Source organism: Janthinobacterium sp. KBS0711 (genome assembly GCF_000988085.1).
In the GTDB taxonomy this organism is placed as follows: Bacteria; Pseudomonadota; Gammaproteobacteria; order Burkholderiales; family Burkholderiaceae_D; genus Janthinobacterium; species Janthinobacterium lividum_E.
Genome location: NZ_LBCO01000004.1, coordinates 226,206 through 321,609, shown reverse-complemented (window position 1 = coordinate 321,609; position 95,404 = coordinate 226,206). Strand labels below are relative to the sequence as shown.

Annotated in this window: 86 protein-coding genes and 1 tRNA gene; 38 read left to right on the top strand and 49 right to left on the bottom strand. The window is 62.6% G+C overall.

The window, feature by feature from the left end; all coding sequences use genetic code 11:
• The 4 genes from VM94_RS28440 to VM94_RS01995 form a co-directional block, all read right to left on the bottom strand.
• Window positions 1-1,345: hypothetical protein (locus VM94_RS28440; RefSeq protein WP_160309265.1), on the bottom strand; the 1,345-nt coding region annotated here is incomplete at its 3' end.
• Between the two features lies 1 nt (window position 1,346).
• Complete coding sequence (locus tag VM94_RS02005) at window positions 1,347-2,201, bottom strand: hypothetical protein (protein WP_046681942.1); 855 nt, start codon at window positions 2,199-2,201, stop codon at window positions 1,347-1,349.
• Between the two features lie 33 nt (window positions 2,202-2,234).
• The gene (locus VM94_RS02000; RefSeq protein WP_046681941.1) at window positions 2,235-3,257 is read right to left on the bottom strand and encodes a hypothetical protein; all 1,023 of its coding nucleotides are present in this window, start codon (window positions 3,255-3,257) and stop codon (window positions 2,235-2,237) included.
• A complete protein-coding gene (locus VM94_RS01995) occupies window positions 3,254-4,018 on the bottom strand; it encodes a hypothetical protein (protein ID WP_138828946.1) in 765 nt (254 codons plus the stop codon). The genes VM94_RS02000 and VM94_RS01995 overlap by 4 nt, the downstream gene beginning before the upstream one ends.
• A gap of 175 nt (window positions 4,019-4,193) precedes the next feature.
• Between VM94_RS01995 and VM94_RS27115 the strand changes: the two genes are divergently transcribed.
• From VM94_RS27115 to VM94_RS01975, 4 genes are all read left to right on the top strand, one after another.
• The gene (locus VM94_RS27115; RefSeq protein WP_052755461.1) at window positions 4,194-5,579 is read left to right on the top strand and encodes a caspase family protein; all 1,386 of its coding nucleotides are present in this window, start codon (window positions 4,194-4,196) and stop codon (window positions 5,577-5,579) included.
• An 85-nt stretch (window positions 5,580-5,664) separates the two neighbouring features.
• Window positions 5,665-6,474, top strand: coding sequence for a hypothetical protein (locus VM94_RS01985; protein WP_046681939.1), 810 nt, complete (start codon window positions 5,665-5,667; stop codon window positions 6,472-6,474).
• A gap of 32 nt (window positions 6,475-6,506) precedes the next feature.
• Window positions 6,507-7,238 carry a hypothetical protein gene (locus VM94_RS01980; protein ID WP_046681938.1) on the top strand — a complete coding sequence of 244 codons (732 nt, stop codon included), beginning with the start codon at window positions 6,507-6,509 and terminating at the stop codon, window positions 7,236-7,238.
• Window positions 7,239-7,292: 54 nt separating this feature from the next.
• Window positions 7,293-8,558: a DUF6445 family protein gene (locus VM94_RS01975; protein ID WP_046681937.1), complete on the top strand. Its 1,266-nt coding sequence runs from the start codon at window positions 7,293-7,295 to the stop codon at window positions 8,556-8,558.
• A 115-nt stretch (window positions 8,559-8,673) separates the two neighbouring features.
• Here VM94_RS01975 and VM94_RS01970 read toward each other — a convergent pair whose 3' ends face one another.
• From VM94_RS01970 to VM94_RS01880, 19 genes are all read right to left on the bottom strand, one after another.
• On the bottom strand, window positions 8,674-9,615 hold the full coding sequence (locus VM94_RS01970; RefSeq protein ID WP_035823672.1) for a LysR family transcriptional regulator: 942 nt from the start codon (window positions 9,613-9,615) through the stop codon (window positions 8,674-8,676).
• 93 nt (window positions 9,616-9,708) lie between these two features.
• A complete protein-coding gene (locus VM94_RS01965) occupies window positions 9,709-10,683 on the bottom strand; it encodes a glycoside hydrolase family 43 protein (protein WP_082127504.1) in 975 nt (324 codons plus the stop codon).
• Between the two features lie 4 nt (window positions 10,684-10,687).
• Window positions 10,688-11,662: a galactofuranose ABC transporter, permease protein YjfF gene (gene yjfF, locus VM94_RS01960; RefSeq protein ID WP_046681936.1), complete on the bottom strand. Its 975-nt coding sequence runs from the start codon at window positions 11,660-11,662 to the stop codon at window positions 10,688-10,690.
• Window positions 11,659-12,741, bottom strand: a complete 1,083-nt coding sequence (locus VM94_RS01955; protein WP_046681935.1) for an ABC transporter permease — start codon at window positions 12,739-12,741, stop codon at window positions 11,659-11,661. Before VM94_RS01955 ends, yjfF begins: the two co-directional genes overlap by 4 nt.
• Window positions 12,738-14,279 carry a sugar ABC transporter ATP-binding protein gene (locus tag VM94_RS01950; protein WP_046681934.1) on the bottom strand — a complete coding sequence of 514 codons (1,542 nt, stop codon included), beginning with the start codon at window positions 14,277-14,279 and terminating at the stop codon, window positions 12,738-12,740. Before VM94_RS01950 ends, VM94_RS01955 begins: the two co-directional genes overlap by 4 nt.
• 9 nt (window positions 14,280-14,288) lie before the next feature.
• Complete coding sequence (locus VM94_RS01945) at window positions 14,289-15,251, bottom strand: ABC transporter substrate-binding protein (RefSeq protein WP_046681933.1); 963 nt, start codon at window positions 15,249-15,251, stop codon at window positions 14,289-14,291.
• A 160-nt stretch (window positions 15,252-15,411) separates the two neighbouring features.
• Window positions 15,412-16,446: an arabinan endo-1,5-alpha-L-arabinosidase gene (locus VM94_RS01940; protein ID WP_235432790.1), complete on the bottom strand. Its 1,035-nt coding sequence runs from the start codon at window positions 16,444-16,446 to the stop codon at window positions 15,412-15,414.
• 69 nt (window positions 16,447-16,515) lie between these two features.
• Window positions 16,516-18,063: an alpha-N-arabinofuranosidase gene (locus VM94_RS01935; protein ID WP_046681932.1), complete on the bottom strand. Its 1,548-nt coding sequence runs from the start codon at window positions 18,061-18,063 to the stop codon at window positions 16,516-16,518.
• A 156-nt stretch (window positions 18,064-18,219) separates the two neighbouring features.
• Window positions 18,220-18,987 carry an SDR family NAD(P)-dependent oxidoreductase gene (locus tag VM94_RS01930; RefSeq protein ID WP_046681931.1) on the bottom strand — a complete coding sequence of 256 codons (768 nt, stop codon included), beginning with the start codon at window positions 18,985-18,987 and terminating at the stop codon, window positions 18,220-18,222.
• A gap of 34 nt (window positions 18,988-19,021) precedes the next feature.
• The gene (locus VM94_RS01925) at window positions 19,022-20,599 is read right to left on the bottom strand and encodes an aldehyde dehydrogenase (NADP(+)) (protein ID WP_046681930.1); all 1,578 of its coding nucleotides are present in this window, start codon (window positions 20,597-20,599) and stop codon (window positions 19,022-19,024) included.
• Window positions 20,596-21,588, bottom strand: coding sequence for an AraD1 family protein (araD1, locus tag VM94_RS01920; protein WP_046681929.1), 993 nt, complete (start codon window positions 21,586-21,588; stop codon window positions 20,596-20,598). Before araD1 ends, VM94_RS01925 begins: the two co-directional genes overlap by 4 nt.
• Window positions 21,589-21,600: 12 nt before the next feature.
• On the bottom strand, window positions 21,601-23,343 hold the full coding sequence (locus VM94_RS01915) for an IlvD/Edd family dehydratase (RefSeq protein WP_034752921.1): 1,743 nt from the start codon (window positions 23,341-23,343) through the stop codon (window positions 21,601-21,603).
• A gap of 196 nt (window positions 23,344-23,539) precedes the next feature.
• Window positions 23,540-24,610 carry an aldose epimerase family protein gene (locus VM94_RS01910; RefSeq protein ID WP_052755458.1) on the bottom strand — a complete coding sequence of 357 codons (1,071 nt, stop codon included), beginning with the start codon at window positions 24,608-24,610 and terminating at the stop codon, window positions 23,540-23,542.
• A 16-nt stretch (window positions 24,611-24,626) separates the two neighbouring features.
• A complete protein-coding gene (locus VM94_RS01905; protein WP_046681928.1) occupies window positions 24,627-25,568 on the bottom strand; it encodes a glycoside hydrolase family 43 protein in 942 nt (313 codons plus the stop codon).
• Window positions 25,569-25,592: 24 nt separating this feature from the next.
• A complete protein-coding gene (locus VM94_RS01900) occupies window positions 25,593-26,945 on the bottom strand; it encodes an MFS transporter (RefSeq protein ID WP_046681927.1) in 1,353 nt (450 codons plus the stop codon).
• Between the two features lie 109 nt (window positions 26,946-27,054).
• Window positions 27,055-29,712 (bottom strand): TonB-dependent receptor, encoded by a 2,658-nt coding sequence (locus VM94_RS01895; protein WP_046681926.1) that lies wholly within the window; start codon window positions 29,710-29,712, stop codon window positions 27,055-27,057.
• A 297-nt stretch (window positions 29,713-30,009) separates the two neighbouring features.
• Entirely contained in the window at window positions 30,010-30,588 is a 579-nt protein-coding gene (locus tag VM94_RS01890) for a PIN domain-containing protein (RefSeq protein ID WP_034752913.1), read from the bottom strand.
• Window positions 30,588-31,052 (bottom strand): helix-turn-helix domain-containing protein, encoded by a 465-nt coding sequence (locus VM94_RS01885; RefSeq protein ID WP_046681925.1) that lies wholly within the window; start codon window positions 31,050-31,052, stop codon window positions 30,588-30,590. Before VM94_RS01885 ends, VM94_RS01890 begins: the two co-directional genes overlap by 1 nt.
• Window positions 31,053-31,203: 151 nt before the next feature.
• A tRNA-Arg gene (locus VM94_RS01880) sits at window positions 31,204-31,279 on the bottom strand.
• A gap of 199 nt (window positions 31,280-31,478) precedes the next feature.
• Here VM94_RS01880 and VM94_RS01875 point away from each other — a divergent pair.
• Complete coding sequence (locus VM94_RS01875; protein ID WP_046681924.1) at window positions 31,479-32,039, top strand: c-type cytochrome; 561 nt, start codon at window positions 31,479-31,481, stop codon at window positions 32,037-32,039.
• A gap of 183 nt (window positions 32,040-32,222) precedes the next feature.
• Here VM94_RS01875 and VM94_RS01870 read toward each other — a convergent pair whose 3' ends face one another.
• Window positions 32,223-34,298, bottom strand: coding sequence for a M13 family metallopeptidase (locus VM94_RS01870; RefSeq protein ID WP_046681923.1), 2,076 nt, complete (start codon window positions 34,296-34,298; stop codon window positions 32,223-32,225).
• Window positions 34,299-34,479: 181 nt separating this feature from the next.
• Window positions 34,480-36,555: a M13 family metallopeptidase gene (locus tag VM94_RS01865; RefSeq protein ID WP_046681922.1), complete on the bottom strand. Its 2,076-nt coding sequence runs from the start codon at window positions 36,553-36,555 to the stop codon at window positions 34,480-34,482.
• 474 nt (window positions 36,556-37,029) lie between these two features.
• On the opposite strand from VM94_RS01865, the gene VM94_RS01860 reads away from it, so the two are divergent.
• From VM94_RS01860 to ybaL, 3 genes are all read left to right on the top strand, one after another.
• Entirely contained in the window at window positions 37,030-38,472 is a 1,443-nt protein-coding gene (locus tag VM94_RS01860; protein WP_046681921.1) for a S41 family peptidase, read from the top strand.
• A 177-nt stretch (window positions 38,473-38,649) separates the two neighbouring features.
• Window positions 38,650-39,771, top strand: a complete 1,122-nt coding sequence (locus VM94_RS01855; protein WP_046681920.1) for a beta-ketoacyl-ACP synthase III — start codon at window positions 38,650-38,652, stop codon at window positions 39,769-39,771.
• Window positions 39,772-39,980: 209 nt separating this feature from the next.
• Entirely contained in the window at window positions 39,981-41,693 is a 1,713-nt protein-coding gene (gene ybaL, locus VM94_RS01850) for a YbaL family putative K(+) efflux transporter (RefSeq protein WP_046681919.1), read from the top strand.
• Between the two features lie 56 nt (window positions 41,694-41,749).
• Here the strand turns inward: ybaL and VM94_RS01845 are convergent, their stop codons facing one another.
• On the bottom strand, window positions 41,750-43,795 hold the full coding sequence (locus tag VM94_RS01845) for an NADPH-dependent 2,4-dienoyl-CoA reductase (RefSeq protein WP_046681918.1): 2,046 nt from the start codon (window positions 43,793-43,795) through the stop codon (window positions 41,750-41,752).
• Window positions 43,796-43,954: 159 nt separating this feature from the next.
• On the opposite strand from VM94_RS01845, the gene VM94_RS01840 reads away from it, so the two are divergent.
• Entirely contained in the window at window positions 43,955-44,536 is a 582-nt protein-coding gene (locus VM94_RS01840) for an SRPBCC family protein (protein ID WP_235432789.1), read from the top strand.
• 1 nt (window position 44,537) lies between these two features.
• Here VM94_RS01840 and VM94_RS01835 read toward each other — a convergent pair whose 3' ends face one another.
• The 4 genes from VM94_RS01835 to VM94_RS01820 all read right to left on the bottom strand — a co-directional run bounded on the left by VM94_RS01835 (window position 44,538) and on the right by VM94_RS01820 (window position 47,105).
• Window positions 44,538-44,993 (bottom strand): hypothetical protein, encoded by a 456-nt coding sequence (locus VM94_RS01835; protein ID WP_034752899.1) that lies wholly within the window; start codon window positions 44,991-44,993, stop codon window positions 44,538-44,540.
• A 42-nt stretch (window positions 44,994-45,035) separates the two neighbouring features.
• The gene (locus tag VM94_RS01830; RefSeq protein WP_034783716.1) at window positions 45,036-45,476 is read right to left on the bottom strand and encodes a DUF2721 domain-containing protein; all 441 of its coding nucleotides are present in this window, start codon (window positions 45,474-45,476) and stop codon (window positions 45,036-45,038) included.
• A gap of 111 nt (window positions 45,477-45,587) precedes the next feature.
• A complete protein-coding gene (gene pip, locus VM94_RS01825) occupies window positions 45,588-46,544 on the bottom strand; it encodes a prolyl aminopeptidase (RefSeq protein WP_046681916.1) in 957 nt (318 codons plus the stop codon).
• A 78-nt stretch (window positions 46,545-46,622) separates the two neighbouring features.
• Window positions 46,623-47,105: an Lrp/AsnC family transcriptional regulator gene (locus VM94_RS01820; RefSeq protein WP_034752896.1), complete on the bottom strand. Its 483-nt coding sequence runs from the start codon at window positions 47,103-47,105 to the stop codon at window positions 46,623-46,625.
• A gap of 153 nt (window positions 47,106-47,258) precedes the next feature.
• Here VM94_RS01820 and VM94_RS01815 point away from each other — a divergent pair, with 153 nt between their 5' ends.
• Window positions 47,259-47,879 (top strand): LysE family translocator, encoded by a 621-nt coding sequence (locus VM94_RS01815; protein ID WP_046681915.1) that lies wholly within the window; start codon window positions 47,259-47,261, stop codon window positions 47,877-47,879.
• On the opposite strand, the gene VM94_RS01810 is transcribed toward VM94_RS01815, so the two are convergent.
• From VM94_RS01810 to VM94_RS01790, 5 genes are all read right to left on the bottom strand, one after another.
• Window positions 47,816-49,240, bottom strand: a complete 1,425-nt coding sequence (locus tag VM94_RS01810; RefSeq protein WP_138828947.1) for a hypothetical protein — start codon at window positions 49,238-49,240, stop codon at window positions 47,816-47,818. The two genes, VM94_RS01815 and VM94_RS01810, sit on opposite strands and share 64 nt — an antisense overlap.
• Before the next feature lie 120 nt (window positions 49,241-49,360).
• The gene (gene phbB, locus VM94_RS01805; protein ID WP_035823615.1) at window positions 49,361-50,101 is read right to left on the bottom strand and encodes an acetoacetyl-CoA reductase; all 741 of its coding nucleotides are present in this window, start codon (window positions 50,099-50,101) and stop codon (window positions 49,361-49,363) included.
• A 213-nt stretch (window positions 50,102-50,314) separates the two neighbouring features.
• Window positions 50,315-51,493 (bottom strand): acetyl-CoA C-acetyltransferase, encoded by a 1,179-nt coding sequence (locus VM94_RS01800; protein ID WP_035823614.1) that lies wholly within the window; start codon window positions 51,491-51,493, stop codon window positions 50,315-50,317.
• A 214-nt stretch (window positions 51,494-51,707) separates the two neighbouring features.
• Window positions 51,708-52,193 (bottom strand): phasin family protein, encoded by a 486-nt coding sequence (locus VM94_RS27110; RefSeq protein WP_052755456.1) that lies wholly within the window; start codon window positions 52,191-52,193, stop codon window positions 51,708-51,710.
• Between the two features lie 129 nt (window positions 52,194-52,322).
• Window positions 52,323-53,231 carry a LysR family transcriptional regulator gene (locus VM94_RS01790; RefSeq protein WP_046681913.1) on the bottom strand — a complete coding sequence of 303 codons (909 nt, stop codon included), beginning with the start codon at window positions 53,229-53,231 and terminating at the stop codon, window positions 52,323-52,325.
• Window positions 53,232-53,349: 118 nt separating this feature from the next.
• On the opposite strand from VM94_RS01790, the gene metE reads away from it, so the two are divergent.
• From metE to minE, 4 genes are all read left to right on the top strand, one after another.
• Window positions 53,350-55,671, top strand: coding sequence for a 5-methyltetrahydropteroyltriglutamate--homocysteine S-methyltransferase (gene metE / locus VM94_RS01785; protein ID WP_046681912.1), 2,322 nt, complete (start codon window positions 53,350-53,352; stop codon window positions 55,669-55,671).
• Between the two features lie 228 nt (window positions 55,672-55,899).
• Window positions 55,900-56,649: a septum site-determining protein MinC gene (gene minC, locus VM94_RS01780; protein WP_046682062.1), complete on the top strand. Its 750-nt coding sequence runs from the start codon at window positions 55,900-55,902 to the stop codon at window positions 56,647-56,649.
• A gap of 37 nt (window positions 56,650-56,686) precedes the next feature.
• Window positions 56,687-57,502, top strand: coding sequence for a septum site-determining protein MinD (gene minD / locus VM94_RS01775; protein ID WP_034752889.1), 816 nt, complete (start codon window positions 56,687-56,689; stop codon window positions 57,500-57,502).
• Window position 57,503: 1 nt separating this feature from the next.
• Entirely contained in the window at window positions 57,504-57,755 is a 252-nt protein-coding gene (gene minE, locus VM94_RS01770; protein WP_034752886.1) for a cell division topological specificity factor MinE, read from the top strand.
• A 3-nt stretch (window positions 57,756-57,758) separates the two neighbouring features.
• On the opposite strand, the gene VM94_RS01765 is transcribed toward minE, so the two are convergent.
• Complete coding sequence (locus tag VM94_RS01765; protein WP_046681911.1) at window positions 57,759-58,262, bottom strand: hypothetical protein; 504 nt, start codon at window positions 58,260-58,262, stop codon at window positions 57,759-57,761.
• 168 nt (window positions 58,263-58,430) lie between these two features.
• Between VM94_RS01765 and VM94_RS01760 the strand changes: the two genes are divergently transcribed.
• From VM94_RS01760 to VM94_RS01730, 7 genes are all read left to right on the top strand, one after another.
• The gene (locus tag VM94_RS01760) at window positions 58,431-59,120 is read left to right on the top strand and encodes a response regulator transcription factor (RefSeq protein WP_046681910.1); all 690 of its coding nucleotides are present in this window, start codon (window positions 58,431-58,433) and stop codon (window positions 59,118-59,120) included.
• Window positions 59,121-59,201: 81 nt separating this feature from the next.
• Window positions 59,202-60,476, top strand: coding sequence for a glutamyl-tRNA reductase (gene hemA / locus VM94_RS01755; RefSeq protein WP_046681909.1), 1,275 nt, complete (start codon window positions 59,202-59,204; stop codon window positions 60,474-60,476).
• An 87-nt stretch (window positions 60,477-60,563) separates the two neighbouring features.
• Window positions 60,564-61,640, top strand: coding sequence for a peptide chain release factor 1 (gene prfA, locus VM94_RS01750; protein WP_046681908.1), 1,077 nt, complete (start codon window positions 60,564-60,566; stop codon window positions 61,638-61,640).
• Between the two features lie 174 nt (window positions 61,641-61,814).
• Entirely contained in the window at window positions 61,815-62,285 is a 471-nt protein-coding gene (locus VM94_RS01745; protein WP_046682061.1) for a disulfide bond formation protein B, read from the top strand.
• A gap of 11 nt (window positions 62,286-62,296) precedes the next feature.
• Window positions 62,297-63,127 carry a peptide chain release factor N(5)-glutamine methyltransferase gene (prmC, locus tag VM94_RS01740; RefSeq protein ID WP_046681907.1) on the top strand — a complete coding sequence of 277 codons (831 nt, stop codon included), beginning with the start codon at window positions 62,297-62,299 and terminating at the stop codon, window positions 63,125-63,127.
• 216 nt (window positions 63,128-63,343) lie between these two features.
• The gene (gene gshA, locus VM94_RS01735) at window positions 63,344-64,945 is read left to right on the top strand and encodes a glutamate--cysteine ligase (protein ID WP_046681906.1); all 1,602 of its coding nucleotides are present in this window, start codon (window positions 63,344-63,346) and stop codon (window positions 64,943-64,945) included.
• Window positions 64,946-64,973: 28 nt separating this feature from the next.
• Window positions 64,974-66,017 (top strand): histone deacetylase family protein, encoded by a 1,044-nt coding sequence (locus VM94_RS01730; RefSeq protein ID WP_046681905.1) that lies wholly within the window; start codon window positions 64,974-64,976, stop codon window positions 66,015-66,017.
• Between the two features lie 81 nt (window positions 66,018-66,098).
• Here VM94_RS01730 and VM94_RS01725 read toward each other — a convergent pair whose 3' ends face one another.
• Both VM94_RS01725 and VM94_RS01720 read right to left on the bottom strand, forming a co-directional pair.
• On the bottom strand, window positions 66,099-66,881 hold the full coding sequence (locus tag VM94_RS01725; protein ID WP_138828948.1) for a LytR/AlgR family response regulator transcription factor: 783 nt from the start codon (window positions 66,879-66,881) through the stop codon (window positions 66,099-66,101).
• Window positions 66,868-68,133: a histidine kinase gene (locus VM94_RS01720; protein WP_046681903.1), complete on the bottom strand. Its 1,266-nt coding sequence runs from the start codon at window positions 68,131-68,133 to the stop codon at window positions 66,868-66,870. The genes VM94_RS01725 and VM94_RS01720 overlap by 14 nt, the downstream gene beginning before the upstream one ends.
• Window positions 68,134-68,417: 284 nt before the next feature.
• Here VM94_RS01720 and VM94_RS01715 point away from each other — a divergent pair, with 284 nt between their 5' ends.
• Window positions 68,418-68,843: an organic hydroperoxide resistance protein gene (locus tag VM94_RS01715; RefSeq protein WP_034783746.1), complete on the top strand. Its 426-nt coding sequence runs from the start codon at window positions 68,418-68,420 to the stop codon at window positions 68,841-68,843.
• Between the two features lie 61 nt (window positions 68,844-68,904).
• Here VM94_RS01715 and VM94_RS01710 read toward each other — a convergent pair whose 3' ends face one another.
• Window positions 68,905-69,747: a type 1 glutamine amidotransferase domain-containing protein gene (locus VM94_RS01710; protein WP_046681902.1), complete on the bottom strand. Its 843-nt coding sequence runs from the start codon at window positions 69,745-69,747 to the stop codon at window positions 68,905-68,907.
• A 108-nt stretch (window positions 69,748-69,855) separates the two neighbouring features.
• On the opposite strand from VM94_RS01710, the gene VM94_RS01705 reads away from it, so the two are divergent.
• The 3 genes from VM94_RS01705 to VM94_RS01695 are packed head-to-tail and all read left to right on the top strand — an operon-like array spanning window position 69,856 to window position 71,951.
• A complete protein-coding gene (locus VM94_RS01705) occupies window positions 69,856-70,764 on the top strand; it encodes a LysR family transcriptional regulator (RefSeq protein WP_046681901.1) in 909 nt (302 codons plus the stop codon).
• A 39-nt stretch (window positions 70,765-70,803) separates the two neighbouring features.
• Window positions 70,804-71,277 (top strand): GNAT family N-acetyltransferase, encoded by a 474-nt coding sequence (locus tag VM94_RS01700; protein ID WP_046681900.1) that lies wholly within the window; start codon window positions 70,804-70,806, stop codon window positions 71,275-71,277.
• The gene (locus VM94_RS01695) at window positions 71,274-71,951 is read left to right on the top strand and encodes a diphthine--ammonia ligase (RefSeq protein ID WP_046681899.1); all 678 of its coding nucleotides are present in this window, start codon (window positions 71,274-71,276) and stop codon (window positions 71,949-71,951) included. Before VM94_RS01700 ends, VM94_RS01695 begins: the two co-directional genes overlap by 4 nt.
• A 66-nt stretch (window positions 71,952-72,017) precedes the next feature.
• On the opposite strand, the gene VM94_RS01690 is transcribed toward VM94_RS01695, so the two are convergent.
• Window positions 72,018-72,479 carry an FKBP-type peptidyl-prolyl cis-trans isomerase gene (locus VM94_RS01690; protein ID WP_138828949.1) on the bottom strand — a complete coding sequence of 154 codons (462 nt, stop codon included), beginning with the start codon at window positions 72,477-72,479 and terminating at the stop codon, window positions 72,018-72,020.
• A gap of 155 nt (window positions 72,480-72,634) precedes the next feature.
• Complete coding sequence (locus VM94_RS01685) at window positions 72,635-74,512, bottom strand: potassium transporter Kup (RefSeq protein ID WP_046681898.1); 1,878 nt, start codon at window positions 74,510-74,512, stop codon at window positions 72,635-72,637.
• 237 nt (window positions 74,513-74,749) lie between these two features.
• Here VM94_RS01685 and rarD point away from each other — a divergent pair, with 237 nt between their 5' ends.
• Entirely contained in the window at window positions 74,750-75,634 is an 885-nt protein-coding gene (rarD, locus tag VM94_RS01680) for an EamA family transporter RarD (protein ID WP_046681897.1), read from the top strand.
• Window positions 75,635-75,730: 96 nt separating this feature from the next.
• Window positions 75,731-77,398: an energy-dependent translational throttle protein EttA gene (ettA, locus tag VM94_RS01675; protein WP_034752850.1), complete on the top strand. Its 1,668-nt coding sequence runs from the start codon at window positions 75,731-75,733 to the stop codon at window positions 77,396-77,398.
• Between the two features lie 72 nt (window positions 77,399-77,470).
• Here ettA and VM94_RS01670 read toward each other — a convergent pair whose 3' ends face one another.
• Complete coding sequence (locus VM94_RS01670; protein WP_046681896.1) at window positions 77,471-78,052, bottom strand: porin family protein; 582 nt, start codon at window positions 78,050-78,052, stop codon at window positions 77,471-77,473.
• 225 nt (window positions 78,053-78,277) lie between these two features.
• Here VM94_RS01670 and VM94_RS01665 point away from each other — a divergent pair, with 225 nt between their 5' ends.
• Window positions 78,278-78,859 (top strand): molybdopterin-dependent oxidoreductase, encoded by a 582-nt coding sequence (locus tag VM94_RS01665; RefSeq protein WP_046681895.1) that lies wholly within the window; start codon window positions 78,278-78,280, stop codon window positions 78,857-78,859.
• Window positions 78,860-78,865: 6 nt separating this feature from the next.
• Here the strand turns inward: VM94_RS01665 and VM94_RS01660 are convergent, their stop codons facing one another.
• Entirely contained in the window at window positions 78,866-79,228 is a 363-nt protein-coding gene (locus tag VM94_RS01660) for a hypothetical protein (RefSeq protein ID WP_046681894.1), read from the bottom strand.
• Between the two features lie 224 nt (window positions 79,229-79,452).
• Here VM94_RS01660 and VM94_RS01655 point away from each other — a divergent pair, with 224 nt between their 5' ends.
• Window positions 79,453-80,949 (top strand): sensor domain-containing diguanylate cyclase, encoded by a 1,497-nt coding sequence (locus VM94_RS01655; RefSeq protein WP_235432788.1) that lies wholly within the window; start codon window positions 79,453-79,455, stop codon window positions 80,947-80,949.
• A gap of 1 nt (window position 80,950) precedes the next feature.
• Here VM94_RS01655 and VM94_RS01650 read toward each other — a convergent pair whose 3' ends face one another.
• The 6 genes from VM94_RS01650 to VM94_RS01625 all read right to left on the bottom strand — a co-directional run bounded on the left by VM94_RS01650 (window position 80,951) and on the right by VM94_RS01625 (window position 85,979).
• Window positions 80,951-81,778 carry a Rossmann-like and DUF2520 domain-containing protein gene (locus tag VM94_RS01650; protein WP_046681892.1) on the bottom strand — a complete coding sequence of 276 codons (828 nt, stop codon included), beginning with the start codon at window positions 81,776-81,778 and terminating at the stop codon, window positions 80,951-80,953.
• 9 nt (window positions 81,779-81,787) lie between these two features.
• A complete protein-coding gene (locus tag VM94_RS01645) occupies window positions 81,788-82,375 on the bottom strand; it encodes a DUF924 family protein (protein ID WP_046681891.1) in 588 nt (195 codons plus the stop codon).
• A 16-nt stretch (window positions 82,376-82,391) separates the two neighbouring features.
• Entirely contained in the window at window positions 82,392-83,132 is a 741-nt protein-coding gene (locus VM94_RS01640; RefSeq protein WP_046681890.1) for an MgtC/SapB family protein, read from the bottom strand.
• Window positions 83,133-83,387 carry a hypothetical protein gene (locus VM94_RS01635; protein ID WP_046681889.1) on the bottom strand — a complete coding sequence of 85 codons (255 nt, stop codon included), beginning with the start codon at window positions 83,385-83,387 and terminating at the stop codon, window positions 83,133-83,135.
• On the bottom strand, window positions 83,387-85,198 hold the full coding sequence (locus tag VM94_RS01630; protein WP_046681888.1) for an aminopeptidase P family protein: 1,812 nt from the start codon (window positions 85,196-85,198) through the stop codon (window positions 83,387-83,389). The genes VM94_RS01635 and VM94_RS01630 overlap by 1 nt, the downstream gene beginning before the upstream one ends.
• 82 nt (window positions 85,199-85,280) lie before the next feature.
• Window positions 85,281-85,979 (bottom strand): Crp/Fnr family transcriptional regulator, encoded by a 699-nt coding sequence (locus tag VM94_RS01625; protein ID WP_046681887.1) that lies wholly within the window; start codon window positions 85,977-85,979, stop codon window positions 85,281-85,283.
• 180 nt (window positions 85,980-86,159) lie between these two features.
• On the opposite strand from VM94_RS01625, the gene VM94_RS01620 reads away from it, so the two are divergent.
• The 9 genes from VM94_RS01620 to VM94_RS28795 all read left to right on the top strand — a co-directional run.
• Window positions 86,160-88,091: an AMP-binding protein gene (locus tag VM94_RS01620; protein ID WP_046681886.1), complete on the top strand. Its 1,932-nt coding sequence runs from the start codon at window positions 86,160-86,162 to the stop codon at window positions 88,089-88,091.
• Between the two features lie 14 nt (window positions 88,092-88,105).
• A complete protein-coding gene (locus VM94_RS01615) occupies window positions 88,106-88,921 on the top strand; it encodes an ABC transporter ATP-binding protein (protein WP_029496076.1) in 816 nt (271 codons plus the stop codon).
• A 19-nt stretch (window positions 88,922-88,940) separates the two neighbouring features.
• Window positions 88,941-89,837, top strand: a complete 897-nt coding sequence (locus VM94_RS01610; RefSeq protein ID WP_185982135.1) for a branched-chain amino acid ABC transporter permease — start codon at window positions 88,941-88,943, stop codon at window positions 89,835-89,837.
• Window positions 89,838-89,915: 78 nt separating this feature from the next.
• Window positions 89,916-90,974: a branched-chain amino acid ABC transporter permease gene (locus VM94_RS01605; protein WP_034752817.1), complete on the top strand. Its 1,059-nt coding sequence runs from the start codon at window positions 89,916-89,918 to the stop codon at window positions 90,972-90,974.
• Between the two features lie 58 nt (window positions 90,975-91,032).
• Window positions 91,033-92,352, top strand: a complete 1,320-nt coding sequence (locus VM94_RS01600) for an ABC transporter substrate-binding protein (protein WP_034752814.1) — start codon at window positions 91,033-91,035, stop codon at window positions 92,350-92,352.
• Window positions 92,353-92,479: 127 nt separating this feature from the next.
• Window positions 92,480-93,307 carry an ABC transporter ATP-binding protein gene (locus VM94_RS01595; protein ID WP_046681884.1) on the top strand — a complete coding sequence of 276 codons (828 nt, stop codon included), beginning with the start codon at window positions 92,480-92,482 and terminating at the stop codon, window positions 93,305-93,307.
• Window positions 93,308-93,323: 16 nt separating this feature from the next.
• Window positions 93,324-93,683: an MmcQ/YjbR family DNA-binding protein gene (locus VM94_RS01590; protein ID WP_046681883.1), complete on the top strand. Its 360-nt coding sequence runs from the start codon at window positions 93,324-93,326 to the stop codon at window positions 93,681-93,683.
• On the top strand, window positions 93,680-94,936 hold the full coding sequence (locus VM94_RS01585) for a phenylacetate--CoA ligase family protein (RefSeq protein WP_046681882.1): 1,257 nt from the start codon (window positions 93,680-93,682) through the stop codon (window positions 94,934-94,936). Before VM94_RS01590 ends, VM94_RS01585 begins: the two co-directional genes overlap by 4 nt.
• 76 nt (window positions 94,937-95,012) lie before the next feature.
• Window positions 95,013-95,404 (top strand): phosphoribosyltransferase family protein (locus VM94_RS28795; protein ID WP_046682080.1); only part of this gene is annotated, 392 nt, incomplete at its 3' end.

Genomic DNA, 95,404 nt, shown 5'->3' with positions numbered 1-95,404 from the left:
GGCTCAACTGGCCATCGGCGCCCGCCTGCTCGCCGCGGCGCGCCGCCAGCACCAGCAAGCCCACCGTGGCGATCAGGTACAGCAGTTTCGAGAAGTGGCCGATGGCGCCCAGCAAGGAGAAAAACAGGGCCACGGGTGGCACGATGGCGGCGCGCGCCGCTTCCTTGCCCTCTTCAAAATACTTGCCGCCCACTTCGAAGTCGTTGCGGCTGGCGCGGTATTCCACCAGCTTTTCGGCCGTCTGGCGCGCGGCGAACTGGTCGAACAGACGGCTGAACTCGGCCGGGCTCGCATACGCATCCTGCACCACAGCGCCTTTCGGCAAGCGCAAGCCCTTGCTCGCTTCGCTGCCGTCGCCGCCATCGGGCCCGTCGCGCAGCACGGCCTGGATGCCGGGGCGCGCCACGAAGGCGGCGAAGGACAAGCCGGGCGGAATGCGGTCGCCCTTGATGTTCAAACCCTTGCTGGCCGCTTCCGACGCATAGCGGCGCTTGACGGCGGCGCGGAAGCTCAGTTGATCGGCAGGGTGCCAGTTGGCCGATACGGGCACTTTCTTGCGCACATTGTTGACGACGGCCGCCTTGCGCCGCGCCGGCACGGAATGCGGCTGCCAGCCATGGCGCGACAGGCTTTGCCGATAATCGTTCCACGCGGATTCCTGCTGCTGGCGCAAGCCCGCATCGTCGTCGGGAATCATGCCCGAATACAGTTTCCACTTGTCGCGCACTTCGCCGATCGCCTGCTGGTATTTTTCATAGTAACCAGCCGCGCCGCCGGCGATCTTGCGGACATTAAAATTGATCAATTGTTCCTTGGCAGGCTCCATGCGCTCATCGAGATGGCCCACCGAGACGGCCAGGAAGGGGAACAGCGCAAGAAAAGCCTTGCCTTCGGGCTTGGCAAACAGGGTGGCGTCGTCGACCAGGCCCTGCAATTGCAAGCTGCCGCCCACCAGCGAGCGCTGCATCAGGGTCGTGTTGAAGGCCAGGCGGCGAAATTGCGCATCGCGCGTTTCGACCAGCACCGTGACCGTGGTCTTCAAAATGCCGAACACGACCGCCGCCGTGGCAACACAGCAAAAGATGATTTTTTTCCAGCTGGGACCGCTGCCATTGTTCTTCAGGCGGCGGCGCCACATCAGTTGCAGCACCACCAGCGCGGCGGCGATGCCCGACAGGCTGCGGCCATAGAATTCCACGCCTTCCACGTCCTGCGGCTTGACGTCGCCGCCCACCACGTCGAGCAAACGGGCATTGAAGCCCAGCTCGAAGCACAAATACATGATCGTCAGGACGATCAGGATCAAGGTCTGCCGGATCTGCAGACTGCGCAAACTCGCGGCCATCTTATTTCCTCAAATCGATGACGACGGGCTTGATCTCTTCGGCCTGGAAGATCATCGGCGCCGCCGGGGCAGCCGCCGCGGCACGCTGTGCAGGCTGGCTGAGGACGGCGGACGTTGCCGCCCTGGCTGCTGGCTCCTGGCGGCGCGGCTTGGCGCTGGCGCGGCTGCCCGTTTTCGGCGTGGCAACGGGAGCCGGAGCGGCCGCCGGCGGCGCCGGGATCACGCGGCCGCTGTCATTGCCAGCCGGCATAGTGGCGATGGCAGGACCCGTGCCGCGCAAGGCGTCGTCGGCAAACGGCTGGGCGCGCGTATCGACGCCGGGCGGCACGGCCACGCTGGCGTTGAGCAGGCGGTTGTCCGTGTAGATCATGCGCGACAGGCGGTTGTAGTTGGGGAAGTCGATATTGAGCGACTTCCCGTCCGCCGCCAAGTCCACGCGGGGGCGGTCCTTGCAATTGCCGACCGTCCACTGCAGCACGTCCGTGCCCTGGAAAGCCAGCACTTCATAGCGGTAGGCGCAGCCGCGCTCCTGCGTTTCCACGATCACCACCGTGCGCTCGCCCACGTTTTCCACGCGCGCCACGCGGGCCGTGATGGCATTGGCCAGCGGCACGACACGAAACGCCTGCGACAGCTTGATCGAATACTTGCCCTGCGGATCCTTGCGCAAGGTCCCTTCCGTGCCGTCGCGCAGGCGGAAGGTGGAAATCGGCGTGCCGAACAGCTCGGCCGTATCGAGCCCCATCAACACGCCGCCACGGCCGTTCGGCGTCATGGCGCAGCCCGTCAACAGGACGCCAGCGGCCACGCCGGCGATCAATTTGCGCCAGTGCGCGGATGCAAAATTCTTATACATTGTCATGCTTGATAACTTTCTTTTATTTCGGGGTCAGGGATTGATGACGGCCAGCGGATTGCCCGGGCCTGGCGGCGGCAAGACTTTCTGGCGGTCGCGCGACAGCAAAGTAAAGGCGCCCAGGGTGTCCGGCCCGGCGACGATTTCCAGCTGCTCACGCTGCAGCCACGTGCGGATTTCCGCCTCCGTTGCCTCGGCGCGGAACAGCACGCGCGTGCGCACGCCCGTCTCGACGCCGCTGCCGCCGCTGCGGAATTCCCCATTGCCGACGACGGCGCCCTCTTTCGGCAGGAACAGCCATGCCGATTGCACCACCATCACGCTGGCAGCCACGGCCGTGACGATCTTCAGCCAGCGGTTGGCATTGGCCGCCTTTACAGGCTTCGATACCGGCGCGGCGGCATCGGCCGAAGCGATCTGCAATTGCTGCAAGCCCTGGCGCAGCAGTTGCCGGTAGGCCACGCGGCCATCCTTGCCCAGCTCGCTCGACAGCGGCGTGCCCGTCAAGGCGTAATCGTCGCCGGGCAGGGCCACGCGGGCGATCACGCCCGGCGCCGCCGTGGCGGCATTCGCGCGGCCATGCAGCTCCAGCCAGCGCGCCGCCTGCAAGCGCTCCTGGCTGAACACGCCCAAACAGGCGCCCAGGTCCGTCACGGCCAGGGTCACGGGCATGTCGCACAGCACCAGGCCCGCGCGCGGGTCGGCGGGCGCGTCGCGCTCCTCAACCACGAGGCCGCAGGCGTCCGCATACGCCGTGTCCGGCGTAACGAGCCAGCCGCGCCAGCGCTGCCGCGTGCTGTCCCAGGCGTCGAGCAGCACGGCGCCGAAGCCGGGACGCCGCGCCAGCAGGTGAATCTGCCCACCGGCGATGGGCCGCGTCGCCAGCGGTGCGGCGTCGCTGCGGCGCGCAAAACGTTGCATAACGTGTTCCGGCACGGCAATGCCGCGCCAGTCGGGCGTATCGCCGGCCACCTCGCCGTCCAGCAGTTCGGCGGAAGATGGGGGCGACGGCAGGCGCGCGGCAACGATGGCCAGCGAGGGCGTCAATGCAGTCATGCCGATGGCCTTTCATCAGTGTTCGGGTGGGTGGACACGGGGTCCATGTGCAGGGATAACGCGGCCACGCACAAGATATCCAAAACTATTTGCGCCGCCTGCAGATCGCGTGCGGCCAGGGCGTCTCCCACGCGCAGCTTGAGCAGGTTCAAGACCCAGCTGCCCAGCAAGGTGCCGCGGTGGGCGGGCTCGACGATCTGGCGTCCCGCGCTGGCAGGATCGCCCTTCTGCCTGTGCACCAGGCCTAATTTTCCGCCGTGGTAATGCGCGGAAGCGATCTGCTCGGCCAATTCCTTGACGGGCATGCCGCCGCAGCCGCAATGGCGCAGCAGCAAGATCAAATCGTCGGGCAAGGTGGTGATGAACACGTCGGCCGCGTCGCGCACTTGCTGCGGCGTGAGCTGATAGTCCCGCAGCGGTTCCGCATAGGCGTCGGGTGCGCGCAGTTCGCAGCCTTCTTGCGCATCGGCATCTTCATCATCGCGCTGCTTGCGCAGCTGGTCGATGATGAAGCGCTTGAAGTACAAAAACAGGGCACCGACATGGTGGGGCGCCGCGTCGCTGTCGCCGTGCAGGACTTTTTCAATGAAGAACTGGTGGCGCAAATCGGCCAGCGAGTCGCCCAGCGACGCCGCCTCGCGCGGACGGCACGGCGTCAGCGCGGCGATGACGCGCTGGTAAAACTCGCCCAGTTCGCCTTGTGTCAGCTGCTGGCGGCGGGTCCAGAAAGCATGAATCCGTTCAAATTGTTCCGATTGCAAAGCCGGTCCGATCGTGTGTTGGGCGGCACGCGCCACTGGCCGGCGACGATGTACACCGTGCGCTGGCCAGACAAGAGAAACTTGTCAGTAAGGTAAAATGCATTTAAGCAATTTTCTCATATCACAGTAAAAATCGCTAACTTTTGTTACTTTCACGACAATTCCCGAGACGCCGATGCATCGCCTGATTCCCCTGTTTTTCAGCCTCATCTTTTTACTCTGCGGTAACGTCGTGCAGGCGGCCGTGGGCAACGCCGCCAGCGGCCCCGGCAAGCGCATCGCCCTCGTGATCGGCAATGCGGCCTATCCGCAGCCTCTATTGAATCCCGTGAACGACGCGCGCGCCATGGCCGAGCGCCTGCGCCGCCTGGGCTTTGAAGTGCTGTTGCGCACGGACATCAATGCGCAACAGCTGCAAAAGGCGTCGGCCGAGTTTTCCACGCAGGCGCGCGGCGCCGATATCGCCCTCGTGTTTTACGCGGGCCACGGCGCCCAGGCGGGCGAAGCGAACTATGTATTGCCGCTGGGCGCCAACATGAATACATTGAGCGCGGCCGCCATCGCCGCGCAGGGCGTGTCCGTTTCCAGCCTGGCAGGCGACTTGCAGCGCACGGGGGCGCGCGGCGCCGTGCTGATCCTCGACGCTTGCCGCCAGGAATATACGCGCGGCGGCGCCGTGGTGGTCCCCGGCGGCGGCAATGCGGCCAGCCACGGCTTTGCCGACACGCAAGCGCCACGCGGCGTGGTGATCGCCTATTCGGCCGGTCCCGGTGCCCTGGCGCGCGATTTCTGGTCGCCCGATTCGCGCAACAGCCCCTACACGAGCGCGCTGCTCGATGCGCTCGACGCACCCGGCTTGCCGATGAGCGACGTATTTTCGCAAGTGGCGGCACGGGTTGCCGCCATGACGCACGACGTGCAAAAGCCCCGCGTGTCGTTTGGCGAAACGTCGGCGCGGCTGGTGCTGAACATGGGCAGCGGCAAGGGCGTCAGCCAGGCAACGCCAGGCGTGCTGGCCGGCGCGCAAGGCCAGGGCGGCGTGCGCGCGCCTGCGCCAGCGGTGGAAAAGCCGGCCGCACCGGGCGTCAAGGTGTGGCCAGGCAATGTACTGCAAGACATCAACTATGAAATCCGCATGCAGATCGCGGCCCGTCCGTTTCCCCGCCAGCAACTGGAAAAACGCGCACGCGGCGGCGATCTGGTGGCGCTGACGGCCCTCGGCTATGGCATCGGCGGCGGCGACGCTGGAATAAAACAGCCGAAGGCGGGCATGCAGTGGCTGGAAAAGGCGGCCGCAAAAGACTTTCCGATTGCCCAGACCTATTTGGCGGAATTGCTGATGGTCAAGGGCGATCCCGCTTCGCTGAAACGGGCGGGCGTGCTGCTGGACGCGGCATCGCAAGCCGGCTACAGCCCCGCCCATGCGTATAAATTCGACCTGGCGCGGCGCACGGGCGCGCCGCCGCAGGATGCGGCCCGGCATTTGCAGGATGCTTTCATGGGCTTGATGAAGGATTACCAGGGCGCCGCCAAGGACATGATGCAGCCGCAAAAAAAATAATTCAAAATAATTTTGGATTTCCCTGAACTGCCCCCGTTATCCGTGGGTACATGCAATAGAGCATGACAGTGACCAGGGAAATCTCATGCAACCATTCACCACCACCGGCCAACGTGGCCGCATCCTCGCCTACCAACCGAGCGGACAGGGTTCCGTCAGCGTGGCCGGCATTCAACATGCGTTCGACGTGGCCACGCACTGGCGCTCGGACGTGGCGCCCGCCATCAACGCCGTCGTCGACGTGCGCTTCGATGAGGCCGGCAGCCTCGCCACCGTCAGCGCCGTGGCGACACAGCAACTGGCGCAGGAAGAAATGGCCGGCGCGGCGAAACTGGCGCGCGAAAAAAGCCAGCAGCTGTGGGGCCAGGCCGTGTCCGCCCTGGGCATCAAGGTGCTGGCCAGCCTCGGCGTCCTGATCGCCGGGGCCTTTATCTTCAACACCATCGGCATCCGTTTGTTCGCCTCCGTCTCGCGCACCTACTGGCAATTGCTGGGCTTGTCCGCCGACAGCCTGGAAAGCTTTGCCCGCGATGGCGGCGGCGGTTTTACGTCCGCACAATTTTTCTTCCTGTTGGCCATCGCCGGATGCTGCGCCACCATGGTTAGCCGCCACCCGAAAGCGGCGCTGGGCAAGTGTGCGCCCTTGCTGTTCATCGTCATCCACAGCAGCTTGCTGTTCATCAAGATCAAGGGCGCCGTCAGCGATGCGGGCAGCGCCATGGGCGGCATCATGGGCACCCGCGCAGCCCGCATGGCCGAGCAGATGGCCAGCGAAATGCTGGGGCAAGTGTGGCAAGGACTCTCGTTCGGCATCGGTTTTTACCTGGTGCTGGCGTCTTCCATCGTCCTGGCCGCTTACGGCGTCGGCGAATACAAACGTAAAACCATTGGCTAAGCCACCTCTACACATTCATTGAAGGAAATATCATGCAACGTACCCTCCCTACCCTGCTCGCCATCGCCGTCCTGCTGTCCGCCTGCGGTAAAACAGAGACCACCACACCGGCCGCCTCCGCCCCCGTCGCCGCGAATGTCGCCGACCTGGCCGCGAAAGCGCAAGTGAAGGCGGCTGCCGCCAGCCTGCCGCAAGCGGACGCAGCCACGCCAACGTCCAGCTATGTGGACATCACGAGCGGCCACCAGTTGATGTACAGCTACCTCGCCCTGTCCGGCGTGCCGCCCGACTACGCGGCCGTGGCGCAGCGCATCTCGCGCGAATATGCGGGCAGCAACGACGCCTTCCGCAAGCAGGAAGTGCTCGACGCGCTGAAACCGCAGATCGACGCCAAGGTCAATGAAGCGAAAACCAAACGCTACCTGCGTTACCAGATCAATGGCCAGGGCGCGCTGTCGCCGTACGCGATGGACAAGGCCGCCTTCCCCGCCAAGTTCGCCGACGCGGGCACGTATTACTACATGTACGACAACGGCGACTACAAGCTGGCGTTCACGAATGGCGACGGTTATTCGCTGTTGAAAATGGACCAGGAGGCGGCCCGCAAGATCGAAGCGGCCCGCAGCGGCTACAAGGACTTCGCCATCGTCGTGTATGCCTACGCCCAGGAAGCGGACATGGCCAGCAACCAGGTCAAGGCGCAGATCGTCAAGGTGGCGATCAAGCTGAACGGGGAAGAAATTCCCGTCAGCCAGGCACGGTAGAACGCGCTCGGTTACACTGTTCGCCACATTGCATCGGGATCAGGATCGGGACATATGGGCGAACAGACACTGGCGGAACAACATCTGGCAAACGGGCAACGGCTGCAGCAGGCGGGCAAGCTGATCGAGGCGATCAACGCTTACCAGGCCGCGTATAAACTGAACCCTACCCTGGCCGAAGCGCAGCATTTCCAGGGACTGGCGATGCTGGAGCTGGGCCAGGGCGCCATCGGCCTGGGTTTGCTGAAACTGTCGCTCAAGCAGCAACCCGACAACGCCCTGTTCCATTACAACCTAGGCAACGTGCTGCGCGGCACGGACAGCGAGGCGGCGCTGGCCAGCTACGCCACGGCGGCGCGGCTGGCGCCGCACGAGCATGACTTTGCCATCAGCCATGCGGAATTGCTGATGGGGAAACAGCGGCTGATGGAGACCATCGCCGAACTGGAACGGGCCCACGCCCTGCGCCCGCAGCGTTGGCAAACCCTGCAGGGACTGGCCGAGCTGTACTACCGCACGGGACAGCAGGAACTGGCGTTGGAACGCTACGCGCAAGGCCTGGCGCTGCACCCGGCGCTGGCGCAAACGTGCCGCATCGGCTTTGCCAGCCCCGGCACGGAAAACACGGAACGGCTGACGGCGCCCGACGTGCCGGCAAGCTTGGACGATTTCCTGCGCGAAACGGATTTGCACATCCTCGACGATTTCCTGCCCGACCCTGTTGCCTGGCGCGCGCAAGCACTGGCGTTGCCGTTCGAGCAGCAGCGCTATGCGGGCCAAAACTATCCGGGCAGCCAGACAGCAGGCCAGCCCAGCCAGGCCATCATGGAACGCATCGCCACTGCGCTGGGCCGGCCCATTCGTTTTATCTCGCCCGACAACGGTTCCTACCGCCTCAGCTATGCGGACGCCATGGCGCGCACGGATATTCACGTGGACAATGAGACGGGCAATAATTTTAATTTCTATGCGGGCGTGCTGTATCTGAACCCGCCCGAGCAGTGCCAGGGCGGCACCACCTTCTGGCGCCACCAGCCCAGCGGCTGGTACCGGCGATTACCCGAAGCGGACGTGAAAGCGGGCGGCTACGCCAGCTTCAAGGATTTCCAGAAACGCTGGCTGCCGAACAGTAAAGTGCAGAAATTCAACGACTTGCAGGAACAGCGCGACAGTTGGCAAGCCCTGCTGGAAGTGCCGATGCGCCACAACCGCCTGATCGTGTACAAGGGCCATTACTTTCACTCGATCAGCAATGTGTTTGGCGACACGCCGGAGAATGGGCGATTGGTGCAGCTGTTTTTCTTTGAAGTACCGGATTGAGCATGCTGCGCGGATATTGTCGGATTACGCCCTGCGGGCTAATCCGACCTACCATGTGGCGTAGGTCGGATTAGCGCGCAAGCGCGTAATCCGACACAGCCACCACCGCGTCGAGTCAATACATATCCGCCGCCGTCGCGCGCACAGCTTTGAGCAGCATATCCGCCCCCGGCGACAGCAAATGATCCTGCTGCCTGATGATGCCGAACGCATCCATCTTGCACGGCAGCTCGATGGGCAAGATGCTCAGCACGTTCAACGATTCATAGTAATGCGCCACTTCCGTCGGCATCACGTGCAAGGAATCCGTCTGCTGCAGCAGCGACGTGATCAGGAGCAAGGCGGTCGTGTCGACCACATCCACGGGCGGTTCCAGGCTGGCGCGGCGGAACATCATGTCAAAGCGGTGGCGCAGGATGCTGCCTTGCGGCGGCAATATCCACGGCTGGCCCGCCAGGTCTTTCAATTGCAAATTCTTGCGCGACAGCAGCGGATGGCCATTGCGCGCCACGGCGCTGGCCGGCTCTTCCGTCAATTCCTCGTAGATGAGTCCCGCGCTGCTTTCCTTTTCCAGGATGCGCCCGATCATGAAATCGAGGGTGCCGTGCTGCAGCATGTCCATCAGGGTATTGCTGTGCTCCAGGTGCACCCCGATGCGCATCAAGGGCGCCTGCTGCTTGATGCGGGCAATCGCGCGCGGCAGCAAGGCCATGGCCGGCGTCATGATGACGCCCACTTCCACCTGGCCCGTCAGGCCCGACTTCAGGGCGACGATATCGTCATGCGCCAAGGACAGGCTCGTCAGGGCCATGCGCGCGTGGCGTATCATCGTCTCGCCGTAGATCGTCGGCTCCATACCACGCGGCAACCTGTCGAACAGGCGCACGTCCAGCATCTCTTCCAGGTCCTTGATCTGCTTGGACGCGGCCGGCTGCGTCATGTGCAATTCTTCCGCCGCGCGGTGAATGTTGCGCTGCTCGTCAAGGGCGATCAACAACAGCAATTGCCGCGTCTTCAGGCGGGCTCGCAAGAACCAGTTGGGGTTGAGGGTATCCATGAATAAATCATATCATGATCGATATCGGTTTTAATTCAATATCGATGTTATAGATATCGGTATGTCTCCTTTTTATACGTGGTCAACAAGCGTTCACAATGCCTTGCAGGCAGCGCTCGGGTTGGCGGCCGGGCCAGCCGTTTGCGCGATGAATTCGATGGTGCCGTCCGGCTTGTATTTCAGCTCTTCCACGGCAACGGAACGCCGGTATTCTCCGCCGCCGGGCAACTTGTCGTTGTGATAGAAGATGTAGGACTTGCCGTTGAATTCGATGATGGCCTGATGGATGGTTTTCACGACGGCATTCTTGTCCATGATGGTGCCGCGAAAATGCCAGGGACCGGTGGGCGTCGGGCCCGTCGAATACGCCGTTTCCTCGGGGAAGTTACGCGAGTACGACAAATAATACGTGCCCGCATGCTTGTGCATGTAGGCCGCTTCCGTGAACGCATCCATGCCGAAGGTCAGGATCGGGCCGTCCAGCTCCGTCATGTTGGCTTTCAGCTTGGCGTATTTCAAGACCGTGTTGCCCCAGTAAATGTAGGCCTGGCCATCCGTGTCGATGAAGACGGCCGGGTCGATATCGTCCCAGGGAATGGCCGTCTGTTTCGTCATGTCGTTCGTGACCAGGGCGCTGCCGCGCGCGTCGACGAACGGGCCCGTCGGGCTGTCGGACACGGCCACGCCGATGGCCTTGCCGGGGATGGTTTTATGGTCGACTGTGGAGTAAAAATAATACTTGCTGCCGCGCTTGACGATGTCGCCGGCCCACGCATCCTTGCCGGCCCATGCGAAGGTGGAAAAGCGCACGGGCGAGCCGTGATCCGTCCAGTTCGCCATGTCGCACGAGGAATACACGCGCCACTCGTGCATGCGGTAATCCGTATCCGTGGCGCTCGCTTCATCGTGGCCCACGTACAAATACACCCTGCCATTGTCGACCAGCGCGGCCGGGTCGCCCGTGTAGATATCCTTGACGATGGGGTTGGCCGCCTGCGCGCCGAATGGGGCGCAGGCGAGCGCCGCCGCCATGCCGATGGTTGCGGCAAGTTTATTCTTTTGAAACATGCTATTAACTCCGATTGGTATTCTTCTGGCCCATGGCCATCAGTCTTTGCACGACGCAAAAGACGAACAGCAAGCCGCCGATGACGATCTTGGTCCACCACGAGCTGAGCGTGCCGTCGAAGGCGATCAGTGTCTGGATGGTGCCCAGCACGAGCACGCCGGACAGCGCGCCCGCCACATAGCCGTAGCCGCCGCTGAGCAGGGTGCCGCCGATGACGACGGCGGCAATCGCGTCCAGTTCCGTGCCTTGCGCATGCAAGCCATAGCCGGACAGCATGTAGAACGAAAACAGCACGCCACCCAGCGCGGCGCAAAAGCCGCTGAATGCGTAAATGAAGACCTTGGTGCGGCCCACGGGCAGCCCCATCATCAGGGCCGACTGCTCATTGCCACCGATCGCATACACGGCGCGGCCGAACGGCGTGGCGTGCGCCAGCCAGATGGCCAAGAGCAACGTGATCACGGCGATCACCACACCCGGCGAGACAAAGCCGCCCAGGAACCCCAATTGCGTCTGCGACATGGCGACGAACAGCGGATCGTCGATGGTAATCGAGTTGATGCTGATCAGATAGCACAGCCCGCGCGCCAAAAACATGCCGGCCAGGGTGACGATGAAGGGCTGCAGTTTGAAGTAATGAATCAGCGCGCCCATGCCGGCGCCAAAGACGGTGCCCAGCGCCAGCACGGTGACGATCACCAGGAGCGGCGGCCAGTGCGCCACGTTCAGCAGCCAGGCGGCGATCATGGTCGACAGGGCCAGCACGGAACCGACGGACAGATCGATGCCGCCGGAGACGATGACAAAAGTCATGCCGACGGCGATCACCAGCAAAAAGGCGTTATCGATCAACAGGTTAAAGATCACTTGCGTCGACAGCAGGCCCGGATAGGCGGCGCCACCGAGGCCCAGCATCACCACCAGCAGCAAGACCGTGACGAGCGAGGTGAAATACGGGGTATGCAGCAAGCCCTTCATGCTTTTCTCCGATGCAGCAATTGCTTGAATTCCGACGATTGCGACAGGCAGACGAGGAAGACGACGACCGACTTGACGACCATGTTCACTTCCGGCGGCACGCCCAGCGAATAAATCGTGTAGGTCAGGGTCTGGATGATGAGGGCGCCGATCATGCTGCCCACGAGACTGAACTTGCCGCCAGCCAGCGAGGTGCCGCCCAAAGTGACTGCCAGGATGGCGTCGAGTTCCAGCATCAGGCCCGCGTTATTGGCGTCGGCGCTCTTGATGTTCGAGCTGATCATCAGGCCCGACAGGCCCGCGCAGGCGGCGCAAAACACGTAGACGAAAAAGATCAGGGTCGCCGTCTTGATGCCCGCCAGGCGCGCGGCGACGGGGTTGATGCCGACGGCCTGGATGAACAGGCCCAGGGCCGTCTTGCGCATCAGCACGGCTGTGATGATGAACACGGCAGCGACGAGGAACAGGGAAAACGGCAAGCCGAACAGGTAACCGCTGCCGATGAAAAAGAACGGTTGATAATAGACGGTGACGATCTGCCCATCCGTCAGCAATTGCGCCAGGCCACGTCCCGCTACCATCAGGATCAATGTCGCGACGATGGGCTGCAAACCGAGGCCCGCCACCAGCACGCCATTCCAGGCGCCGCACAGCAGGGCCGCGCCCAGGGCGGCCGCCAGGGCCCAGCCCATGGGGATGTTGCTGACATAGGTCGGCACGCCGTTGTCCATCACCATGGTGCCGCCGATCAGCATGGCGGCTACCGTACCGGACAGGGCCACGACGGCGCCCACGGAAATATCGATGCCGCGCGTGGCGATGACCAGGGTCATGCCCACGGCCGCCAGCATCAGCGGGGCGGCGCGGTTGACGATGTCGATCACGCTGCCGTACAAGTGGCCGTCGCGGATCTCCAGATGGAAAAAGCCGGGGATGGCGAAGAAGGCCACCAGCAACAGCAGCAACAGCGCGGCCAGGGGCCGGCTCAGGGGATGGTGCAGAACGGTATGCAAGGCGGACGTACCCGTAGTGGAAGCCGGACGCGCCAGGGGCGCGTTCGATGGCGTGGATAAACTCATGTGGCGTCTCCGGCGATCACCTGCAGCACGGAGCTGTCGTCGAGCTCGCCGCGCGCATAGTCGCCGCAGGCCTTGCGGTCGCGCATGACGAGGATGCGGTCGCTGCAGCGCAGCACTTCCGGCAACTCCGACGAGATGAACAGGATGGCCATGCCCTTGCGACAGAGTTTGGCCACATAGCTCATGATTTCCTGCTTGGCGCGCACGTCGATGCCGCGCGTCGGTTCATCGAGAATCAGCATGGCCGGCGACGTCACCAGCCAGCGCGCCAGCAAAGCTTTCTGCTGATTGCCGCCCGACAGGCTGCCGATCGGCGTTTCGATGCTGGCCGTCTTGATGCCCAGCGCCTTGACGTACTCATCGGCCAGCGCCTGCTGGCGTTTGAAGGGAATGGCGCGCAGCAAGCCCGTGCGGGCCTGCAAGGCCAGGATGATGTTTTCGCGCACGGACAGCGACAGGATCGCGCCCTCGTGCTTGCGGTCTTCCGAGCAAAAGCCGATGTCCTGGGCAATCGCGTCGCGTGGCACGTTGAACTGGCGTATCTTGCCTTGCATGACAATGCTGCCGGAATCGGCCTTGTCGGCGCCGAACAGCAAACGCGCCAGTTCCGTGCGGCCCGAGCCGAGCAAGCCGGCCAGGCCCAGCAATTCGCCCCGGCGGATGTGGAAATCCATTGGCAGCAAGGCGCCTTTGCGGCCCAGTCCCTGCGCTTCAAGCACAGTCGGACCGAAGCTGGCGGCGCCCGCTTCCTGCGCCAGGTCCAGCGTTTGCTCCTGCGTGTCGGCCGCCACGCCGATCATTTTATTCACCAGCGCCAGGCGCGACAATTCGCTGCACGCGTATTCACCCTCGCGCTCGCCATTGCGCATGACGGTGATGCGGTCGGAAATGGCGTAGGTCTGGTCGAGGAAATGGGTGACAAACAGAATCGCCATACCCTGCTCGCGTAGGCGGCGCAACACGGAAAACAGCAGGTTGACTTCCGCCTCGTCCAGGCTGGACGTGGGTTCGTCGAGGATCAGCACGCGGGCCGAAATGTTCAGCGCGCGCGAAATGGCCACCATTTGCTGGATGGCCAGCGGAAAGCTGGACAGTTGCGCCGTGACATCGATATCGATCTGCAATTGCTGCAGCAAGGCACGCGCCTGTTGCTGCATGGAACGCCAATCGATGGCGCCGAAGCGGCGCGGATAGCGGCCAATAAAAATGTTTTCCGCCACCGACAGGTTCGGGCACAGATTAACTTCCTGGTACACGGTGCTGATGCCGAGCAACTGGGCATCCGACGTGGACGCGGGGGCGATGGGTTTGCCATCAAGCAAAATCTGGCCGCTGTCGGGCGTGTAGACGCCCGTCAGCACCTTGATCAGGGTCGATTTCCCGGCGCCGTTCTGCCCCATCAAGGTGTGCACTTCGCCCGGATACAGGCGCAGGGCAACGTCGCTGAGGGCTTTGACGCCAGGAAAGGACTTGCTGATGCCGCGCAACTCCAGCAAGGGAGCTGGCGCGGCGTTGTGTTGCGCTTGCGTATTCATCATGCGGCAAGCTTAGTACTTACGGTTCGGGAATTCCTTGGCGGCCACCTCGGCAGGGAACACGCCTTCCACCGTCGTGATGCGCGCTGGCACGGGTTTACCGGCCACCACATCGCGGGCAATCGACATCAATTGCGGACCCAGCAGCGGGCTGCATTCCACGGTGACGTTCAGCTTGCCGGCGATCATGGCTTCGAACGCACCTTTGACGCCATCGATCGAGATGATGATGATGTCCTTGCCCGGTTTCATGCCCGCTTCTTCGATGGCCTGGATGGCGCCGATGGCCATGTCGTCATTGTGCGCGTACAGCACGTTGATCTTCTTGCCCTCGGCCTTCAGGAACGCTTCCATCACTTCCTTGCCCTTGGCGCGCGTAAAGTCGCCCGTTTGCGAACGGATGATCTTCAATTTCGGATTCTTGCCAATGACTTCCTGGAAGCCTTCCTTGCGGTCGATGGCTGGCGCGGAGCCGACCGTGCCTTGCAGCTCGACGATGTTCAGGGTGGCGTCCGGGGTTTTCTTGGCGTGCTCAAGCAGCCATTGGCCGGCGCGGCGGCCCTCTTCCACGAAATCGGAACCGATGAAGGTCACGTACAACGATTTATCGGTGACATTGACGGCGCGGTCCGTCAGGATGACGGGAATCTTGGCGGCCTTGGCTTCGCGCAAGACCGTATCCCAGCCGGACTCAACGACCGGAGAGAAGGCGATCACGTCGACTTTTTGCGCGATGAACGAGCGCAGGGCCTTGACCTGGTTTTCCTGCTTTTGCTGCGCGTCGGCAAATTTCAGGGTGACGCCATCTTTCTTGGCCGCATCCTTGATGGAGACGGTATTGGCGGTGCGCCATTCGCTTTCGGCGCCCACCTGCGAAAAGCCCATGACGAGGGGCTTGGCGGCAAAGGCGGAAGAAGTAGCGGACAGTGCCAACAACATGGCGCTGGCGAGGAGTGTGCGGCGTGTCAATTTCATTCTTGTCTCCAGTTTTTTTTGGAATACCATCACAGCCGGATGCCGGATGGGCGGTTTTTTATGAACCCATGGTAGGAGAAAGCAACATAGCCATCCAATCAATTCTTTTTCGCTTGTGATATCGATTTGCGTATCACCTGCCGCCCATCCCCTGCCCTGCTTACCGTTTGGCTGCCGGCAATTGCCGGCTTTGATAGCGGTTCAAGTCGCGCGCATCGACTTGCGGCCAGCCATCCTTGTCCCACGTCATGGGCAGGATCTTGAGCTTCTGCAAGTAATTGTCCGCCGTTTCGTAGGCGTGCAGCACCAGGTAATCCTTGCCGTCAAACGTATAGGCGCTGTTGTGGCCAAGGCCTTGCCAGTCCTTGTCGCCTTTCAGCAGCACCGTGCCACCGCCCTGCGCCATGTCGCGGCCATCCTTGTCCAGGTAGGGCCCCGTCACGCTTTTTGAGCGGCCCACGGCCAGGTGATAGGTGCTTTTTTCTTTCTGGCAGCACAGGCCCCAGGAAACGAAGAGGAAGTAGTCGTTGCCGCGCTGGAAGATGAAGGGCGCCTCGATTTCCTCGGGCGCCGGCTTGAATTCGCCTGCGCGTGGCGGCAGGGGTACGCGTCGGGCCAGCGAGTGCCACTCTTGCGGTTCCGCAATGCGGGTCCAGTCTTTGTTGAGTTTCACCAGCTTGATGCCATTCCAGAACGAGCCGAACGACATCCACGGCGTGCCCTTGGCATCGGTGATGATGTTCGAATCGATGGCGTTCCACTCGTCGCGCTCGGGCACCGATTGCAGCAGCATGCCCTGGTCGACCCAGCGGTAGTCGGGCGAACGGGGATTCAAGGTCGTGTTGACGGTCACGCCGATGCCGGACGTGTTCTTGCCGAAGCCGGACACCGAGTAGTACAGGTAATATTTTCCGTCGTGAAATTGCACGTCGGGCGCCCAGATATGGTCGTCAAAGCTGGGAGCAGCTGTTTTTGCCCACGTAGGCTGGCCCGCGAAGACGCGCCCTTCCGGTTGCCAGTCAATCATGTTTTTCGAACTGTAAAAGGTAATGCCGGGACCCGTGCTGTACAAATAATACGTGTCGCCTTCCTTGGCCATCACGGGGTCGTGCACGCTGACCTGCGCCGCGTGCGCGGCGGCCATGATCGCCAGGGTGCTCAGGATGGCGGCCATGCCGCGTGTCAATGTGTGCATCGTCTTCTCCAAAATGGTCAGCCGGCCCGTCATGCGGGCCGGCCTGATGAGTGACAAGTGAGCGACAGCTTAGTCGACGGCCACCACCACGACGGCCTTGGCTGGCACTGATACGGTCAGCTTGCCGCCTTGCGCCTTGGCATTAAACGCCACCGGTTGCACGGCTTGCGGTTGCGCAAAGCTGTTGACGGCATCCATCTTGCCTGCGGTCAGCACGCGGCCCGTCACGCTGGCCACTTGCTTGCCGGCCAGCGCCACGTTCACGTCGACGGCCTTGTGCGGGTTCGTGTTGACCAGCGACAGATACACCTTGCCATCCTTGCCGCGCGCGGCCGAGGCGCTCACTTCCGGAATGCTGACCTTGCCCAGGCTGTACTTGCCATTGCCCTGGATGGCGACCGGCAGCGAGGTAGCATCCTGGAACGGCACGTACATTTCAAACGCATGATACGTAGGCGTGAGGAAATATTTGTCCTTGTCCGTGATGATCATCGCCTGCAGCACGTTGACCATTTGCGCGATATTCGTCATGCGCACGCGGTCCGCGTGGGAGTGGAAAATATTGAAGTTCAAGGCGGCGACGAGCGCATCGCGCAAGCTGTTTTGCTGGAACAAAAAGCCCGTATTGGTGCCCGGCTCCACGTCGTACCAGGTGCCCCATTCATCGACGTACAAGCCCGTCTTTTTCGAGGGGTCGTTCTTGTCGATGGCGGCGATATTGTTCTTGATCAAGCTATCGATGCGCAGGGTACGGTTCAGGGTGGAAATCCACTCATTTTCGCCAAAGCCCGTGGCGGCGCCCTTCTTTTCCCAGACGCCGGTCGGCACCGTGTAGTAGTGGAAACTGATGGCGTCCATCATGTTCGGCTTGATCTCGCGGCTGAGGGTGCTGGACCAGCTGATGTCGTCGTCATTGCCGCCGCTGGCGATGAATTTCGGGCGCGCGCTTTCCGGCGTCTTCATGAAGGTGTGATAGTGCTTGTACAGGTCGGCATAGTACTGCGGACGCATATTGCCGCCGCAACCCCACGCTTCATTGCCGATGCCAAAGTAATCAACCTTGTACGGCTGGGCGCGGCCATTCTTGCGGCGCAGCTCGGCCAGGGTCGATTTGCTGTCCGACGTCATGTATTCCAGCCATTCGGACATTTCCTGCGGCGTGCCGGAACCGAGATTGCCGTTGATGTAGGTCTGCGCGCCCAGCAGCTCGGCCAGGTCGAAGAATTCATGCGTGCCGACGGCGTTCGACTCTTCCACGCCGCCCCAGTTGGTGTTGACCTTGGTCGGGCGCTTGTCACGTGCGCCGATGCCGTCCTTCCAGTGGTATTCATCGGCAAAGCAGCCGCCCGGCCAGCGCACCAGGGGCACGTGCAACTGTTTCAGCGCGCCCAGTACGTCATTGCGCCAGCCTTTGGTATTCGGAATGGCAGATTCCGGTCCCACCCACATGCCTTCATAGATACCCGTACCCAGATGTTCGGCGAACTGGCCGTACACGTTCTTGTTGATCACGGCACCGGGCTTGGCCACGTCGATGGTGACACTGACGGGCGCGGCAAAGGCACTGCCGGCCATGGCCAGGCTGAGGGCCACGATGCTGGTATGGATGAATTTCATGCTGTCTCCTGTTTTTTAGTGAAAAGCAAGGGCCGGGATCAACCCGGCAATATGGAATGGCGATGCCTCTCCTGCCGCGGGGTTGCGGCGGCAAGAGGGTGTTTCAAGATTGGAGGGCCGGTCAGCACCGGCGCGGATTGAACGATGCGCTAAGGCTTAGACCCAGCCGGCATCCACGATGAACTCTTGACTGGAGCACATCGCGCCGTCATCGGAGGCAAGGAACAGCACCATGGCGGCGATGTCCTGTGGCATCAGCTTGCTTGGCAAGCATTGGCTTTTCTTGATTTCCACTTCCGCCGCGTCGTCGACCCACAGGTCGATCTGGCGCTGCGTCATGACCCAGCCCGGTGTGACGGTGTTGACGCGGATATTGTGGGCGCCATAATCGCGCGCCAAGCCCCGCGTGAGGCCCACGACGGCCGCCTTGGTGGTGGCGTACACCGGGTAGCCGCCCGACTTCATGTGCCAGGAAATCGAGCTGACGTTGATGATGGAACCGCCGCCCTTGCGCTTCATGCCCTCGAAGACGGCCTGGCATGTGAAGAACATGGGACGTTGATTGATCGCAATACGCTCGTTCCAGTATTCCAGGGTGACGTCCTGCGCCTGGTGGCGCTGGTCGTTGGCGGCATTGTTGACGAGGATATCGAAGTCGCCCAGCTTGTCGGCCAGTTCAGCCATGACGGCTTGCAGCGATGGAATATCGGTGATGTCGCAATGGCGAAAAATCGGCGCCGTCAGGCCCGCTTCGACCAGGCGGCGGCACAGGGCCTCGCTCGCTTCCACGGCGATATCGACAAACGCCACCAGCGCGCCCTGGGCGGCAAATTCCGCCACCAAAGATTCGCCGATGCCGCTGCCGCCACCCGTGATGAACACGCGCTTGCCCTGCAAGCTGCCATATTTCGCCAATTGCTTCATCTTGTCTCCGCCTGTATATTTTTATTTTTTGTGATTAAAGTTTACCCAGCACGCCATCGTGACGGCGCCAGATGCCCAGCGGATTATCGTCGCGCAGCGACTCCGGCAGCAAGTCTTGCGGCAGGTTCTGGTACGACACGGGACGCAGGAAGCGGTTGATGGCCGCCGTGCCCACGGACGTGCTGCGGCCGTCCGACGTGGCCGGGAACGGGCCGCCGTGCACCATGGCCGTCGACACTTCCACGCCCGTCGGGAAACCGTTGGCCAGGATGCGGCCCACGCGGCGCTCCAGCACGGGCAGCAGGCGGCGCGCATCGTCCACGTCGCCGGCATCCATTTGCAGGGTGGCCGTCAGCTGGCCTTCCAGGCTTTCCGTGATCGCCAGCAATTGCTCGATGTCGCGGCAGGCGACCAACAGGGAAGCGGGACCGAAGACTTCGTCGCGCAGATCGTGCTTGACCAAAAACGCTTCGCCCGACGTGACGAACAGGGCGGCGGCACCCTTGCCTTCGTCGCCCGTGTTTTGCACCAGCGGCGTCACGTCGGCATGCTGCGCCAGCGCGGCCACGCCCTTGGCATAGCTGCTGGCTATGCCGGCCGTCAACATGGTGGCGGCAGGCGCCGGCGCCAGCGCCTCGGCGGCAGCGGCGGCAAACGCCGTAAAGTCAGGGCCTTCCAAGCCCAGCACGAGGCCGGGATTGGTGCAGAACTGGCCCACGCCCATGGTCAGCGAGGCGGCAAAGCCGCTGGCGATCGCCGCGCCACGGGCGGCCAGCGCTTGCGGCAGCACGAAGACGGGATTGATGCTGCTCATTTCAGCATATACGGGTATCGGTTGCGCACGTTCCGCCGCCACCTTCATCAGGGCGATGCCGCCCGAACGCGAACCCGTAAAGCCGACAGCCTGGATGGCGGGATGGGCCACCAGGGTCTGGCCGATGCCATTGCCCGTGCCCGTCAGCAGGGCGAATACGCCGGCCGGCAGCTTGCACAGGGCAATCGCTTTCACAATCGCGCGCGCCACCAGCTCCGACGTGCCCGGATGGGCCGAGTGAGCTTTCAGCACGACAGGGCAACCGGCCGCCAGGGCCGAGGCCGTATCGCCACCGGCCACCGAGAAGGCCAGTGGGAAGTTACTGGCCGCAAACACGGCGACGGGGCCCAGGCCGATCATGCGCAAGCGCAAGTCAGGACGCGGCGGCACGCGGTCAGGCAGCGGGCTGTCGATGCGTGCATCGGTCCATGAACCCTCGCGCAGCAAGCCGGCGAACAATTTCAGCTGACCCACCGTACGGCCACGTTCGCCTTCCAGGCGCGCGCGCGGCAAGCCGCTTTCCGTCATGGCGCGCACGATCAGGTCGTCGCCCAGCTCGAGGATTTGCGCGGCGATGGTGTCGAGAAAATCGGCGCGTTCCGCATCGCTGGTGGCGCGGTACGGATCGAACGCGGCTTGGGCCAAACGGCACGCCGCGTCGATTTGCGCGGCGTCGACCATGTGGAAAGCGGGCGCGATGTGCGCGCGCGCAGCCGGGTCCCACGCTTCGAAGGAGCCGCCATTGCCCTTGACGGCGACGCCGCCGATCAATGCATCACCGGTGATATTGAAACTCATAATGTGCTCACTTTCGCAAATTCGGTTGGGAAGACATCGAGGCGGTTGCGCAAGGCAGGGCCGAAGGCCGGCGCTTCGATTTCAAAGGTTTCACCCGGCGCCACGCTCACGCCATCGGCAAAGCTTAACGTTGCCGTGCCAAAGAAGTGTACGTGCACGTCGCCAGGGCGCTTGAACAGCGGATACTTGAAGTGATGGTGTTCCAGGTTGGCAATCGTGTGCGACATATTCTCTTCGCCGCTGACGAACGCTTTTTCCCAGCGCACATTGCCAGCCGCGTCCAGCACGCGCGAGGCGCCGGCGATATGCGCGGGCAATTCGCCCACCAGCAGGGCCGGTCCGACGCTGCAGGCGCGCAGCTTCGAGTGGGCCAGGTACAGATAGTTCTGGCGCTCCGTGATGTGGTCGGAGAATTCATTGCCGATGGCGTAGCCGACCCGGTAGGGCTGGCCGTCATCGCCGATCACGTACAGGCCGGCGATTTCCGGCTCTTCGCCGCCATCGAGGGCAAAGTCCGGCATGCGCAGCGGCTGGCCGCCGGCGCGCACGATGGAGCCGTCGCCTTTATAGAACCATTCGGGCTGGGCGCCGGCCGTGCCGTCAGCCGGCTTGCCGCCTTCCACGCCCAGGCGGAACATTTTCATCGAGTCGCTCAGGGACTCGGCATCGCCGCCGATCTTCTTGTGCATGGCGTCGCGCGCGCCGGCACTGCCCAGGTGGGTCAGGCCCGTGCCCGTCACGTAGCAGTGCGCTTCGTCCGCGTGGTCGAGCGGCGGCAGCACACGTCCGGCAGCGGCCACGTCCGCATAGGAATGCGTGGTGTTGCCGACTGTGGCGTTGACCAGGTCCGCCAGGCTGACTTTCTTTCGGATGGCGTCTTGCGCCAGCGCATACGTCGTGTTGTAGCCTTCGATGACGCGGATGGCGTCGTCTTGCAGCAGGCCGACGAGGCGCCCGCCGTGTTCATTCGTAAATTGCAGCAACAGCATGGGATTCTCCGCTTAGTGTGAGTGGCGCGGCACGGCGGAACCGCGATTGCCGACCAGGAAGTCGAAATCGCAGCCTTCGTCGGCCTGCAACACGTGTTCGATGTACAGCTGCTGGTAGCCGCTCTTCGGCCCGGGTGCGCTGCCCAGTTCGCGGGCCGCCAGGCGCTCGGCGATTTCCGCGTCGCTGATGTCGATGTTCAGGCTGCCGTTGTGGCAGTCGAGGGCGATCATGTCGCCATCCCTGACGATGCCCAGCGGGCCGCCGGCCATCGCTTCCGGCGCCACGTGCAGCACGACGGTGCCGTAGGCCGTGCCGCTCATGCGCGCATCCGAGATGCGCACCATGTCGGTGATGCCTTGCGCCAGCAGTTTCGGCGGCAAGCCCATGTTGCCCACTTCGGCCATGCCAGGATAGCCTTTCGGGCCGCAGTTCTTCATGACCAGCACGGAGTTCGCGTCCACATCCAGATCCGGATCAACGATGCGCGCCTTGTAATGTTCAAAATCTTCGAACACGACGGCCTTGCCGCGATGCTGCATCAGATGCGGCGAGGCGGCCGACGGTTTCAACACGGCACCGCGTGGCGCCAGGTTGCCGCGCAACACGCAAATGCCGCCATCGGCCAGCAAGGGGTTGTCCAAGGTGCGCACCACCTCGTCGTTGTAGATCGGCGCTTCGACGCAGTTGTCCCACAGCGACTTGCCGTTGACGGTCAGCGCGTTCTTGTGCGGCAGCAAATCGCCCTCGCCCAGGCGGCGTATCACGGCCGGCAAGCCGCCCGCGTAGTAAAACTCTTCCATCAGGAAACGGCCCGACGGCAGCAAGTCGACGATAGTCGGCGTGCCGCGGCCTACCTTGGTCCAGTCTTCCAGCTCCAGCGGCACGCCGATGCGCCCGGCAATCGCTTTCAGGTGGATCACGGCATTGGTCGAGCCGCCGATGGCGGCGTTGACCTTGATGGCGTTTTCAAACGCTTCGCGCGTCAGCACTTTCGACAGGCGCAGGTCTTCGTGCACCATCTCGACGATGCGAATGCCCGACATGTGGGCCAGCACGTAGCGGCGCGAATCGACGGCGGGGATGGCGGCGTTGTGCGGCAGGGACGTGCCCAGCGCTTCCGCCATGCTGGCCATCGTCGAGGCCGTGCCCATGGTGTTGCAGGTACCGGCCGAGCGCGACATGCCCGATTCGGCCGACATGAACTGATGCAGAGTGATGGAACCTGCCTTCATCTGTTCGTGCAGCTGCCACACGGCCGTGCCGGAACCGATGTCCTTGCCATTGAGCTTGCCGTTCAGCATGGGGCCGCCGCTGACGACGATGGTCGGAATGTCGACGCTGGCCGCGCCCATCAGCAGCGCCGGCGTCGTCTTGTCGCAGCCGACCAGCAGCACGACGGCGTCCATGGGGTTGCCGCGGATCGATTCTTCCACGTCCATCGACGCCAGGTTGCGCGTCAGCATGGCTGTCGGGCGCAAATTCGATTCGCCATTCGAGAAGACGGGGAATTCCACTGGGAAACCGCCCGCCTCCAGGATGCCGCGCTTGACGTGCTCGGCCAGCTGGCGGAAATGTGCGTTGCAGGGGGTCAGTTCGGACCAGGTATTGCAGATGCCGATGATGGGCTTGCCGTGAAACTCGTGGTCAGGTATGCCCTGGTTTTTCATCCAGCTGCGGTACATGAAGCCGTTCTTATCCTGCGAGCCGAACCACTCGGCCGAGCGCAGGGCTACCTTCTTTTTTGTCTCAGACATGCCATTCTCCTGGTTGTGCCATGCCGGATCTAATGTCGTCGGCCCGGGCAGCGATGTTGGAATACTAAAGAATCCTGCCATGCCTTTCCAATCAATTTTTAATGCGTTCCGATATCGAAAACGATATCTATCAGCACCAATGAAAACGCCCTGCGCGCGCGTGGCGGCAGGGCGTGGGCTGTTTTAGCGGCGGTGCTTACTCGGCGGAAAAGCGGTACACGGTTTGCGTTTGATACACCTGACCCGGGCGCAAAATGGTGCTGGGGAAGTGCGACTGGTTCGGCGAATCCGGGAAATGCTGGGTTTCCAGGCATAGCGCGCCGCGATAGCAGATGGCGCCTTGCTTGCCCTGCTGGCTACCGTCGAGGAAATTGCCCGAATAAAACTGGATACCCGGCTCCTGCGTGTACACCTGCATCACCCTGCCCGATTGCGGCTCGCGCACGGTGGCGGCCAGGTTCAGCCCATGATCTGCCTGTTTATTGAGCACAAAGTTATGGTCGTAGCCGCGGCCGATGCGCAGCTGCTCATGCTGCACATCGATGCTGCTGCCGATGACGGTGCTCTGGCGCAAGTCGAACGGCGTGCCGGACACGTCCGCCAGTTCGCCCGTGGGGATCGACCCCGCGTCCACGGGCAGGTAGCGGTCCGCGTCGATGGACAACTCGTGGCCGAGGATATCGCCCTGCCCCGCCAGATTAAAATAGCTGTGGTTGGTCAGGTTGATCGGCGTGGCCTGGTCCGTCACGGCGTGGTAGCGCAGGTGCAGCGCATTGTCGTTGTCCAGTTCGTACACGACGGTGACGTCCAGCTTGCCCGGATAACCGTCTTCGCCGTGCGGACTGCTGCGCGTGAACTTGATGCCCACGGCATCGTCCCTGGTGAACGGCGCGGCTTGCCACATAACCTGGTGAAAGCCCTGATTTCCGCCATGCAAGTGATTCGGCGGGTTATTCACGGCCAGCTGGTAATCCTTGCCGTCCAGACTGAAACGTCCCTCGGCGATGCGGTTGCCGAAGCGGCCGATGACGGCGCCCAGGAAGGCGCTGTTGTGCAGATACGGTTCGATGCGATCAAATCCCAGCACCACGTCGGCAAAGCTGCCGTTGCGGTCCGGCACGTGGATTTCGCTGATGATGGCGCCCAAGTCGAGCACCTTGACTTGCATGCCGTGGCGGTTCGTCAGGGTAAATACGCTGACGTGCTGGCCATCGGGCAGGGTGCCGAACGGCAATTGCGTCACTGAAACAGAATCAACTGGGGTCATGGCGTCGGTCCAGGTTTTACAGGGTCGATGAACGGCCAAACACAGGCATGCCTTGCGCATCCCAGCGCAACGGTTTGACAAAGGTGTGGCGATCCGGGTTCCACAGGGGGTCGCCAACGATTTCCGTGTAGGTGCGGGCATGGTACACCAGCAACACACCTTCGCCGGCCGTCGTGAAGCTGTTGTGGCCGGGGCCGTAGATGCCGTGCTCGTAGCAGGTGGCAAACACGGGCTCGGGCGACTTGCTCCACGCCGCAGGATCGAGCAGGTCGGACGTGTCATCGGCCCACAGCAAACCCATCGCGTAGTTTTCATCGGTGGCACTGGCGGAATAGCTGATGAAGATCTTGCCGTTACGCTTCAGCACGGACGGCCCTTCGTTGACCCAGAAGCCGCGAATTTCCCAGTCGAATTCAGGTTTACTCAGCATCACGGGCGGACCAGCCAGCTGCCACGGCGTGGCCATCGGCGCGATGTACAGGTTCGAATTGCCCTCGATGGCCACATCTTTCTGCGCCCACAAATAGTACAGCACGCCGTCGTGCTCGAACGTGGTGGCGTCCAGGCAGAAGGTGTCGATGCCCGTGTCGATCTGGCCCATGAATTCCCATTCGCCTTCCAGTGGATTCGCATTCGTATTGCGGATCGCATACATGCGGTGCTGGAACAGTTTATGTTTGATCTCGCGGCTTGGCGCGGCGGCGAAATACACATACCAGGCGCCCTGGTTGAAGTGCAGCTCGGGCGCCCACACCAGCTCGCTGTACGGCCCCGTTTCCGGTTTGTGCCACACGTCGACCGTTTGCGCGCCGGCCAGGCCGGCAATGCTGTCGGCGCGGCGCAGTTCGATGCGGTCGTACTGGGGCACGGACGCCGTAAAGTAATAGTAGCCGTCGCTGTGGCGGTAGATATGCGGGTCGGCGCGCTGTTCGATCAGCGGTTTCAAGACGTCTGCCATGTTGTTTACTCCATTCAATTATTCTTACGCCGCCACATAGCCGCGCTTGTGCATTTCGGTTTTCACGCCCGTGTAATAGCTGTCGCTGATGCGGTACTTGAACATCAGCAAGCCCATCAGCAAATGGAAAAAGCCGGGGATGATCGACAGCATCAGGGCGATGCCGTTCAGGGCGAATTGCGTTTGCTCATGGTTGGGCTGGTAGTCGAAATACGCCAGCAGCACGCCGACCAGGCCGCCCGCGACCGCCATGCCCGCCTTCTGGCAGACGGAAATGCCGCCAAAGGCAAAGCCGGAGACGCGCTTGCCCGTTTTCACTTGACCGTAATCGATGGTTTCCGCGATGGCCGACCAGAACACGGGCGCGTGCAAGTCCACGACAAAGGACAGCAGGAAATACAGGGCAAAGGCCAGCACGGTGTCGCTCGGCTTCACAAAGAAATAGATCGCCAGGCTGATCAGGGCGACGCCGATCTGCGTGTAGCGGAATAGTTTTACCTTGCAGTAAAACTTGGTGATCCAGGTCGAAGCGATCATGGCCAGGATGGCGGCCACCACGCCCGTCGTGAGGAAGGCGGCCACGGTTTCCGTGCTACCGCCCAGATAGTATTTCGCGTAATAAATGGCGACCGAGCCGCGCACGACATAGCCGATGGTGCCCGTGACGCACACGCCGCACAGCACCAGCCACTGGTCGTTCTGCAGCAGCACTTTCAATTGATCGAGCAACGATTGCTTTTCCACCACGTGCACGACGCGCTCGGTGGTGGAGAAATAGCAGAACAGGAACAGGGCCACGCCCATGACGGCCATCACGGCCATGGCCGCCTGGTAGCCGACGGCCGGGTTGCCGCCGCCCCAGCGCTGCGACAGGATCGGCACGACGATGGTCACCATGAAGGCGCCGATCTTGGCGAAGAACAGGCGGTAGCCGTTGGCCGACAGGCGGTCCTGCGGGTCGCTGGTCAGGCCGCTGATCAGGGAAATATAGGGGATGCCCACGCCGGCCGTCATGATGGTCATCAGGATATACGTCGAGTATGCCCAGATCAGCTTGGCGTCATACTGCCACTCGGGCGTGCTGAACACAAAGAAGACGCTGACGCCATACGGCACGGCCAGCCACAGCAGGTATGGACGGTAGCGGCCCGAGGCAAAGCTGTAGCGGTCGGTGATCTGGCCCATGACCAGGTCGGCGATGGCGCCGATGACTTTCACGGCCACGAACAGCAGGGCCAGGTCGGTGGTTTTCAAGCCATAGATATCGGTATAGAAAAAGGTGATGATCAACATCATCGACGAGATGACGACATTGAGCGCCATGTCGCCGGCGCCGAAGCCGACCTTTTCAACGGTAGATAATTTTTGCGTCTCCATGCTTTCCGTCCATTCTTTTTATGATGAATCGTGCGTGACTGCCCAACTGACAGGGGCGTTGCCGGCCGAAACCATGGCAACGCCCTTGATTTTTTACTGTGCGACCAACTTACATTTTCCAGCGCAGTGATAACCCTACCGTGCGGTCATAGCGGCGCGTGTCGCGCGGATACACGCCCGCAGTGTTCCAGTAATCCTTGAACTTGGTGTCGAGCAAGTTATTCCCATCGAGGGTCACGGTGAACTGGTCGTTGATCTTGTACGACAGCGAACCGTCAAGCTGGGCCGTCGGCGCCACTTTCAAGTCCAGGCCGGGGCCGCCCTGGCTGTAGCTGTCGATGAATTTCGAGCGCCAGTTGTAGGCCAGGCGGCCCGACCACGCGTCTTTTTCGTACAGCACGACCAGGTTGTAGGCATAGCGCGACACGCCCGTGATGGCGTGGCTGCCCGTCTCGTCGTCCGTGGTGCCGCTCATGTAGGTACCGTTCGCTTGCAAGCCCAGGCCGCTCAACAGGCCAGGCAAGCCGTCATAAAACTGCTGGTAGCCAATTTCCAGGCCCTGCAGCTTGCCGGCGGCCGTGTTGTACGGACGATCCACGTCATAGGTCTTGCCGGCGATGGTTTCGCTGGAAATGCGTTGCTGGATATAGCCGTCGAACTTGTGGTGGAACACGGTGGCCGTGACGGAACCGGCCGGCGCGAAATACCATTCCAGTGCCGCATCGACATTGTCGCCCGTGACTGGTTTCAAGTTCGGATTGCCGCCCGCGCCCGTCGCCTTGACCGTTTCCGTCGAGTTGACGAGGGCCACGCCCGGGTTCAACTGGGAAAAGCCGGGACGGCTGATGGTGCGGCCCGCAGCGAAGCGGCCGACTAGGTCCGAGCGCAGCTTGATTTTCAGGGCCACGCTCGGCAGCACATCGGTGCTGGCCGTGTCGCTGATGACAGGCGTGTAGACGCCATCTTGCGAACTGTTGCCTTGCAGACTTTGCTCGGTGCGCACGACGCGCACGCCCAGGGTGCCGTCAACGGGATATTCGGCCAGCTTGAAGGCGATTTTCGCCTTGGTATAGATGGAATACGTCTTTTCCGTATCCTTGAAAAACGAGCCCGGGTCCATGGCGCGCGCCGCGCTGCTGCCCGTGACGGCTTCGCGGATGGTGCCCGTGTTATTGAGCAGGAAGCTGGCGCACGGAGTGTACCACTGCTTCAAGCCATAGTCGGGGCCGCCGCTGGACATCGGTTCCGACAAGCAATTAAGGCCAGGAATCGACGTCACGCTCTGGCGGCCGAACGGAAACGCGGCGCCGGACACGTCCGGTGCTTCCGCATTGCCCTCGAAACTCTTGATCGATTCGGCTTCGCGCTTCACGCCGCGCAGGCCGACGCTGATTTCCTTGAAGATGCCGCCGGCGCTGGGCGTGTACGCCAGGTCGGCGCGCACGTCGTTCGAGCTGCCCTGGTCCTTGCCGTAACGGTCGAAGAAACCCTTCAGATAGTAATTCGACGGGTCTTGCAAATCGCTGCCGGTGTAGTCGACGTGCAAGGTGCCGTTCTGGTTGGTATTGACGCGGGCATTCGGCACGACGGTAATCGCGTCGAGAATCGGATTGCGCCAGGCATACGTGCTCTTGGTGCTGGCCACTTCCGACGTGAAACGCCATTCCGGATTGATATCCCACAAGCCGCCGACGGCAAATTGATGCGTCTTCGTCTGGTTCTTGTTCGCCTGCGTCGACATGATGGTGTTGACGTTGGTGGACGTGAGCGTTTGCAGCTGGTCGGTGCCGGGAATTTTTGTTGCGGACACAGGCGTGCCCCACCATGGCAAGCCGACAAAGTAATCGGACTCGGCATCAAGCAGGAAGCGCGTGGCCATGCCTTCCGCGTACAGCTCGACGTCGGCGTTCGGACGCCATTGCAGCACGGCATTGGCGGTGGTGCGACGGCGGTCGCCCTTGATCGGCAGCAAGCCCACCTGGTCAGGCCCCGTCAAACCAGGCGACAGGAAACTTTTATCCACGGGCGCCGTATTGAATGCGCGTTCCTCGTGATAACGGTGCTGCTGCTGCGACAAACCCAGCAGCGCGCCCACTTCGCCAATACTCGTCTTCCAGCGGTTCGACAGCATGCCGCTGATGTTCGGGTCGGTGGCCTTGGATTTGTCGCTGTAGACAGCGCGCGTATTCACGCTGGCCGTGAAATCCTTGAAATCGAACGGACGGTTGGTGCGCACGTCGATGATGCCGGCCACGCCGCCTTCGACCTGGTCTGCGCCCTGCGACTTGTACACGTCGACACGCTGCAGCATGGTGGCGGGAATGTCGGCCAGGTTGACGTAGCGGCCCGTGGTGGTGAACAGTTCGCGGCCGTTGAGCAGGGTCGTGACATCGCGCAAGCCGCGGATCATGACGGCGCTCGCTTCGCCCGAATCGCGGCGGATCTGGATGCCGGAAATGCGCGCCAGCGTCTCGGCCACGTTGTTATCGGGGAATTTGCCGATATCATCGGCAACGATGGAATCGATGACCTGGTCCGAACGCATCTTGATCTGCTGGGAATTCTGGGCCGAGCGGCGCACGCCGCTGACGGTCACGACCGACACTTCCGCAGCAGGCTCGGCACTGGCATCGGCAGCCACCGCATCCTGCGCCCAGACCGAAGCCGTGCTCAGCAAGCCAATACCGGCCAGTGCCGCAACGGCTGCCTTCAAGGTGAATGGACGAGGGGAAGTGGCCGCGAGCGGGCCGGTGGCGTTGCGCATCATGAATCTCCAGATATTGTATTGATATTTTTTGTATCGCTTGCATGTCGTTCGCATGCTCGGCGTTTATCTTAGGGGCTGGGCGATAATCTCTCCAATCAATTTTTCCACTGTTTCGATATCAATATTGATATCAGCGGCTGAGAGACTTTGGAGGTTGTAAACAGACAACGGCAGGGGCGTCAGGGACGTTTCAAGCAGGGCAGTGCCTGAAAAAAAAGCAGTTCAAGCCTCAGGAAAATGCAAGCATGTATTTTAAGGGGGGCGGAGCGGTGGAGCGGTGAAGCGGTGGAGCGGAGACTAGAGCAAGGCAATCGCGGAACGTAGCAACTTGCCCAGTTGCGGCAAGCCTTGCGCTTCGTAGGTGGCAATCAGTTCTGCGGCGGATCTGGGCGGTTTTCGCAAGCGCGCCCGGTTTTCCTTGACGACACTGAGCATGCGTATCGGCGCCAGTTCATACTGCGCTACCAAAAAATCATCGGGGTGCAAGACTTCAATGTTGTGCCCTCGCATGATCGCGTCCGGGAAGTCTTTGAGATTGAATGTGACGACGGCGTCCGCATGTCCCACGATGGCTGCCGCCAGCACGTGCCGGTCGTCGGCATCGGGCAAGACCAAGGCATCAATCAGGTATTCGTACGATTCGATCAGGCCGTCCTCCACTGCCTCGGCCATCAGTACGCTGGTGCGTGCCAACGCCGAAGGGTCGAGATCAGGCCGCTTGAGCAGCAAGTTGCGTTGCCACTCCTCCTGTATCTGCGCTGTCCAGCGTGCGCTGAAGATACCGTCCGCCGCCAAACTCAGCAATAGATCCCGCAAGGGTGCCGGATACAGCACACAGGCATCAAGGACGGCAGTGTAACGATAGTATCCGGCCATCAGTACCCCAGTTCAAGCTCCTGCGCCTGATCTGCCAAGGCCTGCAAAGCCTGTTGCGAACGCTGTTTGCGCTCATCCTTGTACTGCACCACATCCTCAAAGCGCAGCCGGCGGTGCGTACCCACCTTATGATGGGGAATCTTCCCAGCCTCGAGCAGGCGCACCATATAGGGCCGCGACATATTCAAATACATCGCCGCTTCCTGCGTCGTCACATCATGTTCCTTCGGCATGACCATCACGGCCTTACCTTGCGCCAGGGTGCCCAGTACATCGGCAAACAGACGCAATACATTCGGCGGCAAGCGTAACAAAGGGGCATCGCCCAAGTCTTGCGCCCCCTCTTCCAGAACGGCAATCCGCACGGCACGCGAATGATCCAGCGCACTGACCAGGCAGCGCTGCGCCGCTTTCGCCAGTTCCTGGTCTTCTTTATTTTCCAGACGATCGATTACATTCGACATGGCATTCCTCCCTGCTTTCCATTCAAGATTACGAACCAAACGCAATAAACGCAACCAAAATAGTATAACAATTTGTGCAAGGACAAGCACAGGGCTACCCATCAACTGCGAACAGAGGGGGAATAATTGAGGGAAACGACGGGAGACATCTTGGTGCGGCTGGCGGGGATCGAACCCACGACCCTTGGCTTCGGAGGCCAATACTCTATCCACTGAGCTACAGCCGCGTAGGGGGAATTTCTGAAGTGATGCGAAGGATACCGTTTTTCTTTACCTACGTCTACGGAAACTGTCGTATCGCTGGCAATTGCATGTCACTGCTCAATTTTTGTGCCTATAATTGTGGGTTTCATAAAGGTTTACATCCAAGCATGTAAAAATGCTACCTTACACGGCCATCAGTTTCAAATCTGGACTAAGGACATCATGAGCGACGCACATAACGAACAACAATCAGCGATCAAAACGCCTAAACAATTGCTTGCCGCCGTAGCGGGCTTCTTCCTCATCACCGTCATCGGCATCATCCTGCTGGTGCAGTTCGTCACGGCGCAAAAACTGACGGGCGCCGGTACGGACAGCCAGTCGCCGGAAGCCATTGCCGAGCGCTTGAGCCCAGTTGCCAACGCCGGCTTTACCTTCAAGGATGCCAGCGGTCCGAAAGTGCTGCAAAGCGGCGAAGCCGTCTACACGGCGACCTGCGTGGCTTGCCATGGCGCCGGCGTGGCCGGTGCACCGAAATTTGGCGACGCGGGCAGCTGGTCGGCCCGCCTGGCCCAAGGCTACGATACGGTCCTGAAACACGCCATCGAAGGCCTGCGCGCCATGCCGGCCAAGGGCGGCAATCCCGACCTCGACGATGTGGAAGTGGCGCGCGCCGTCGTCTACATTGCGAACGCGTCGGGCGGCAAGTTCAAGGAACCGGAAGTGCCGGCACCGGCCGCTGCCGCTGATGGCGCTGCTCCTGCAGCCGAGCCTGCCAAATAATTCAGCCAGCGCGTTGAACCAGGAACCGCCCGGATGGGCGGTTTTTTTTCGCCTGCGCATAAGCAAGCGATTTGTCGGATTACGCGTTTCGCCAATCCGACCTACGCGACGTTCGCGACGGGCGTGAAAAAGCCGCCCGGCTTGATAGCGGGGCGGCTCGATGCTAGCGCGTTAGCACTGCTGTTACCACATGATGACGCGGTCTTTCGGTGGCAGATACATCTTGTCGCCCGGTTTCACGTCGAAGGCTTGATAGAAGCCGGGCTGGTTACGCATGGTGCCGTTGGCGCGGAACTGGCCTGGCGAGTGCGGGTCCGTTTTCAGCAAGACCAGTTGCTGCGCTTCGCGCATCTTCATGCGCCATACCTGGGCAAAGCCCGCGTAGAAGCGCTGCTCGCCCGTGAAGCCGTCGATGACGGGGGCTTTCTTGCCGTTCAGCGACAATTTGTACGCTTTATAAGCGATCGCCACGCCGGAATTGTCGGCGATGTTTTCGCCCAGGGTCAGTTCGCCATTGACGAAGTGGTCCTTGACGGGGCTGAAGCTGTTGTACTGCGCCACCAGTTGCTTGGTTTTCTTGGCGAAGTTTTTATGGTCGGCCTTGGTCCACCAGTCGCGCAGGTTGCCGTCGCCGTCGTACTGGGCGCCCTGGTCGTCGAAGCCGTGGCTGATTTCATGGCCGATCACGCCGCCGATGGCGCCATAGTTGACGGCGTCGTCCGCGTTCGCGTCGAAGAACGGCGCCTGCAGGATGGCGGCCGGGAAGACGATTTCGTTCAGCTCAGGATTGTAATAGGCGTTCACGGTCTGCGGCGTCATGCCCCACTCGTCGCGGTCGATAGGCTGGCCCAGCTTGTTCAATTCGCGGTTGTAGTTGAGCAGGTGCGAACGCTGGATGTTGCCGATCAAGTCGTCGGGCGCCACCGTCAGGCCCGAGTAATCGCGCCATTTGTTCGGATAGCCGATTTTGGTGGTGAACTTGGCCAGTTTGATTTGCGCCTGTTTCTTGGTGACCGGGCTCATCCAGTCGAGCTTGTCAATGCTTTGCTTGTAGGCCGTCATCAGGTTTTTCACCAGCGCTTCCATGCGCACCTTGCGCTCGGCCGGGAAATACTGCTCCACGTACAGCTGGCCCACGGCTTCACCCAGCGCGCCTTCGACGGCGCCCACGCCGCGTTTCCAGCGCGGACGCATTTCCGTCACGCCCGTCAGGGTAGTGCCATAGAAGGCGAAGTTTTCATCGACATACGCTTTCGGCAGGTAGCCGGCGTTCGCGTGCAGCAAGTGCCACTGGAAGTATGCTTTCCACGTTTCCAGCGGCGTCTTGTTGGCGATCTCGGCAAAGCCTTTCAGGTAGCTGGGCTGGCTGACGATCACATAATTGACCTTGCCGGCGATGCCCGTGTCCTTCAGGTAGCGGGCCCAGTCGTAGCCTGGCGCCACGCTGGCCAATTTCGCCAGTTCCACCTTGTTATAGGTTTTGACGGGGTCGCGGTTCTGCACATTGCTCCATTGCGCCTTGGCCAGTTCCGTTTCCAGCGCCAGGATGGCCTTGGCATTGGCGGCAGCGTTCGCGTCGCCAGCCAAACTGAGCATTTTTTCCACGTGGGCCAGGTACTTGGCGCGCGTATCGGCCTTGCCTTCTTCCAGGTAGTAATCGCGGTCAGGCAAGCCCAGGCCGCTTTGCACGATGTCGGCCACGTATTTGGTGGAATCCTTGGCGTCCTGGTGGATGCCGAAGTCGTAAGGCGAGGTCACGCCCAGTTTGCTGAAATGGGCGATCACGGCCGGCAATTCCGCCTTGTCCTGCAGCGCTGCGATTTTCGCCAGCTCCGCGTTCAAGGGGGTCAGGCCCAGGCTTTCCAGCTTGGCTTCATCCATGAAGCTGTTATAAAAATCACCGATTTTCTGGGCATTCGAACCGGCCGCGCGGGCCTTGTCGGCGGCCGCGCCTTCGACGATGCCGCGCAGCTGCGTTTGCGTGTCATCAGCCAGCTTGGCAAAGCTGCCCCAGCTCGACTTGTCGGCAGGTATGACAGTTTCCGCCAGCCATTTGCCATTCAGGTGCTGGAACAGATCGTCCTGCGCGCGCACGGCAGGGTCGACGTATTCGACGGCGATGCCGGACGTCAGCGCCGCGGCAGCGACGGCCGTGGCGGGAGCGGCGGCGGCTTTCTTGGCAGTATCAGCGGCGCCAGCCATGCCGGACACGCCGGCCAGCAAACTCAGGGTCAATGCACTTAACAAATAACGATTCACGGTTGTCCTCTATATTGTATTGTGTGGAATATAAGGGTCAGAAGGCCCAGGGCTTCTGGCCCGGTTTTTGACTGTAGCATACCGGCCGAAATGACAGAAAGAACTTTGGCCAGAATGCAAAAAAGACCACGCAAGTGGTCTTTTTTGTTGTGACAAGATAACGTTTACATGGATACGATGTTTACCAGATGATCACGCGGTTTTCCGGCGCGACATACATCTTGTCGCCCGGTTTCACGCCAAACGCTTCATAGAAGCCAGGCTGGTTGACCATGGTGCCATTGGCGCGGTACTGGCCCGGCGAATGGGGGTCGGTCTTGATCTGCACGATTTGCTGCGCTTCGCGCATCTTGCTGCGCCACACCTGGCCAAAGCCCATGTAGAAGCGCTGGTCGCCCGTCAAACCATCCAGCACGGGCGCCGGCTTGCCGCCCAGCGAGATTTTATAGGCTTTATAGGCGATCGCCACGCCCGAGTTGTCGGCGATGTTTTCGCCCAGGGTCAGCGCGCCGTTGACGTGGTAGCCCGGCAATGGGCTGTAGCCATCGTATTGCTTGGTCAGCGCGTCGGCCTTGGCCGCAAAATTCTTGCGGTCGGCCGGGGTCCACCAGTCGCGCAGGTTGCCGTCGCCATCGGACTGGCTGCCCTTGTCGTCGAAGCCGTGGCTGATTTCATGGCCGATGACGGCGCCGATGGCGCCATAGTTGACGGCGTCGTCCGCGTTGGCGTCAAAGAACGGCGGCTGCAGGATGGAAGCGGGGAAGACGATTTCATTCATCGTCGAGCTGTAATAGGCGTTTACCGTTTGCGGCGTCATGCCCCACTCTTCGCGGTCGATCGGTTTGCCCAGCTTGGCCACCTGGCGTGCGGAACTAAAGTTGGCGGCGCGCATCATGTTGCCCACCAGGTCGCCCTGGACGATTTGCAGCTTCGTGTAATCGCGCCATTTGTTCGGATACGCGATCTTCGGCGTGAACTTGGCCAGCTTGGCTTGCGCTTCCTTCTTGGTTTCCGGGCTCATCCAGTCCAGGGTGTCGATGCTGTCCTTGTAGGCGGCCAGCACGTTTTTCACCAGTTCCTGCATGTGCGCCTTGCGCTCTGCCGGGAAATATTGCGCCACGTACAACTTGCCGACGGCTTCGCCCAGCACGCCTTCAACGGCGCCCACGCCACGCTTCCAGCGCGGCTGGTTTTCCTTCACGCCACTGAGCACCGTGCCGTAAAAGGCAAAGCTTTCATCGACGAAGTTTTTCGACAGGTAGCTGGCATAGCTGCGCAGCAATTGCCATTCAAAATACGCTTTCACGGTGTCCAGGTCGGCGGCCGCGAGCACCTTGTTGTAGCCGGCCAGGTAGCTCGGCTGGTTGACGATGACGTAATCGACCTTGTTGGCGATACCCAGGGCGGCCAGGCCGGACTTCAGGTCGTAGCCCGGGGTCAGGTCGTTCAGTTGATTGATGTCGGTCTTGTTGTAGCGTTTGACGGGGTCGCGGTTCTCGACCTTGGTCCATTGCACTTCGGCCAAGGCCGTTTCCAGCGCAACAACAGCCTTGGCGCGCGCGGCGGCGTTCTTGTCGCCGGCCATGGCCAGCATTTTTTCCACGTGCGCCTGGTATTTTTCCTTGACGCCAGCCTGCTTGGCTTCCAGGTAGTAATCGCGGTCGGGCATGCCCAGGCCGCTTTGGCTCACGTAAGCCGCATATTTCGTCGAGGCACGCGCATCCTGGCCCACGTAGACGGCGTACGGGGTCGACACGCCCGTCTGGCTCAGATGGGCGATCAGGGCCGGCACGCCCTTCTTGTCGCGCAGCGAGCGGATGCGGTTCAGTTCACCTGCCAGCGGCTTCGTGCCCAGCGCATCGAGCTTGGCTTCATCCATGTAACTGGCGTACAGGTCGCTGATTTTCTGCGCTTCGGAACCGGCTTTCTTGTTTTTGTCCTGTTGCGTGGCGACGATGATGCCGCGCAATTGCGGCGTAGTGTCATCGCGCAGCTTGGCGAACGAACCCCAGCTCGACTTGTCGGCAGGAATCTCGGCCGTGGCCAGCCACTTGCCGTTCAAATGGGTGAAGAAGTCGTCCTGCACGCGCACGGCGGGGTCGATGTACTGCACATCGATGCCGGAAACGACGCCAGCGGCGGCAGGTGTGGCGCTTGGTGCCACGGTCGGGGCGGCAGCGGCGGATACGGGTTCGGCGGCATGGGCAAACGCAGCCAACAGGGTCAGGGTCAGACTGCTCAAGAGATAGCGATTCACGGATTGTCCTTATGGGGCATGTCAAAAAAGACCGGGCGGATGGCTTAGGGCGGATAGCCTGCCGCGCCAGGCGCTGCAGGAATGTAGCACGCGAGCATGCCATTTGACCATCCTGGCCCCCGGAATCGCCCCTCAGCTACCCATGCTCACGCGGGCTCCGGATAAAAAAAAGCCTGCGTCCGCGGACGCAGGCAAAACCACTTCGGGTCGAGAATGCGAGTCCACTATAGGGCCGCAGCACACGCTTTTTTTCGACTCTTACAAATGCTTACTCCCCTCAAGACTCCCTATACATCGCATACAAAACCGCAACATATGGCAAGCTGGCGGCCCCGTTTTCGCGCGTAGCCTGGGTCCAGGCACGCTTTTTCCACGGCCGGCCCACGCCGGCAGAGATTCAGGTCTATACTTTCAACAAAGCGCCGCTCCACGGGGACTGGCGCTTGTGCAAGACACGCTAGCTGCAAAGGTGCAATGATGGGCAAACTCAAAAATACCGGCTTGATCGGCCTGGGCGTGGTGGCCGGCGTCGCCGTGTCGCTGCAATTTTCCGCCATGGCGCAAAAAACCGTCGAGCCGCCCCTGCCGCTGGAAGAGTTGCGCCAGCTGGCCGATGTGTTTGGCCTGATCAAGTCCGATTACGTCGAGCCGGTGGAAGACAAGAAACTGCTGGAAGACGCCATTTCAGGCATGGTCGCCTCGCTCGACCCCCATTCCGCCTACCTCGACAAGAAAGCCTACGCCGAACTGCGCGAAGGCTCCGAGGGCAAGTTCGTCGGCCTGGGCATTGAAATTGGCCTCAGCGAAGACGGCTACATCAAGATTGTCTCGCCCATCGAGGATTCGCCCGCCTACCGCGCCGGCATCAAGGCCGGCGACCTGATTACCCGCCTCGACGGCCAGCCCGTGAAAGGCGTCAGCCTGGACGACAACGTCAAGCGCATGCGCGGCGAACCGGGCACCAAGGTGTCGCTGACCATTGCCCGCAAGGATGAACCGCAGCCGCTGGCCTTCACCATCACGCGCGAGGAAATCCACCAAAAGAGCGTGAAGGCGAAGATGGTCGAGCCCGGCTATGCCTGGCTGCGCGTGTCGCAATTCCAGGAACCGACCGTCGACGACATGGCCGCACAGATCACGGCGCTATATAAGCAAGATCCGAACATCAAGGGCATGGTGCTCGACCTGCGCAACGATCCGGGCGGCGTGCTGCAGGGCGCCATCGGCGTCTCGGCCGCCTTCCTGCCGAAGGACGCGGCCATCGTCTCGACCAACGGCCAGCTGCCGGACTCGAAACAGGTGTTCTACGGCCGCGCTGAATACTATACTTTCCGCTCGGAAGGCGACGCCTTGGCGAAATTGCCCGCCGCCATCAAGAAAGTGCCGCTGGTGGTGCTCGTCAACACGGGGTCGGCCTCGGCCTCGGAAATCGTCGCCGGCGCCCTGCAGGATTACAAGCGCGCCACCATCATCGGCACGCAAACCTTCGGCAAGGGTTCCGTGCAAACCATCCGTCAATTGACGGCCGACACCGCCGTCAAGCTGACGACGGCCCGCTACTACACGCCGAACGGCCGCTCGATCCAGGCCAAGGGCATCGTGCCCGACCTGCTGGTCGATGAAAATGCGGACGGCGACGGTTTGAACGGCTTGCGCATCCGCGAAGCGGACCTGACCAAGCATCTGAGCAACGACCGCGACCAAGAAAGCGCCAAAGCGGCCCCCGTCAACGACGAGATGGAAGAGCAATTGCGCATCATCGCGCTGGAAAAGACCCGCAAGCCGCTGGAATTTGGCAGCAAGGACGATTTCCAATTGCACCAGGCGCTCAATCACCTGAAGGGCTTGCCGGTGCAACTGGCCAAGGCCGAACCGGTGGTGGTGCAAGCCGACGTCAAGAAAGAGCAGAAGAAGTAAGCAGCACAGCCAGGGGGACGCCATGCCCCCCGGTATCCCGTCCACGCGACAAAAATCAATCTTCCGCCACACATCGCCCTGCCCCGCAACACGAAACTCTCTACAGTCGAGCACGTTTGTGTAAAATTTGCTTCACTTATCGGCGCCACGTCGATTGCCAAATTTGAAAGTTTAACCATGAAACAAGTCGTCATCAGCGGTACCGGACTGTACACACCGCCATTTTCGATCTCCAACGAAGAGCTGGTCACCTGCTTCAATGCCTACGCGGAAAAGTTCAATGCCGACAATGCCGACGCGATCGCCGCGGGCACGGTGACGGCGCTGGACCTGTCGAGCGTGGCCTTCATCGAAAAGGCGTCCGGCATCAAGTCGCGCTTCGTGATGGAAAAGGAAGGCATCCTCGATCCGGCGCGCATGGTCTCGCGCATCCCGGAACGGGGCGATGACGAACTGTCCTTGCAGGCGGAAATGGCGGTTGCCGCCGCGCGCGACGCGCTGGCCCGCGCCGGCCGCACGCCGGCCGACATCGATATGGTGCTGGTGGCCTGCAGCAATATGCAGCGCGCCTACCCGGCCATGGCCGTGGAAGTGCAGGATGCGCTGGGCATCGATGGTTATGGCTTTGACATGAACGTGGCGTGTTCGTCCGCCACCTTCGGCATCCAGCAAGCCGTGGCCGCCGTGCAAAGCGGCCAGGCGCGCGCCGTGCTGGTCCTGAATCCCGAAATCACCAGCGGCCACCTGAACTGGCGCGACCGCGACAGCCATTTCATTTTCGGCGACGCGTGCACCGCCATCATCGTCGAAGCAAAAGACACGGCCGTGTCCCAGCACCAGTTCGAGATCATCGGCACGGAACTCAAAACGCGCTTCTCGAATGCCATCCGCAACAATTTCGGTTTCCTCAACCGCTTTGACGAATCCGGCGTGGGCAAGGCGGATAAACTGTTCCGCCAGCAAGGCCGCAAGGTCTTCAAGGAAGTGTGCCCGATGGCCGCCGAGATGATCAAGGCAACCCTGGCCAAGGCCGGCGTGGAAGTGGCGCAAGTCTCCCGCTACTGGCTGCACCAGGCCAACCTGAACATGAACTTGCTGATCGCGCGCCTGATCCTGGGCCGCGATGCGCAAGAGAACGAAGCGCCCGTGATCCTCGACACCTACGCCAATACGTCGTCGGCCGGTTCCATCATCGCCTTCCATAAATATCAGGATGACATGGCGGCGGGCGCCACGGGCGTCATCTGCTCGTTCGGCGCCGGCTATTCCATCGGCTGCGTGGTCGTGCGCAAGCTCTGAGCGCATGGGTGTAACATCGCCTGACTCCTGAATTAGGCGATGTTCGAGGTGGATGACATGCGTTCGCGGCCACCTGGACGAAGATATAGCACAGGTTTTTTGCAATAAAGCCGCAGGAAATTTTCCGGCAGGGGCTTTGATGCGTTTATACTTGGTCGCTGAGCAACATCTTTTTCCATCCGCACGTCCCCATAAGGAACCCCACACGCATGCCCCATGACATCAGCCTGATCACCACCATCGCCGCCGCCCTCGGGTTCGGCCTCATCTTCGGCTTTATCGCCGCGCGCCTGAAACTGCCGGCACTGGTCGGCTATCTGGCCGCCGGCATCATCATCGGACCGGCCACGCCCGGTTTCGTGGCGGATGCGGAAATAGCGGGACAATTGGCGGAAATCGGGGTGATGCTGATGATGTTCGGTGTCGGCCTGCACTTTTCCATCGAAGACTTGTGGGACGTGCGCAAGATCGCGCTGCCCGGCGCCATCTTGCAGATCGGTGTCGCCACGGCGATGGGCATGGGCCTGGCCCACTGGTGGGGCTGGACCCTCGGTGGCGGACTGATCTTTGGACTGGCCCTGTCCGTGGCCAGTACCGTGGTGCTGCTGCGCGCGCTGGAAGAACGGGGCATCCTCGATTCCCTGAATGGCCGCATCGCCGTCGGCTGGCTGGTGGTGGAAGACCTCGTCACCGTGCTGGTCCTCGTGCTGTTGCCGGCGTTTGCCGGTGCGCTGGGCGGCAAAGTCGCCCCCGGCGCCGAAGCCGTCAGTCTGTGGCAAACCCTGGCCGTGACCCTGGGCCAGGTGGCCGGCTTCATCATCTTCATGCTGGTCGTCGGCCGCAAGCTGTTCCCATGGATTTTATGGCAAGTGGCGCGCACCGGTTCGCGCGAACTGTTTACCCTGTGCGTGATCGCCGCCGCCGTCGGCATCGCCTATGCGTCCACCAAGCTGTTTGGCGTGTCGTTCGCGCTGGGCGCCTTCTTCGCCGGCATGGTGCTGCGCGAATCCGAACTGAGCCACCGTGCCGCGGAGGAGTCCTTGCCCCTGCGCGACGCGTTCGCCGTGCTGTTCTTCGTTTCCGTCGGCATGCTGTTCGAGCCGAACATCCTCATCGAGAAGCCCCTGCAAGTGCTGGCCGTATGCGCCATCATTATCTTCGGCAAGTCGATCGCCGCCTTCCTGCTCGTGATGGCGCTGCGCTATCCGCCGAAGACGGCCATCATCGTCTCGGCCAGCCTGGCGCAGATCGGCGAGTTCTCGTTTATCCTGGCCGCGCTGGGCCTCTCCCTGGGCCTGATGCCGCAGGAAGGGCAAAGCCTGATCCTGGCCGGCGCCATCCTGTCGATCGCCCTCAACCCGCTCGTCTTCAGCATGGCCAAGCCGCTGCTGCGCGTGATGAGCAACAGCGATTTCGCCCGCAAGTTCGAACGCACGACGGACCCGCTGGCCGAGCTGCCGATGACGGTGCCGCAGGAAAAACTCTCGGGCCAGATCGTCCTCGTCGGCTATGGCCGCGTGGGCCGGCGCATCGCCGCCGCCCTGATGGAACGGGGCATCCACTTTGTCGTGGCCGAGGAAAACCGCGAAATCGTCGACCAGCTGCGCAAGCAGGGCATCCCGGCCGTGGCCGGCAATGCGGGCGAACCGGCCGTGCTGATCCAGGCGCACATCACGCACGCCACCATGCTCGTCATCGCCACGCCGGACACCTTCCACGTACGCGCCATGATCGAGACGGCGCGCGCGCTGAACCCCGCCATCCTGACGGTGGTACGCACGCACAGCGAGGAAGAGGCGGAATTGCTGCGCGCGGAAAACGCGGGCAAGGTCTTCATTGGCGAGCACGAGCTGGCCAATGGCATGGCCGAGCACGTGCTGCAAAGTTTTGAGACGGCGAAGAAGGGGCATGGCGGGCACTAAGCCAGCGCCCTTTTCATCCACAGGCCTGCCCGCTACCCAGCCGGCAGGCTTTCTTTTTACAGGCTGGCGGCCAACTCCGCCCCTTCCCGTATCGCCCGCTTGGCATCGAGCTCGGCCGCCAGCGCGGCGCCGCCGATCTTGTGGAAACGCGGGCCGCCCGACGCCAGCGGCTTGCCATCCTTGTCCGTTTCCGGCATGAGTTCCGTCAAGCTGTCCTGGCCCGCGCAGATGACCACGTTGTCCACCGCCAGCAGGCGCTGCTCGCCGCCCACGGTGATGTGCAAGCCCTGCTCGTCGATCTTGTCGTAGCTCACGCCGGCCAGCATGGCCACGCCGTTTCTCGCCAGCGCCGCGCGGTGCACCCAGCCTGACGTCTTGCCCAGCCCCGCGCCCACTTTCGACGTCTTGCGCTGCAACAGGAAGATTTGCCGCACGGGATGGGGCGCCACGGGCGGCACCAGGCCGCCACCGGTGGCCGCGTTCAAGTCCACGCCCCACTCGCCCGCCCAGGTGGCCACGGGTTGCGGCAGCGGGTGCGCCGGGTCGTGCAACAGATACTCGCCCACGTCGAAACCGATGCCGCCCGCGCCGATGATGGCAACGCGCGCGCCCACGGGCTTCCTGGCTTGCAGCACATCCAGATACGACAGCACCTTCGGATGGTCGATGCCGGGAATGGCCGGCAGGCGCACCTTGATGCCGGTGGCGACGATGACGTCGTCGTAGCCGCCGGCCAGCAATTGCTCGCGCGTGACGCGCTGGCCCAGGCGCAGCTTGACGTCCAGCAGCGCCAGCCGACGCGCAAAATAGCGGATGGTTTCCGTGAATTCCTCCTTGCCTGGTATCTGCATGGCCACCTTGAACTGGCCGCCCACGCTGTCGCTGCTGTCGAACAGGGTCACCGCGTGCCCGCATTCGGCCGCCACGCAGGCGGCCGACAAGCCGGCCGGCCCGGCGCCGACGACGGCCACCCGGCGCGGCACGGCCTTTTTCGCGTACACGAGTTCCGTTTCATGGCAGGCGCGCGGGTTGACGAGGCAGCTGGCGCGCTTGTTGGCGAACGTGTGGTCGAGACAAGCCTGGTTGCAGCCGATGCAGGTGTTGATCTCGTCGGCGCGTCCCGAGGCCGCCTTGGCGACAAAGTCAGGGTCGGCCAGGAAGGGGCGCGCCATCGACACGAGGTCGCAGTCGCCCCGCTCGAGGATGGCGTTGGCTTCGTGCGGCATGTTGATGCGGTTCGACGCCACCACGGGAATGGCCACTTCACGGCGCAAGCGGCCCGCCACGGAAGCGAAGGCCGCGCGCGGCACCGAGGTGACGATGGTGGGCACTCTCGCCTCGTGCCAGCCGAAGCCCGTATTCAAAATCGTCACGCCCGCGTGCTCGAGCGCCTTGGCCACCGTCACCACGTCGTCCCAGGTATTGCCGCCCTCGACCAGGTCGAGCAGCGAGTGGCGGTACATGATGATGAAGTTGGGACCCACGGCGGCGCGGATGCGGCGCACGATCTCCACGGGCAGGCGCATGCGGTTTTCGATGCTGCCGCCCCAGCGGTCCTGGCGCAGATTCGTGCGCGCGCACAGGAACTGGTTCAATAAATATCCTTCGCTGCCCATCACTTCGATGCCGTCGTAGCCCGCCTTTTGCGCCAGGCGCGCGCAACGCACGTAGTCGCAGATGGTGCGTTCGATGCCCCGTTCGCTCAAGGGGCGGGGACGGAAGGGCGAGATCGGCGATTTCTTGGCCGACGCCGACACGACGAACGGCTGATAGCCATAGCGGCCCGCATGCAGGATCTGCATAACGATCTTGCCGCCCTCCTCGTGCACGGCGCGCGTCACCTTGCGGTGGTTCGGCACGTCGCCGAGGAAATTCAAGGTCCCGCCGAACGGCAGCAGCCAACCCTGGCGGTTCGGCGAAATGCCGCCCGTGACGATCAGTCCCACGCCGCCGCGCGCCCGTTCGCGGTAAAACGCGGCGAGCTTGCCGTAATGATAAAAACGATCTTCCAGGCCCGTGTGCATGGACCCCATGATGACTCTATTGCGCAAGGTGGTAAAACCCAGGTCGAGCGGGGCCAGCAGATGGGGATAGGCAGTCATGGTGATCGGTCCGGTAAGGTGGTTGCAGGCCGTACGGTAGCAAGCATTGCCGATCGCCGCAGCGACTTTCTCTAGACCGGGAGTTCTAAATCGCCCGGCGCGCCGGCCGGCGATGCGTACAGCTTGTGCCGGGCGGTACTTTCCCGTAGGCTAGGTGGCATGAAGCGACTCTTCCTCTGCCTGCTGATGCTGTGCGCCGTCCCCGCTACCGCGCTGGCACAGGCGATACGCCTGGACAAGCTCAAGGTCGAGGTCAAGCGCATCGAGGTCGACGGGCAGCGAATGTATGAAGTCGATGCCAGCGCCAGCGTGCAGGCGCCGCCGGCGTCCGTCTGGAAGACCCTGACCACCTACGAGCGCATGAATGAATTCGTGCCCGACCTCAGTTCCTGCCGCGTACTGTCGCGCAACGGCAATGAAGTCATCATCGAGCAGCAGGGCATGGCCCGTTTCCTGTTCATGAACCACCCCATCCATCTGGTGGTGCGGGCCACGGAAACGCCGTTGACGTCCATCGACATCGCCCTGATCTCCGGCGACATGCGGCATTACGAATCGCGCTGGAATCTGTATCCCGTGCCCGAGACGGGCGGCACGCGCATCGTCTTTTCCAGCCGCCTGATGCCGGGCTTCTATGTACCCGGCATGCTGGGCACGACCATGATACGCGGCGATATCGAGCGCATGATGGCGGCCGTGCTGGCCCGCATCGACAGCCAGTACACCGACAAATCCAGCTAAATTACGCCAGGTAGGTGTCGCGGTCGCGGATTTCCGCGAAGTTTTCCAGGCTGCCCAGCTTCACCGTGACGGGGTTCAGGCTGGCCTGCGGCTGCATCGAACGCCAGGCGAACAGCCATTCCTGCTCGGGCGCTTCGGCGCGCGTCTTGGTGAAGGCGGCGCCCAGGGCGGCGCGCTGGCCGTATTCGACCAGGCCATCGATGCCTGCCCAGCTGGGCAGGGTGCGCTGCACGGCGCGGTGCAGGCGTTCGCCGAATTCTTCCGTATTGTGGATGATCAAACAGGCGTCGGCCGGGGCGAACAGGTCGAACAGTTGCTTGTCCCACACTTGCGAAAAGCTCAGGGTCAAACAATTGCCCGCTGGCGCCAGGCGGAACTGGCCCAGGCTCAGCGCCAGCTCAAGTTCACTGCGCTGGCCGTAGCGGTGCAGGGTGGGGGGACGTTTGTAATCGTGCATGCTGGACTCGTTCTTCAATAGTAGGGTAAACCGGCGCGCCGCTTACCGTGGCGGGCGGATATGGCGCCGGATGCGCTGGGCCGTCGCGGCCAGATAAATTTCGCGCAGTAAATAAATAAAACAGCCGATCAGGCAAATCACGGCCAGCACAAAGAAGGCCGCGATGTATTTGTCCAGGGTCAGGTTCAGAATATCGCCCAAAAACAGCATGGCGATGATGACGCAGACGAAGAAACCGCACGCCGTGCTCAGCGAAATCGAGTAATTGATCAGATGGGTACGCCGATACAGGGTATCTAGCTCATCCATATAGAAATCGTTGTAGCCGATGTCGAGCCGGTCTTCCAGCACGCGCGTGCGGTCGATGATGCGGCCCAGGCGGTTGGTCAGCACCACCAGCATGGTGCCGATGCCGGTCAGCAGGAAAACCGGCGCAATCGCCAGCTGGATGATATGGCCGATGTCGCCGATCTGTATGTTCATGGATAAAAGTCGTGGGTTCACACCGGCGCCCGACCTTGGCGCCAGCACAGGCCATAGTGTAGCAGGTGGCGCATGCCGGCTGGCCGCTTTGCCAACCGGCATGTTGCAAGGTCATGCGAAGCCGCGCCCCGGCACGAAGCGCTCGGTGGCGCGCACCAGCGCCGAAGCGATGCCGTGCTCGAGCGCGCCATGGCCCGCGTCCGGGATCATTTCCAGCTGCGCGCCAGGCCAGGCTTGCTGCAGGCGGTAGGCCGACAGCGGCGGGCAGATGGCGTCGTAGCGTCCTTGCACGATAACCGCCGGTAAATGCGCGATGCGCTCCATGTTGCGGATCAGCTGGTCTTCCTCGAAGAAACCGAGATTGGCCATGTAATGCGATTCGAGCCGGCCCACCCCCAGGTCGAGCGCATCGTTCGGCGCATCTTCCGGTTGCGGCATCAGGTAGACGCGACGGCCTTCGAAGCGGCTCCAGGCACGCGCGGCCGGCCAGTACACGTTTGGATCGCTGCTGAGGATGCGTTGCACATAGGCCGCCAGCAAGTCGCCCCGTTCTTCCGGCGGAATCGGCGCGGCGAATTCCGCGTACAGTTCCGGATAGAACCAGCGCACGCCTTCGATGAACCAGTCGATTTCCGCCTGCGTGCACAGGAAAATGCCGCGCAGCACGAAACCGAGGCAGGCTGCGGGATGCGCCTGGCCATACGCCAGCGCCAGGGTCGAGCCCCACGAGCCGCCAAACACCAGCCATTGGACGATGCCGAACTGGGCGCGCAAGCGTTCGATGTCCTCGATCAGCAGCTGCGTCGTGTTGTTGCGCCATTCGCCCAGCGGCGTGGACTTGCCGGCGCCGCGCTGGTCGAACAGGATCACGCGGTAGCGCTGCGGATCAAAGAAGCGGCGGTGCTGCGGCGACAGGCCCGCGCCGGGGCCGCCATGCAGGAACAGCACGGGTATGCCGTCGGGGTTGCCGCACTCTTCCCAATAAATGGTGTGGATGTCATCGACCGCCAGCATGCCGTGCCGGTTCGGCGACAGGGCGGGAAATAACGGCGACAGGGTATCTGGCATGGCGGTCCTTGGAGTGGCGGTCAGGGCGCCAGGCGCGAGTCCTGGCAACTGTTCCAATTATAGTGCGCCGCCGGCGCCTCAGGCCAGCAACAAGGGCAGGCGGTTCGACGACTTGATTTCGCGCATCGACAGGCTGGACTGGATTTCCGCCACGCCAGGCAGGCGGCGCAAGACCGTCGAGACGAATTCGCCATACGCTTCCAGGTCGCGCGCCACCACTTGCAGGAAATAATCGGCTTCGCCCGCCACGTTGTGGCACGACAGAATTTCGGGAATCGTCGCGATGGCTTGCTCGAACTGCGACGGCTGCTCGCCGCCATGGTTGGCAAACACGACCCGGACAAACGCGACCAGGCCGATGCCCAGCTTCTTGCGGTTGAGCAAAGCCTGGTAGCCGGTAATAAAACCTTCCTCTTCCAGGCGGCGCAAACGGCGCCAGACGGGAGTTTCGCTCAGTTTCAAGCGCTCGGCCAGGCGCGCATTCGACAGCCTTCCTTCATCCTGCAACAGCCTGAGTATCTGTAAATCGGTGGCGTCGAGGCTAACTTCTGAAATTTTCATCTATTTTTTATTTTTATACGAGTGGAATCTACCCGAATACTAGGGCATGCAGGGCAGGAAAAGCAAGCACATTTCATCGCTGCAAGAACATAATGGAACCCGGCGAGCAGGCTGCACCGTGCGCATGCTCCCGCTATTCTTTTCGACTGGCCCATGTCCGATTCTACCTTCCTGATGTACCTGCTGGCACTGGCCGGCGCCTTTTTATTACCGGGTCCCGACATGGCGCTGGTGCTGGCGACGGGCGCCGCGCGCGGCGTGGCCACGGCGCTGGTGACGGCCGTGGGCATCGCCGGCGCGCGCGCCGTCCACGTGGCGCTGTCGGGCGCGGGCCTGGCGGCGTTGATGGTGACGCATCCGCAAGCCTTGCAGTGGGTCAAATGGGCGGGCGCCGCCTACCTGCTGTACCTGGCGCTGCGCCTGCTGCAGTCGGCCCTGTCGAGCAAAACGGCGCCGGACGAAGCCGCCCCCACCACGGCGCACAGCGCCCGCGCCAGCCTGGTGCGCGGCTTCCTGACGAATCTGCTCAATCCGAAGGCACTGCTGTTTTGCAGTATGTTCCTGCCGCAATTTGTCGCCGGCAGCGAGCAGGTCGGCATGCAATACCTGCGCCTGGGCGCTGTTTTGGTGCTGATGGGCCTGCTGTTCGACGCCATCTACGCCGTGCTGGCCGCACGCCTGGCGCGCCGCCTGCGCGGCAAGCCTTCGCCTTACGGCAAGTTCGTGCTGCCCTCGGTCTTCGTGCTGCTGGCCGGACGGCTGGTGCTGGGCTGAACTGCTTTAGCGTCGGCAAAAAAGGCGGGGTAATCGTTCTGCAAGCTGCGCTCAAGGTCGTTGACCTTGCGAAATTGCCGCAGCGACGGCGCCATGGCACGCCCCGCATCCCAGCTGCGCCAGGCATTCGGCGCATCGAATTGCGCCAGCAAGGCGTCGCCCAGATCCTGGTACACGGCCGCCATCTGCGGTTTTAGCTGCAGCACGTGCAGATACAAGGCCGTCGCTTGCGGCCATTGCCCCAGCTTGGCGCGCAAATTCCCCTCGAACAAGGCCAGGATGGGCTGCGCCATCCCCGTTTGCTTTCTGAATTCCTGCACGGTGGCCAGCGCGTCCGCGATGCCCTCCTTGTCCTTGGCCTGCAATCCCCGCGTCAAGTCGTGGATGGGCTGGCACTCCTGCATGGCCCGCTGCTGCTGAAGCGACAGTTTTTCGACCAGCGCACCCGTGGAAAAATGGTCTTCCAGCATGGTCAAGAAAGCCTCGAAGGGTTTGTCTGCCGCAAAGAGCTTTTCCGCTTCGGCGCGCAGCGCGGGATGGGCTTGCGGTCCCGGCGGCGGCAACAGCGCCGCCTGCGCCAGCACCCGTTCGAGCGGCGGCGCATCGGCCGCCAGCGGACGTGGCCGGTAGGCGGCCAGGGAATGCGTGGCGGGCGCACCCGCCGTCATGGCGCTGACGCGGAAATGCCGCGTCACCGTGCCGCCCACTTCCTGGTAGTGCAAGGTGAAGTCGGCGGGGATGCGCTTGCCGTCGGCCAGCAGCTTCAGCACCAGCGGATGACCGCCCCAAGTGTAGCGCAAGTACTGGGCAAACGCCGTCGCATCGTCGCCGCTGACGGGACTGCCGGCTGTTCCCAAGCGCAGCAGGGGCTGCTTGTCGAGCGACCACAGCACGGCGCCGTCGAGCACTTGCGGCGCCAGCGCGCCGCGCCGCTTGTTGTCCAGCACCGACAAAGCTTGCTCCTCATACACGGGCAGCGTTGCGTGCTGTTCAAGGCCGCCCGCCTTCAATATGCCGACAATCCCCTGCCGGTGGCGCAGCTCGAAGACGCGAAAACCCGCCACGTCGAACAGCGAATACGTGTCGTAGGTGGACGCCGCCATATCGATGACGTAGCGGCGGCGCGTGGCAAAGTCCAACACGGACAAGGCCTTGCCATCGCGTACGCTCAGGTAATGGGGGCCCAGCACGACATCGCTTTCCTGCGTAGTGCGCGCGGGCAAGCTGGTTTTCACGCCGGGCTGGTTGACGCGTTCGGTTGTCACCGTGACGTGGAACGCGACGCTGGCCTGGGCCGCGCCAGCGCCCAGGAAAAGGATGGCGGCCACGCTGGCGCGGCGCAAAGCAGGAACTAGGGTCATGGAGATGATGCAGTGGGGAAATGCTGATTCTAAGACAAATCCGGCCATCCCCTTGTTTTGCTGGCAAGCATAAAAAAAAAAGACAGCCGAAGCTGTCTTTCTGTTTTACCTCAACAACTATTACGACATGTGCTGGCCGCCGTTGATGGAAATGTTGGCGCCGGTGACGAACGCCGCTTCATCGGAAGCCAAGTAGGCGACCAGGCCGGCCACTTCTTCCGGCTTGCCCAGGCGCGCCATCGGAATTTGCGGGATGATTTTGCTGTCGAGCACTTCCTGCGGAATTGCCATGACCATCTTGGTGCCGATGTAGCCTGGCGAGATGGTGTTGACGGTGACGTTCTTGCGCGCCACTTCCAGCGCCAGCGACTTGGTGAAACCATGCATGCCGGCTTTCGCGGCCGAATAGTTGGTCTGGCCGAAGGCGCCCTTCTGGCCGTTGACGGACGAGATATTGATGATACGGCCCCAGCCGCGTTCCACCATGCCGTCGCAGACAGGCTTGGTCATGTTGAAGACGGAATCAAGGTTGGTGCCCATCACGGCGTCCCAATTCGGCTTGTCCATCTTCTTGAACGTCATGTCGCGCGTGATGCCGGCGTTATTCACCAGCACGTCGACAGGACCGATTTCCGCTTCCACGGCAGCCACGCAGGCAGCCGCCGAATCGTAGTCGGCCACGTCGCACGGGTAGGCCTTGAAGTCATAGCCCATGTCCTTCGTCGTCGCCAGCCATTCCGCGACCTTCGGATTGCCTGGGGAATATGTGGTCACCACGCGATAGCCGAGGGCCGCCAGCTTGAAACACACCGCTTCGCCCAGACCGCCCATGCCACCAGTTACCAATGCAACTCTTGCCATTTTCATCCCCTCAGTGTCGTTCTATTGCTAAAAAGTTAATAATTTGCTTAAAGCTATCCTGTCCCACCGGTCCAATCCAGCGGCGGATTACATCGAACCTAACCGTAGCGAGCGGCAGCGAGTTGTGGCTAAGAAGCGCAACCGTGCTTTAGCACGGTGAGCATCGCAGGCCGCAAATCGCGACGCGCAGTAGCTTAGGTTCGATGTCCACCATTAGTCCCGTTCGATCGCTAGAGCAACACCCATGCCGCCGCCGATGCACAAGGCTGCCAAGCCTTTCTTGGCGTCGCGGCGTATCATTTCGTGGATCAGGGTGACCAAAATGCGCGCGCCGGACGCGCCGATCGGGTGGCCGATGGCGATCGCGCCGCCGTTCACGTTGATCTTGCTGGTATCCCAGCCCATTTCCTTGTTGACGGCAATCGCTTGCGCGGCAAACGCTTCATTGATTTCCATCAGGTCCAGCTCTTCATGCGTCCAGCCGGCTTTTTTCAGACACAGGCGCGACGCGGAGACGGGGCCCATGCCCATGACGGCCGGGTCCAGGCCCGACGAGGCGTAAGCCTTGATGCGCGCCAGCGGCTTCAAGCCCAGTTCTTTCGCTTGCGAAGCGGACATCATGATCACGGCGGCGGCGCCGTCGTTCAGGCCCGACGCATTGCCGGCGGTAACAGTGCCGTCCTTGGCGAACGCGGGGCGCAGGCCGGACAGCGATTCCAGGGTCGAACCTGGCTTGATGTATTCATCGCTGTCGAAGACGACGGTGCCTTTTTTGTTGGCGATTTCCAGCGGCAGGATTTCATCCTTGAACTTGCCCGCTTTTTGCGCCGCTTCCGCTTTCAGCTGCGACTGCAGCGCGAATTCATCCTGCTCGGCGCGCGTCACTTCGTATTTCTTGGCGACGTTTTCCGCCGTGATGCCCATGTGGTACTGGTTGTACACGTCCCACAGGCCGTCGACGATCATGGTGTCGATCATCTTGAAGTCGCCCATGCGGAAACCGTCGCGCGAGCCGTTCATCGCGTGCGGCGAAGCGCTCATGTTTTCCTGGCCGCCGGCGATGATGATGTTGGCGTCGCCGCACTTGATCGCTTGCGCCGCCAGGTGCGTGGCCTTCAGGCCGCTGCCGCAAACCTTGTTGATGGTAAATGCCGGGATCGAGCTGGGCAGGCCAGCCTTGATGACAGCCTGGCGCGCGGCGTTCTGGCCAACGGCGGCCGTCAGCACCTGGCCCAGAATCGCTTCGCCGATCAGGTTCGGGTCGATGCCGGTTTGTGCCAGCAAGCCCTTGATTACATGCGCGCCCAGTTCGGACGCAGGAATCTTGGCCAGACTGCCACCGAATTTGCCGACTGCGGTACGGCCGGCGGCCACGATTACGACATCATCCATTTATTTCTCCGATATGCAGGCCACGAGGGCCAAGGTCAAGGTACTAATAGAATCCAATGAGAATCCGGGGAAGACACAGCAAGCTGCATTTCATTCTAGCGCGGCATGCGCCGCAGTTCCAGCGCCGCACCGCAGGCGGCGGCGATGACAGCCTGCTTGCGGTGGCAGCGGGCGGACTGGCGCGGCGGATAGCCGCTGCCGGGCCGCAACACGCTTACGCCTGGCGAACAGGACGCGTGTTTTTATTTTTATCATACCCTTCATCGGCGCCGCCGAAAGTGGTTTTTAGAAAATTATTGAAGGGAATAATCAGAGGTACGGGGGTTTGCTTTACTACTTGCAACAGCTCGCCAAATTTTTGACGCGATGCAGCAAACTCACCCTTTGTCACAGTCTCGAATTTCTCCTGGGTTTCTTGGGCAACATCCTTTGCCTGGCGGCCATACGCACCGATACGTTCGATGGCCAGTTGCGACTGCGCGCGCGACAGCTGCAGCAGCGCTTGCGTATCCTTCACGGACAGCAGCTGATTGCCCGCCACCGTAGCGGCGGCCAGCGCCGAGCGGGCCGCATCGAGTTGCAAGTCCAGCACGCTGGCGCCGCTGTCGACGGCGGCCTGGGCATACGCTTGCGCGCTGATCAATTGCGCTTCCACCACGGCCTTGCCGGCCAGTGCCCATTGTTCGGAAAATGAAAACATGTCGTTTCTCCCCAAAGAGTAGACGGCGCCATGTTGCGCCGCACAGTGCTCAACTGTAAGCGGTGGTTCATTACTGAACCTTGATATATCTCAAGCTTTGCTGTTGGTTTGTTTCCAACTCAACGTTGATCAAGACAACAACTTGATACCATCGAGCGAGGCCGCGCACTGCTCGCGTATCACGCTGACGAAATCACGCACGTACGCCTTGTCCTGCAGATGGTCTGGCACGGAGACATACAAATCGCTCCACAAGCCATGCTCGCCCACCGGGCGCGCCACCACATAATCGTAATCGACGTAATTCTTGATGGCCCAGTTCGGCAAAGCGGCAATGCCGCGCCGGCTCGCCACCAATTGCAGCACGGCGACCGTCAATTCGGCCGTGCGACGCTCAAACTGGATGCCGGCCGGCCGCAGCACTTCGCGGATCAGGTCGATGCGCTCTTCCGGCACGGGATAGGTAATCAAGGTCTCGCCCGTAAAGTCGGCCGCCATCAGCCGGCGCTGCGCCTGCAGCCGGTGCTTCTGCGCCATCACCACCAGCATTTCAAAGCGGAACAGGGGAAACACGGTGAAGTCGGGACCATACGGCGAACCGATCACGAGATCGGCCTCGCCCGAACGCAGCAAGTCCGCCGGTTCGCTGTGAAAGCCGGAGACAAGATCGATTTCCACTTCCGGCCAGCGCTGGCGGAATGCATCCATCACGGGCATGAGCCAGTCGAAACAGGTATGGCATTCGAGCGCCACGCGCAGCTGTCCCTGATCGCCCTGCGACAGGCGCGCCACGTCGCGCTCGGCCAGCTCGATCTCGGGCAGCAGCTTGTCAGCCAGCTCCAGCAGCCGGCTGCCCGTGGCCGTAAAGGCGATCGGCATCGACTTGCGCTCGAACAAGGGCGCCTTGTAGCGCTCTTCGAGCAAACGGATCTGGTGCGACAGGGCCGACTGGGTCAGGTTGAGCAGTTGCGCGGCGCGCACCAGGCTGCCGGACGAACGCAGGGCACTCAGGGTGCGCAGGTGGCGGATTTCTAGCATCGGAAAAGTGGGATGTGTACGTGAATTATTTTCATGTTATTCGGCAAAATGTTTCGTTTTGATTATAGATCAAGTTGCCGCACACTCTAGCGCATTCACATTAAATCTCGATGACATCATGACCATTCGTACCCACATCCTTGGCTTTCCCCGTATCGGCGCCGCGCGTGAACTGAAATTGGCGCTGGAAAGCCACTGGCGCGGCGAGCTGTCCGAAGCAGCGCTGGAAGCGACGGGCCAGCAACTGCGCGCGCGCCACTGGGCATTGCAAAGGGACGCCGGGCTCGATTACGTCACCGTGGGCGACTTCGCCTTTTACGACCAGGTCGCCAACCATATCCAGCTGCTGGGCTGCGAACCGGCGCGTTTTGACTTTGCGCCAGAGCAATCGCCCCTGTCGCGCTATTTCGCGATGGCGCGCGGTGAAGAAACGCATGCGGAGCACGCGGGCTGCGGCCACGCGCACCATGCACACGCCGCAGGCACTGCCGCGCTGGAAATGACCAAGTGGTTTGACACCAATTACCATTACCTGGTGCCCGAATTGTCGCCGCAGATCCGGTTTTCTCTCGCTTGCGAGCGCCTGCTGGCGGAAGTGGCCGAGGCGCAGGCGCTGGGCCACCAGGTCAAGGCGGCCCTGATCGGCCCCCTCACCTTCCTCTGGCTGGGCAAGGAAAAGACTCACGGCTTCGACCGCCTGGCCCTGCTGGAGCAATTGCTGCCCGTCTACGGCGCCCTGCTCGACCGCCTCAAGCAGCAAGGCGTGGCGTGGGTGCAGGTCGACGAACCGATCCTGGGTCTGGACTTGCCTACCGCGTGGCGCAGCGCCTTCGAGAGTACCTACTGGCAACTGAACCAAGTAGGTATCAATATTCTGCTGGCCACGTATTTCTCGCCGCTGGAAGAAAACCTCAGCCTGGCCTGCCGCCTGCCCGTGGCTGGCCTGCACGTGGACGGCATCCGCGCGCCGCATGAACTGGTCAGCGTGACGGACTGGCTGCCCGCGCATAAAGTCTTGTCGATCGGTATCGTCGATGGCCGCAACATCTGGCGCACCGACCTTGACGCGGCCCTGGCCGTGCTGCAGCCGCTGGCGGCCAAGCGCAACGGCCAGCTGTGGCTGGCGCCGTCGTGCTCCTTGCTGCACGTGCCGTTCAGTCTGGAAGCGGAAACGGAGCTCGACGCTGAAATCCGCACCTGGCTGGCGTTCGCCACGGAAAAACTGGCGGAGATCGCCATCCTCAAGGGCGCGCTCGAAGGCCATCCTGATGACGCTGCGCTGGCCGCCTTGGCCATTTCTCGCCAAGCCATTGCCGGCCGCCGCGCCAGCCCTCGCGTGCACCGTCCGCAAGTGGCGCAGCGCCTGCAAGCGCTCACGCCCACCGTGGACCGCCGCGATTCCAGCTTCCCGCTGCGCCAGGCCGTGCAGCGCGCGCGTTTCCAGTTGCCCGACTTCCCGACGACGACCATCGGTTCCTTCCCCCAAACGATGGCCATCCGCGCCGCGCGCGCCAGTTTCAAGCGAGGCGAACTTGGGGGCGCCGAGTATGAAGCAAAGATGCGCGCCGAAATCGCCCACGCCGTGGGGCGCCAGGAAGCGCTGGGCCTGGACGTGCTCGTGCATGGCGAAGCGGAACGCAACGACATGGTCGAATACTTCGGCGAGCAGCTGGACGGTTTTATGTTTACCCGCCTGGGCTGGGTGCAATCGTACGGCTCGCGCTGCGTCAAGCCACCCGTCATCTACGGCGACGTGCAGCGCCCGGCCGCCATGACGGTGGCTTGGACGGTGCACGCGCAAAGCCTGACGAACAAACCGGTGAAGGGCATGCTGACGGGACCGGTGACGATCCTGCAATGGTCGTTCGTGCGCGACGACCAGCCGCGCGCCACCACGACGCTGCAGCTGGCTCTGGCCATCCGCGACGAAGTCGCAGACCTGGAAACGGCCGGCATCGGCATCATCCAGATCGACGAACCGGCCATCCGCGAAGGCTTGCCGCTGCGCCGCGGCCAGTGGGACGCCTACCTGGACTGGGCCACGCGTGCCTTCCGTATCGCCGCGTCCGTCGTCAGCGACGCGACGCAGATCCACACCCACATGTGCTATGCCGAGTTCAACGACATCCTGCCGCAGATCGCCGCCATGGATGCCGACGTCATCACGATCGAGACGAGCCGCTCCGGCATGGAACTGCTGACAGGCTTTGGCCAGTTCCAGTATCCGAACGAAATCGGCCCCGGCGTGTACGACATCCACTCGCCGCGCATCCCCTCGACGCCCGACATGGTGACATTGCTGCAAAAAGCCAGCGCCGTGATTCCACCGGCCCATTTATGGGTCAACCCGGATTGCGGCTTGAAGACGCGGGGCTGGGTGGAAACGGAGGCGGCGTTAAAGAATATGGTCGCAGCGGCGCGGCAGATGCGTGCGGCGTGATCCAGGACAGCGCCGCCAAGGCGCATTCTCGGCGGCTTTCGGGGCGGCGCACCGGTTTTCCGGGGCGCCGCCCGTTTTTTTTGACATGAAGTGGGTGTTGCCCTGCGGAATAGCACGCGCCAGGCCCCTGACGCCGATTTTTTTGCAGTAGAATGCAAGAAATTTACTGCTCCCATTGTTGCCATACGGAACATCTGGCCTGCCGCAGTTTCACTTTGATAAATGTTTATGTCCAAAAGCCCGTCGCAGAAGCCTATCGAAATCAAGATTTCCACCGTCGTTGCTGTCTCCGCCATCATGCATAGCGCCGATACGCAGGCACTCGATGCCGCCTTGCGCGACATGACGGGCGGCGTGGCCGACTTTTTCGAGGACGACCTGGCCGTGCTGGACGTGGCGGCCTTGCCGCCCGGCAGCGTGCCCATCGACTGGGCCGCCCTGGTGGCCCTGCTGAAAAAATACCGTTTGAATGCCGTGGCCGTGCGCAATGCGCCGGCCGACATGCATGACGCCATCCTGGCGCAAGGCTTGAGCCTCGACAGCGGCAAGACGCGCGACGATGCGCCGCCCAAGGATGGCCCCAAGGATACGCCCACGGCGGCCGCCCAGGCGGGCGCCGACGCCCAAGTGATGGTCATCGACACGCCCGTGCGGGCCGGGCAGCGCATTTATGCGCGCGGCTGCGACCTGATCATTACCGCTGTCGTCAACAATGGCGCCGAAATCATCGCCGACGGCAGCATCCACGTGTATTCCTCGCTGTACGGCCGCGCGCTGGCCGGCGCCTCGGGCAATGCCCAGGCGCGCATCTTCGCGCTGGCCATGGAACCGGAACTGGTCTCGATCGCCGGCGTGTACCGCACGTTCGAGGATGGTTTCCCTGCGGAAATGGCGCGCGGACCCGCGCAAATTCGTTTGGCTGGAGACAGAATCGATATACACTCTGTCAATCCGGTCACTCCCGTGAACCGCTCTTAAGCTGCACAATTCAAGAGATATCTGAAAAGGATTATTTGTGGCAAGAATTATTGTTGTGACGTCCGGCAAGGGCGGTGTCGGCAAGACGACCTCTAGCGCCAGTTTTTCCACTGGCCTGGCCATGCGCGGCCACAAGACAGCCGTGCTCGACTTCGACGTGGGCCTGCGTAACCTCGACCTGATCATGGGTTGCGAGCGCCGCGTCGTCTACGACCTGATCAATGTGATCAACAAAGAGGCCACCCTGAACCAGGCCCTGATCAAGGACAAGCACTGCGACAACCTGTTCATCCTGCCCGCGTCGCAAACGCGCGACAAGGATGCCTTGTCGGAAGAAGGCGTGGAACGCGTGTTGAACGACCTGATCAATATGGGTTTCGAGTTCATCATCTGCGATTCGCCGGCCGGCATCGAGCATGGCGCGCTGATGGCGCTGACGTTCGCCGACGAAGCCATCATCGTCACCAACCCGGAAGTGTCGTCGGTGCGCGATTCGGACCGCATCCTCGGCATCCTGCAAGCCAAGTCGCGCCGCGCGCAGACGGGCGGCGAGCCGGTCAAGGAACATTTGCTGATCACCCGCTACTCGCCGAAACGCGTGGAATCGGATGAAATGCTGTCCTACCAGGACGTGCAGGAAATCCTGCGCATCCCGCTGGTGGGCATCATTCCGGAGTCGGAGCAAGTACTGGCCGCCTCGAACCAGGGCAATCCGGCCATCCATTTCACGGGCACGGACGTGGCGCAAGCCTATGAAGACGTGGTCTCGCGTTTCCTCGGCGAAGAAGTCGAGTTGCGCTTTACCAACTATGAAAAGCCTGGATTACTCCAGCGCATTTTTGGGGCGAAGTGATATGGCCTTGCTTTCTTTCCTCTTCCCCCCCAAGCCGAAGACGGCCACCGCGGCCAAGGAACGCCTGCAGATCATCATCGCCCGCGAACGCAGCGGACGCGATGGTCCGGACTTCCTGCCCGCCCTGCACAAGGAATTGATCGCCGTCATTTCCAAGTACACCAAGGTGAATGCCGACGACATCAAGATTTCGCTGGACCGCCAGGGCAACCTGGAGGTGCTCGACGTCAACGTGGTGCTGCCGGACGCGTAATAGTTAATCCGGCCTGACCGTGAGCAATTCCTGCGCCACCGCGGCGCAGGCGTTCACGTGCTGGTTGCCGATCTGGCGGAACACGGCATAGCCGATGGCTGCCGCCACCGCCTGGCCGGCAAACGGCACGAAGCGCGCCACCTGCTTGGTGGCTAGCTTGACGCCACTGCGCTTGAGCAGGTGGAGGATCAGTTCGCGCGACACCAGCTTTCCTACCAGCATGCCGCCCATACCCACCGCCGCGCGGTAGGCCATCATCTTGAACTGCGGGTTCAGGCGCTCGATCTGCTCGGGCGTGAGGCCGAATTCGTGGTTGATATCGTTGATCAGCATGGAAAACAGGCCCACGTCGGACATCAGGTCGATGCCGGGAATGGGAATGGCCGAGGCGCCCGCCGACATCATGGCGCGCCGCTGCACCAGGCGCCGGCAACGCTCGCGCACTTGCTCGATTTCCGCACGACTGGCCGGTATCAGTGTCCAATCGGTAGTGCTCTTGTCTGACATGGCCGTTTCTCCACAGTAGGGGGTAGATGAACAAGTGTAACGTAAAGGGTCTGCCCTCCGATTTCACTGGACACAGTTGCAATCTCTGTTATATTTCACTTGAGCATTCCTTAACATTACGATAAGCAGAGCAGACCGTCTGTTTGTTGCTACACACTCCAGCCAATTATGCGAATTGCCGTACTCGATAGCGACCATAGCCAGGCAGAACTGATCTGCCAGGTGCTCACCGCCGCCGGCCACGCTTGCCACGAGTTTCAGAGTGGCAAGGAAATGCTGGGGCAACTGCGCAAGGACAGTTGCGACATGCTCATCCTCGACTGGCATGTGAGCGATCTGGACGGTGCGGAAGTCTTGCGCCGTGCCCGGGAAAAACTGGCGCCGAAGGCGCCCGTGTTGTTTATGACCAACAGTTCCGGTGAAGACGACGTGGTGGCGGGCATGACGGCCGGTGCCGACGACTACATGATCAAGCCCCTGCGGCGCAGCGAACTGACCTTGCGCACCCAGGCGCTGCTGCGCGTGGCGTATCCGGCCCAGAATGGCGCCGAGTACTTGCAATTCGGTCATTACACGTTTGAAACCCGCCCCGGCCGCCTGCTGCGCGATGGCGAAGTACTGGACGTAACGCACAAGGAATTCGCCCTGGCGCTGCTGTTTTTCCGCAACCTGGGCCGGCCCCTGTCGCGCGCCTACATCCACGAAGCCGTGTGGCAGCGCGACACGGCCCTGCCTTCGCGCACCATGGATACCCACGTCTCGCGCGTGCGCAACAAGCTGCAGCTGAAACCGGAACACGGCTACCGGCTCGTGCCCGTCTACAGCTATGGTTATCGCCTGGAAAAACTGGGCGGCTGAATGGCGGCAAACGGCTGACCTGCTCAAAGCGCGGGCACAAAGCGCTATAATGTCGGCATAAGTCACCCCAACAGCCCTGAAATGCAACTGCTCGCCGTCGGTCTCAACCATACCACCGCCCCAGTGTCGCTCCGCGAACAGCTGGCGTTTGCGCCTGAGCACTTGGGTTCGGCGGTGATGGCGGCGCGCACCTGGTTCCAGCGCATCGACTTGCGCGACAACGATGAAGCGGCCATCCTGTCGACGTGCAACCGCACCGAGCTGTATGCGGCCAGCCACGTGCCCAATCCGCTCGACGCGGGCGCGCATTTCCTCGCCGACTATCACAAGCTCAACTACAGCGAGCTGCGCCCCCACTTGTATATGCTGCCGCAGCACGATGCCGTGCGCCACACCTTCCGCGTCGCCTCCGGGCTCGATTCGATGGTGCTGGGCGAAACGCAGATCCTGGGGCAGATCAAGGACGCCATCCGCACGGCCGACGAGGCGGGCGGCCTGGGCACGTATCTGCACCAGTTGTTCCAGCGCAGCTTTTCCGTGGCCAAGGAAGTGCGCAGCAGCACGGAAATCGGCGCCCACAGCGTGTCCATGGCGGCCGCCGCCGTGCGCCTGTCGCAGCGCATCTTCGACAAGATCGCCGAACAGAACGTGCTGTTCATCGGCGCCGGCGAAATGATCGAATTGTGCGCCACGCACTTTGCGGCGCAAAACCCGAAAAGCATCACCATTGCCAACCGCACCATGGAGCGAGGCGAGGAACTGGCGCACCGCTTCAACGGCAAGGCCATCCGCCTGGCCGACTTGCCGGAGCAGCTGCACCAGTTCGACATCGTCATCTCGTGCACGGCGTCATCGTTGCCGCTGCTGGGCCTGGGCCTGGTCGAGCGCGCCATCAAGGCACGCCGCCACAAGCCCATGTTCATGGTCGACTTGGCCGTGCCGCGCGATATCGAAGCGGAAGTAGGCCGTTTGAACGACGTCTTCCTGTACACGGTCGACGACCTGGGCAAGGTCGTGCAGACGGGCCTGGAAAGCCGGCAAGCGGCCGTGGCGCAAGCCGAAGCCATCATCGAGACGCGCGTGCAGTCGTTCATGAGCTGGGTCGACGACCGCGCCATGGTGCCCGTCATCCAGCATTTGCATGAAAACAGCGAATCGTTGCGCCTGATGGAAGTGGAACGGGCGCGCAAGATGCTGGCCAAGGGCGCCGATATCGACGCCGTCCTGGAAGCGCTGTCGAAAGGCTTGACGGCCAAGTTCCTGCACGGCCCGCAGCAGGCGCTGCACCACGCGCAAGGCGACGAGCGCAAACAGCTGGTCACCCTGCTGCCGAAACTGTTCCGCCCCCGCCGTTAGCGCAGCCCCGCTGGCCGCCCGCGCGCGGCCACCCTTGCCCGCCTGCCGGGCTTGCATCATCCCTACACTCTTTTACCGCGAATCGCTATGAAACCATCCATGCTGGCCAAACTCGATCAACTGGCGAACCGCCTGGTCGAACTCGACGAACTGCTGATGCATCCGGACGCCACGTCGAACATGGACAGCTACCGCAAGATGACGCGCGAGCACGCCGAACTGGGCCCGCTCGTGGCCCTGTACCGTTCCTACCAGGAAGCGGGCAACGATATTACGACGGCGCAAGAGATGCTGGGCGATCCGGACATGAAGGAATTCGCCCAGGAAGAAATCGAGGCAGCGAAAGCCACCATGACGCGGCTCGAACGCGAACTGCAGACCATGTTGCTGCCGAAGGACGTCAACGACGAGCGCAACATCTTCCTGGAAATTCGCGCCGGCACGGGCGGCGATGAGTCGGCGCTGTTCGCGGGCGACCTGCTGCGCATGTACACGCGCTTTGCCGAGCGCAACCGCTGGCAGGTGGAGCTCGTGTCCTCGTCCGACTCGGACCTGGGCGGCTACCGCGAAGTGATCGTGCGCGTGGTCGGTAACGGCGCGTATTCAAAGCTGAAATTCGAGTCGGGCGGCCACCGCGTGCAGCGCGTGCCGGCCACGGAAACGCAGGGCCGCATCCACACCTCGGCCTGCACGGTGGCCGTGATGCCGGAAGCCGATGAAGTCGAGGACGTCAACATCAACCCGGCCGACCTGCGCATCGACACCTACCGCGCTTCGGGCGCCGGTGGACAGCACATCAACAAGACGGATTCCGCCGTGCGCATCACCCACTTGCCGACCGGCATCGTGGTCGAATGCCAGGATGACCGCAGCCAGCACAAGAACAAGGCGCAAGCCATGAAAGTGCTGGCCGCGCGCATCAAGGACGTGCAGCTGCGCGAACAGCAGTCGAAGGAAGCGGCCACGCGCAAGAGCCTGATCGGCTCGGGCGACCGCAGCGAGCGCATCCGCACTTACAATTTCCCGCAAGGCCGCCTGACGGACCACCGCATCAACCTGACGTTATATAAGCTGGACTTCATCATGGATGGGGATTTGACGGAGTTGACGAATGCGCTGGCGGCAGAACATCAGGCGGAGCTATTGGCGGCGCTGGGCGACTAAACGCTGACGCCGTTGCGTCGGCTTACGCTGCGCTAAGCCGACCTACGCCACAATTTGTAGGTCGGCTTGGCGCGCAGCGCGTAAGCCGACAGCTTTAAGTAGCGGCTAAGCAATAAAAATCGGCCCTTGTGCGAAAATGACCAGCTCGATTCCATCCACCTCACCGTGTCGCCCATGAAAAATTCACGCACCGTCCTCCTGTTGACCGCCGCCCTGTGTTTCCTGATGCTGGGCGTGGCCATGTATTTGCAGCATGCCATGAACATGGCGCCGTGCCCGCTGTGCGTGATCCAGCGCTACCTGTTCCTCGCCATCGGCATCGCCTGCCTGGCTGGCGCGGTGGCCAACCGGCCGAAAATCGGCGCGGGCGTCGGCCTGCTGGCAGCCCTGGGCGGCCTGGGCGTGGGCGCCAAGCATTTGTACGTGCTGGCCAATCCCGGCTTCTCGTGCGGCATCGATCCGGTGGAAACGGCGCTGAACAAGGTCTTCACGGCCGAACTCATGCCCTTCATGTTTGAATCGTACGGCGCCTGCGAAAGTGCCGGCGAGCCGTTTTTCGGCCTGTCGATCCCGCAATGGGCATTCGCCTGGTTCGCCATCTTCGCCATCGCCATGCTGTGGACCTTGCTGCGCCGTCAGAAATAATTGAAAGCACCATGCCAGAAACCTTGATTCCCGCCGGCAGCACTGTCGGCGCCCTGCAAATCCGTCCGCTGCTCGATCCGCTCGATAACCGCATTTTGCTCGGCCACGCGCTGGGCCTGTCGCGCGTGAGCCTGATCACGCAATCGGAGCGTGTACTCACTCCCAACGAAACGGAACGGCTGTCGAACTTGCTGGCGCGCCGCCTGCAGGGCGAGCCCATCGCCTATATCGTCGGCCAGCGTGAATTTTTCGGCCTGCCGTTCGAAGTGAACGACGCCGTGCTGATCCCCCGCCCCGACACGGAAGTGCTGGTGGAACTGGCGCTAGAGCGCCTGCCACCGGGCGGACGGGTGCTCGACATGGGCACGGGCAGCGGCGCCATCGCCGTTGCGCTGGCGCACACGCGCCCCGACGCCGTCGTCACGGCCCTGGACGTGAGCAGCGCGGCGCTGGCCGTGGCGCGCCGCAACGCCAGCGCCAACGGCGTCAACATCACCTTCATGGCCAGCGACTGGTTCGAAGCGCTGGGCACGGAAAAATTCGACCTGATCGTCTCGAATCCCCCCTACATCGCCAGCGGCGACCGCCACCTGGCCGAAGGCGATCTGCGCTTCGAACCGACGGGCGCGCTGACCGACCACGCGGACGGCTTGTCGGCCCTGCGCACCATCGTTTCCGGCGCCGCACGCCACCTGGCCTCAGGCGCCTGGCTGCTGATGGAGCACGGCTACGACCAGGCGGCGTCCGTGCGCGGCTTGCTGGCCGACGCCGGCTACAACAAAGTGCAAAGCTGGCGCGACCTGGCCGGCATCGAACGGGTCAGCGGCGCCCGCCTGGGCTGACGGCCGCCACGTGCGCAAAGCTTGACCCGGCAGCGCGCCAGATCCCCCCGCAGTTTGTTAAACTATCAAGCGAATTCCTGACCGAAGCGCCGTCCCCGTTGCCCGGGACGGACGCTGGCGACGCGGCGTTTTTTGGGCCGGCGCCGACGCATTTGCCAAAATTCGGTTAATCTCAGCACAAATTATTTATATGCTGCACAAGAAAGGAAGCTCAAATTGCCCAACCTGTTGACTCGCCGCCTGGCATTGCTGACCGAAGATGCCAACCGCGCGCTGCTGGGCGGCTTGCGCGGCATCGAACGTGAAACCCTGCGCGTCGACCACGCCGGCCATCTGGCTTCCACGCCCCATCCCGCCGCTCTGGGCTCGGCGCTGACGCACCCTGAAATCACCACCGACTACGCCGAGGCGCTGCTTGAATTCATCACGCCGGCCGAAGCCGACATCGGCGTCACGCTCGACAAGCTCGACACCGTGCACCGCCACGCCTACAGCCGCCTCGGCGACGAGTTGCTGTGGAGCCAGTCGATGCCATGCCAGCTGCCGCCCGAAGCGGAGATCGAGATCGCCAACTACGGCAGCTCGAACATGGGCATGCTCAAGCACGTCTACCGGCGCGGCCTGGCCTTGCGTTACGGCAAAGCCATGCAATGCATCGCAGGCATCCATTACAACTACTCGCTCGACGAGCAGCTGTGGCAAGTGCTGGCCAGCAATCCGGACACCAGCGCCAGCGCCACGCAGGCGGCAGCCACGCCGAAAGACGTGCAGTCGGAAAGCTATCTGGCGACGATCCGCAACTTCCGCCGCTACAGCTGGCTGCTGATGTACCTGTTCGGCGCTTCGCCGGCCCTGTCGGCCGGTTTCCTGCGCGGCCGCGCGCACAAGCTCGATACCTTGTCCGACGATACCCTCTTCCTGCCGTACGCCACCAGCCTGCGCATGAGCGACCTCGGCTACCAGAACGACGCCCAGTCGGGCCTGCGCCCGCACGAAAACAGCCTGGACGACTACGTCAACGCGCTCACGCACGCCGTCAACGACCCGTATCCGCCGTATGCCGCGCTGGGCACAAAGAAGGATGGCGAGTGGATACAATTGTCCACCAACGTGTTGCAGATCGAAAATGAATACTATTCGACCATCCGCCCGAAGCGCGTGATCCGCACGGGCGAGCGGCCGATACAAGCCCTGTGCCTGCGCGGCGTGCAATACATCGAAGTGCGCTGCATGGATGTCGATCCCTTCGAACCGGTCGGCATCAGCCTGGAAACGGGCCGCTTCCTCGACGCGTTTTTGCTGTTCTGCGCGCTCGACGACAGCGGTCCCATCTCGGCCGAGCAAAGCGCCTGCTACACGAACAATTTCGCGCGCACCGTCAAGGAAGGCCGCAAGCCGGGCTTGAGCCTGCGCCACGACGGCGAGGAAATCACCCTGCAGGCCTGGGGCGAGGAATTGCTGGCACGCATCGCCCCCGTGGCAGCTCTGCTCGACTCTCACCATGGCGGCACGCAGCACGCGGACAGCCTGGCGGCGCAAGCCGTCAAACTGGCCAACCCGGACGCGACGCCATCGGCGAAGGTCCTGGCCGAGCTGCGCGCCAACGGCGGATCGTTTGCCGCCTTCGGCCTGCAGCAAAGCGAACGCCACGCGGCGTTTTTCCGCGCGCATCCGCCCACGGCCGAGCAAAGCGCGTATTTCGACGCGATGGCCGCCAGCTCGCTGGCCGAGCAGCGCGCCATGGAAGCGGCGCCAGCCGGCAGCTTCGACGATTTCGTCGCCGCCTACCGCGCCAGCACCCTGTGCTCGCACACCTGATCCTGCCCGACTTTTTGCCTGGCGCCCCATGCTGACCTTCTACAATGAATTGCACGGCCAGCACTGGGGCCGCTTCGAGATGTTTCGCGGCACCATGGTGCCCTGCTTCGAGACGCCCGAACGGGCCGACATGGTGGTGGCCGAGCTGGGCCGGCGCAACCTGGGCCGCATCGTCACGCCGCACGGCGTGCCGCTGACGTCGCTCGAGCGCATCCACACGCCCCGCTACCTGCATTTTTTGCGCCACGCCTGGCACGACTGGCTGGCGCTCGACCCGGATAATGCGGGCAAGGATGCGCTGCCATCCGTGTGGCCCGTGCGCACCTTGCGCAGCGATATCGAACCGGACGACTTCACGGCCAAGCTGGGGCTGTACTCGATGGACAATGGCACGCCGCTGACGGCCGGCACGTGGACGGCGGCCAAGACGGGCGCCGACTGCGCCGTCAACGCGGCCCACGCGCTGCGCCTGGGCGAGCGGGCCACGTTCGCCCTCACGCGCCCGCCGGGCCACCACGCGGGCAGCGATTTCTTTGGCGGCTACTGTTTCCTGAACAACGCGGCCCTGGCCGCACAGCATCTGCTCGACGACGGCGCCCGCAAGGTCGCCATCCTCGATATCGACTACCACCACGGCAACGGCACCCAAAGCATCTTTTACCAGCGCGACGACGTGCTGTTTGCCTCGATCCACGCCGACCCACGCAATGAGTATCCGTTTTATCTGGGCCATGCCGACGAGACGGGCAGCGGCGCGGGACTCGGCTACAACGTCAACCTGCCGCTGCCGGCCGGCAGCACTGCGGCCAGCTGGTTTGCCGCGCTGGAAACGGCCTGCCTGCGCATCAATATGTATGCGCCCGACGCGCTGGTGGTCTCGCTCGGTGTCGACACCTTCGCCGGCGACCCGCTGTCGCGCTTCGCCCTGCAAAGCGGCGACTACCTGCGCGTGGGCGAACGCCTCGCGCACCTGAACCTGCCCACCGCCTTCATCCTCGAGGGCGGCTATGCAGTGAAGGAAATCGGCATCAATGTCGTCAATGTGCTCGAAGGTTTTGAAACCGCGGAGTAATTCTGGGGTCAGACCCCCGTCCACGTTGACGGTGAGCCTGGCGTTAGCAGTGTTGAGGGTCTGACCCCAGCTTTAGCAGCGCTACATATTCCGGAACAAACTCATGAACGGCTGGCTCACGGCCAGGGTTTCCGGCCGCGTCTTCAGGCGCAAGACACCGCGTCCCACCTCGTCGCGCGTGACGGACGCCACCATCTTCATGTTGACGATGGTGGAGCGGTGGATCTGCTTGAAGATGGCCGGGTCGAGCACGTCGAGCAGTTCGCGGATCGGCTTGCGCAGCAGCGCCTCGCCGTCCGCCGTCATGACGGCCGTGTACTTGGTGTCGGACTGAAAATAGGCGATGTCTTCCACCATGATCAACCGCGTATCCTTGCCGCTGCTGGCCGTCAGCCACACCAGCGGCGGCGACTTGGCGGCGGCCGGCAAAGCACTGCTCAATTGCTGCAGCAAGCCGGCCAGCGCGCCATCGCCCGCCCGGGCCTTGCCGGCCCGCGCCCGCACGCGCTGCAGGGTCGCTTGCAGGCGCTCGCGGGCGATCGGTTTCAACAGATAATCGACGGCGCCCTTGTCGAAGGCGTCGATCGCGTACTGGTCGTAGGCCGTGACGAACACCACCTGCGTGGCGGGACTCGCTTCGAGCGCGCCGGCCGCCACTTCCAGCCCCGTCAGGCCCGGCATGCGGATGTCGAGGAAGGCGACGTCGGGCTTGTGCGTGGCGATGGCCTCGAGCGCCGTGCCGCCGTCGTCGCAGGCGGCGACGATGCGCAGTGCCGGCCACTCTTCGGCCAGCAGGGCCACGAGCGCGTCGCGCAGCAGGGTTTCATCTTCGGCGATGACGCAAGTCATCTCAGGCTGATGCATACGACACTCCTTGCGCCGTACTGTCGGGCACCGTGATGGTGGCCGTCACGCCATCGGGGAAATTGGCGACAATGGCAAACGCGGCGGCATTGCCGTAGGTCAGGCGCAGGCGTTCGCGCACATTGCGCAGGCCGATGCCCGTGCCGGCGCCATCGTCGCTGAAGCCCTTGCCGTCGTCGGCCACCGTGACGATCACCGTGCCATTGCCGCTGCGCGCCATGATCCAGATGGTGCCGCCGCCGCTTTTCGGCTCCAGGCCATGCTTGATGGCGTTTTCCACCAGGGTTTGCAGCATCATCGGCGGCAGTTCCACCTGGCGCAGGTATTGCGGCACTTCGATCTGCAGGTTCAAACGCCCGCCCATGCGAATTTTCAAAATATCGAGGTAGGCGCGCGCCCGTTCCAGCTCCGTGCCCAGGGTCGACATGGCTTGCTCCGTGCGCGGCAGCGAGTGGCGCAGGTACAGGATCAGGTTGCCCAGCATTTCATCGGCGCGCACGGGGTCGCTGCGCGTGAGCAGCTGCGCGCTGGCCAAGGTGTTGTACAGGAAGTGCGGCTCCACCTGCGCGTGCAGCAGGCTCAGTTTGGCCACCGTGAGTTCCTTTTCCGTCACCGTCTGGCGCGCCTCGGCCTGCTCGCCGCGCCGGCGCTGCGCCACGCGGCGCGTCATCGCCCGCGTCACCGCTTCCGCGTTTTCCAGGTTGCTGCCATGGTCGACGAGGAACCAGTCCGTCCAGGCATTGCGCCCCGGCTCGCAGATCAGGGTTACGCTGCCCGCCTCGCCATTCGGCGTGACGGTGGCGAGGATCTGGTTCGGCCGCGGCTCGAGGAAACCCAGCACGCGCATGCGGGGCAAGCCCGTGTGCGTGTAGGGCGCGGCACGGCGCACTCTAGCCTGTACTTGCAGGCTGTCGCGCGCGCTTTCGACCACTTCGCTGCCCGGCAATTCGCGGATGGCCGCGTCGATCATGTCGAACGCCTCGCCCGCCTCGAACGGAATCTCGATCTGCCGTCGCTGACGGCTCGACAGGGTGCCGGCATTGACGGCGCCGGCAATCAGGCGCACGCGCCGCACGTGCGAAAACGCATTCGTGATGACGGCGCTGGCCAGCAGCGCGCCGACGATGACAAAGAAGCCTTCCGTATGCCCGAAGATATGGCGCAGGAAATTCTCCACCAGGATCGCCGTGGCGATGATGTAGGTGACCATCGTGGCCAAGGTGATGCGCAGGATAAAGAAGAGGCTAGTCATGATTTTTCCTTGGGGTTTGAAGTGAGCCAAGCATAACCATCGGTGCGCGCGGCGGTGGCCATTATGCGATGGAAGGCCCGTAGTGGCGACAAAGGCTGCAAAATAAAGCATCAATCCGCGCCGTCCCGAAATAAAATCGCTTGCAATTAAATAGCGCGCGATATATATTGTGTACATGGACGCCGGCAAGTGCTTCTGCAGACGGAGATCCTGGGGCGACAGCCCATGAAACAAGTAGTACACTATTTAGTAGCCACCTATTTATCTACCTAAAGGAAACCATCATGTCGATCAAGCAAGTCCTGTACCGCGCTCAAGCCACCGCCACCGGAGGCCGCGAAGGCCGTGCCGTGTCGTCCGACAATGTGCTGGACGTCAAGCTGACCACGCCAAAAGAACTGGGCGGCAATGGCGCCGTCGGCACCAATCCGGAACAACTGTTCGCCGCCGGCTACTCGGCCTGCTTCATCGGCGCCATGAAATTCGTTGGCGGCCGCGACAAGATCGCCCTGCCAGCAGACCTGTCCATCGAAGGCAACGTCGGCATCGGCGCCATCGAAACGGGCTTCGGCATCGAAGTGGAACTGAAAATCTCGCTGCCAGGCATGGAGCGCGCCGCCGCCGAAGCGCTGGTCGCCGCCGCCCACATCGTCTGCCCGTACTCGAACGCCACGCGCGGCAACATCGACGTCACCCTGACGATCGTCTAATCCCCGCTGCACGCACTGTACCTCCCCGGCCGCGCCCTGGCGCCGCCGGGGATTTTTTGCGTTAACGCAACACCTGCAGCGCCTGCAGCAGCCTGTCCGCCAGGGCCGGCGCCGAGGCGGGATTCTGTCCCGTGATCAGTTCGCGGTCGACCACCACGTTGCTGGTCCATGGCGCCTGGTTCTGCACATAGCGCGCGCCAGCTGCCTGCAAGCCCGATTGCGGATAGAACTTCATCGTTCCGCCCTTCAGCGCGCCTTGCGCCGCCAGCTCTTCCTGATTGCTGATGACCGTCATGCGGTAGCCGCTGTAGATCCAGTCCGCTGGCATGGGCGGCGTGCGTCCCGCTTCCAGCGCGGCCGCAAACGCTGCCGCCTGCGGCAAGGCCGACAGCAGGGCGATGGGGCCGTGGCACAGCAGCGCCGTCGGCTTGCCGTCCGCGTGGAACTGACGCAGCAAGGCGCCCAGGCCGGCGTCCTTCAACAGATCCTGCATCGGCGCGTGGCCGCCCGGCACCAGCACGGCCGCGTAGTGTCCGTAACCGATTTGCGCCACCCGTTTCAGGCTGATCACGGGCGAGCGGCCCGGCACCGTCAGCGCCAGCTGGTCCAGCAGCGACTTGTGCGCCGCGTGCGCGGCCGCGTCGCCGCCAAAGTAATCGACCGTATCCGAGCTGGCGTCCAGGGTGGGCGCCTGGCCCTGCGGCGTGGCGAACGTCACCGTGTGGCCCGCGTCGAGCAGCTTTTTCACGGGCTGCATCAATTCATTCAGATAAAAACCCGTCGAAAAGACCTTGCCGTCGCGCAGCTCGAGGTGATTGGCGTCCGACAGCACGACGAGGACGTCGGCCGCCTGGGCGGTGGAAAAGGCGGCGAGCAACAGGCTGCTGATCAGTAATTTTTTCATGGTGTGGCCTTTCTGTAGAGAGGTCACCAGCATATTCCGAATCAAAATGGGGAAAAATGATGAATAATGCACAGCACTGATGCGCAATACGACTGAATAAGGCAAGACATGGATAAATTGCAGGCAATGCAGCTGTTTCGCCGCGTGGCCGAGCTGGGCAGCTTTCGCCGCGCGGCCGACGAACTGGACTTGTCGGCCTCGTACGTGAGCCGGCGCATCGGCCAGCTGGAGCAGGAGCTGGGCGGGCGACTGATGACGCGCACCACGCGCCAGCTGGCCCTGACGGAAACGGGCGCCGCCTACCTCGAGCACTGCCGCAAGCTGCTCGACGAGCTGGCGCAGGCGGAAGACATGGTGGCCCATTCGACGGCGCACGTGACGGGCCGCCTGCGCATCAATGCGCCGCTGACCTTGGGCGTGGGCGAGCTGGCCGAAGGCCTGGCCGATTTCATGGCCGACTGGCCCGCGCTGCGCCTGGACGTCGACCTGAAGGATGAATATGTCGACCTGGCGGCGGCCAACTACGACCTGGGCTTTCGCGTCACCACCGCGCTCAACGATTCGAGCTACGTGGCGCGCCACATCCACGACTACCGCCTGCACATCTGCTGCGCGCCCGCCTACCTGGAACGCCACGGCCCCCTGCGCGAACCCACGGACCTGACGCGCCAGCGCTGCTTCATCTACAGCCACGCGCTGTTCGGCAGCCGCTGGCCGCTGCGCCATGCGGGACCACACAGCGACATCGAAGTGCCGAACTGGGTCCGCACGAACAACACCCTGTTCATGCGCAGCCTGATCCTGCGCGGCCTGGGCATCGGCATCCTGCCCACCTTTGTCTGCCGCGAGGAACTGGCCAGCGGCGCCCTGGTCGAGCTGTTTCCGGACATCGAGCGGCCCAGCCTGGCGCTGTTCGCCATCTATCCATCGCGCCAGCTTGTGGCGCCCCGCGTGACGCGCTGCATCGAGCACCTGAAGCACTGGTATGCGCAGCGCTATCCCACGCCGGCCGCGTGAAGCCGGTAAAATCACGCCACTCTCAATCAAGGATGACCCATGATCAGCTGGCAATGGAACACGTTCGACGAACTCGGCCCCCACGATTTGTACCAGGTGCTGGCCTTGCGCCAGCGCGTGTTCGTCATCGAACAGCAGTGCATTTACCCGGACCTGGACGGCCATGACCAGCAAGCCATGCATTTGCTGGGCTGGCAAACGGTCGATGGCCAGCGCCGTCTGGCCGCCTACCTGCGCGTGCTGGCACCGGGCGCCAAGTATGTGGAAATGTCGCTGGGCCGCGTGCTGACGGCGCCCGAGGCACGTACCACGGGCGCCGGCAAACAGCTATTAACGGAAGGCATCGCCCGCGCCGTACGCCAGCATCCTGGCCACGCCATCCGCATCGGCGCGCAGCAGTACCTGGAGCGTTTCTATCAGTCCTTCGGTTTTGTCACCGTCAGCGCGCCCTACGATGAAGACGGCATACAGCACGTCGACATGCTGCGCGCGGCGCCGGGAGCTGCGGCGTGACGACGGCCCTGATTTCCTGGAGCGGCGGCAAGGATTCCTGCCTGGCCCTGTGGCGCGCGCGCAACGCCGGCATGGCCGTTCCCCTGTTGATCACGGCCATGGATGAAGATGGCCGCAAGTCGCGCTCGCACGGCGTGCCGCCCGAGCTGCTCGCCGCGCAGGCGGCCAGCCTGGGCGCGCGCCTGCAGCGCTATCACGCCAGCTGGGCCAGCTATGAAGAGCAATTCATCGCCATGCTGCGCGCGGCCAAGGCCGAGGGCATCGATCATGCCCTGTTTGGCGACATCGACTTGCAGCCGCACCGCGACTGGGAAGAAAAAGTCTGCGCCGCGGCCGGCCTGACGGCCCACCTGCCCCTCTGGGGCGGGGACCGCCGCGCGCTGGTCGACGAATTTCTCGCCGCCGGCTTCAAGGCCATCGTCGTGTGCATCAATGGCCAGCACTTGCCGCGCACATTTTGCGGGCGCGAGTTCGATGCGTCCTTCCTGGCCGACCTGCCGCCCGGCGTCGACGCCTGCGGCGAAAACGGCGAATTCCACACCTTCGTCTACGACGGCCCCGCCTTCAGCGCACCGGTGGCGCTGCGCCGCACCCAAGTGCTGCAATACGACGCGCCTGCCAACTTGGGCGGCGCCACGTATTACTTCCAGGAGCTGGCCCCGCCCGAGGAATAAAAGGGCCGCCAAAGCAAAAAGGGCGATTCCGTGGAATCGCCCTTTTATTTTCTGCCCTGCGCGTGCTTACTTTTTCGTCACGCTCACCAGCTTGATCTCGAACAGCAAGCCGGCGTAGCCAGGAATCTTCGGCGCGCTGCCCGCCTTGCCATAACCGAGGTCATACGGAATGGCCAGGGTGCGCGTGCCGCCGACCTTCATGCCGACCAGGCCGCGGTCCCAGCCCAGGATGACACGGCCGATACCCAGAGCGAAGGTAAAACCGGCGCCGTCCGGGCTCGCATCGAATTGCGTGCCTTTGTTGCCCGGCTTGCTCGCGTCATACAGCCAGCCCGTATAGGTCACCAGCAGGGTGTCGCCCGCCGCCGCTGCCGTGCCGGTGCCGACCACCGTATCGGTAATGGTCAGTTCTTTCACTTGCGTATTCGGGTCGAGCACGACCGGCTTCTCGGTGTTGGCAGCAGCACCGCAAGCGGTCAGGGCCACGGCGCAAGCGAGGGTGGCGATCATTTGAAATACCGATTTCATGGTTTCCCTTTAAATATTGGTGTGTGGCTCAGCCCGTACGGTGCGGACCGGTGCGAGCAGCAGTTTAACAGGAGTCGCGCAGCCAATTTGTAAGCAGACGTAAGCACGGCGCTAAATTGCGCACCGATACAACATTGCCAAAATGGCCACATCATCTAGATTTCCACCTGCGTGCCCAGTTCGATCACCCGGTTGCTCGGGATCTGATAGTAGTCGGCCGCCGTGCGCGCATTGCGCGACATGGTGACGAACAGGTGCTCGCGCCACGGCATCATGCCGGCGCCCGGCGTCGAAATGATGGTCTGGCGCGCAATGAAGAACGACGTTTCCATCATCTCGAAATCCAGTCCCTGCTGGGCACATTGCGCCAGCGCGGCCGGAATGTCCGGTTCATCCTTGAAGCCGTAATGCACATTGACCTGGTAGCACTGGTGGCCCAGGTCCACCACGCGCACGCGCTCCGATGGCGCCACCCACGGCTCTTCATGCATGAAGACGGTGAGGAAAATGACGCGCTCATGCAACACCTTGTTGTGCAACAAGTTATGCAACAACGCATGCGGCACGCCATCCGTTTCGCCGCGCAGGAAGATGGCCGTGCCCGGCACGCGCAGCGGCGGCGCGATGAACAGCGACGAGAGGAAATCGTCGAGCGGGATCGCGTGCTTTTCCAGGTTCTGGAACACCAGCTGGCGGCCCCGTTTCCAGGTCAGCATGACGATGAACAGAATCGAGCCCAGCAGCAGTGGGAACCAGCCGCCATGGAACAGTTTCAGGGCAGTCGCCGACACCAGGTTGACGTCGATGATCAGGAAAAAGCCCGTAGCGGCCCAGCACAGGGCCAGGTTCATCTTCCAGCGGTAGCGGATGACGAAGAAGGTCAGGATCGTGGTCGACAGCATGGTGGCCGTCACGGCGATACCGTAGGCGGCGGCCAGGTTTTCCGAGGAACCGAAGCCGATGACGGCCAGCAGCACCACGGCCAGTTGCAGCCAGTTCACGGCGGGAATGTAGATTTGCCCGATTTCGCTTTCCGACGTGTGGCGCACGCGCATGCGCGGCAAGAAGCCCAGCGCGATCGCTTGCTTGGTCATCGAGAAGGTGCCGGAAATGGTCGCCTGCGAGGCGATCACGGTGGCCATGGTCGACAGGATCACCAGCGGGTACACGCTCCACGCGCCCAGCTGCTGGTAAAACGGATTCGTGACGGCTTCCGGATGGGCCAGCAGCAGACCGCCCTGGCCCAGGTAGTTCAGCGCCAGCGCGGGAAAGGCGATCAGGAACCAGGCCAGGCGGATCGGCTTCTTGCCGAAGTGGCCCATGTCGGCGTACAGCGCCTCGGCGCCCGTCAGCGCCAGCACCACGGCGCCCAAGGCAACGAAGGCAACGAAGCCGTTATTCATCAGGAAGGTCGCCGCGTGCAGCGGATTGAGCGCGGCCAGGATGGCTGGCGACTTGATGATGTTGACGACGCCCATGCCGGCCAGCGCGGCAAACCACAGCACCATGATGGGGGCAAAATAGCGGCCGATGCCGGCCGTGCCGTGCGACTGCACCGAATACAGCGCCACCAGCACCACCATCGTCAGCGGCACCACATACGGACTGAAGGCGGGCGTGGCCACTTCCAGGCCCTCGATCGCCGACAGCACGGAAATGGCCGGCGTAATCACGCTGTCGCCATAGAACAGGGTGGCGCCGAAGACGCCGATCACCATCAGCGGGAAATGCCAGCGCGACAGGCGGCTGACGGACGACAGCACCAGCGCCATCAGGGCCATGATGCCGCCCTCGCCGCGGTTATCGGCGCGCAGCACCAGGGTCACGTACTTGAGCGAGACGATCAGGGTCAGGCCCCAGAAAATCAGCGAGACAATGCCCAGCAGGTTCTCGGGCGACAGCATCAGGCCGTGGGCCGGGTCGAAGACGGTCTTCAAGGTGTACAGCGGACTGGTGCCGATATCGCCGTAAACGATGCCGACGGCCGCCAGGGTCATGCCGGCCAGGCCGCTTTTTTTATGTTCCGACGTCAAGATTGCACCCGTTTTTGTTTTGTTGCATCGCACAATATGATAGGTATTAGCAAATAGCAAGAGTATTTTTGCATGGTTCCGGGCTACCCCAAGGTCGTGATTTTGTGCCGCTCCGCCTTGCTGCGCGGGCTTGCGGCCATTGATTTGTTGCCATTCTACGCCTCGTCAGCGGCGCCGGGCAGCCCCCGATGTTTTCAGACATAATGACAGACTGTCTACTCTCCTGCGAAGCCCATCATGAATCCAGGCATGTTGTACGCCTCCCTCGCCTTCCTGTGCTGGGGCCTGTTCCCCCTGTACTTTCACGCCATCGGCGAGATCGCGCCGCAGGAAATCCTGGCGCACCGCATGGTCTGGTCGCTCTTGTTCCTCGGCATCGTGCTGACCGTGCGCCGGCAGTGGAGCTGGCTGGGCAGCCTGAAAGCGCAGCCCAGGGTCGTGGCCAGCTTTGTTGCCAGTGCGTTTTTGCTCTCGGCCAACTGGTTCATCTATATCTGGGCCGTCAACAACGGCCACGTGGTCGACGCCAGCCTCGGCTACTTCATTACGCCCCTGATCAATGTCATGCTGGGCTTTTTGCTGCTGCACGAGCGCCTGCGCCGCCTGCAGTGGCTGGCCATCGGCCTGGCCGCCTGCGGCGTGGCCTGGCTCACCTGGCAGGCGGGTCAAGTGCCGTGGATCGCCCTGCTGCTGGCGGCCTCGTTCGGCGGCTATGGCTTGCTGCGCAAGACAGCCGCGCTGGGCGCGCTGGAAGGCTTGTCGTTTGAAACATTGATTCTGTTTCCCCTGGCGCTGGCCTACATGCTGTGGCTGGCCTGGCATGGTCAGAGCGGCTTCGTCAATACAGATTCCACCGCCACGCGCGCGCTGCTGCTGGCGTCCGGCCCCATCACGGCCATTCCCCTGCTGCTGTTTGCCGCCGGCGCGCGCCGCCTGCCGCTGGCCGTGCTGGGGCTATTGCAATACATCGCCCCCACGGGCCAGCTCCTGATCGGCGTGTGGGTCTTCCACGAATCGTTCACGCCCGAGCGCATGCTGGGCTTCCTCGTCATCTGGACGGCGCTGGGCCTGTATGCGGCCGAAGGGTTGTGGAGCGGCCGCCGCGCGCGCAGCGCCGTCTAGTCTTGCCCTGGCGTCCGTTTCCGCAGCGCGCAGCGCTGGCCGGAAGCGGGCGTTTACCGTATCCTGTCCGTCTTTGTATATCACCCGAGATTTCTAATGGCAAATTACGTCTACACCATGAATCGCGTGGGCAAAATCGTCCCGCCCAAGCGCCAGATTCTGAAAGATATTTCCCTCTCCTTCTTCCCAGGCGCGAAGATCGGCGTGCTGGGCCTGAACGGCTCCGGCAAATCGACCCTGCTGAAAATCATGGCAGGCATCGACACCGACATCCAGGGCGAAGCCGTGCCGATGCCAGGCCTGAACATCGGCTACCTGCCGCAGGAACCGCAGCTGGACCCGGCAAAAACCGTGCGCCAGGAAGTCGAATCGGGCCTGGGCGAAGTATTTGAAGCGCAAGCCAAGCTGGAAGCCGTGTACGCCGCGTATGCCGAGGAAGACGCCGATTTCGACGCCCTGGCCACGGAACAGGCACGCCTGGAAGCGATCATCTCCACTTCCGACGGCGGCAATTTGAATTTGCAACTGGAAATGGCCGCCGACGCGCTGCGCCTGCCGCCATGGGACGCCACCATCGGCGTGCTGTCCGGCGGTGAAAAGCGCCGCGTGGCGCTGTGCAAGCTGCTGTTGTCGAAACCGGACATGCTGCTGCTCGACGAACCGACCAACCATCTGGATGCGGAATCGGTCGACTGGCTGGAACAATTCCTGCTGCGCTTCCCCGGCACCGTGGTGGCCATCACCCATGACCGCTACTTCCTCGACAACGCGGCAGAGTGGATCCTGGAACTGGACCGCGGCCACGGCATTCCATGGAAGGGTAATTACTCGACCTGGCTGGACCAGAAGCAAGCCCGCCTGAAGCAGGAAGAGGCGACGGAATCGGCACGCCAGAAGGCGCTGCAGAAGGAATTGGAATGGTCGCGCCAGAACCCGAAAGCGCGCCAGGCCAAGTCGAAAGCCCGCCTGGCCCGCTTCAACGAGCTGTCCGAGCACGAATACCAGAAGCGCAACGAAACGCAGGAGATCTTCATTCCCGTGGCCGAACGCCTGGGCAATGAAGTCATCGAGTTCAAGAACGTGTCGAAAGCGTTCGGCGACCGTTTGCTGATCGACAACCTCAGCTTCACCGTGCCGCCAGGCGCCATCGTCGGCATCATCGGCCCCAACGGCGCCGGTAAGTCGACCCTGTTCAAGATGATCACCGGCAAGGAAACACCGGACAGCGGCGAAGTGGCCATCGGCCAGACGGCGCGCGTGTCCATCGTCGACCAGAACCGCGATAGTCTCGCTGACAACAAGTCCGTGTTCGAAGACGTCTCCGGCGGCGCCGACATGCTGACGGTCGGCCGCTTTGAAATGCCGTCGCGCGCCTACCTGGGCCGCTTCAACTTCAAGGGTTCGGACCAGCAAAAGCAAGTGGGCAACCTGTCCGGCGGTGAACGCGGCCGTTTGCACCTGGCGAAAACCCTCTTAATGGGCGGCAACGTCCTGCTGCTTGATGAACCGTCGAACGATCTGGACGTGGAAACCTTGCGCGCGCTGGAAGACGCCCTGCTGGAATTTGCCGGCAGCGTCATGGTCATTTCCCATGATCGCTGGTTCCTCGACCGTATCGCCACGCACATCCTGGCGTTCGAAGGCAACTCGCAAGTCACCTTCTTTGACGGCAACTATCAGGAATACGAAGCCGACAAGAAGAAACGTCTGGGCGAAGAAGGCGCGAAACCGAAACGTATCCGCTACAAGCCATTGACCACGTAATTTCGGTCCGGCAATGCAAAAAGGCAGTTACCTCGCGGTAACTGCCTTTTTTTTCAGCAAACTTCCAGGTGATTAGAAGTTGTAGCGTGCGCCAAGGGCCAGGCCGGTAGCCTTGCGGCCCTGGTCGGCGCTCTTGCCGAAGTGTTCCACTTCCGCCGTCAACGAGACTTTCTCGTTGATCGCGTACTGGGCGCCGACGGAAGCGTAGACGCCCGTCTTGTCATTGCCGCTGATGCCGGTCGACAGGCCCGTGCCGCTCACGCTGTTCTTGACCTTGGCCACACCGAGCTTGCCGAACACGCCGACCTTGTCGGTCACGGGCATGGTGGCCTTGCCGGCCAGGTAGTAGCCGTGCGAATCGCTTTTCACGGAACCGTTGCCGGCGCCCGTGACATAGCTGTAATCCTTGCTGCCGAAATCGGCATAGCCACCCTCGACCGCCCAGGTCTTATCGAAATCGTAACCGGCGAATATCTTGGCACCGGCCTTGTAGCCGCTGTGATTATCGGCGCTGGTGGCGCCAGGAATATCAAAGTTATAGCGGTTGCCCGTGACACCGGCACCCACATAGGCGCCCTCGGCGTGTGCGGCGCTCATGCCGGTCAGTGCGGTAACGGAAGCGATCATTGCAAACAGGATTTTCTTCTTCATCATGTTCTCTCTCTCAATTAGTGAATGTTGCCTGGATTCGCAGTTCAGCGAAGTGCGATGAGGACACCATAACAGCCAAAAAAAGCTACGTCTTTCTCCATTCCGTAAGAACTGTGACAAGATGTAAGCCAACATTCCAAACTGACAATAACCGTAAAATGCGCACTGTTAAGCGAACTTAAGATAGACTTAAGAACATTATCGATTTTCAGTCAAAAGGAGAAGTGCATGCATAAACGCCAGTTTCTCGCCGCCGCCATGGCTGGCGCGGCCCTGCCCGCCATCGCCCAGGCGGCGCCGGCCGGCCTGCGCGGTCCGGCCTTGCTGACCATCACGGGCAGCATCGACAAGCCCAACCGGGGTCCGTTCGACGCCGTGCGCGACCAGATGATGCACAAGCAAAAGATCAGTTTTGAGCGGGCGCGGGCATTCGACTTTGCGGCGCTGGCGAACTTGCCGGCGCGCACCATCCACCCCACCCTGGAATACGACGGCAAGGCGCATGCCTTGCGCGGGCCGTTGCTGGTCGATGTCTTGAAGGCGGCGGGCGCGCCCGAGGAAGGTGATATTCGCCTGCTGCTGCGCGCCGTGGACGGCTATGCGGCGGCGCTGACCATGGCGCAGGCGCGCGCACAGCGTTTTATTGTCGCCACCCACCTGGACGGGCAGGCGATGGCGCTGGGCGGGCTGGGGCCGCTATGGGCGATCCACGATGCGGACCGCATCGCGGCCGTGGCGGCACTGCCCCTGGCGGAACGGTTCGCCAGCTGCCCGTGGGCGCTGTATCACATTGGCGTGGAGACGGGTTGAAGCAAATTATGCGTAAGCTTCCGCCATCGACATCACGCGTGGGGCGATGGTGATGCCATGCTCCTCGAACAGGGCCGTGATGGCCGCCACGTTCTGCGTGCACTCCTCGGTTTTCCAGCCCTTGAAGATATCCGTGCCATCCTTCTGGAAATGCAGGTCCAGCACTTTGCCCCCATCCTTGTGCAGGTAGGGCGAGCTATAGGTGTTCTCGAAGCCCAGTGCCTTCAACTGCCCCAGCAAGGCTGATGGTGGATGGTCGGGATCGGTGGCGAGAAAAATGCCGAAGGTCTTGCCAGGCGGCTTGGCGGCGATGTCGACCTCGTAGATGCCGGGGGCCTTGCTGACGGACGTACTCTTTAAAAATAACATGCAACACTCCCTGCGCGTAATGTCCCGCGCCTGAAACGGGCGGCAAGACAGGGGCGGTGCGCAATGATTCCCCTCGTCAAATCTTATTGCTAATTGGCATCTTTGTCGACAAATCGGCACTTTTATTTGGTAAGTCGTGGTTATCTTGTCGCGTTCGCCAGCGTAAATTATCAATAAAGCCAGTTATCATTGCGCCAATACCCGCCCTGCTGCATACTTTTGGCTTGCGTCACGATAGCCTTCCCGCCGGCCACTCCCCCGTCTCCATGCGTCTTCTGTCGATCAAATACCGCCTGCTCATCCTCCTGACCCTGATCCTGGGTGCGGGCTTCATGGCGACCAGCCTGGCCAGCTACCTGGCCTCGCGCCAGGCCATTGAACACGGCATCGCCGACCAGACCCTGCCCCTGACGGGTGACAATATTTATTCGGAAATCCAGAAAGACATGCTGCGCCCCGTCTTCATTTCCTCGCTGATGGCGCACGACACCTTCGTGCGCGACTGGATACTGGCCGGCGAAAACAAGCCGGAACAGATCGTGCGCTACCTGGCCGAGGTCAAGAAGAAGTACGGCGCCATCACCAGCTTTCTCGTCTCGGACAAGAGCAGCAAATATTATTACGCGGAAGGCACCTTGAAATCCGTCAGCCCGCAGGCCACGCGCGACGTCTGGTACTACCGCGTGCGCGCCATGGACAAGAGCGACTATGAAACGAATGTCGACATCGACATGGCCAACCGCGACAGCATGACCATCTTCATCAACCACCGCGTGGTTGACTACGACGGCCAGTTCATCGGCGCCACCGGCATCGGCCTGACCCTGGACACCATGAGCCACATCATCGACCGCTACCAGGCGCGCTTCCACCGCAACATCTATTTCGTCGATGCCGCCGGCACGCTGGTGTTGGCGGGCAAGACCATGCGCAACGGGCGCGGCAACATCCGCAGCCTGCCCGGCGTGAGCGCCATTGCCGGGCAGATCATCAACCACCGCAGCGAACCGACGCATCTGTCGTACCAGCTGGGCCGCGCGGAAATCCTCGTCAACTCGCGTTTCATTCCCGAACTGGGCTGGTACCTGGTAGTCGAGCAGAATGTCAGCGACGAAGTCCAGTCGCTGCAGCGCGTGTTCATCTTCAACCTGGCCATCAGCTTTGGCGTGACCCTGCTGGTCTTGGGCTTGACCCTGCTGACGGTGAACCGCTACCAGCGCCGCATCGAGCGCATCGCCTCGACGGATGCGCTGACCGGTCTATTGAACCGCCAATCGCTGGAATTGCTGTTCCAGCGCGCCATGCTCCTGTCCAGGCGCAACGAGCAACCGATGTCCGCCATCCTCTTCGACATCGATTTCTTCAAGCGCGTCAACGATACGCACGGCCACCTGTGGGGCGACAAGGTCATCCGTGGCGTGGCCGACGTGGCGCGCGCCACCGTGCGCGAAAGCGACGTCATCACGCGCTGGGGCGGCGAGGAATATTTGGTACTGCTGAATAACTGCAGCCTGGCGCAAGCGGCGGAAGTGGCGGAAAACCTGCGCGCCGCCATCGAAGGCCACGATTTCGGCCTGCCCGCGCCGCAACTACCCGTGACGATCAGCCTGGGCGTGGCCGAGTACCGGCCGGAGGAGAGCGAATCGGCCTTCTTTTCGCGCGCCGACCGCGCCCTGTACCAGGCCAAGCATCACGGCCGCAACGGCGTGCACGCGGCCTGAGTCATCCGCCGCGCTTGCGCCTGGCCAGATCCTGCGTGGGCGCCACCAGCGCCCGGTACAACTCGCCCGTGGCGGCATCCCAGCTTTGCACGGCCAGCTGCTGGCGTTGCACGGTGGCCGAATCACCGCGGGCGATGGGACCGGACAGCGCCGGCGCGGCGCCCAGGCGGAATACATTGGCCACCGCTTCCGTCACCAGCGGCTGCGCCAGTTCGCGCGCCACCGGTTCGGGAATGCCGGCTGCCTGGTAAGCGCGCAAGGCGGCGTCAAGCACCGTCACCAGGTAATTGCTGGCGAAGACGGCGGCGGCGTGATACAGGGTCTTGGCGGCCGGATCAATGGGCACGGGGCGCGCGCCGATGGCATTCAGGGCCGGCGTGAGGAAGGCCAGCGCCAGCGGATCGCCTTCGACGCCGCAAAACGTGCCGTCGAAGGTGGCGGCCACCTGTGCCGGGTCGGCAAAGCTGCGGATCGGGTGGGCGCTGGCGACAAACGCGCCCGCCTGCGTGGCCGCCAGCAGCATGTTGGAGGCCAGCGCGCCGCTGCAGTGAAACACGATGGCGCCCGCCTGGCGTCCCTCGGCCACCAGCGCCGCGCAGGCCGGGCCGATCTGGTCGTCCGAGACGGCCAGCATGGTGACGTCGGCGTGGCGCAAGGCCACATAACTGTCGACAGGCGTGCCGGCGCCGATGAAAGCGACGGCCGCCTGCGCCGAGGCCACCGAGCGCGTCAGCACGTCCTGCACGGCGACACCTTCCACGCCGGCGAACAGCCGGCCCAGCACCTTGCCCACGTGGCCGGCGCCGATGATATTGAGTGTAACGTTCATGGCGATAGGCTAGAAACTCGATCCCGGCTGGCGCAGGAATTCCACCTCTTGCGGCGTGGAAGCGCGGCCCAGGATGGCGTTGCGGTGCGGGAAGCGGCCAAAGCGGGCGATTACTTCCTGGTGACGCTCGGCATAATCGAGCATGCCGTCAAAGCCGGGTTGCGCCTGCGACAGCAGCTGGAACAGCTCGACGGCGCGCGCCTGCATGGTCAGGTCTTCCGCATGTTCGAACGGCAGGTAGGCAAAAGCGCGCAGCATCGGCGGCAGTTGCCCGTCCTGCCCCGCTTGCGTCAAGGCAATGGCCAGCGCCAGCGCCTGAGCATCGCCGGCAAAGGCGCGCGGCGTGCCGCGATACACATTGCGCGTAAACTGGTCGAGCACGATGAGGCGCGCCAGCGCGCCGTGCGGCGTCGCATCCCACGCGCGCAAGCCGCCGTCGATGGCGGTACCGATCAGCGCGCCGAAACGCGCACGTATCTGCGCGTCGAAAGCGTCATCCTTGCGGAACCATTCCATGCGCGACTGGCCATGGCCGGGGTGATCCGGCGGCAAAAACCAGAAATCGAGTACCTCTTGGGCCTGTGCATCCATGTCCATCCTCTCGGCATCCGTATTAATTGCGGGCATGCGACAGCTGGAAGCCCGCGATGCCTTCGAAGGCGGCCAGTTCGGCCGACATGGCCGACAGGCTGGCGCCCGTGTTCTTGCCATGCGCGATGGCGACAAAGCGCCATTCCTGCATGCCTTCGTTGCTGCCGATGGTCAGCGAGCCGCCGGCGATGTCGTAGCCGCGCTTGGCGGCCATGCGCCGCAGCGCATCTTCGCGGGGAATGAACCCCTGGCGGAAGCGCATGGTGATGGCCACCGCGTGGCGCGACGGCAGCCAGTTCTCCAATTTTGACAGAAAAATCATCGCCATCGCGCACAGGAAGGCCAGGCCCATGGCCGACAGATAAAAGCCGATGCCCACCATGATGCCGATCACGGACGAGGCCCAGATCGAGGCGGCCGTCGTCAGGCCGCTGATATTGAAACCCTCGCGCATGATCACGCCGGCGCCAAGGAAACCCACGCCCGTGACGATGCCCTGGATCACGCGCGTAGGATCGCTGCCGACGATGGCGCCATGGCCGCCGTACCAGAACTCGGGATAGCCGCCCAGCACCGTCAGCGCGGCCGAGGCCATGCAGACCAGGCTGTAGGTGCGCATGCCTGCCGCGCGCCCGTGATACGAGCGTTCATAGCCCACCAGCAAGCCCAGCAGCAGCGCGCCCAGCAGGTTCAGCAGGATCACGCCATTCGTCGCCAGCTCGGCCGGCGACCAGTAGGCGCGCAGGAAGTCGATGGTCGGCATTTAATCCTGAGGCTTTTTCGTCAGTTGCTTTTCAAACGCCACATCGAGCTTGCTGACGCGGCGCGCCTTTTGCGGTCCCAGGCCATTGACGAAGGCGACAAAGGCATCGAGTTCCAGCGGCGGGCACAGAGGCGGCAAGCCGGGGCCTTCGGTGAGGAAAAACAGTTCATCGCCCGTGCGCGCCATCGTGTAGAGGCGGTTACCGGTGCGTTCCTTGAGCCGCTCGATGGCGGACGTGGCGCGGGTCGAGCGCATCAGATGGCTCCCGTGCGCTGTTCCAGCCACGCCAGCGCATCGCCGGACAACAGCGGCGCCAGGCGCGCACGCACGGTGGCGTGATACTCGTTGAGCCAGGCCGCCTCGTCGTCGCGCAACAGCGAGCGTTCCACGCAGCGCGTATCGATCGGGCACAGGGTCAATGTTTCGAAACGGAGGAATTCACCGAACTGCGTCGTCCCTGCGGGTACGTTGAGCACCAGGTTCTCGATGCGGATGCCCCACTGTCCCGGCCGGTAGATGCCCGGCTCGATGGAAGTGATCATGCCCGGTTCCATGGCCGTCTGCGGCTCCGGCATGGCGGACTGGGAAATCGATTGTGGCCCTTCATGCACGTTGAGGAAAAAGCCCACGCCGTGGCCCGTGCCATGCCCAAAGTCTATACCCTCGGCCCACAGCGGTGCGCGGGCAATCGCGTCGAGCATGGGCGACTTCACGCCGCGCGGGAACTGCGCGCGCGACAGGGCGATCATGCTGCGCAAGACCAGGGTGAAATCGCGCTTGTGCTCGGCAGTGATCGTGCCGACGGGGACGACGCGCGTGATGTCCGTCGTGCCGCCCCAATACTGGCCGCCCGAGTCGATCAGCAGCAAGCCGTCGCCTTCGATGGTCGCTGCCGTATCCGCATGCGCGTGGTAATGCATGATGGCGCCATGCGCATTGAAGCCGGCGATGGTGCCGAAACTGGGGCTGACAAAGTGCGCGCGGCGGGCGCGGGCGGCCGTCAGGTGCTCGTCGACGCCGATTTCCGTCAACGGCGTGCGCTGCGGGTCGGCCAGGGTGGCGTCCAGCCAGCTGAAAAATTCGCACAGGGCGGCGCCGTCCTGCTCCATGGCGGCGCGCACATGCGCCGCTTCGCCGTCCGTCTTGCGCGACTTGGTCAGGGTGGTCGGGTTGATGGCTTCGACCACCCGTACGCCCTCGGCCACGGCCTGGCGCGTACCGAACGTGATGCGGCGCGGATCGAGCAGCAAGGTGGTGCCAGCAGGCAAGGCGGCCAGCGCGGCCGCCGCGCGGTCATACGCGGCCACGTCCACGCCCTCGCTTTCCAGGGTGGCGCGCAGGGCGGAGGCTACTTTGCCGTCGGCGACGAACAGGGTGGCGCGCTCCGGTCCCACCAGCGCATGCGCGAGGAAGACGGGGTTGTAACTGACGTCGGCGCCGCGCAGGTTGAACAGGTACGCGATATCGTCGAGCGTGGAAATCACATGGTGGCTGGCGCCGTGGGCCGCCATGCCGGCGCGCAGGGCCGCCAGTTTCTGCGTGCGCGACAGCGACGGATACGCGGCCGCATGTTCAAGCACGGGCGCGGCCGGCATGGCCGGGCGTTCCGGCCACACGGCTTGCAGCACGTCGGTGTCGGTGCGCAGGGTCACTTGCCCGCCCAGCGCCTGCTGCAGCAATCGCGCATTGGCCAGGCCCAGCACGGCGCCGTCGACGGCCACCGTCTGCCCCGGCTGCATGGTTTCGCCCAGCCAGTCGATATACAGCACGCTGGCGCCGGACGGGATTTTCTTCAGGACGATGCCGCTGCCGGCCAGTTCCTCTTCCGCCTGCTCCCAGTAGCGGCCATCGGTCCACACGCCGGCAAAATCCTGCGTCACGACCAGGGTGCCGACGGAACCCGTAAAGCCCGACAGCCATTCGCGACCCTGCCAGCGCGCCGGCAGGTACTCGGACAAATGCGGGTCGGCCGATGGCACGATCAGCGCATCGATCCGCTGCGCGCGCATGGCGGCACGCAGCTCGGTCAAACGGGAGGCGGGAGTACTCTGAACGGATGTCTGCATGGCGGCGAGAAGGTGCGTGCTGGGAAGTGTCTATGATACCGCGATTAGCCAGGCACTTGCAGAGTGCTCCGGCAGCGCGACCTCATTCTGCATCATCGGCCTCGTAGCGGCGCAAGCCTTCCAGGTCCAGCACGCGGATGCCGCCGTAATCAAGGCGCAATAAACCCTTTTTTTCCAGCACCTGCAAGGCCTGGTTGGCGCGCTGGCGCGAGGAACCGGACAGCAGGCCGATTTCTTCCTGCGACAGTTGCACCAGGGTGTCCACGCTCGGGTACAGGTGCGAGTGGAACATCGACGCCAGGCAGCGCGCCACGCGCGTGTTCAGGTCCAGCAGGCGTTCGTTTTCCACCATGCCGATGAACTGGCCCAGGCGCTCATTGAGCTGCATCAGCAGGAAGCGCGTAAATGGCAGGCTCGTTTCCAGCAGCCAGTGGAAGGTGGTGGCAGGCAAGCGCGCCACGCGCGTATCGCGCACGGCGATGGTGTCGTATTTGCGCATCTCGCGCTTGAGCAGCGAACCTTCGCCGAACCAGCTGCCCGGTGACAAGCCCGTAAACGTCATGGCCTTGCCGGAAGCGGAAAAATTATTCATCTTGACCATGCCGCTGATGACGCCGATCCAGTTGTCCACCGGCTCGCCCTTGCGGCAGACAAAGCCGCCTTTCGGCACGAAAGTCTCGAACACATCGGCCTCGACCCGGGCCATTTGCACGGGATCGAGCAGCTGCGCCCAGTGGGCCGCGCGCACGGCATCCTTGAGGCTGATATCAGGATTGATCATTGTGCGATGCACCATCGAAAAGTGGGTAAATGTCCCCGAAAAGACAACTTGGCAAACTAACGCAGGCTACTATCATTGCACAAACGCCTTACACATAAAAAACACAGAGCGCCATCCAACGAGGTGGGGCCTGAGACAAGCAACAGGGAGACACTGGTGCAAACGAATACCACAGCAGCAATGCCGACTTTTCCGCGGCGCTTATTGCAACACGGGACAGTACGATCCGACAAGCCCGCATTTCGCGAAAAATACCTGGGCATCTGGCAAACCTGGACCTGGTCCGAGGTGAACGAGGAAGTGCGCGCGCTGGCCTGCGGCCTGGCCGCCATCGGCTTCCAGAGCGGCATGAACCTGGCCATCATCGGCGACAACCGTCCCCGCCTGTACTGGGCCATGCTGGCCGCGCAAAGCCTGGGCGGCGTGCCCGTGCCACTGTACCAGGACGCGCCGGCCGCCGACATGGCCTACGTGCTGCAGGATGCGGAAATCCGCTACGCCATCGTCGAAGACCAGGAGCAGGTCGACAAGCTGCTCGAACTCAAGGCCCTGTATCCGCACGTCGCCCACATCGCCTATGACGATGAACGGGGCATGCGCCATTACCGCCAGCCGGAGCTGACGTCCTTTGCCGCCCTGCAGGTGCTGGGCCGGGCCTACGACCGCGAACATCCGGGCTTTTTCGACGCCGCCGTGGCAGCGGGCCAAGGCAGCGACTCGGCCGTGATCCTGTACACCTCGGGCACCACGGGCAAGCCGAAGGGCGTGTGCCAGAGCCATACGGCGCTGCTGGCAGCCGGCGAAGGCGGCGTCGCCTTCGACAAGCTCACCGACAATGAAGACATCCTGTCCTACCTGCCCATGGCGTGGGTCGGCGACTGCCTGTTCTCGCTGGCGCAAGCCATGGTGGCGGGCTTCACCGTCAACTGCCCCGAATCGGGCGACACGGTGATGATCGACATGCGCGAAATCGGCCCCACCTGCTACTTTGCGCCGCCGCGCGTGTTCGAGAACATGCTCACCAGCGTGATGATACGCATGGAAGACGCGAGCAGCATCAAGCGCCGCATGTTCAGCCATTTCATGGACGTGGCCAAGCGCTGCGGCGCGCAGATCCTCGATGGCAAGCCCGTGCCGCTGGCAGACCGCATCAGCTACAAGCTGGGCGAGCTGCTCGTCTACGGCCCCCTGAAAAACGTGCTGGGACTGTCGCGCGTTCGCGTCGCCTACACGGCCGGCGCCGCCATCGGCCCCGACCTGTTCCGCTTCTACCGCTCCATCGGCGTCAACCTCAAGCAGCTGTACGGCTCGACCGAAACCTGCGCCTATGTGTGTCTGCAACCGGACGGCAATATCAAGTTCGACAGCGTCGGTTTGCCCGCGCCGGGCGTGGAAGTCAAGCTGGCGGCCAATGGCGAAGTGCTGGTCAAGTCGCCCGCCACCATGAGCGGCTACTTCAAGCGTCCCGACGCCACGGCCGAAGTGATCGACGATCACGGCTACTTCCATACGGGCGACGCGGGCGTGTTCGACAGCGAAGGCCATCTGAAAATCATCGACCGCGCGGCCGACGTGGGCAAGATGAATTGCGGCGCCATGTTCGCGCCCAACTACATCGAAAACAAGCTCAAGTTCTTCCCCTTCATCAAGGAAGTGGTGGCCTTCGGCCATGCGCGCGACCAGGTGTGCGCCTTCATCAACATCGACATCGAAGCGGTGGGCAACTGGTCCGAGCGGCGCGGCATCGCCTACTCCGGCTACACGGACCTGGCGGCGCGCGCCGAAACCTATGGCCTGATCCGCGACTGCATCGAGCAAGTCAACGCGGAACTGGCGGCCGACCCCTTGATGGACCGCACGCAGGTGCACCGCTTCCTCGTGCTGCACAAGGAACTCGATCCGGACGACGACGAGCTGACGCGCACGCGCAAGGTGCGCCGCAAATTCATCGCCGAAAAGTACGCGGTGCTCATTTCTGCCCTGTATGAAGGCAAGACAACGCAATACATCGAGACCCAGGTGAAATTCGAGGATGGCCGCACCGGTTCGACCAGCGCCGACTTGCAGATCTGGGACAGCAAAACGTACCGGCCCCAGGGCCTGGCCGCATGATGGAGCACAGCACGATGCAAATGAACGAACCCGACGCCCATTTCGGCACGGCCCGCAAGACGGGCCCCGTGATCCTCGACCTGAAGAACATCTCGCTGTCGTTCGGCGGCGTGAAAGCGCTGACGGACATCTCCTTCGACGTCAAGCAGCATGAAATCCGCGCCATCATCGGCCCGAACGGCGCCGGCAAAAGCTCGATGCTCAACGTGATCAATGGCGTGTACCGCCCGCAGCAGGGCGAGATCATCTACCGCGGCGAGCACCGGCGCGGCATGGATTGCTATGCGGCCGCCAAGTCCGGCATCGCGCGCACCTTCCAGAACATCGCCCTCTTCAAAGGCATGACGGTGCTAGACAACATCATGACGGGGCGCAACCTCAAGATGAAGTCGAATTTCCTGCTGCAAGCCCTGTACTGGGGCCCGGCGCGGCGCGAGGAAATCGAGCACCGCAAGAAGGCCGAAGAGATCATCGACTTCCTGGAAATCCAGGCCATCCGCAAGACGCCCGTGGGGCGCCTGCCCTACGGCTTGCAAAAGCGCGTGGAACTGGGCCGCGCGCTGGTGGCCGAACCTGAAATTTTGCTGCTGGACGAACCGATGGCCGGCATGAACGTGGAAGAAAAGCAGGACATGTGCCGCTTCATCCTCGACGTCAACGACCAGCTGGGCACGACCATCGTGCTGATCGAGCACGACATGGGCGTGGTGATGGATATCTCCGACCGCGTGGTGGTGCTCGATTACGGCAAGAAGATCGGCGACGGCACGCCCGACGAGGTGCGCAGCAACCAGGATGTCATCAACGCCTATCTCGGCGTGGCGCACTAGACGAGGAATAGCAATGAATATCAATTTTTTCTTTGAAGTGCTGATCGGCGGCCTGCTGTCGGGCGTCATGTACGCGCTGGTGGCGATCGGCTTCGTGCTGATCTACAAGGCCTCGGGCGTGTTCAATTTTGCGCAGGGAGCGATGGTGTTTTTCGCCGCCCTCACCTGCGTCGGCATCATGGACAAGTTCGGCCTGTCGCTGTGGCTGGCCATCCCGCTGACGATGGTGACCATGATCGTGCTGGGCATGGCGATTGAAAAAGTCGTCTTGCGGCCCCTCGTCAACCAGCCCGAAATCACGCTGTTCATGGCCACCATCGGCCTGACCTTTTTCATCGAAGGCCTGGCGCAGCTGATGTGGGGCTCGCAGGTGCACAAGCTGGACCTGCCCATCGAAGACGTGCCGATGCCCTTCCTGATGGACCATTTCAATATCATCGTCTCGCAGTTCGACGTGGTGGCGGCCGGCATCTGCGCGCTGCTGGTGATCTGCCTGGCCTTGCTGTTCTCGAAAACCAAGGTGGGCCGCGCCTTGCGCGCCGTCGCCGACGACCACCAGGCGGCGCTGGCCGTGGGCATCCCGCTGCAGCGCATCTGGGCCGTCGTGTGGGGCGTGGCGGGCCTGGTGGCCATGGTAGCCGGCTTGCTGTGGGGTGCGCGCAACGGGGTGCAGTTCGCCCTCACCTTCATCGCCCTGAAAGCGCTGCCCGTGCTGATCCTCGGCGGCTTTACGTCGGTGCCGGGCGCCATCGTCGGTGGCCTGATCATCGGCGCGTCGGAAAAACTGGCCGAGGTCTACCTCGGCCCCATGGTGGGCGGCGGCATCGAAGGCTGGTTCCCGTATGTGCTGGCCCTGCTGTTCCTGCTGGTGCGCCCGGAAGGCCTGTTCGGCGAGAAGATCATCCGGCGAATATAAGGCCCCAAGAGCATCGTAGGTCGGATTAGCCGAAGGCGTAATCCGACAAACACCCCAACAGCCAGTAAAGGACACGCCATGATTTACCGTGAAGCAGGACAATTCAAGACCAGCTACCAGGCTGACAACCAGATTTTCCCGATCAGGCAAGACCGCCTGGCGCTGACGGCCACGCTCCTCGTCGCCGTCTTCCTCCTGCCGTATTTCGCCTCGCCCTACATGCTGTCGGCGATCCTGATCCCCTTCCTGATCTTCGCGCTGGCGGCGCTGGGCCTGAACATCCTGACCGGTTACGCGGGCCAGCTGTCGCTGGGCACGGCCGCCTTCATGGCCGTGGGCGCGTTTGCCTCGTATAACTTCATGGCTCGCCTGCCTGGCTTGCCGCTGCTCGTGTCCTTCATCCTCGGCGGCCTGTGCGCGGCCATGGTGGGCATCGCCTTCGGCCTGCCCTCCTTGCGCATCCGCGGCTTTTACCTGGCCGCCTCCACCCTGGCGACGCAGTTCTTTGTCGTCTGGTGCCTGACCAAGATCCCGTATCTGACCAACTACAGCTCCTCGGGCGTGATCACGGTGCAGAAGATGACCATCCTCGGTTACCAGTTCGATACGCCGCAAAGCAAATACCTGCTGGTGCTGGCCATCGTCGCCGGCATGGCGCTGCTGGCCAAGAACATGATCCGCTCCAACGTGGGCCGCTCGTGGATGGCCGTGCGCGACATGGACATGGCGGCCGAAGTGATCGGTTTCAGATTGATGCGCACCAAGCTGCTGGCGTTTGCCGTCAGCTCCTTCTACTGCGGCGTGGCCGGCGCCCTGTATGCGTATGCCTACCTGGGCACGGTGGAACCGGAAGCGTACAACCTGGACCTGTCCTTCCGCATCCTGTTCATGATCATCATCGGCGGCGTCGGTTCGATTCTGGGCTCCTTCCTCGGCGCGGCCTTCATCGTGCTGCTGCCCGTCTTCCTGAACACCATCGCGCATGGCCTGGCATTGCCGACCAGCGTGGCTTCGAACCTGGAACTGATGGTGTTCGGCGCGCTGATCATTTTCTTCCTGATCGTCGAGCCGCACGGCCTGGCCAGGCTGTGGCAGATCGCGAAGGAAAAATTGAGACTCTGGCCCTTCCCCCATTAAGTTTTTGCAGTCGATGTCGGTTCACTTGAATACCAAATAAAACAAGAGGAGACACACAATGAAACACATCAAATCGCTCATGCTGGCCGCCGCCATCGCCAGTGCCGCACTCACCATGGCAGGCAGCGCGCAGGCGCAGGACAAGGAACAGTACATCGCCCTGCCGTCCTACCGCGTGGGTCCTTACGCGGCCGGCGGCTCCGGTTTCTACGGCGGCATCATCGATTACTTCAACCTGGTCAACCAGGCCGGCGGCGTCAATGGCGTGAAAATCAGCTGGGAAGAATGCGAAACCGAATACAACCCGTCGCGCGGCGTCGAATGCTATGAACGCCTGAAAACCAAGCAGGGCGGCGCCACCCTGGTCGAAACCCTGTCCACGGGCGTCGCCTACGGCATCCTCGACCGCGTGGCGCAAGACAAGATCCCCATGACGATGATCGGCTACGGCCGCTCGGACGCCGCCAACGGCAAGGTCTTCCCGTATGTGTATCCGCTGATCTCGAGCTACTGGAGCCAGGCCGCCGCCATGATCAAGTACCTGGGCGACAAGGATGGCGGCATGGACAAGCTGAAAGGCAAGAAGATCGTCCACCTGTACCACGATTCGGCCTTCGGCAAGGAGCCGTTGCCCGTGCTCGAAGCGCTGTCGAAACAGTACGGCTTCGAACTGGTAAAAATTCCCGTCGCGCCGCCAGGCAGCGAACAGCAATCGCAATGGCTGCAAATCCGCCAGGCCAAGCCGGACCACGTGATCCTGTGGGGCTGGGGCGTCATGAATTCCGTTGCCATCAAGACGGCGCAGCGCAACGGCTTCCCGCGCGACAAAATGCTGGGCGTCTGGTGGGCCGGCTCCGAGGAAGACACGATTCCATCGGGTGACGCGGCCAAGGGCTACACGGCGATGACGTTCAATACCCCGGGCAACTACCCCGTGCTCGACGACATCCGCAAGAAACTCTACGCGTCCGGCAAGGGCAACCTGTCCGACCAGTCGCGCATCGGCTCCGTTTACCACATGCGCGGCGTAACGGCCGGCATCCTGTGGGTGGAAGCGATCCGCGTGGCGCAGGAGAAATTCGGCAAGGGCAAACCGATCACGGGCGAGCAGATGCGCTGGGGCCTGGAAAACCTGAACGTCGACGACGCGCGCCAGAAGGCCGTGGGCGCGCTGGGCATGTTCCCCACCGTGAAAACCAGCTGCGACGATCATGAAGGCTCGGGCGCCGTCAAAGTGCAGCAGTGGGATGGCAAGAAGTGGACCGCCATCACGCCGAAATGGATCGTCGGCGACAAGGCCCTGGTGCGCAAGCTGGTCGAGGAATCGTCGGGCAAGTACGCCGAAGAGAAAAAGATCACGCCGGCGTGCATGAAATAAGCCGCGTTCGGGATGGTGTCGGGTTACGCGCTACGCGCTAACCCGACCTACCTGGATACGACGTAGGTCGGATTAGGCCGCAGGCCGTAATCCGACAAGCACCACCACCTATGAAAACGAAGCAGCCATGAACCATACTGCCACTGAAACACCGCCGCCCTACCTGTCGGTGAACAACATCGAAGTCATCTACGACCACGTGATCCTGGTCCTGAAGGGCGTGTCACTGCAAGTCCCGCAGGGCAAGATCGTGGCGCTCCTGGGCGCCAACGGCGCCGGCAAGTCGACCACCCTGAAAACCATCTCGACCCTGCTGCGCGGCGAACGCGGTGACGTCACCAAGGGCGAAGTCCAGTTCAAGGGCGAACGCGTGGACCAATTGACGCCGAATGAACTGGTCAAGCGGGGCCTGTCGCAAGTGATGGAAGGGCGCCACTGTTTCGGCCACCTGACCATCGAGGAAAACCTCTTGACCGGCGCCTATACGCGCAGCCTGTCGCGCGGCGAGCTGAAAGACGCGCTGGACAAGGTCTACCACTACTTTCCGCGCCTGAAAACCCGGCGCAGCAGCCAGGCCGGCTATACCTCGGGCGGCGAGCAGCAGATGTGCGCCATCGGCCGCGCGCTGATGGCCAAGCCGTCGATGATTTTATTGGACGAGCCGTCGATGGGCATCGCACCGCAGATCGTCGAAGAGATCTTCGGCATCGTGAAGGATTTGAACCACAAGGAAAACGTGTCTTTCCTGCTGGCCGAACAGAACACCAACGTGGCCCTGCGCTACGCCGACTTCGGCTACATCCTGGAAAACGGCAGAGTCGTGATGGAAGGGCAAGCGCAGGAACTGGCCAGCAACGAAGACGTCAAAGAGTTTTACCTGGGCGTGTCCAGCGCCGGGCGCAAGAGCTTTCGCGACATGAAGTTCTACCGCCGCCGCAAGCGCTGGCTGGCCTGATATCGGAGCTGCCGTCATGGACCTGGAACGGGCGAAGCAAGTGTGCCGCGGCTTTCCCGGCGCGACAGAAGACATCAAGTGGAGCAACGTGCTGGCGTTTTCTGTCGGTGGCCGCCTGTTCGCGCTATGCGGCGCGGAAGCGCACAGCACGCGCGGCATGAGCTTCAAGGTCGATGCGGAGCGCTTCCTGGAACTGACGGACCGTCCCGGTTTTCGCCCGGCGCCCTATCTGGCGCGGGCCAAATGGGTGCTCGTCGCCAGTCCCGACGCCCTCGACGACGACGAAATGGCCGCCCTGCTGCACCGCTCATACAGCCTGATTTTTGCGGGGCTGACGAAAAAAATGCAACGTGACATTGGAGAATCCGCAACATGACCGATACGCTCGACAGTCTGGAAGCACGCGCCCCCGAAGCGCGCGAACGCGAATTGATGGCCGGCCTGCCGCAGCTGATCGCGCGCGCGCAACAGGCGCCGGGCTGGGCCCGCATCCTCGATGGCGTCAACGCGGCCGACATCACCAGCCGCGCCGCGCTGGCGCAGCTGCCCGTCACGCGCAAATCCGACCTCAAGCAATTGCAGCACGACGCGCTGCCGTTCGGCGGCTTGAACACGACGCCGAAAAATGCCCTGTCGCGCGTGTTCGTCTCGCCCGGTCCCATCTTCGATCCGGAAGGCCGCGGCCCAGACTGGTGGCGCTTCGCGCGGCCCATGTATGCAGCCGGCGTGCGCGCCGGCGGCTTGCTGCAGAATTGTTTTTCGTACCACTTCACACCGGCCGCCTTCATGGTCGAAGGGGGCGCCGCGCGCATCGGCTGCACCGTCATCCCGGCCGGCATCGGGCAGACGGAAATGCAGGTGCAGGCGATGGTCGACCTGAAGCCGGATACGTATATCGGCACGCCGTCATTTTTAAAACTGATCATCGAAAAGGCGCGCGAAATGGGCGCCGACATCAGCAGCGTCACCAAGGCCGTGATGGGCGCCGAAGCCTTGCCCGAATCCCTGCGCAGCTGGTTTGCCGCGAACGGCGTGCCGCACGTGTTCCAGACCTATGCCTCGGCCGATATCGGCAGCATCGCCTATGAGACGGCCAGCAATGGCAAGCTCAATCCGGGCATGGTGATCGATGAAAACGTGCTGCTGGAAATCGTCCACCCGGGCAGCGGCATTCCCGTCGCGCCGGGCGAAGTGGGCGAAGTCGTCGTCACCGTCTTCAATGCCGACTACCCGCTGATCCGCTTTGCCACGGGCGATCTGTCGGCCGTGCTGGTCAATACGCCTGAGTCGCCGTGCGGACGCACGAATACGCGCATCAAAGGCTGGATGGGACGCGCCGATCAAACCACCAAGGTGCGCGCCATGTTCGTGCATCCGTCGCAAGTGCATGAAATCGCGCGCCGCCACCCGCAAATCAAGAAGGCGCGGCTGGTGGTGTCGGGCCGCATGGCCAACGACGAGATGGCTTTGCATTGCGAAGTCGATAATCCCCATGACGCCAGCGGCACCGAGGCCATCATCGGCTCGATCCGCGAACTGACCAAGCTGCGCGGCGACGTAGTGCTGGTGGCCGTGGGCAGCCTGGCGCAGGATGGGAAAATAATCGACGATGTGCGCGATTACAGCTAGGCGTAGCGCACGGATGGCGTTTGCGGGATAATACCCGCATTCATCATCAGCCCCATTCATCGCCATGCAAGAGTCCATGCAAGAATTTCATCACAATCGTGCCCGTGACCTGATCAAGAACGCGGAACTGCTGTTCGACCAAGACGCCGTGCAGGCGTCGATCACGCGCATGGCCGATGTGCTCAACACGCGCTTCAACGCCGAGGACTCGAAAGAGTTCCCGCTGGTGCTGGGCGTGATGGGCGGCGCCGTCGTGTTTACGGGCAGCCTGCTGCCGCAACTGAGCTTTCCGCTCGAATTCGACTACATCCACGTGAGCCGCTACGGCGACGACGACAAGGGTGGCGAAGTGGTGTGGAAAGTCATCCCCCGCTCGAATGTTGCGGGCCGCACCGTCATCGTGCTCGACGATATTCTCGACGAAGGCGAAACCCTCGCGCACGTCAAGCAGCGCCTGCTGGACATGGG

What these genes read in the sequence shown, in the direction of transcription:
- VM94_RS02005 (WP_046681942.1), bottom strand. Translation starts at nt 2,201, where the DNA reads ATGTATAAGAATTTTGCATCCGCGCACTGGCGCAAATTGATCGCCGGC.
- VM94_RS02000 (WP_046681941.1), bottom strand. Translation starts at nt 3,257, where the DNA reads ATGACTGCATTGACGCCCTCGCTGGCCATCGTTGCCGCGCGCCTGCCG.
- VM94_RS27115 (WP_052755461.1), top strand. Translation starts at nt 4,194, where the DNA reads ATGCATCGCCTGATTCCCCTGTTTTTCAGCCTCATCTTTTTACTCTGC.
- VM94_RS01985 (WP_046681939.1), top strand. Translation starts at nt 5,665, where the DNA reads ATGCAACCATTCACCACCACCGGCCAACGTGGCCGCATCCTCGCCTAC.
- VM94_RS01980 (WP_046681938.1), top strand. Translation starts at nt 6,507, where the DNA reads ATGCAACGTACCCTCCCTACCCTGCTCGCCATCGCCGTCCTGCTGTCC.
- VM94_RS01975 (WP_046681937.1), top strand. Translation starts at nt 7,293, where the DNA reads ATGGGCGAACAGACACTGGCGGAACAACATCTGGCAAACGGGCAACGG.
- VM94_RS01970 (WP_035823672.1), bottom strand. Translation starts at nt 9,615, where the DNA reads ATGGATACCCTCAACCCCAACTGGTTCTTGCGAGCCCGCCTGAAGACG.
- VM94_RS01965 (WP_082127504.1), bottom strand. Translation starts at nt 10,683, where the DNA reads ATGTTTCAAAAGAATAAACTTGCCGCAACCATCGGCATGGCGGCGGCG.
- yjfF (WP_046681936.1), bottom strand. Translation starts at nt 11,662, where the DNA reads ATGAAGGGCTTGCTGCATACCCCGTATTTCACCTCGCTCGTCACGGTC.
- VM94_RS01955 (WP_046681935.1), bottom strand. Translation starts at nt 12,741, where the DNA reads ATGAGTTTATCCACGCCATCGAACGCGCCCCTGGCGCGTCCGGCTTCC.
- VM94_RS01950 (WP_046681934.1), bottom strand. Translation starts at nt 14,279, where the DNA reads ATGATGAATACGCAAGCGCAACACAACGCCGCGCCAGCTCCCTTGCTG.
- VM94_RS01945 (WP_046681933.1), bottom strand. Translation starts at nt 15,251, where the DNA reads ATGAAATTGACACGCCGCACACTCCTCGCCAGCGCCATGTTGTTGGCA.
- VM94_RS01940 (WP_235432790.1), bottom strand. Translation starts at nt 16,446, where the DNA reads ATGCACACATTGACACGCGGCATGGCCGCCATCCTGAGCACCCTGGCG.
- VM94_RS01935 (WP_046681932.1), bottom strand. Translation starts at nt 18,063, where the DNA reads ATGAAATTCATCCATACCAGCATCGTGGCCCTCAGCCTGGCCATGGCC.
- VM94_RS01930 (WP_046681931.1), bottom strand. Translation starts at nt 18,987, where the DNA reads ATGAAGCAATTGGCGAAATATGGCAGCTTGCAGGGCAAGCGCGTGTTC.
- VM94_RS01925 (WP_046681930.1), bottom strand. Translation starts at nt 20,599, where the DNA reads ATGAGTTTCAATATCACCGGTGATGCATTGATCGGCGGCGTCGCCGTC.
- araD1 (WP_046681929.1), bottom strand. Translation starts at nt 21,588, where the DNA reads ATGCTGTTGCTGCAATTTACGAATGAACACGGCGGGCGCCTCGTCGGC.
- VM94_RS01915 (WP_034752921.1), bottom strand. Translation starts at nt 23,343, where the DNA reads ATGTCTGAGACAAAAAAGAAGGTAGCCCTGCGCTCGGCCGAGTGGTTC.
- VM94_RS01910 (WP_052755458.1), bottom strand. Translation starts at nt 24,610, where the DNA reads ATGACCCCAGTTGATTCTGTTTCAGTGACGCAATTGCCGTTCGGCACC.
- VM94_RS01905 (WP_046681928.1), bottom strand. Translation starts at nt 25,568, where the DNA reads ATGGCAGACGTCTTGAAACCGCTGATCGAACAGCGCGCCGACCCGCAT.
- VM94_RS01900 (WP_046681927.1), bottom strand. Translation starts at nt 26,945, where the DNA reads ATGGAGACGCAAAAATTATCTACCGTTGAAAAGGTCGGCTTCGGCGCC.
- VM94_RS01895 (WP_046681926.1), bottom strand. Translation starts at nt 29,712, where the DNA reads ATGATGCGCAACGCCACCGGCCCGCTCGCGGCCACTTCCCCTCGTCCA.
- VM94_RS01890 (WP_034752913.1), bottom strand. Translation starts at nt 30,588, where the DNA reads ATGGCCGGATACTATCGTTACACTGCCGTCCTTGATGCCTGTGTGCTG.
- VM94_RS01885 (WP_046681925.1), bottom strand. Translation starts at nt 31,052, where the DNA reads ATGTCGAATGTAATCGATCGTCTGGAAAATAAAGAAGACCAGGAACTG.
- VM94_RS01875 (WP_046681924.1), top strand. Translation starts at nt 31,479, where the DNA reads ATGAGCGACGCACATAACGAACAACAATCAGCGATCAAAACGCCTAAA.
- VM94_RS01860 (WP_046681921.1), top strand. Translation starts at nt 37,030, where the DNA reads ATGATGGGCAAACTCAAAAATACCGGCTTGATCGGCCTGGGCGTGGTG.
- VM94_RS01855 (WP_046681920.1), top strand. Translation starts at nt 38,650, where the DNA reads ATGAAACAAGTCGTCATCAGCGGTACCGGACTGTACACACCGCCATTT.
- ybaL (WP_046681919.1), top strand. Translation starts at nt 39,981, where the DNA reads ATGCCCCATGACATCAGCCTGATCACCACCATCGCCGCCGCCCTCGGG.
- VM94_RS01845 (WP_046681918.1), bottom strand. Translation starts at nt 43,795, where the DNA reads ATGACTGCCTATCCCCATCTGCTGGCCCCGCTCGACCTGGGTTTTACC.
- VM94_RS01840 (WP_235432789.1), top strand. Translation starts at nt 43,955, where the DNA reads ATGAAGCGACTCTTCCTCTGCCTGCTGATGCTGTGCGCCGTCCCCGCT.
- VM94_RS01835 (WP_034752899.1), bottom strand. Translation starts at nt 44,993, where the DNA reads ATGCACGATTACAAACGTCCCCCCACCCTGCACCGCTACGGCCAGCGC.
- VM94_RS01830 (WP_034783716.1), bottom strand. Translation starts at nt 45,476, where the DNA reads ATGAACATACAGATCGGCGACATCGGCCATATCATCCAGCTGGCGATT.
- pip (WP_046681916.1), bottom strand. Translation starts at nt 46,544, where the DNA reads ATGCCAGATACCCTGTCGCCGTTATTTCCCGCCCTGTCGCCGAACCGG.
- VM94_RS01820 (WP_034752896.1), bottom strand. Translation starts at nt 47,105, where the DNA reads ATGAAAATTTCAGAAGTTAGCCTCGACGCCACCGATTTACAGATACTC.
- VM94_RS01815 (WP_046681915.1), top strand. Translation starts at nt 47,259, where the DNA reads ATGTCCGATTCTACCTTCCTGATGTACCTGCTGGCACTGGCCGGCGCC.
- VM94_RS01810 (WP_138828947.1), bottom strand. Translation starts at nt 49,240, where the DNA reads ATGACCCTAGTTCCTGCTTTGCGCCGCGCCAGCGTGGCCGCCATCCTT.
- phbB (WP_035823615.1), bottom strand. Translation starts at nt 50,101, where the DNA reads ATGGCAAGAGTTGCATTGGTAACTGGTGGCATGGGCGGTCTGGGCGAA.
- VM94_RS01800 (WP_035823614.1), bottom strand. Translation starts at nt 51,493, where the DNA reads ATGGATGATGTCGTAATCGTGGCCGCCGGCCGTACCGCAGTCGGCAAA.
- VM94_RS27110 (WP_052755456.1), bottom strand. Translation starts at nt 52,193, where the DNA reads ATGTTTTCATTTTCCGAACAATGGGCACTGGCCGGCAAGGCCGTGGTG.
- VM94_RS01790 (WP_046681913.1), bottom strand. Translation starts at nt 53,231, where the DNA reads ATGCTAGAAATCCGCCACCTGCGCACCCTGAGTGCCCTGCGTTCGTCC.
- metE (WP_046681912.1), top strand. Translation starts at nt 53,350, where the DNA reads ATGACCATTCGTACCCACATCCTTGGCTTTCCCCGTATCGGCGCCGCG.
- minC (WP_046682062.1), top strand. Translation starts at nt 55,900, where the DNA reads ATGTCCAAAAGCCCGTCGCAGAAGCCTATCGAAATCAAGATTTCCACC.
- minE (WP_034752886.1), top strand. Translation starts at nt 57,504, where the DNA reads ATGGCCTTGCTTTCTTTCCTCTTCCCCCCCAAGCCGAAGACGGCCACC.
- VM94_RS01765 (WP_046681911.1), bottom strand. Translation starts at nt 58,262, where the DNA reads ATGTCAGACAAGAGCACTACCGATTGGACACTGATACCGGCCAGTCGT.
- VM94_RS01760 (WP_046681910.1), top strand. Translation starts at nt 58,431, where the DNA reads ATGCGAATTGCCGTACTCGATAGCGACCATAGCCAGGCAGAACTGATC.
- hemA (WP_046681909.1), top strand. Translation starts at nt 59,202, where the DNA reads ATGCAACTGCTCGCCGTCGGTCTCAACCATACCACCGCCCCAGTGTCG.
- prfA (WP_046681908.1), top strand. Translation starts at nt 60,564, where the DNA reads ATGAAACCATCCATGCTGGCCAAACTCGATCAACTGGCGAACCGCCTG.
- VM94_RS01745 (WP_046682061.1), top strand. Translation starts at nt 61,815, where the DNA reads ATGAAAAATTCACGCACCGTCCTCCTGTTGACCGCCGCCCTGTGTTTC.
- prmC (WP_046681907.1), top strand. Translation starts at nt 62,297, where the DNA reads ATGCCAGAAACCTTGATTCCCGCCGGCAGCACTGTCGGCGCCCTGCAA.
- VM94_RS01730 (WP_046681905.1), top strand. Translation starts at nt 64,974, where the DNA reads ATGCTGACCTTCTACAATGAATTGCACGGCCAGCACTGGGGCCGCTTC.
- VM94_RS01725 (WP_138828948.1), bottom strand. Translation starts at nt 66,881, where the DNA reads ATGCATCAGCCTGAGATGACTTGCGTCATCGCCGAAGATGAAACCCTG.
- VM94_RS01720 (WP_046681903.1), bottom strand. Translation starts at nt 68,133, where the DNA reads ATGACTAGCCTCTTCTTTATCCTGCGCATCACCTTGGCCACGATGGTC.
- VM94_RS01715 (WP_034783746.1), top strand. Translation starts at nt 68,418, where the DNA reads ATGTCGATCAAGCAAGTCCTGTACCGCGCTCAAGCCACCGCCACCGGA.
- VM94_RS01710 (WP_046681902.1), bottom strand. Translation starts at nt 69,747, where the DNA reads ATGAAAAAATTACTGATCAGCAGCCTGTTGCTCGCCGCCTTTTCCACC.
- VM94_RS01705 (WP_046681901.1), top strand. Translation starts at nt 69,856, where the DNA reads ATGGATAAATTGCAGGCAATGCAGCTGTTTCGCCGCGTGGCCGAGCTG.
- VM94_RS01700 (WP_046681900.1), top strand. Translation starts at nt 70,804, where the DNA reads ATGATCAGCTGGCAATGGAACACGTTCGACGAACTCGGCCCCCACGAT.
- VM94_RS01690 (WP_138828949.1), bottom strand. Translation starts at nt 72,479, where the DNA reads ATGAAATCGGTATTTCAAATGATCGCCACCCTCGCTTGCGCCGTGGCC.
- rarD (WP_046681897.1), top strand. Translation starts at nt 74,750, where the DNA reads ATGAATCCAGGCATGTTGTACGCCTCCCTCGCCTTCCTGTGCTGGGGC.
- ettA (WP_034752850.1), top strand. Translation starts at nt 75,731, where the DNA reads ATGGCAAATTACGTCTACACCATGAATCGCGTGGGCAAAATCGTCCCG.
- VM94_RS01670 (WP_046681896.1), bottom strand. Translation starts at nt 78,052, where the DNA reads ATGATGAAGAAGAAAATCCTGTTTGCAATGATCGCTTCCGTTACCGCA.
- VM94_RS01665 (WP_046681895.1), top strand. Translation starts at nt 78,278, where the DNA reads ATGCATAAACGCCAGTTTCTCGCCGCCGCCATGGCTGGCGCGGCCCTG.
- VM94_RS01660 (WP_046681894.1), bottom strand. Translation starts at nt 79,228, where the DNA reads ATGTTATTTTTAAAGAGTACGTCCGTCAGCAAGGCCCCCGGCATCTAC.
- VM94_RS01650 (WP_046681892.1), bottom strand. Translation starts at nt 81,778, where the DNA reads ATGAACGTTACACTCAATATCATCGGCGCCGGCCACGTGGGCAAGGTG.
- VM94_RS01645 (WP_046681891.1), bottom strand. Translation starts at nt 82,375, where the DNA reads ATGGACATGGATGCACAGGCCCAAGAGGTACTCGATTTCTGGTTTTTG.
- VM94_RS01640 (WP_046681890.1), bottom strand. Translation starts at nt 83,132, where the DNA reads ATGCCGACCATCGACTTCCTGCGCGCCTACTGGTCGCCGGCCGAGCTG.
- VM94_RS01635 (WP_046681889.1), bottom strand. Translation starts at nt 83,387, where the DNA reads ATGCGCTCGACCCGCGCCACGTCCGCCATCGAGCGGCTCAAGGAACGC.
- VM94_RS01630 (WP_046681888.1), bottom strand. Translation starts at nt 85,198, where the DNA reads ATGCAGACATCCGTTCAGAGTACTCCCGCCTCCCGTTTGACCGAGCTG.
- VM94_RS01625 (WP_046681887.1), bottom strand. Translation starts at nt 85,979, where the DNA reads ATGATCAATCCTGATATCAGCCTCAAGGATGCCGTGCGCGCGGCCCAC.
- VM94_RS01620 (WP_046681886.1), top strand. Translation starts at nt 86,160, where the DNA reads ATGCCGACTTTTCCGCGGCGCTTATTGCAACACGGGACAGTACGATCC.
- VM94_RS01615 (WP_029496076.1), top strand. Translation starts at nt 88,106, where the DNA reads ATGCAAATGAACGAACCCGACGCCCATTTCGGCACGGCCCGCAAGACG.
- VM94_RS01605 (WP_034752817.1), top strand. Translation starts at nt 89,916, where the DNA reads ATGATTTACCGTGAAGCAGGACAATTCAAGACCAGCTACCAGGCTGAC.
- VM94_RS01600 (WP_034752814.1), top strand. Translation starts at nt 91,033, where the DNA reads ATGAAACACATCAAATCGCTCATGCTGGCCGCCGCCATCGCCAGTGCC.
- VM94_RS01595 (WP_046681884.1), top strand. Translation starts at nt 92,480, where the DNA reads ATGAACCATACTGCCACTGAAACACCGCCGCCCTACCTGTCGGTGAAC.
- VM94_RS01590 (WP_046681883.1), top strand. Translation starts at nt 93,324, where the DNA reads ATGGACCTGGAACGGGCGAAGCAAGTGTGCCGCGGCTTTCCCGGCGCG.
- VM94_RS01585 (WP_046681882.1), top strand. Translation starts at nt 93,680, where the DNA reads ATGACCGATACGCTCGACAGTCTGGAAGCACGCGCCCCCGAAGCGCGC.